Source organism: Variovorax sp. GW821-FHT06D12 (genome assembly GCF_059419205.1).
In genome coordinates this window covers 646,185-761,527 of record NZ_JBWKRI010000002.1, presented here as the reverse complement: position 1 = coordinate 761,527, position 115,343 = coordinate 646,185, and the positions used below count along the sequence as shown (strand labels likewise).

At 68.9% G+C, this 115,343-nt stretch carries 91 protein-coding genes and 1 tRNA gene (2 of these 92 cut by a window edge); 57 read left to right on the top strand and 35 right to left on the bottom strand.

Annotation, left to right across the window (positions count from 1 at the left end; translation table 11 throughout):
• Window positions 1-209, top strand: partial view of an SDR family oxidoreductase gene (locus AC07SQ_RS09920; RefSeq protein ID WP_095746851.1) — the 3' portion only. 685 nt of this gene lie to the left of the window's left edge; only the last 209 of its 894 coding nucleotides appear in the window; its start codon lies off the left edge, out of view; its stop codon occupies window positions 207-209.
• A 203-nt stretch (window positions 210-412) separates the two neighbouring features.
• On the top strand, window positions 413-4,246 hold the full coding sequence (locus AC07SQ_RS09915) for an autotransporter domain-containing protein (RefSeq protein ID WP_495271986.1): 3,834 nt from the start codon (window positions 413-415) through the stop codon (window positions 4,244-4,246).
• Between the two features lie 60 nt (window positions 4,247-4,306).
• Here the strand turns inward: AC07SQ_RS09915 and AC07SQ_RS09910 are convergent, their stop codons facing one another.
• On the bottom strand, window positions 4,307-7,045 hold the full coding sequence (locus AC07SQ_RS09910) for a winged helix-turn-helix domain-containing protein (protein WP_369630200.1): 2,739 nt from the start codon (window positions 7,043-7,045) through the stop codon (window positions 4,307-4,309).
• A gap of 138 nt (window positions 7,046-7,183) precedes the next feature.
• Between AC07SQ_RS09910 and AC07SQ_RS09905 the strand changes: the two genes are divergently transcribed.
• The 6 genes from AC07SQ_RS09905 (at window position 7,184) to AC07SQ_RS09880 (ending at window position 14,156) form a co-directional block, all read left to right on the top strand.
• Entirely contained in the window at window positions 7,184-8,392 is a 1,209-nt protein-coding gene (locus AC07SQ_RS09905) for an acetyl-CoA C-acetyltransferase (protein WP_495271987.1), read from the top strand.
• Between the two features lie 28 nt (window positions 8,393-8,420).
• The gene (locus AC07SQ_RS09900) at window positions 8,421-9,833 is read left to right on the top strand and encodes an enoyl-CoA hydratase-related protein (protein ID WP_495271988.1); all 1,413 of its coding nucleotides are present in this window, start codon (window positions 8,421-8,423) and stop codon (window positions 9,831-9,833) included.
• Window positions 9,830-10,657, top strand: coding sequence for an acyl-CoA thioesterase (locus tag AC07SQ_RS09895; protein ID WP_495271989.1), 828 nt, complete (start codon window positions 9,830-9,832; stop codon window positions 10,655-10,657). Before AC07SQ_RS09900 ends, AC07SQ_RS09895 begins: the two co-directional genes overlap by 4 nt.
• Entirely contained in the window at window positions 10,654-11,070 is a 417-nt protein-coding gene (locus AC07SQ_RS09890) for an EthD domain-containing protein (protein ID WP_495271990.1), read from the top strand. Before AC07SQ_RS09895 ends, AC07SQ_RS09890 begins: the two co-directional genes overlap by 4 nt.
• Before the next feature lie 89 nt (window positions 11,071-11,159).
• Complete coding sequence (fadB, locus tag AC07SQ_RS09885; protein WP_495271991.1) at window positions 11,160-13,310, top strand: fatty acid oxidation complex subunit alpha FadB; 2,151 nt, start codon at window positions 11,160-11,162, stop codon at window positions 13,308-13,310.
• Window positions 13,311-13,373: 63 nt separating this feature from the next.
• Window positions 13,374-14,156 carry an SDR family NAD(P)-dependent oxidoreductase gene (locus AC07SQ_RS09880; RefSeq protein ID WP_062478161.1) on the top strand — a complete coding sequence of 261 codons (783 nt, stop codon included), beginning with the start codon at window positions 13,374-13,376 and terminating at the stop codon, window positions 14,154-14,156.
• 21 nt (window positions 14,157-14,177) lie between these two features.
• On the opposite strand, the gene AC07SQ_RS09875 is transcribed toward AC07SQ_RS09880, so the two are convergent.
• Window positions 14,178-14,969, bottom strand: a complete 792-nt coding sequence (locus AC07SQ_RS09875; RefSeq protein ID WP_495271992.1) for an enoyl-CoA hydratase — start codon at window positions 14,967-14,969, stop codon at window positions 14,178-14,180.
• Between the two features lie 168 nt (window positions 14,970-15,137).
• Here AC07SQ_RS09875 and AC07SQ_RS09870 point away from each other — a divergent pair, with 168 nt between their 5' ends.
• A complete protein-coding gene (locus tag AC07SQ_RS09870) occupies window positions 15,138-16,295 on the top strand; it encodes an acyl-CoA dehydrogenase family protein (RefSeq protein ID WP_062478158.1) in 1,158 nt (385 codons plus the stop codon).
• Between the two features lie 21 nt (window positions 16,296-16,316).
• Here AC07SQ_RS09870 and AC07SQ_RS09865 read toward each other — a convergent pair whose 3' ends face one another.
• Window positions 16,317-16,826, bottom strand: coding sequence for a MarR family winged helix-turn-helix transcriptional regulator (locus tag AC07SQ_RS09865; protein WP_495271993.1), 510 nt, complete (start codon window positions 16,824-16,826; stop codon window positions 16,317-16,319).
• Window positions 16,827-16,961: 135 nt separating this feature from the next.
• Here AC07SQ_RS09865 and badH point away from each other — a divergent pair, with 135 nt between their 5' ends.
• From badH to AC07SQ_RS09775, 18 genes are all read left to right on the top strand, one after another.
• Window positions 16,962-17,729: a 2-hydroxycyclohexanecarboxyl-CoA dehydrogenase gene (badH, locus tag AC07SQ_RS09860; protein ID WP_056577609.1), complete on the top strand. Its 768-nt coding sequence runs from the start codon at window positions 16,962-16,964 to the stop codon at window positions 17,727-17,729.
• A 35-nt stretch (window positions 17,730-17,764) separates the two neighbouring features.
• Window positions 17,765-18,556: a 2-ketocyclohexanecarboxyl-CoA hydrolase gene (gene badI / locus AC07SQ_RS09855; protein WP_095947987.1), complete on the top strand. Its 792-nt coding sequence runs from the start codon at window positions 17,765-17,767 to the stop codon at window positions 18,554-18,556.
• A gap of 19 nt (window positions 18,557-18,575) precedes the next feature.
• Entirely contained in the window at window positions 18,576-19,727 is a 1,152-nt protein-coding gene (gene aliB / locus AC07SQ_RS09850) for a cyclohexanecarboxyl-CoA dehydrogenase (protein WP_095746838.1), read from the top strand.
• Between the two features lie 50 nt (window positions 19,728-19,777).
• A complete protein-coding gene (gene aliA / locus AC07SQ_RS09845) occupies window positions 19,778-21,448 on the top strand; it encodes a cyclohexanecarboxylate-CoA ligase (RefSeq protein WP_495271994.1) in 1,671 nt (556 codons plus the stop codon).
• A 42-nt stretch (window positions 21,449-21,490) separates the two neighbouring features.
• On the top strand, window positions 21,491-22,510 hold the full coding sequence (locus AC07SQ_RS09840) for a Bug family tripartite tricarboxylate transporter substrate binding protein (protein WP_095947990.1): 1,020 nt from the start codon (window positions 21,491-21,493) through the stop codon (window positions 22,508-22,510).
• Window positions 22,511-22,520: 10 nt separating this feature from the next.
• Window positions 22,521-23,297, top strand: coding sequence for an enoyl-CoA hydratase-related protein (locus tag AC07SQ_RS09835; RefSeq protein WP_495271995.1), 777 nt, complete (start codon window positions 22,521-22,523; stop codon window positions 23,295-23,297).
• A gap of 116 nt (window positions 23,298-23,413) precedes the next feature.
• Complete coding sequence (locus AC07SQ_RS09830; protein ID WP_095746834.1) at window positions 23,414-24,592, top strand: acetyl-CoA C-acetyltransferase; 1,179 nt, start codon at window positions 23,414-23,416, stop codon at window positions 24,590-24,592.
• Window positions 24,593-24,683: 91 nt separating this feature from the next.
• Entirely contained in the window at window positions 24,684-25,502 is an 819-nt protein-coding gene (locus AC07SQ_RS09825; protein ID WP_062478152.1) for an ABC transporter ATP-binding protein, read from the top strand.
• Window positions 25,499-26,218: an ABC transporter ATP-binding protein gene (locus tag AC07SQ_RS09820; protein ID WP_492679996.1), complete on the top strand. Its 720-nt coding sequence runs from the start codon at window positions 25,499-25,501 to the stop codon at window positions 26,216-26,218. Before AC07SQ_RS09825 ends, AC07SQ_RS09820 begins: the two co-directional genes overlap by 4 nt.
• A gap of 13 nt (window positions 26,219-26,231) precedes the next feature.
• Entirely contained in the window at window positions 26,232-27,104 is an 873-nt protein-coding gene (locus AC07SQ_RS09815; RefSeq protein WP_056577629.1) for a branched-chain amino acid ABC transporter permease, read from the top strand.
• A gap of 4 nt (window positions 27,105-27,108) precedes the next feature.
• On the top strand, window positions 27,109-28,140 hold the full coding sequence (locus AC07SQ_RS09810) for a branched-chain amino acid ABC transporter permease (protein WP_495271996.1): 1,032 nt from the start codon (window positions 27,109-27,111) through the stop codon (window positions 28,138-28,140).
• Window positions 28,130-29,146 carry a phosphotransferase family protein gene (locus AC07SQ_RS09805; protein ID WP_495271997.1) on the top strand — a complete coding sequence of 339 codons (1,017 nt, stop codon included), beginning with the start codon at window positions 28,130-28,132 and terminating at the stop codon, window positions 29,144-29,146. Before AC07SQ_RS09810 ends, AC07SQ_RS09805 begins: the two co-directional genes overlap by 11 nt.
• Window positions 29,146-29,520: a DUF6285 domain-containing protein gene (locus AC07SQ_RS09800; RefSeq protein ID WP_495271998.1), complete on the top strand. Its 375-nt coding sequence runs from the start codon at window positions 29,146-29,148 to the stop codon at window positions 29,518-29,520. Before AC07SQ_RS09805 ends, AC07SQ_RS09800 begins: the two co-directional genes overlap by 1 nt.
• A 3-nt stretch (window positions 29,521-29,523) precedes the next feature.
• Entirely contained in the window at window positions 29,524-30,411 is an 888-nt protein-coding gene (locus AC07SQ_RS09795) for an acyl-CoA dehydrogenase family protein (RefSeq protein ID WP_495271999.1), read from the top strand.
• A complete protein-coding gene (locus AC07SQ_RS09790) occupies window positions 30,339-30,812 on the top strand; it encodes an acyl-CoA dehydrogenase family protein (protein ID WP_495272000.1) in 474 nt (157 codons plus the stop codon). The genes AC07SQ_RS09795 and AC07SQ_RS09790 overlap by 73 nt, the downstream gene beginning before the upstream one ends.
• 70 nt (window positions 30,813-30,882) lie before the next feature.
• Window positions 30,883-32,100 carry an ABC transporter substrate-binding protein gene (locus tag AC07SQ_RS09785; protein WP_492737702.1) on the top strand — a complete coding sequence of 406 codons (1,218 nt, stop codon included), beginning with the start codon at window positions 30,883-30,885 and terminating at the stop codon, window positions 32,098-32,100.
• Window positions 32,101-32,137: 37 nt separating this feature from the next.
• On the top strand, window positions 32,138-32,947 hold the full coding sequence (locus AC07SQ_RS09780; RefSeq protein ID WP_495272001.1) for an enoyl-CoA hydratase-related protein: 810 nt from the start codon (window positions 32,138-32,140) through the stop codon (window positions 32,945-32,947).
• Window positions 32,944-33,975, top strand: coding sequence for a phosphotransferase (locus tag AC07SQ_RS09775; RefSeq protein WP_495272002.1), 1,032 nt, complete (start codon window positions 32,944-32,946; stop codon window positions 33,973-33,975). Before AC07SQ_RS09780 ends, AC07SQ_RS09775 begins: the two co-directional genes overlap by 4 nt.
• Before the next feature lie 34 nt (window positions 33,976-34,009).
• Here AC07SQ_RS09775 and AC07SQ_RS09770 read toward each other — a convergent pair whose 3' ends face one another.
• Complete coding sequence (locus AC07SQ_RS09770) at window positions 34,010-34,402, bottom strand: VOC family protein (protein WP_495272003.1); 393 nt, start codon at window positions 34,400-34,402, stop codon at window positions 34,010-34,012.
• A 21-nt stretch (window positions 34,403-34,423) separates the two neighbouring features.
• Window positions 34,424-34,873 carry a helix-turn-helix domain-containing protein gene (locus AC07SQ_RS09765; protein ID WP_070062806.1) on the bottom strand — a complete coding sequence of 150 codons (450 nt, stop codon included), beginning with the start codon at window positions 34,871-34,873 and terminating at the stop codon, window positions 34,424-34,426.
• A gap of 559 nt (window positions 34,874-35,432) precedes the next feature.
• Here AC07SQ_RS09765 and AC07SQ_RS09760 point away from each other — a divergent pair.
• The 4 genes from AC07SQ_RS09760 to AC07SQ_RS09745 all read left to right on the top strand — a co-directional run bounded on the left by AC07SQ_RS09760 (window position 35,433) and on the right by AC07SQ_RS09745 (window position 42,128).
• On the top strand, window positions 35,433-39,926 hold the full coding sequence (locus AC07SQ_RS09760) for an RHS repeat-associated core domain-containing protein (RefSeq protein ID WP_495272004.1): 4,494 nt from the start codon (window positions 35,433-35,435) through the stop codon (window positions 39,924-39,926).
• A 381-nt stretch (window positions 39,927-40,307) separates the two neighbouring features.
• Window positions 40,308-40,655: a hypothetical protein gene (locus tag AC07SQ_RS09755; protein WP_495272005.1), complete on the top strand. Its 348-nt coding sequence runs from the start codon at window positions 40,308-40,310 to the stop codon at window positions 40,653-40,655.
• Window positions 40,656-40,785: 130 nt separating this feature from the next.
• Window positions 40,786-41,265: a hypothetical protein gene (locus tag AC07SQ_RS09750; protein ID WP_495272006.1), complete on the top strand. Its 480-nt coding sequence runs from the start codon at window positions 40,786-40,788 to the stop codon at window positions 41,263-41,265.
• Window positions 41,266-41,429: 164 nt separating this feature from the next.
• Window positions 41,430-42,128 (top strand): immunity protein TriTu family protein, encoded by a 699-nt coding sequence (locus AC07SQ_RS09745; protein WP_495272007.1) that lies wholly within the window; start codon window positions 41,430-41,432, stop codon window positions 42,126-42,128.
• 60 nt (window positions 42,129-42,188) lie between these two features.
• On the opposite strand, the gene AC07SQ_RS09740 is transcribed toward AC07SQ_RS09745, so the two are convergent.
• The gene (locus AC07SQ_RS09740) at window positions 42,189-42,512 is read right to left on the bottom strand and encodes a hypothetical protein (protein WP_495272008.1); all 324 of its coding nucleotides are present in this window, start codon (window positions 42,510-42,512) and stop codon (window positions 42,189-42,191) included.
• A gap of 301 nt (window positions 42,513-42,813) precedes the next feature.
• Here AC07SQ_RS09740 and AC07SQ_RS09735 point away from each other — a divergent pair, with 301 nt between their 5' ends.
• Window positions 42,814-43,119, top strand: a complete 306-nt coding sequence (locus AC07SQ_RS09735) for a hypothetical protein (RefSeq protein ID WP_495272009.1) — start codon at window positions 42,814-42,816, stop codon at window positions 43,117-43,119.
• Between the two features lie 22 nt (window positions 43,120-43,141).
• On the opposite strand, the gene AC07SQ_RS09730 is transcribed toward AC07SQ_RS09735, so the two are convergent.
• The 5 genes from AC07SQ_RS09730 to AC07SQ_RS09710 form a co-directional block, all read right to left on the bottom strand.
• Window positions 43,142-44,050, bottom strand: a complete 909-nt coding sequence (locus tag AC07SQ_RS09730) for an alpha/beta hydrolase family protein (RefSeq protein ID WP_495272010.1) — start codon at window positions 44,048-44,050, stop codon at window positions 43,142-43,144.
• An 8-nt stretch (window positions 44,051-44,058) separates the two neighbouring features.
• A complete protein-coding gene (locus tag AC07SQ_RS09725) occupies window positions 44,059-45,039 on the bottom strand; it encodes a DMT family transporter (RefSeq protein ID WP_495272011.1) in 981 nt (326 codons plus the stop codon).
• A 35-nt stretch (window positions 45,040-45,074) separates the two neighbouring features.
• On the bottom strand, window positions 45,075-45,893 hold the full coding sequence (locus AC07SQ_RS09720) for a helix-turn-helix transcriptional regulator (protein ID WP_495272012.1): 819 nt from the start codon (window positions 45,891-45,893) through the stop codon (window positions 45,075-45,077).
• 28 nt (window positions 45,894-45,921) lie between these two features.
• Window positions 45,922-46,287 (bottom strand): hypothetical protein, encoded by a 366-nt coding sequence (locus AC07SQ_RS09715; RefSeq protein WP_354344656.1) that lies wholly within the window; start codon window positions 46,285-46,287, stop codon window positions 45,922-45,924.
• Window positions 46,288-46,374: 87 nt separating this feature from the next.
• Window positions 46,375-47,928, bottom strand: a complete 1,554-nt coding sequence (locus AC07SQ_RS09710; protein WP_495272013.1) for a long-chain-fatty-acid--CoA ligase — start codon at window positions 47,926-47,928, stop codon at window positions 46,375-46,377.
• Between the two features lie 201 nt (window positions 47,929-48,129).
• On the opposite strand from AC07SQ_RS09710, the gene AC07SQ_RS09705 reads away from it, so the two are divergent.
• Genes AC07SQ_RS09705 through AC07SQ_RS09695 form a run of 3 tightly spaced genes read left to right on the top strand, consistent with a single transcriptional unit; the run spans window position 48,130 to window position 52,296 of the window.
• On the top strand, window positions 48,130-49,122 hold the full coding sequence (locus AC07SQ_RS09705; protein ID WP_159279359.1) for a tripartite tricarboxylate transporter substrate binding protein: 993 nt from the start codon (window positions 48,130-48,132) through the stop codon (window positions 49,120-49,122).
• Window positions 49,123-49,145: 23 nt separating this feature from the next.
• Window positions 49,146-51,269, top strand: a complete 2,124-nt coding sequence (locus AC07SQ_RS09700; RefSeq protein ID WP_495272014.1) for an acetate--CoA ligase family protein — start codon at window positions 49,146-49,148, stop codon at window positions 51,267-51,269.
• A 40-nt stretch (window positions 51,270-51,309) separates the two neighbouring features.
• Complete coding sequence (locus AC07SQ_RS09695; RefSeq protein ID WP_139704328.1) at window positions 51,310-52,296, top strand: Bug family tripartite tricarboxylate transporter substrate binding protein; 987 nt, start codon at window positions 51,310-51,312, stop codon at window positions 52,294-52,296.
• 3 nt (window positions 52,297-52,299) lie between these two features.
• Here the strand turns inward: AC07SQ_RS09695 and AC07SQ_RS09690 are convergent, their stop codons facing one another.
• The 9 genes from AC07SQ_RS09690 to AC07SQ_RS09650 form a co-directional block, all read right to left on the bottom strand.
• On the bottom strand, window positions 52,300-53,511 hold the full coding sequence (locus AC07SQ_RS09690; protein ID WP_495272015.1) for a CaiB/BaiF CoA transferase family protein: 1,212 nt from the start codon (window positions 53,509-53,511) through the stop codon (window positions 52,300-52,302).
• Between the two features lie 3 nt (window positions 53,512-53,514).
• A complete protein-coding gene (locus tag AC07SQ_RS09685; protein ID WP_489061742.1) occupies window positions 53,515-54,495 on the bottom strand; it encodes a Bug family tripartite tricarboxylate transporter substrate binding protein in 981 nt (326 codons plus the stop codon).
• A gap of 11 nt (window positions 54,496-54,506) precedes the next feature.
• On the bottom strand, window positions 54,507-55,493 hold the full coding sequence (locus AC07SQ_RS09680; RefSeq protein ID WP_495272016.1) for a Bug family tripartite tricarboxylate transporter substrate binding protein: 987 nt from the start codon (window positions 55,491-55,493) through the stop codon (window positions 54,507-54,509).
• A gap of 41 nt (window positions 55,494-55,534) precedes the next feature.
• Window positions 55,535-55,984, bottom strand: coding sequence for a hotdog family protein (locus AC07SQ_RS09675; RefSeq protein ID WP_489061738.1), 450 nt, complete (start codon window positions 55,982-55,984; stop codon window positions 55,535-55,537).
• Window positions 55,985-56,177: 193 nt separating this feature from the next.
• The gene (locus tag AC07SQ_RS09670) at window positions 56,178-56,708 is read right to left on the bottom strand and encodes a hotdog family protein (protein ID WP_159272863.1); all 531 of its coding nucleotides are present in this window, start codon (window positions 56,706-56,708) and stop codon (window positions 56,178-56,180) included.
• Window positions 56,709-56,723: 15 nt separating this feature from the next.
• Window positions 56,724-57,395 carry a nitroreductase gene (locus AC07SQ_RS09665; RefSeq protein ID WP_495272232.1) on the bottom strand — a complete coding sequence of 224 codons (672 nt, stop codon included), beginning with the start codon at window positions 57,393-57,395 and terminating at the stop codon, window positions 56,724-56,726.
• A 2-nt stretch (window positions 57,396-57,397) separates the two neighbouring features.
• Window positions 57,398-58,597, bottom strand: coding sequence for a CaiB/BaiF CoA transferase family protein (locus AC07SQ_RS09660; RefSeq protein WP_487849674.1), 1,200 nt, complete (start codon window positions 58,595-58,597; stop codon window positions 57,398-57,400).
• A gap of 11 nt (window positions 58,598-58,608) precedes the next feature.
• The gene (locus tag AC07SQ_RS09655) at window positions 58,609-59,703 is read right to left on the bottom strand and encodes an acyl-CoA dehydrogenase family protein (RefSeq protein WP_095746815.1); all 1,095 of its coding nucleotides are present in this window, start codon (window positions 59,701-59,703) and stop codon (window positions 58,609-58,611) included.
• A gap of 22 nt (window positions 59,704-59,725) precedes the next feature.
• Window positions 59,726-60,979 (bottom strand): acyl-CoA dehydrogenase family protein, encoded by a 1,254-nt coding sequence (locus AC07SQ_RS09650; RefSeq protein ID WP_495272017.1) that lies wholly within the window; start codon window positions 60,977-60,979, stop codon window positions 59,726-59,728.
• A gap of 174 nt (window positions 60,980-61,153) precedes the next feature.
• Between AC07SQ_RS09650 and AC07SQ_RS09645 the strand changes: the two genes are divergently transcribed.
• The 11 genes from AC07SQ_RS09645 (at window position 61,154) to AC07SQ_RS09595 (ending at window position 90,495) form a co-directional block, all read left to right on the top strand.
• Window positions 61,154-62,392, top strand: coding sequence for an ABC transporter substrate-binding protein (locus tag AC07SQ_RS09645; RefSeq protein WP_495272018.1), 1,239 nt, complete (start codon window positions 61,154-61,156; stop codon window positions 62,390-62,392).
• A 69-nt stretch (window positions 62,393-62,461) separates the two neighbouring features.
• Window positions 62,462-63,676 (top strand): ABC transporter substrate-binding protein, encoded by a 1,215-nt coding sequence (locus tag AC07SQ_RS09640; RefSeq protein ID WP_062475166.1) that lies wholly within the window; start codon window positions 62,462-62,464, stop codon window positions 63,674-63,676.
• Between the two features lie 44 nt (window positions 63,677-63,720).
• Entirely contained in the window at window positions 63,721-65,361 is a 1,641-nt protein-coding gene (locus AC07SQ_RS09635) for a 3-(methylthio)propionyl-CoA ligase (protein WP_495267055.1), read from the top strand.
• 391 nt (window positions 65,362-65,752) lie between these two features.
• A complete protein-coding gene (locus AC07SQ_RS09630) occupies window positions 65,753-79,657 on the top strand; it encodes an Ig-like domain-containing protein (RefSeq protein WP_495272019.1) in 13,905 nt (4,634 codons plus the stop codon).
• Window positions 79,658-79,939: 282 nt separating this feature from the next.
• Window positions 79,940-82,402: an Ig-like domain-containing protein gene (locus AC07SQ_RS09625; protein ID WP_495272020.1), complete on the top strand. Its 2,463-nt coding sequence runs from the start codon at window positions 79,940-79,942 to the stop codon at window positions 82,400-82,402.
• Entirely contained in the window at window positions 82,399-82,854 is a 456-nt protein-coding gene (locus AC07SQ_RS09620; protein ID WP_495272021.1) for a hypothetical protein, read from the top strand. Before AC07SQ_RS09625 ends, AC07SQ_RS09620 begins: the two co-directional genes overlap by 4 nt.
• A 144-nt stretch (window positions 82,855-82,998) precedes the next feature.
• The gene (locus tag AC07SQ_RS09615) at window positions 82,999-83,970 is read left to right on the top strand and encodes an OmpA family protein (protein WP_495272022.1); all 972 of its coding nucleotides are present in this window, start codon (window positions 82,999-83,001) and stop codon (window positions 83,968-83,970) included.
• Between the two features lie 406 nt (window positions 83,971-84,376).
• Entirely contained in the window at window positions 84,377-86,626 is a 2,250-nt protein-coding gene (locus AC07SQ_RS09610) for a type I secretion system permease/ATPase (protein WP_495272023.1), read from the top strand.
• 29 nt (window positions 86,627-86,655) lie between these two features.
• Window positions 86,656-87,972, top strand: coding sequence for an HlyD family type I secretion periplasmic adaptor subunit (locus tag AC07SQ_RS09605; RefSeq protein WP_495272024.1), 1,317 nt, complete (start codon window positions 86,656-86,658; stop codon window positions 87,970-87,972).
• Window positions 87,973-87,990: 18 nt separating this feature from the next.
• On the top strand, window positions 87,991-89,481 hold the full coding sequence (locus AC07SQ_RS09600) for a TolC family protein (RefSeq protein ID WP_495272025.1): 1,491 nt from the start codon (window positions 87,991-87,993) through the stop codon (window positions 89,479-89,481).
• Window positions 89,482-89,763: 282 nt separating this feature from the next.
• Window positions 89,764-90,495, top strand: coding sequence for a hypothetical protein (locus tag AC07SQ_RS09595; RefSeq protein WP_495272026.1), 732 nt, complete (start codon window positions 89,764-89,766; stop codon window positions 90,493-90,495).
• Window positions 90,496-90,566: 71 nt separating this feature from the next.
• Here AC07SQ_RS09595 and AC07SQ_RS09590 read toward each other — a convergent pair.
• Window positions 90,567-90,643 (bottom strand) — tRNA-Met (locus tag AC07SQ_RS09590).
• 167 nt (window positions 90,644-90,810) lie between these two features.
• On the opposite strand from AC07SQ_RS09590, the gene AC07SQ_RS09585 reads away from it, so the two are divergent.
• Window positions 90,811-91,485 carry a sigma-70 family RNA polymerase sigma factor gene (locus AC07SQ_RS09585; RefSeq protein ID WP_495272027.1) on the top strand — a complete coding sequence of 225 codons (675 nt, stop codon included), beginning with the start codon at window positions 90,811-90,813 and terminating at the stop codon, window positions 91,483-91,485.
• On the top strand, window positions 91,482-92,747 hold the full coding sequence (locus AC07SQ_RS09580) for a hypothetical protein (protein ID WP_495272028.1): 1,266 nt from the start codon (window positions 91,482-91,484) through the stop codon (window positions 92,745-92,747). The genes AC07SQ_RS09585 and AC07SQ_RS09580 overlap by 4 nt, the downstream gene beginning before the upstream one ends.
• A gap of 45 nt (window positions 92,748-92,792) precedes the next feature.
• Here the strand turns inward: AC07SQ_RS09580 and AC07SQ_RS09575 are convergent, their stop codons facing one another.
• Window positions 92,793-93,572, bottom strand: coding sequence for an enoyl-CoA hydratase (locus AC07SQ_RS09575; RefSeq protein WP_159272885.1), 780 nt, complete (start codon window positions 93,570-93,572; stop codon window positions 92,793-92,795).
• Between the two features lie 133 nt (window positions 93,573-93,705).
• On the opposite strand from AC07SQ_RS09575, the gene AC07SQ_RS09570 reads away from it, so the two are divergent.
• A complete protein-coding gene (locus tag AC07SQ_RS09570; protein ID WP_495272029.1) occupies window positions 93,706-94,314 on the top strand; it encodes a DUF2325 domain-containing protein in 609 nt (202 codons plus the stop codon).
• 10 nt (window positions 94,315-94,324) lie between these two features.
• Here AC07SQ_RS09570 and AC07SQ_RS09565 read toward each other — a convergent pair whose 3' ends face one another.
• Genes AC07SQ_RS09565 through AC07SQ_RS09555 form a run of 3 tightly spaced genes read right to left on the bottom strand, consistent with a single transcriptional unit; the run spans window position 94,325 to window position 98,079 of the window.
• Complete coding sequence (locus tag AC07SQ_RS09565) at window positions 94,325-96,181, bottom strand: M61 family metallopeptidase (RefSeq protein WP_495272030.1); 1,857 nt, start codon at window positions 96,179-96,181, stop codon at window positions 94,325-94,327.
• Window positions 96,182-96,185: 4 nt separating this feature from the next.
• Window positions 96,186-96,905 (bottom strand): DsbC family protein, encoded by a 720-nt coding sequence (locus tag AC07SQ_RS09560; protein WP_070062774.1) that lies wholly within the window; start codon window positions 96,903-96,905, stop codon window positions 96,186-96,188.
• A gap of 46 nt (window positions 96,906-96,951) precedes the next feature.
• Window positions 96,952-98,079 carry an FAD-dependent monooxygenase gene (locus tag AC07SQ_RS09555; RefSeq protein ID WP_495272031.1) on the bottom strand — a complete coding sequence of 376 codons (1,128 nt, stop codon included), beginning with the start codon at window positions 98,077-98,079 and terminating at the stop codon, window positions 96,952-96,954.
• Between the two features lie 88 nt (window positions 98,080-98,167).
• On the opposite strand from AC07SQ_RS09555, the gene AC07SQ_RS09550 reads away from it, so the two are divergent.
• Entirely contained in the window at window positions 98,168-99,052 is an 885-nt protein-coding gene (locus AC07SQ_RS09550) for an MOSC domain-containing protein (protein WP_495272032.1), read from the top strand.
• A 338-nt stretch (window positions 99,053-99,390) separates the two neighbouring features.
• On the opposite strand, the gene rbsD is transcribed toward AC07SQ_RS09550, so the two are convergent.
• The 6 genes from rbsD to AC07SQ_RS09520 all read right to left on the bottom strand — a co-directional run bounded on the left by rbsD (window position 99,391) and on the right by AC07SQ_RS09520 (window position 105,472).
• Window positions 99,391-99,786 (bottom strand): D-ribose pyranase, encoded by a 396-nt coding sequence (gene rbsD, locus AC07SQ_RS09545; protein ID WP_495272033.1) that lies wholly within the window; start codon window positions 99,784-99,786, stop codon window positions 99,391-99,393.
• On the bottom strand, window positions 99,783-100,742 hold the full coding sequence (gene rbsK, locus AC07SQ_RS09540; protein ID WP_495272034.1) for a ribokinase: 960 nt from the start codon (window positions 100,740-100,742) through the stop codon (window positions 99,783-99,785). The genes rbsD and rbsK overlap by 4 nt, the downstream gene beginning before the upstream one ends.
• A complete protein-coding gene (locus tag AC07SQ_RS09535; RefSeq protein ID WP_495272035.1) occupies window positions 100,739-101,818 on the bottom strand; it encodes a LacI family DNA-binding transcriptional regulator in 1,080 nt (359 codons plus the stop codon). The genes rbsK and AC07SQ_RS09535 overlap by 4 nt, the downstream gene beginning before the upstream one ends.
• Window positions 101,819-101,842: 24 nt before the next feature.
• Window positions 101,843-102,847 carry an ABC transporter permease gene (locus tag AC07SQ_RS09530; RefSeq protein ID WP_062482008.1) on the bottom strand — a complete coding sequence of 335 codons (1,005 nt, stop codon included), beginning with the start codon at window positions 102,845-102,847 and terminating at the stop codon, window positions 101,843-101,845.
• A 5-nt stretch (window positions 102,848-102,852) separates the two neighbouring features.
• Window positions 102,853-104,457, bottom strand: a complete 1,605-nt coding sequence (locus AC07SQ_RS09525; RefSeq protein ID WP_495272036.1) for a sugar ABC transporter ATP-binding protein — start codon at window positions 104,455-104,457, stop codon at window positions 102,853-102,855.
• Between the two features lie 61 nt (window positions 104,458-104,518).
• On the bottom strand, window positions 104,519-105,472 hold the full coding sequence (locus AC07SQ_RS09520; RefSeq protein WP_062479141.1) for a sugar ABC transporter substrate-binding protein: 954 nt from the start codon (window positions 105,470-105,472) through the stop codon (window positions 104,519-104,521).
• 264 nt (window positions 105,473-105,736) lie between these two features.
• On the opposite strand from AC07SQ_RS09520, the gene ychF reads away from it, so the two are divergent.
• Complete coding sequence (ychF, locus tag AC07SQ_RS09515; protein ID WP_062479140.1) at window positions 105,737-106,828, top strand: redox-regulated ATPase YchF; 1,092 nt, start codon at window positions 105,737-105,739, stop codon at window positions 106,826-106,828.
• 132 nt (window positions 106,829-106,960) lie between these two features.
• Here the strand turns inward: ychF and AC07SQ_RS09510 are convergent, their stop codons facing one another.
• Window positions 106,961-107,950, bottom strand: a complete 990-nt coding sequence (locus AC07SQ_RS09510) for a trypsin-like peptidase domain-containing protein (protein ID WP_495272037.1) — start codon at window positions 107,948-107,950, stop codon at window positions 106,961-106,963.
• Between the two features lie 134 nt (window positions 107,951-108,084).
• On the opposite strand from AC07SQ_RS09510, the gene AC07SQ_RS09505 reads away from it, so the two are divergent.
• Window positions 108,085-108,759: a glutathione S-transferase gene (locus AC07SQ_RS09505; RefSeq protein ID WP_159279323.1), complete on the top strand. Its 675-nt coding sequence runs from the start codon at window positions 108,085-108,087 to the stop codon at window positions 108,757-108,759.
• Between the two features lie 19 nt (window positions 108,760-108,778).
• On the opposite strand, the gene AC07SQ_RS09500 is transcribed toward AC07SQ_RS09505, so the two are convergent.
• Window positions 108,779-109,249 (bottom strand): YqaA family protein, encoded by a 471-nt coding sequence (locus AC07SQ_RS09500; protein ID WP_062479132.1) that lies wholly within the window; start codon window positions 109,247-109,249, stop codon window positions 108,779-108,781.
• Between the two features lie 183 nt (window positions 109,250-109,432).
• On the opposite strand from AC07SQ_RS09500, the gene dusB reads away from it, so the two are divergent.
• The 3 genes from dusB to purH are packed head-to-tail and all read left to right on the top strand — an operon-like array spanning window position 109,433 to window position 112,376.
• Window positions 109,433-110,491 carry a tRNA dihydrouridine synthase DusB gene (gene dusB / locus AC07SQ_RS09495; RefSeq protein ID WP_070062764.1) on the top strand — a complete coding sequence of 353 codons (1,059 nt, stop codon included), beginning with the start codon at window positions 109,433-109,435 and terminating at the stop codon, window positions 110,489-110,491.
• A gap of 24 nt (window positions 110,492-110,515) precedes the next feature.
• Window positions 110,516-110,752: a Fis family transcriptional regulator gene (locus tag AC07SQ_RS09490; RefSeq protein WP_056577757.1), complete on the top strand. Its 237-nt coding sequence runs from the start codon at window positions 110,516-110,518 to the stop codon at window positions 110,750-110,752.
• A 16-nt stretch (window positions 110,753-110,768) separates the two neighbouring features.
• Window positions 110,769-112,376 (top strand): bifunctional phosphoribosylaminoimidazolecarboxamide formyltransferase/IMP cyclohydrolase, encoded by a 1,608-nt coding sequence (gene purH / locus AC07SQ_RS09485; protein WP_495272038.1) that lies wholly within the window; start codon window positions 110,769-110,771, stop codon window positions 112,374-112,376.
• Between the two features lie 72 nt (window positions 112,377-112,448).
• On the opposite strand, the gene AC07SQ_RS09480 is transcribed toward purH, so the two are convergent.
• Together AC07SQ_RS09480 and AC07SQ_RS09475 are read right to left on the bottom strand one after the other, a co-directional pair.
• Window positions 112,449-112,925, bottom strand: a complete 477-nt coding sequence (locus AC07SQ_RS09480) for a hypothetical protein (RefSeq protein ID WP_062479124.1) — start codon at window positions 112,923-112,925, stop codon at window positions 112,449-112,451.
• A gap of 143 nt (window positions 112,926-113,068) precedes the next feature.
• The gene (locus tag AC07SQ_RS09475) at window positions 113,069-113,965 is read right to left on the bottom strand and encodes a LysR substrate-binding domain-containing protein (protein WP_062479122.1); all 897 of its coding nucleotides are present in this window, start codon (window positions 113,963-113,965) and stop codon (window positions 113,069-113,071) included.
• A gap of 159 nt (window positions 113,966-114,124) precedes the next feature.
• On the opposite strand from AC07SQ_RS09475, the gene AC07SQ_RS09470 reads away from it, so the two are divergent.
• A complete protein-coding gene (locus AC07SQ_RS09470) occupies window positions 114,125-115,102 on the top strand; it encodes a Bug family tripartite tricarboxylate transporter substrate binding protein (RefSeq protein ID WP_255221165.1) in 978 nt (325 codons plus the stop codon).
• A 49-nt stretch (window positions 115,103-115,151) separates the two neighbouring features.
• On the top strand, window positions 115,152-115,343 hold the 5' end (the start) of the coding sequence (locus AC07SQ_RS09465) for an amidase family protein (protein WP_495272039.1). It continues 1,209 nt past the right edge of the window; the window shows 192 of its 1,401 coding nt (coding positions 1-192); its start codon is at window positions 115,152-115,154; the stop codon falls past the right edge of the window.

The following is a 115,343-nucleotide window of genomic DNA, read 5'->3' as shown; positions in this document are numbered from 1 at the left end:
CCGAGCTGGCCAACCTCGCGGCCTACCTGCTCGGCCCGGGCTCGGAGTACGTCAACGGCCAGACCATCGCCATCGACGGCGCGCAGTTCCAGGCCACGGGCGGGAATTTCTCGCGCATGTCGCAGTGGCAGGACGAAGACTGGAAGCGCGCGCGCGAGCACATCGCGGGGCGCGACGCGCAGGACAAGCGGCAGCGGCTGGCGGCCTGAAAGCGCCGCAACCTAGGGAAAAACTCCAGCGTCAGGATTCCAAAGTATCGGAACAAGCCCCGACGAGATCACAAAGAACGCCCCCTCTTTCCAGAATTTAACGACCGTTAACCGGCCCGTGCGCGATGTCTCCCCGACATGGCTTCACCGGCAGGGCAACGGTCTTTTCATTCCATTCCAAGACAGAGAGGGTTCGTTCCGTCATGACGAGATCACCGAAGTTCAAGCGCAGGGCCGTGGCCCGCGCCGCCGTGTGCGTGCTGGGTTCGATGCTGGCCTCCGCGGCCGGTGCACAGGCCTATCCGGGCGACCCCGGCATGATCGGCAACCCGGCCAGCTGGCGCACGAAGGAGTTCCTGGCCGACTGGGGGCTCGGGGCGATGAAGACCGAGTACGCCTACGCGGCGGGGTTCACCGGCAAGGGCGTGAAGCTGGGCGTCATCGACTCGGGCTTCGACGTGCGCCACACGCGCGAGCTGCCGCTCACGCGCTTCACGGCGCTGGTGACGGCGACGTCCAACGGGGCGTACAGCGAGTTCGCGGCGGATGGGTCCGTGCTCAACGGCAAAGACGTGGGCTACGGTTTCCACGGCACCCACGTGTCCGGCACCGTGGGCGCCAGCCGGGACGGGCAGGACGTCAAGAACAACATGCACGGCGTAGCGTTCAATGCCCACGTGTTCGTGGGCAACACCAATGCGCCCGACGCGCTGAGTTCGAGTGCCGGGTTGAGTCCGGACAGCTACCCCCTCGCCACCACCGAGAACTTCCGCAACCTCTACCAGGGCATGCGCGACGCGGGCGTGCGGGTCATCAACAACAGCTGGGGCAATCCGAGCAATCGGAATTTCAGCACACAGAATGCGGTCACCGCCGACTACCTGCAGTACCTGCGCGGGCCGTCCTGGGTCGATGCCGCGATCGACGCCACGAAGCCCCAGGCCGATGGCAAGGAAGGGGTCATCCAGGTGTTCGCCGCCGACAACCAGGGGCAGGCCAATCCGGCGGCGCGCGGGGCGCTTCCTTATTTCAGGCCCGACGTGGAGGGGCATTGGTTGACGGTGACGGGGGCCAGTCAGACAAAAACGGGCTACCAGCAGCACAGCTCCCTCAACAAGTGCGGCATCGCCAAGTACTGGTGCGTGGCCACCCCCGGGGCCGGTATCACGAGCACCGTGTTCGACGGGGCCTACGGGACCTACACCGGCACCTCGATGGCGGCGCCGCATGCCACGGGGGCCCTGGGCGTCATCATGGAGCGCTTTCCGTACATGACCAACGAGCAGGCGCTGCAGGTGCTTCTCACCACGGCCACGAAGCTCGACGGCACGCGCCAGACGGCGCCCGATGCGGTGATCGGCTGGGGCCTCGTCAACCTCGAGAACGCCATGAAGGGGCCGGGCCAGCTGCTCAAGCGCACGGTCATCGACATGCCTGGTGGGATGGCCGATACGTGGCGCCACGACATCTCGGAAACGGGGCTGGTCCAGCGCAAGCAGGAAGAAGCCGCCGAGATCGTGCGCCTGGGTGCGCTCGTGAAGGGGCCGATTGCCCCGGACGCCTTCAAGCCCCTGGGTGATGAGGCCGTCGCGCTGCTTCAGGCGCTGCGCACGGCCATGTTGTCGGGTGGTGACTTCGCCGACGCCCTGGCCGCAGCGAAGGCCAACCCGCTCGCGAAGGGCACCGCCGAGATATTCGAGAGCCTGCGCCGACTGGCCGGGCCCGGAGACCCCCTGTGGACCGAACTCCCTCCGTACATGGTGATTCCGGCGGAAGAAATCATGACGACTGTCGAGGACAGGGCAAGAGCGATCAACGTCGACTGGGACCGCCTGACCCACCTGCGCAGCAAGACCGACGAAGACTACCGCGGCAGCCTCGTGAAGGCCGGCGCCGGGCGGCTGGTGCTCACGGGCACCAACACCTACTCGGGCGACACGCATGTCCAGGCCGGCGAACTCGCCCTGGGCGAGGGCGGCACCACCGGTTCCATCACCAGCCACGTGGCCATCGACGCGGGCGCCAGCTTCGCCATCGACCGAAGCGATGCCTACGACTTCACCTACAACATCACCGGCGCGGGCGACCTGCGCACCACGGGCGGCACGACCGGCGAAGGCGTCACCACCTTGAGCGGCGCCAACAGCTACAGCGGTGCGACCTGGGTCCAGGGCGGCACGCTGCGCGCGGGCTCGGCCACGGGCCTGTCGAACGCCAGCGCGTTCACGGTGGCCGGCAAGGCCAGGCTCGACCTCAACGGCTTCGACGCCACCATCGGCTCGCTGGCCGGCGCGGGCGACGTCGCCGTGGGCACCGGCACGCTGACCACCGGCGGCAACGACCGGTCGACGCAGTTCGCGGGCCGCTTCAGCGGCAGCGGCGGCCTCGTCAAGGCGGGCACGGGCAGCTTCGAGCTCACCGGCGACTCCGGCGCCTTCACCGGCAGGACCTCGGTGGCGCAGGGCATGCTGTCGGTCAACGGCACGTTGGGCGGCACGATGGCCGTGCTGTCGGGTGGGCGCCTGCAGGGCAACGGCACGGTCGGCAGCACCACCGTCGCGGCGGGCGGTGTGGTGGCGCCGGGCAACTCCATCGGCACGCTGCACGTGGCCGGCAACGCACGCTTCGCACCGGGCTCGACCTTCGAGGCCGAACTGAGCGGCACCGACGCGCAGGCCGACCGGCTCGACGTCAGCGGCCACGCCACGCTCGAAGGCGGCACGGTGCGCGTGCTCGGCGGCTACGTTCTGGGCGCGCGCTACACGCTGCTGAACGCCGAGGGCGGCGTGAGCGGCACCTTCACCGATTTCAGCGTGGCCAAGGACTACCTCTTCCTCTCGCCGAAGCTGGGCTACACCGCGACGCAGGTCTACACGGAAGCCATGCGCAACAGCGTGTCGTTCGCGTCGGTCGCGCAGTCGGGCAACCAGCGTGCGATCGGTGGCAATCTCGATGGCGCGGCTGCATGGAGCCCGGCGCTGGCGGCCGCGCTGCAGCTGGAGAGCGTGCCGGCCGCGCGCACGGCCTTCGACAGTCTGTCGGGCGAAGTGCATGCCTCCGCGAAGACCGCGCTCATCGAGGACAGCCGCTTCGTGCGTGAGGCCGCGCTGGAGCGCCTGCGTGCCTCGGCCGGCACGGCGGGCGCGTCCACGGCGCAGGTCAAGATCAACGACGGCGCCGGCCAGTCGCACATGGCCGCACCGACCACGGGCGAGACGGTCTTCTGGAGCCAGGCCCTGCATTCGACCGGCCGTGCGCGCGGCGACGGCAACGCCGCGCGGCTCGATCGCTCGGTCGACGGCCTGCTGATGGGCGGCGACACCCGCGTGGGCGACAACGTGCGCCTGGGCGTGGCCGGCGGCTACAGCCGCAGCAAGTTCGACGTGGGCGCGCGTTCGTCCTCGGGCGATGCCACCACCTACCACCTGGGCCTGTACGGCGGCACCACGCGCGGTTCGTGGGCCCTGCGCGCCGGCGCAGCCTACGCGCGGCACGACGTGGACACCACGCGCCAGGCGCGCGTGACGGGCCTGGCGGATTCGCTCAAGAGTAACCACGACGCATCGACCACGCAGGTCTTCGGCGAAGTGGGCTACAGCCTGGCCGCCGGCGACGTGGCACTGGAGCCCTTCGCCAACCTCGCGCACGTCACGCTGCACACCGACGCGTTCTCCGAGCGCGGCACGTGGGCGGCGCTGCAGGCGCGCAGCGGCAGCGCGAACGTCGGCCTGTCGACGCTGGGCCTGCGCGCATCGACTGCGGTGCGCCTGGGCAGTGTCGACGCCACGCTCAAGGGCATGGTCGGCTGGCGCCGCGCCTACGGCGACCTGACGCCCTTCACCAGCGTTGCGCTGCCGGGCGCCACCGGCTTCTCGGACATCGCGGGCGTCGCAGTGGCGAAGAACGCGGCGGTGCTGCAACTCGGCATGGACTTCGCGTTCTCGCCGCGCGCGACCTTCGGCGTGTCGTATGGCGGGCAGTTCGGAGGCAAGGCGCGCGACCAGTCGGTGAAGGCGAATCTGAACGTGTCGTTCTGACGAAAGGCGAGGGTTTGGGCCCGTCTGCCATGTGTCGGCGGGCGGGCCCTTTTTTTTGGGCTAGCGGATCACGCCGAGCTTGCGCGCAATCGCCACCGCCTCCGTGCGCCGCTTCGCACCCAGCTTCATGTGGATGTTGCGCAGGTGCGTGCGCACCGTGCTCTCCGACACGAACAGCTTCTCGCCCATCGCGTTGTTCGAGTAGCCCTCGGCCAGGAGCTGCAGCACGCGGATCTCCTTGCGCGTGAGCGGCTCCTTGGTGGCGTCGCCCGAGGGCGCCTCGGCGTCGATCGGCGAGGGCGGCGGGCCCAGCACCTGCAGCAGCCGCTGCAGGTAGTCGGCCAGGATCGGGTCGCTGCGCAGCACGGGCGCCACGGCACCCGCTTCTTGCTGCATGGCGGCGGCATAGCGGTGCACCAGCGTGCCCACGGCCGGGCCTTCGTCGAGGATCAGCCGCACGAAGCCTTCCTGGCTCGCGGCCTGCAGCACGGCGCCGATCTCTTCGATGGCGGTGGCGAGGTCGCCCGCGCGCTGCAGCGCCAGCGCGCGCAACACGCGCAGCTTGAGCGCGCGTCGGTTGCGGTTGGCGGCCACGGCGGCGTGCAGCTCGGCGTCGAGCACGGTGAGGGCCGCGCGCGCGTCGCCGAAGGCAATGTCCCAGCGCGCCCGCGCGAGCGCGAGGTAGTCGAGGTCGTGCGCGGGCAGGCGCTGGCGGCGCTCGCGCTCCCACAGCTCGGGGTCGTCGGCGCGTTGCAGCTCGTCGCGCGAGGCGGGGCCGTTGCCCTGCAACAGCAGCATGTGGGCGCGCTCCAGCTTGGCGCCCGCGACCACGCGCGGCAGCTGGCGGTGGTGGCCGAGGTATTCGAGTTCGGTGAGCGCCTGGAACGCGGCGTCGATGTCGCCCGCGTGGAAGGCGATGCGCGAGCGCATGACGTGGCTCAGGATCATGTGGTCGGGCAGGCCCACGTCGCGCGCCAGCGGCAGGTACACGTTCAGCAGGTGCTCGGCCTGCACCAGCTGGTTGGTCTCGTACACGGCGCCCGCGTACAGCACGCCGGCCCAGGCGTTGCCGTGGCTGTGGTTGTACGACACGGCATGCGTGGAGTCGACCGCCATGCGCAGCCGCGCGGTGGCCTGGCGCAGCCGGCCTTCGGTGAGGTCGAACAGGCCCGCCAGCGACTCGGTGTACATGCGGTTGAAGGTGCTGTTGCCCTGCTCGCGCCGCGCGGCCTCGAGCAGGCGCTGCGCCTCGCGCTGGTCGCCGCGCACGGCGAGGATGTGGGCCATGGCATTGAGCAGCACGCCTTCGGCAAAGGCCAGCCCGGTGGGCAGGCGCGCGAGGCTCTCGCGGCCGGCTTCATACGCGGCGTCGTGCTGGTCTTCCATGGCCAGCAGCAGCGGAATGAGCGTGTGGGCGTTGGCGCGCACCTCGGGAATGGGGCTGTCGAGGCAGCCCGACTGTTCGAGCAGCCGCATGGCGTCCCACGGGCCGTGCGTGAAGCAGGTGGCCCACAGCGCGATGAGCTGCAGGAACGGATGCTCGCGCAGCTGATGTTCGGGAATGGCCGAGAACCAGCGCGCCAGCATGCGCATGCGGCCCTGTTCGAGGAACTGCTCGGCGTAGCTGTCGAGCAGCGTGAGCGCGTGCGGATGGTCGCCGCCCTCGATGGCATGGTCGATGGCGGGCACGGGCCGGCCGTGCGACTCGTACCAGCCCGAGGCCGCCAGGTGCAGCCGCGCGAGTTCGCCCGGCCGCTCGCGCGCCAGCTGCGCACGCAGGAAGTCGGCAAAGAGGCTGTGGTAGCGCCACGCGCGCACCTCGCCGCCGGCATCGCCGCTCACGGGCGTGAGGAACAGGTTGGCGGCGGCCAGCTGCTCGAGGATGACGGCGCTGTCGCCGCGCGGGTTGAGTGCCTGGCACACCGAGGCGTCGAGCTGGCGCAGGATGCTGGTGCGCAGCAGGAAGTCGTGGATCTCGGGCGGCTGGTGCGCGAGCACGTCTTCGGCCAGGTAGTCGGCCACGGCGCGGTCGGAGCCCGAGAAGCGTTCGATGAAGCCGGTCTCGATGCCGTGTCGCTCCAGCGCCATCGACGCCAGCCAGATGGCCGCCACCCAGCCTTCGGTCTTGCGGTGCAGCTGCGAGAGCAGGTCGGCCGGCAGCGCCTGCGGCGGCTGCGCGGCGGCGTGCGGCGTGTGCGCCTGGCGCAGGCCGATGAAGGCGCTGGTTTCTTCCAGCGTGAAGCGCAGGCGGTCGGTGTCGATCTCGATGAGCTGGCCGCGCGCGCGCAGCCGGCCCAGCCCGAGGTCGGGCAGGCTGCGCGAGCCGATCACGATCTGCCCGCGCCGCGGCAGGTGTTCGACCAGCTCGCGCACGAGGCCGAGCACGGCGGGCTCCTGCACCACCTCGAAGTCGTCCAGGAACAGCGTGAAGGGCGAATCGTGCGCGGCCAGCGCGGCCACGGCGTCGAAGGGCGCGTGGCTTGCGGGCTCGTCCACGCCGATACGCTGCACGGCCTCGGCCAGGCAGTTGAGAAAGCGCGACACGTCGTTGTCGGCGCGGTCGAGCGTGAGCCAGGCGGTGGCGATGCCCTGCGCGTCCATGCGTTCGCGGATCTGTGCCATGGCGGTGGTCTTGCCGAAGCCGGCGGGCGCGCGCACCAGCACGAGCTTGACGGTGGCGGCCGCGATCTCTTCGCTGATGGCGGTGCGCGGCACCTGCGTGGCCACGAAGGCCGGCGGGTTCAGCTTGGTCTCGAGAATCCGGAGCGAAGAAGGGGGAACGGGGGCTGGAGCAGGCATCGCGAAGGGGGAGTGAGTGCCTGGAAATTCCGTCGCTTCCGACGATTCCGGCAACCGATTCTGCTTCCTAAACTGGCCGCAGACAAACTGAATTCCCCTGCATCCGGTGGCCTTGCGCACCCGGGCAGCGCCCTGCCCATGACCGACGACGTTTTCATCTACGACCACGTGCGCACGCCGCGCGGCAAGGGGCGCGCCGACGGTGCGCTGCACCCCATCACGCCGGTGCAGCTGGCCACGCAGGTGTTGCAGGCGCTGCGCGAACGCCATGCGCTCGACCCCACGCAGATCGAGGACGTGGGCCTGGGCGTGGTGATGCCGGTGGGCGAGCAGGGCGCCGACATCGCGCGCGTCGCGCTGCTGTCGGCGGGCTATGGCGACAGCGTGGTGGGCTTCCAGCTCAACCGCTTCTGCACCTCGGCGCTCGACACGCTGAAGATGGGCTTCGGTCTCGTGGCCTCGGGCCAGGCCGACGCGGTGATCGGCGGCGGCGTGGAGTCGATGTCGCGCGTGACCATCGGCAGCGACGGCGGCGCGGTCTACACCGACCCCGCCGTGGGCCAGCGCTACCCCTACATCCCCAACGGCGTGGCGGCCGACCTCATGGCCATGCTCGATGGCGTGGACCGCGAGGCGGTCGATGCCTACGCCATGGAAAGCCAGCGCCGCGCCGCCGTGGCGCAGGCCGAGGGCCGCTTCGACCGCTCGCTCGTGCCCGTGCGCGACCGGCTCGGCCGCACCGTGCTCGCGAAGGACGAGGCCAACCGCCCCGGCACCACGATGGCCGACCTGGCCAAGCTCAAGCCCGCCTTCGCCGGCGTGGCCGCGCAGGGCTACGAAGCCATCCTGCTGCAGCGCTACCCGCAGCTCTCGCACATCGCGCCCATCCACACGGGCGGCAATTCGAGCGGCATCGTCGACGGCGCCTGCGCGGTGCTGCTGGGCAACCGCGACTACGGCACGCGCAACGGATTGACGCCGCGCGCGCGCATCGTCGGCAGCGCCTCGTGCGCCGACGAGCCGCTGCTGAGCCTGGGCGGCCCGATGCCCGCCACCGAGCGCCTGCTGGCGCGCTGCGGCCTGGCCATCGGCGACATCGACCTGTTCGAGGTGAACGAGGCCTTCTCGGTGGTGCCGATGCGTTATGCGCGCCACTTCGACATCGACCCCGCGCGCATCAACGTGAACGGCGGCGCCATCGCGCTGGGCCACCCGCTGGGCGCGACCGGCGCGATCCTCACGGGCACGCTGCTCGACGAGCTGGAGCGGCGTGACGCGCGCCTGGGCCTGGTCACGCTGTGCGCCGCGGCGGGGCAGTCGACCGCGCTGGTGATCGAACGCGTCTGAGCAGCACGTCTTCTCTTTCATTTCTCTTATGCCTTCCCACATCCGATTCGAGGTCGATGCCGACGGCGTCGCGCTCCTCACCCTCGACGTGCCCGAGCGGCCGATGAACGTGTTCACGCCCGGCTTCACGGCCGACCTGCGCGAGGCCGTGGCGCAGATCGCGCAGCGCGCCGACGTGCGCGGCGCGGTCATCACCTCGGGCAAGGCCAGCGGCTTCATGGCCGGGGCCGACCTGAAGGACCTCGTGGGCTTTCACGCCACGGGCGGCGGCGCGGCCGAGGCCATCGAGGCGATCGCGCCCGGCGGGCGCGCGCTGCGCGAGCTGGAGCGCTGCGGCAAGCCCGTGGCGGCGGCCATCAACGGCGTGGCGCTGGGCGGCGGTTTCGAACTGGCGCTGGCCTGCCATCACCGCGTGCTGCTCGACGAGCCGCGCGCAGTGGTCGGGCTGCCCGAAGTCACGGTCGGCCTGCTGCCCGTGGGCGGCGGCACGCAGCGGCTGCCGCGCCTCATCGGCATTGCGCGCGCGCTGCCGCTGCTGCTGTCGGGCCGGCATGTGGCGCCGGCCGAGGCGCTGGCGCTGGGCATGGTCGATGCGCTCGCGCCGGCCGACCAGCTCGTGGCCGTGGCCCGTCGCTGGGTGCTCGACCACCCCGACGCCGGCCAGCAGCCGTGGGACGTGAAGGGTTTCCAGGTGCCGGGCGGCGCGGGCGCACTCGCACCGCATGCGGGCGCGAGCTTCGGCGCGACGCTGGCGCAGGTGCGGCGCGACACGCACGACCAGCTGCCGGCGCCGCTGGCCATCCTGTCGGCCGTGTACGAAGGCACGCAGCTGCCGATGGACGCGGGCCTGGCGGTCGAGGCGCAGTACTTCGGCCCCTTGTTGGCCGGCCCGGTGGCGCGCAACCTGATGCGCACGCTGTTCGTGAACCGGGGCGCGGCGCTGCGGCGCAAGGGCGACTTGGGTGCAGTCAATGCTGCGTATGTCGAACGGCTGCGGCAGCTGTATCGCAATGAAGGTGCGGCGCTGTTGAGCGAGGGCGTGTCGCCTGCGCTGATTGCGAATGCCGCGCGGCAGGCTGGGTTTGGCGAAAGCCCATTGGTTGCCGAAGCCACCGCGACACAAGCCTCTGCATCGCAGCCCGACGCACGCGCCGTCGGCGAACGCCTGCTGTCGCTGCTCGCGCTCGAAGCGGCGCGCTGCCTCGAAGAAGGCGTGCTGAAGCAGCCGGTCGAGGCCGACCTCGGCGCCGTGCTCGCGCTGGGCTACCCCGACTGGACCGGCGGCACGCTCTCGTACATCGAGACCGTCGGCCTCTCGGCTTTCGTCACGCGCTGCGACGCGCTGGCCGAGCGCCACGGCGAGCGCTTCAAGCCCACGGCCGCACTGCGCCAGCGCGCGCAATCGAACACGCTGTTCTATCCCGTGGAGCAGGTCGCGTGAGCCCAGGCCGCGCGCAAGCGCTGCAGTCGCTGGTCGCGCAGCTGCAGCTCGAACAGCTGGAGAAGAACCTGTTTCGCGGCACCAGCACCGACATCGGCGCGCCCGCCGTCTTCGGCGGCCAGGTGCTCGGTCAGGCGCTGATGGCCGCGGCCCGCACGGTCGACGGGCATGCGGCGCATTCGCTGCACGGCTACTTCCTGCGCGCGGGTGACAAGGCCGCGCCCATCGTCTACGACGTGGACCGCATCCGCGACGGCGCGAGCTTCACCACGCGGCGCGTGGTTGCCATCCAGCATGGCGAGCCGATCTTCCACATGTCGGCCTCGTTCCACCGGCGCGAAGAGGGCGTGTCGCACCAGTGCGCCATGCCCGAGGCGCCGCCGCCCGAAGACCTCACGCCGCGCGCCGGTCCGCGCGTGCGCGTCGAGGGGCCGATCGAGTTCCGCTACGTCGATCCGCGCGACCCGGTCACGGCCGGCCCGCGCCCGCCACACAGCCAGCTCTGGCTGCGCACCGCCGACGCGCTGCCCGACGACCCGCTGCTGCACCAGGCCCTGCTGGCCTATGCCTCCGACTACAGCTTCATGGGCGTGGCGATGCAGCCGCACGGCCTGGCGTTTCAGCAACCCGGCGTGCAGGGCGTGAGCCTGGACCACGCGATGTGGTTCCACCGCGACTTCCGCTGCGACGACTGGCTGCTGTACGACGCCGACTCGCCCTCGGCCGAGCATGCGCGGGGCTTTTGCCGCGGCGCGCTGTTCGATCGCGCCGGCCGGCTCGTGGCCTCGGTCGCGCAGGAAGGGCTGATCCGGGTGCGCCGATGATCAAGCTCGTCTTCTGCCTGCGGCGCTTGCCGCACCTGGACCGCGCGCAGTTCCAGCACCACTGGCGAAACGTGCATGCGCCGCTCGTCGCCGAGCGTGCCGAGGTGCTGGGCCTGCGGCGCTACGTGCAGTCGCACGCGCTCGACGATGCGCTGGTGCAGCCGCTGGCCGTGCCGCGCGGCAGCCCCGCGCCTTTCGACGGCGTGGCCGAGCTGTGGTGGGACAGCCTCGAAGCGCGCACCGGTGCAAGGCGCGAGGAAGCCCGCCGCGCGAGCGCCGAGCTGCTCGCGGACGAGCGCCGCTTCATCGACCTGGCGGCCTCGCCGATCTTCTTCACCGACGAGTTCGCCGTGGTCGGCGACCCCGCCGCCGAGGCGGTGCGCGACTACCTGCAGGCGCGCGGCCGTCTGTAATCGTCGCTTCGGACGATGCCTGCGCGCAGGGCGCGTCCCTAAACTTTTTCCCACAGGCTGGCGCGTCGCCGGCCGCGAGGAGACCCCCTTTGTTCCAAGGCGAAAGTATCGAAGTCCTGCCGTTGCAGGACGGTCTGGTGGAGCTGCGCTTCGACCGGCGCGGCGAGGCCATCAACAAGCTCGACGCACGCACCGTCGACGAGTTCCGCCAGGCCACCGAACGCATCGCGGCCTCGTCCGATGTGCGCGGCGTGCTCGTGACGAGCGCGAAAGACGTGTTCATCGTCGGTGCCGACATCACCGAGTTCGGTGCCACCTTCCAGCAGGCCGAGGCCGACATCGCGCGCGGCGTGCGCGCCAGCAACGAGCTGTTCAATGCCTTCGAGGACCTGAAGGTGCCCAGCGTGGTCGCCATCAACGGCTTCGCGCTCGGCGGCGGGCTGGAGCTGGCGATGCTCGCGCCGCTGCGCGTGATGGCCGACACGGCGCAGGTCGGCGTGCCCGAGGTGAAGCTCGGACTGTTCCCCGGCTTCGGCGGCACGGTGCGGCTGTCGCGCCTGGCGGGCCTGGCCACGGCCATCGACTGGGTGGCGAGCGGCAAGCCGGCCAAGGCGCCGGCCGCGCTGGCTGCGGGCGTGACCGACGAGGTCGCCGCGCCCGAGGCCCTGCGCGACCGTGCGCTCGCGCTGCTGCAGCGCGCGGTGCGCGGCGAGATCGACTGGCAGGCGGCGCAGCAACGCAAGCGCGCGCCGCTGGCGCTGTCGGCGCAAGAGGCCGGTGCGTTGGTCGAGACCGCGCGCACGCAGGTGGCGGCGCACAGCGGAAAGCACCAGCCCGCGGCGATCATCGCGCTCGAAATGATGGCCGAGGCCGCCGGCCGCGACCGCGCCGGCGCGCTCGACCTCGAGTCGGCCGCCTTCGGCCGCGTCGCGAAGACGCAGGCTGCGGCCTCGCTGGTGCAGGCCTTTCTCAACGACCAGGCGCTCAAGAAGCTCTACAAGCGCCACGCGCGCGAAGGCCGTCCGGTGAAGCAGGCGGCCGTGCTCGGCGCCGGCATCATGGGCGGCGGCATCGCCTACACCAGCGCGCTGCGCGGCACGTCGGTGCGCATGAAGGACATCGCGCAGCCGCAGCTCGACCTGGGCATGGCCGAGGCCGGCAAGCAGCTGGCCAAGCAGGTGAAGAACGGCCGGCTCGGGCAGGCCAAGGCCGACGCCATTCAAGCGTCGATCGTGCCGCAGCTCGACGAGGCCGGCTTCGACAGCGTGGACTGCGTGGTCGAGGCCGTGGTCGAGAACCTCGAGGTCAAGCGCAAGGTGCTGGCCGCGCTGGAAGGCAGCGTGAAGCCCGGCACGGTGATCGCCTCGAACACCTCGAGCCTGCGCATAGACGACATCGCCCAGCCGCTTGCGCGGCCTGAAGACTTTGTCGGCATGCACTTCTTCAACCCTGTGCCGGTGATGCAGCTGGTGGAAGTGATCCAGGGCGCGAAGACCAGCAATGCCGCCGTGTCCACCGCCGTGGGCTATGCCGTGGCCATGGGCAAGACGCCCATCGTGGTGAAGGACTGCCCGGGCTTCCTGGTCAACCGCATCCTCACGCCGTACATCAACGCCTTCGTGCAGCTGGTGGCCGATGGCGCCGACTTCGAGGCGGTCGACCGCGCGATGGAAGCCTTCGGCTGGCCCATGGGCCCGGCCTACCTGCAGGACGTGGTGGGCATGGACGTGGGCGCGCACGTGGGCGACGTGATCGCCGCGGGCTACCCGCAGCGCATGCCGGCCCTCGAACGCAATGCCGTGAAGCTCATGGTGGCGAACAAGCGCTACGGCCAGAAGAACGGCGCGGGTTTCTACCGCTACGAGAACGACCCCACGGGCCGCCCGCGCAAGTCGGCCGCGCCCGAGGCGCATGCGCTGGTCGCCACGCTGCAGCCGCAAGGGCGGCGCGACTTCGCGGACGCGGAGATCGTTGAACGCATGATGCTGCCGATGATCGTCGAGGCCGCGCACGCGCTCGAAGACGGCGTGGTCGCCACGCCGGCCGAGCTCGACATGGCGCTGCTGCTCGGCGTGGGCTTTCCGGCCTATGCGGGCGGGGCGCTCAAGTACGCCGACTGGCTGGGGCTGGACCGCGTGGTCGCGCTGTGCGACAAACATGCGGCGCTCGGCGCGCCGTATGTGCCCACGGCGCGCATGCGCGAGATGGCGGCGCGCAAGTTGCGCTACTACCCGGTCTGAACGGCAGGCGTTTTCGGTTTTCTTTCTTTCTTCCTTTCTCTCTCTATCCAAGGACAACAAGAGATGCAACTCGATTCCAGCATTGCCGCCGTCGTCACGGGCGGCGCCTCGGGCCTCGGCGCCGCCACCGCGCGCCGCCTGGCCAGCCACGGCGTGAAGGTCGCGCTGTTCGACCTCAACGTGGAGCAGGGCGAGGCCCTGGCCAAGGAACTGGGCGGCGTGTTCTGCAAGGTCGATGTCACGTCGGAAGAGCAGGTCGACGCGGCCTTCGCCAAGGCGCGTGCCGCGCACGGCCAGGAGCGCGTGCTGGTCAACTGCGCCGGCACCGGCAACGCGGTGAAGACCGCGAGCCGTGACAAGGCTTCGGGCGAGATCAAGCACTTTCCGCTCGCCAACTTCGACCGCATCATCCAGATCAACCTCGTGGGCACCTTCCGCTGCATCGCCAAGTCGGCGGCCGGCATGCTCACGCTCGATGCGCTGGAAGACGGCGAGCGCGGCGCCATCGTCAACACCGCCTCGGTCGCGGCGCAAGACGGCCAGATGGGCCAGGCCGCCTACACCGCCTCGAAGGCCGGCGTGGTCGGCATGACGCTGCCCATCGCGCGCGACCTCATGGGCGAGGGCATCCGCGTGAACACCATCCTGCCGGGCATCTTCAACACGCCGCTGCTGCAGGGCGCCCCCGACAACGTGAAGGCCGCGCTGGCCGCCTCGGTGCCGTTCCCCAAGCGCCTGGGCAACCCGGCCGAGTACGCGACGCTGGCCGAACTGATGATCACCAACGGCTACTTCAACGGCGAGAGCGTGCGGCTGGACGGCGCGATCCGGATGGCGCCGCGCTGAGGCCGGGGCGAAGGGCCGTCGTCAGCCCTTCTGCGCCCGCCCGCGCGCCTGCACCGCCTCGCGCCGCGCGCGCAGCACCTCGGGCGTGAGCGACGCGGCCCACTCGCGCGTGGCGGCCTGCTCCAGCGCCATGCCTTCGGCGAAGCTGCGCGCATGGCCGTCGTCGATCAGGCGCTTGTAGACCGGCAGCATCTCGGGCAGCGCGCTCGCGATGTCGGCGGCCAAGGCCAGCGCCTGGGGCATCAACTGCTCGGGCGTGGTCACGCGGTTGACCAGCCCCCAGCGCTCGGCCTGCTCGGCGCCGACGAAGTTGCCGCTGAAGGCCATCTCCTTCGCACGCGCGATGCCGATGAGCCGCGACAGCCGCTGCGACAGCCCCCAGCCCGGGATCACGCCGATGCGCGCGTGGGTGTCGGCAAAGCGCGCCTCGCTCGAGGCGACCAGCAGGTCGCAAGCCAGCGCCACCTCGAGGCCGCCGGTGATGGCCGCGCCGTTCACGGCGCCGATCACCGGGCGCGGAAAGTTCGCGAGCGCGGTGGCCACGTCGGTGCCGGTGTCGCCGGTGATGGCGCCCGGGTCGATCTCGCGCAGGTCCAGGCCGGCGCAGAAGGCGCGGCCCGCGCCGGTGAGGATCAGCACGCGCACGCTGTCGTCCTGCGCGAGCGTGTCGAGCGTGCGCACCAGCGCGCGCCGCAGCGCGAGCGACAGGGCGTTCATGGCCTGCGGGCGGTTCAGCGTGAGGCAGGCGCAGCCGTCCTGCGGACGGGTGAGCAGGAGGATGTCGGCGTCGTTGTCGGTTGCAGGTGTGTTCATGGCGTGTCAGTGTTGGGCGCAGGCCGGGCCGCGGCATCGTCGGAACGGACGAATCCGGCGGGCTTGTCCCGCTCACGACTCGAAACCCGCGCCCGCGTCGGCACCATGCGCCGCATTGTCTTCAATCCGTCCATCCTTGAATTTCACAGAGAAAGAAGGAGCGTCCCCATGGACTTCAGCCTCACCCCAGCCCAGCTCGACCTGCAGGAACGAACGCGCCGCTTCATCGCCGAGGAGGTGATTCCGCTCGAATCCGACCCCCGGCAGGATTCGCACGGCCCCGCCGAGGCGCTGCGCGACGAGCTGGTGGCACGCGCGCGCCGCGCCGGCCTGCTCACGCCGCATGCGTCCAAGGAACACGGCGGGCTGGGCCTGTCGCACGTCGACAAGGCCATCGTGTTCGAGGAGGCGGGCTACTCGCCGCTCGGCCCGGTGGCCCTCAACATCCACGCGCCCGACGAAGGCAACGTGCACCTGATGGAGGTGGTGGCCACGCCGGCGCAGAAGGCGCGCTGGCTGCAGCCGCTCATCGACGGCCACGTGCGCTCGTGCTTCTGCATGACCGAGCCGCCGCCCGGCGCCGGCTCCGACCCGTCGATGATGCAGACCGTGGCCGTGCGCGACGGCGACCATTACGTGATCACCGGGCGCAAGTGGTTCATCACCGGCGCCACCGGCGCGGGCTTCGCGATCATCATGGCGCGCATGGAAGACGGCTCGTCGACCATGTTCCTGGCCGACATGGACCAGCCCGAGATCGTCATCGAGCGGCAGATCGACGCGCTCGACAGCTGCTTCACCGGCGGCCACGGCGTGGTGCGCTTCGACGGCCTGCGCGTGCCGGCCACCGACGTGCTGGGCGCCATCGGCGAAGGCTTTCGCTACGCGCAGGTGCGGCTGGCGCCCGCGCGCCTCACGCACTGCATGCGCTGGCTCGGCGCCGCGCGCCGCGTGCACGAGCTCGCCGCCGACTACGCCCGCCGCCGCCAGGCCTTCGGCCATGCGCTGGTGGAGCACGAGGGCGTGGGCTTCATGCTGGCCGACAACGAGATGGACCTGCACGTCTCGCGCCTGACCATCTGGCATTGCGCGTGGGTGCTCGACCAGGGCGGCAAGGGCCGCCACGAGTCGAGCGTGGCCAAGGTGCTGTGCTCGGAGGCCGAGTGGCGCGTGGTCGACCGCTCGGTGCAGATCCTGGGCGCGAGCGGCGTGTCGGACGAGACCGTGGCCGCGCGCATCTTCCGCGACATGCGGGCCTTCCGGATCTATGACGGCCCTTCCGAGGTGCACCGCTGGAGCATGGCCAAGCGGTTGGCCAAGGCCTGATTCAGGCCGCGGGGGCCGGCGTCATTCCGCCGGCTCTTCCGCTCCCCCCTGCGCATCGTCCACCCGCTGCATGTTGTCGAGCAGCTTCAGCAGGTAGTGCAGGGTGTGCGTGACGTCGTTCACCGAGAACCCGTCGAGCACCTGCTCGTAGTAGGCGTAGATCTTCGGCTGCGCTTCCGCCTTCCACACGTGTTGCCCCGACCCGGTCATCGTGACCAGCCGTGACCGCCGGTCGCGGCTGTCGGGCGCGGTCGTCACGTGCCCGTCGCGCTCCATGCGGCTGACCAGGCCCGACAGGTTCTGGCGGCTGACCTTCAGGTAGCGCGCCAGGTCCCCCACGCTCATTCCTCCCTCGGCCTCGTCGCGCGACAGGGCGCCGAGCACGGCCCATTGCTGCGTCGTCAGGCCCTCGGCCTCGACCGCGCGGCTGCCGGTTTTATGCAACATGTTTGCGCATTGATAGAGGCGAAAGAACACCCGGTTGGCCAGCGCCATGCGTGCTGCGTCGGTGTTTTCACTAGTGTTTGGCATGTTTTTTCTTTCGGAAAGGCTTGCGCGACGCCGCGGCAGCATCTCATAATACGTCAACGTATTTACGTAAATGCCTCAAAAGTGGCGCCCAACGGCCCAACGATATAGCAAGCCCTCGCACCCCAGGAGAACCAGATGCAGCGATTTCAGGACAAGACAGTGATCGTCACCGGCGGCGGTGGCGGCATCGGCGGCGCCACCAGCCGCCGTTTCGCCCAGGACGGCGCCCGCGTGGCGGTGTTCGACATGAACCTCGAGGCCGCCGAAGCGGTGGCCGCGCAGATCCGCGCCGACGGCGGCCAGGCCCAGGCCTTCCGCTGCGACATCACCGACCGCCCCGGCGTCGACGCGGCCGTGGCCGCCGTGGTGGAGCGCTTCGGCCCGGTCGACGTGCTGGTCAACAACGCCGGCTGGGACGTGTTCAAGCCCTTCACCAAGACCGAGCCCGCGCAGTGGGACAAGCTCATCGCCATCAACCTCACCGGCGCGCTGCACATGCACCACGCCGTGCTGCCCGGCATGGCCGCGCGCAAGGCGGGGCGCATCGTCAACATCGCTTCCGACGCGGCGCGCGTGGGCTCCTCGGGCGAGGCGGTGTACGCGGCCTGCAAGGGTGGGCTGGTGGCGTTCTCCAAGACCATCGCCCGCGAGCACGCGCGCCACGGCATCACCGTGAACGTCGTGTGCCCCGGCCCCACCGACACCGCGCTGTTCGCCGAATACAAGGAAGGCGCGGGCAACCCCGAGAAGCTCATGGAGGCCTTCACGCGCTCCATTCCGCTGGGCCGCATCGGCCAGCCGAACGACCTGCCGGGCGCCATTCTTTTCTTCGCCAGCGACGACGCGGCCTTCGTGACCGGGCAGGTGCTCAGCGTCTCGGGCGGCCTGACGATGAACGGCTGACCCCCCACACACCCGACACCTTTCAGGAGACCCCCATGGCATCCCCCGACTTCGAAGACATCCTTTACGACGTGCGCAACGGCGTGGCGTGGATCACCATCAACCGCCCCGAGAAGATGAACGCCTTCCGTGGCCAGACCTGCGACGAGATCATCCGCGCGCTCAACCGCGCGGGCTATGACCGCGGCGTGGGCGCCATCGTGCTGGCCGGCGCCGGCGAGAAGGCCTTCTGCACCGGCGGCGACCAGTCGGCCCACAACGGCAACTACGACGGGCGCGGCACCATCGGCCTGCCGATGGAAGAGCTGCACGACGCCATCCGCAACGTGCCCAAGCCCGTCATCGCGCGCGTGCAGGGCTTTGCCATCGGCGGCGGCAACGTGCTGTGCACCATCTGCGACCTGACCATCGCGTCCGAGAAGGCCGTGTTCGGCCAGGTCGGTCCGAAGATGGGCTCGGTCGATCCGGGCTACGGCACCGCCTTCCTGGCCCGCGTGGTCGGCGAGAAGAAGGCGCGTGAGATCTGGTACCTCAACCGCCGCTACAGCGGCGCCGAGGCCGTGGCCATGGGCCTGGCCAACGCCGTCGTGCCGCACGAGCAGCTCGACGCCGAGGTGCAGAAATGGGCCGAGGAAATCTGCGAGCGCAGCCCCACCGCGCTGGCCATCGCCAAGCGCAGCTTCAACGCCGACACGGCGCACCAGGCCGGCATCGCGGGCCTGGGCATGTACGCGCTCAAGCTGTACTACGACACCGAAGAGTCGCGCGAGGGCGTCGCGGCCCTGCAGGAACGGCGCAAGCCCGAGTTCCGCAAGTACGCCAAGTAGCCGCAGCAGGACCACCGCGATGAACCCGTACATCGACGACGACCTGGCGACGCTGGCCGAGCATGCGCGCCGCTTCGCCACCGGGCGCGTGGCGCCCGGCTTCCTGGAGCGCGATGCCACGCGCGTGCTCGACCGCGCGCTGATGCGCGAGATGGGCGAGATGGGCTTCATCGCGCCCGAGCTGCCCGAGGCCCACGGCGGCCAGGGCCTGGGCTGCCTGGCGGCCGGCGTGATCCACGAAGAGATCGCCCGCGCCGACCTGAGCCTGAGCTACATCAACCTGCTGGCCTCGCTCAACGGGCAGATCCTGTGCGAGCACGGCCGGCCCGAGGTGGTGGCGCCGTGGCTGGCCAAGCTCACGCAGGGCGAGGCGCTGTTCGCCATTGCGCTGACCGAGCCGCGCGGCGGCTCCGACGCCGCCAACCTGCGCCTGCGCGTGGAGCGCGTGGGCGATCACTACGTGCTCAACGGCGAGAAGACCTCCATCTCGGCCGCCGACCAGGCCGACGCCGCCGTGGTGTTCGGCCGCACCGGCAGCATCGAGTCGGCGGCCCACGGCGTGACCGCGCTGCTGGTGCCGATGGACCTGCCCGGCGTCACGCGCAACCGCTTCGACTGCCACGGCCAGCGCGCCATCGGGCGCGGCTCGCTGTTCTTCGAGAACGTGCGCGTGCCCGTCGACCACCGGCTGGGCGAGGAGAACAAGGGCTTCGTGCAGGTCATGCAGGGCTTCGACTTCTCGCGCGCGCTCATCGGGCTGCAGGTGCTGGCCGTGGCGCGCGTGGCGCTGGAAGAAACCTGGGAGTACGTGGCGCAGCGCGAGGCCTTCGGCAAGCCGCTGTCGGCGTTCCAGGGCGTGTCGCATCCGCTGGCCGACTTCGACACCCAGATCGAGGCCGCGCGCCTGCTGTGCCTGCAGACCTTGTGGCTCAAGGACAAGGGCGCGCCGCACACCGCCGAGGCCGCCATGTGCAAGTGGTGGGGCCCCAAGCTGGCCTACGACGCCATCCATCAGTGCCTGCTGATGTTCGGCCACGGCGGCTACGACCGTGGGCCGATGGAGCAGCGCCTGCGCGACGTGCTGGGCTTCCAGATCGGCGACGGCACGGCCCAGATCATGAAGACCATCGTCGCCCGCACGCGCGCCGGGCGCTCGGCGGTGCCGGCGTAGTCGGCGGTTCCTGGTTTTCCGGTTCGCACAACAAGAGGAGACACGACATCATGGAATTCGACGCCGTACTGCTGCCCCCGCGCCGCGCGCGCATGGTGGCCCAGGGCCTGTGGCACGACCGCACCATCAACGATGCGCTCGACGCCTGCATTGCCGCCTGTCCCGACAAGGTGGCGCTCACCGCGGTGCGCGTGAAGGACGGGGAGGGCGAGGCCGCCACCGTGCGCTTCACCTACCGCGAGCTGGGCCGCATGGCCGACCGCATCGCCGTCGGCCTGGCGCGGCTGGGCGTGGGCCGCAACGACGTGGTGGCCTGCCAGCTGCCCAACTGGTGGGAGTTCACGCTGACCTACCTGGCCTGCTCGCGCATCGGCGCGGTGATGAACCCGCTGATGCACATCTTCCGCGAGCGCGAGCTGTCGTTCATGCTGCGGCACGGTGCGGCCAAGGTGCTGGTCGTGCCGGCGCGCTTCCGGGGCTTCGACTTCGAACAGATGGCCATGGGCCTGCAGGCCGGCCTGCCCGACCTGGCGCAGGTGGTGGTGGTCGGCGGCAGCGGCGCCAACAGCTTCGAGGCACTGCTGGCCGGCCCCGCATGGGAGCAGGAGCCCGATGCCGCGCAGATCCTGCAGCAGCACCGGCCCGGCCCCGACGACGTGACCCAGCTCATCTACACCTCGGGCACCACCGGCGAGCCCAAGGGCGTGATGCACTCGGCGAACACCACCATGGCCAACATCGTGCCCTACGCGCAGCGCCTGGGCCTGGGCGCCGGCGACGTGGTGCTCATGGCCTCGCCCATGGCGCACCAGACCGGCTTCATGTACGGGCTCATGATGCCCATCGTGCTGCAGGCCTCGGTGGTGCTGCAGGACATCTGGGAGCCGAAGCAGGCCATCGCGTCGATCAACGCCGAGGGCGTGAGCTTCACCATGGCGTCCACGCCCTTCCTGTCCGACCTGTCGAAGACCGTGGCCGAGTCGGGCACGGCGGTGCCCACGCTGCGCGCCTTTCTCTGCGCCGGCGCGCCCATTCCGGGCGCGCTGGTCGAGCAGGCGCGCCAGGCGCTGGGCGCCAAGATCGTGTCGGCCTGGGGCATGACCGAGAACGGCGCCGTCACGCTCACGCGGCTGGACGACGACGACGAGCGTTCCATCCACACCGACGGCTGCCCGCTGCCCGGCGTGGAGCTCAAGGTGGTCGACGTCGACGGCCTCGCGCTGCCGGCGGGCGAGGTCGGCAAGCTGCTGCTGCGCGCCTGCTCCAACTTCGGCGGCTACCTGCAGCGCCCGCAGCTCAACGGCACCGACGCGGCGGACTGGTTCGACACCGGCGACCTCGCGCGCATCGACGAGCGCGGCTACGTGCGCATCGCCGGGCGCACCAAGGACGTGATCATTCGCGGCGGCGAGAACATCCCCGTGGTCGAGATCGAGTCGCTGCTGTACCGCCACCCCGACGTGGCCATGGCTGCGGTGGTCGCCTACCCCGACGAGCGCCTGGGCGAGCGCGCCTGCGCGGTGGTGGTGCCCAGGCCGGGGCGGCAGGTCGACCTGCCGTCGATCGTCGCCTTCCTCAAGGCCGAGAAGGTGGCGCTGCAGTACATCCCGGAGCGCCTCGTGGTGCGCGAGACCATGCCGTCCACGCCCTCCGGAAAGATCCAGAAATTCAAGCTGCGCGACCTGCTGCGCGCGGACGAATCGGGCGCCCCGGCCGCCTGAGCGCACCTGCCGATCCTTTCGACACCACAACGGAGACAACACATGCACAAGAAGCAATTCGCCGCCGGCGTGGGCCGGCGGCTGGGCCGCGCCGTGGCCGCACTGGGTGGCCTCGCGCTCGCCGGCCATGCGGCCTGGGCCCAGGCGCCTGCAACCACACCCGCTGGCGCGTGGCCGTCCAAGCCCATCCGCGTGGTCGTCGGCTTTGCGCCCGGCGGCAGCACCGACGTCATGGCGCGCATCCTCGCGCAGTCGCTGTCGGAGTCGCTCGGCCAGACCGTGCTGATCGACAACAAGCCCGGCGCCAGCGGCAACATCTCGGCCGCCGAGGTGGTGCGCGCCGCGCCCGACGGCCACACCTTCCTCATCGCACCGACCTCGGTCGAGACCGCCAACCCTTCGCTCTTCAAGGCGAGCCTGCTGCCCTCGCGCGACCTCACGCCGGTGGCCACGGTCGGGCGCACGCAGATGTACCTCGTCGCCAAGCCGCAGCTGCCCGCGAAAGACGTGCGCGAACTGGTCACGCTGGCGCGAACCAAGCCCGGCGCGCTCTCGTACGCCTCGGCCGGCGCGGGCACGCCGCCGCACCTGGCCTGCGAGCTGTTCAAGCAGGCCACCGGCACGCAGGTCACGCACGTGCCCTACCGCGGCGCAGCGCCTGCATTGCAGGATGTGCTCTCGGGCCAGGCCGATTTCGTCTGCGACCCCGGCATCGCCTTCCAGCACATCCGCGCCGGCAAGGCCAAGCTGCTGGGCATCGTGAGCGCCAAGCGCTCGCCCTTCTTCCCCGAGGTGCCCACGGTGGGCGAGCAGGGCTTTCCGGGCGCCAACCTCGACATCTGGTTCGGCATGTGGGCGCCCAACGGCACGCCGCCCGAGGTGCTGGGCCGCATGAGCGCCGAACTCGGCAAGGCGCTGGCGCTGCCCGCCGTCAAGTCGCGCTACGGCGACCTGGGCGCCGAGCCCGTGGCCATGAGCACGCCCGAGTTTCGCAAACTGCTGGCCGACGAAGGCGCCATGCTGTCCGCGCTCATCGCGCGCCAGAAGATCGTGGTCGACTGAGCCGATGACGATGCCCGACGCCCCCGTGCTCACCCATGTCGACGGCCGCGTCGGCGTGATCACGCTGAACCGCCCGCGCCAGCTCAACGCGCTGGACGACGCGCTCATGGGCGCCCTCGGCGCCGCCTTGCTGGCCTTCGATGCCGATGCGGGCATCGGCGCCATCGTCGTCACCGGCGGCGACACCGCCTTCGCCGCCGGTGCCGACATCGCGGCCATGGCCGACTGGGGCTACGCCGACGTGGTGCGCGACGACTTCATCACCCGCAACTGGGAAACCATCCGCCGCGTGCGCAAGCCCGTGATCGCCGCGGTGGCCGGCGTGGCCTACGGCGGCGGCTGCGAACTGGCGCTGGCCTGCGACATCGTGCTGGCCGCCGAATCGGCGCGCTTCGCGCTGCCCGAGGTCAAGCTCGCCATGCTGCCGGGCGCCGGCGGCACCCAGCGCCTGCCGCGCGCCATCGGCAAGGCCAAGGCGATGGAGATGTGCCTGGCGGCGCGCGTGCTCGACGCGGTCGAGGCCGACCGCTGCGGCCTGGTGTCGCGCGTGGTCGCGCCCGAGGCGCTCATGCCCGAGGCCCTGGCGCTGGCCGCGCGCATCGCGGCGTATTCGCTGCCGGCGCTGGTGGCGATCAAGGAGTCGGTCAACCGCGCGTGGGAGTCGTCGCTGTCCGAGGGCATCCTGTTCGAGCGGCGCCAGCTGCACGCGCGCTTCGCCACCGAAGACGCGCACGAGGGCCTGCGCGCCTTCCTGGCGCGGCGCCCGCCCGTGTTCGGCCACCGGTGAGGGGTGGGGCGCCCGGCGGGTGGGGCGCCCAAAATCGTCGGTTCCGACGACGCTGTGCGGCGGCGTGGCGCCAACAATGCGCAGGACGCGAACCGATCACTCACCGGAGATTTCACATGCCCGAAGCCTATATCGTCGCCGCCGCGCGCACCGCCGGCGGCCGCCGCAACGGCCGCCTCGCCGGATGGCACCCGGCCGACCTGGCCGCCCAGGTGCTCAACGCCCTCGTGGAGCGCACCGACGCCGACCCCGCCCTGATCGAGGACGTCATCATGGGCTGCGTCGGCCAGGCCGGCGAGCAGGCCTCCAACGTGGCGCGCAACGCGGTGCTGGCCTCGCGCCTGCCCGAGTCGGTGCCCGCCACCTCGGTCGACCGCCAGTGCGGCTCGTCGCAGCAGGCGCTGCACTTCGCGGCGCAGGCCGTGATGTCGGGCACGATGGACATCGTCATCGCCGCCGGCGTCGAGAGCATGAGCCGCGTGCCGATGGGCCTGCCCACCACGCTGCCGCTGAAGAACAACCTGGGCTTCTACGTGAGCCCCGGCATGGAAAAGCGCTACCCCGGCATCCAGTTCAGCCAGTTCACGGGCGCCGAGATGATCGCGCGCAACTACGGCATCGAGAAAGACGCGCTCGACCGCTACGCGCTCGAAAGCCACCACCGTGCCATTGCCGCCACCAAGGCCGGCCACTTCGAGCGCGAGATCGTGCCCGTGGCCGTGCGCATGGCCGACGGCACCGAGACCGGCGAGCTGCACACCACCGACGAAGGCATCCGCTACGACGCCACGCTGGAGAGCATCGCCGGCGTCAAGCTCATCGCCGAAGGCGGGCGCTGCACGGCGGCCACCGCCAGCCAGATCTGCGACGGCGCCAGCGGCCTCATGGTCGTGAACGAGCGCGGCCTGAAGACGCTGGGCGTGAAGCCGCTGGCGCGCATCCACCACATGAGCGTGCTGGGCCACGACCCGGTCATCATGCTCGAAGCCCCGCTGCCCGCCACGCAGCGCGCGCTGCAAAAGGCCGGCATGAAGATCGAGGACATCGACCTGTACGAAGTCAACGAAGCCTTCGCGCCCGTGCCCATCGCCTGGCTGAAGGCGCTGGGCGCCGACCCGGCCCGCATCAACGTGAACGGCGGCGCCATTGCGCTGGGCCACCCGCTGGGCGCCTCGGGCACCAAGCTGATGACCACGCTGGTCAACGCCCTGGGCCAGCGCGGCAAGCGCTACGGCCTGCAGACCATGTGCGAAGGCGGCGGCATGGCCAACGTGACCATCATCGAGCGGCTCTGACGAAGCCGGGCGGCCCTTGCGCCGCCCACATGGCAGCGCCCGCGGGGGCGGCGCTGACCTTTTCCGTTCCCTCAAAAAAAGAGATCGACGCATGATTCATGACACCGATCGCGGAGACAAAGAGAACACCCCCCTGTTGCGCATCGACGCGGTGTCGGTGCGCTTCGGCGGCATCGTGGCGCTCGACGGCGTCTCGTTCGACGTGCGGCGGGGCCAGATCTGCGGCCTCATCGGGCCGAACGGGGCGGGCAAGAGCACGCTGTTCAACTGTCTCTCGCGCCTGTACGAGTGCAGCGCCGGCCGCATCGAGTTCGACGGCCATCCGCTCACGCGCCTGCCGCGCCACCGCATGGCGGGCCTGGGCATCGGGCGCACCTTCCAGAACCTGGCGCTGTTTCGCACGATGACCGTGCGCGACAACGTGCTGGTGGGCTGCCACAGCAAGCACCACGCGGGCTTCCTGCGCAACGCCTTCCGGCTGCCCGGCGTGGCGGCCATCGAGTCGCAGGCGCGGGCGCGGGCCGACCAGCTGATCCACTTTCTCGACCTCGAGGCCGTGGCCGAGCGCGAAGTGGCCGACCTGCCCTTCGGCACGCAAAAGCGTGTCGAGCTGGCCCGCGCGCTGGCGGCCGAGCCGCAACTGCTGCTGCTCGACGAGCCGGCCTGCGGCCTGAACCACGAAGAACTCGAAAGCCTGGGCACGCTGATCCGCGACATCCGCGATCGCCTGAACGTGACGGTGCTGCTGGTCGAACACCACATGAGCCTCGTGATGGGCGTGTCGGACAAGGTGGTGGCGCTCAACTTCGGCAAGAAGATCGCCGAGGGCACGCCGGCCGAGGTGCGCGCGCACCCCGAGGTGATCCGCGCCTACCTGGGCGAAGAGGCAGAAGCGGAGGCGATGGCATGACGACCAACATCCTCGAAGTGCGCGGCTTGCACGCCGCGTACGGCCCGACGCGCGTGCTGCAAGGCATCGACCTCGACATTCCCACCGGCCAGGTCGTGGCGCTGCTGGGCGCCAACGGCGCTGGCAAGACCACCACGCTGCGCGCGCTGTGCCAGATGATGGTGAGCACCGAGGGCCGCATCATGCTGGCCGGCCAGCGCATCGACGGCCGCTCCACCGAGCAGATCGCCAAGGCCGGCGTGGGCCACGTGCCCGACGGGCGCGGCACCTTCCTGGGCCTCACGACCGAGGAGAACCTGCGGTTGGGTGCGTACGCACGTGCCAGCAGGGACGGCATCGACGCCGACATGGAGCGCGTGTTCGGCTACTTCCCGCGCCTGCGCGAGCGCCGCGCGCAGCAGGCCGGCACGCTGTCGGGCGGCGAGCAGCAGATGCTGGCCATCGGCCGTGCGCTCATGGGCAAGCCGCGCCTGCTGCTGCTCGACGAGCCCTCCTTCGGGCTCGCGCCGCTCATCGTGAAGGACATCTTCTCGATCATGCGGCGCATCAACAAGGAAGAGCGCGTGTCGATCCTGCTGGTGGAGCAGAACGCCAAGCTCGCACTCGACCTGGCCGACTCGGCCTACCTCCTGGAAACCGGCCGCATCGTGCTTTCGGGCACCGCCGCCGACATCCGCCGCAACGACGCCGTCCGCAAGGCGTACCTCGGCGAATAAGGGCCTCACACCGATGAACGCATTCCTGCACCAACTGCTGGCGGGCCTGGCCACCGGCGGCATCTACGCCAGCGTTGCGCTGGCGCTGGTGATGATCTATCAGGCCACGCACCACATCAACTTCGCGCAGGGCGAGATGGCGATGTTCTCGACCTTCATCGCCTGGAGCCTCATGCAGGCCGGCCTGCCGTACTGGGCCGCCTTCGTGGCGACCGTGGCGCTGTCCTTCGTGCTCGCGGCCGTGGTGGAGTTCACCGTCATCCGGCCCATGCACGACAAGCCCGCGCTGTCGGTGGTGGTGGTGTTCATCGGCCTCTTGGTGATCTTCCACAGCCTGGCGGGCTGGCTCTTCGGCTACACCATCAAGCAGTTCCCGAGCCCGTTCCCGTCGGACGCGTGGTTCGGCAGCGCCATGATGTCGGCGCACGAGATGGGCGCCATCGGCGTCACGCTGCTGGTGGTGCTGCTGCTGTTCGCGTTCTTCCGCTTCACGCCGCTGGGCCTGGCGATGCGCGCTGCGGCGCAGAACGCGGCCTCGTCGCGGCTGGTGGGCATCAACGTCGGGCGCATGCTCATGCTGGGCTGGGGCCTGGCCGGCGCCATCGGCGCGGTGGCCGGGATGATGGTCGCGCCCGTGGTCTTCCTCGACCCGCACATGATGACCGGCGTGCTGCTGTACGCCTTTGCCGGCGCGCTCATCGGCGGCATCGACAGCCCCGTGGGCGCCGTGCTCGGCGGCTTCATCGTCGGCGTGCTCGAGAACCTCATCGGCACCTACGTGGTGGGCACCGAACTCAAGCTGTCGGTGGCGCTGGTGCTGATCGTCGGCGTGCTCATCGTCAAGCCCTCCGGCCTCATGGGCCGCAAGTTGGTCACCCGGGTCTGATCGCATGAACTCTCCCCAAGCCTCCTCCCTGCCGACCGCCATGGCACCGCTCGCCGGGTCGGCCGATGCACGCACCGCTGGCAAGCCTTCGCGCTCCCCGCTCCTGTGGGTCGGCCTGCTGATCGTGCTGGCCATCGGCATCACCTTCGTGGCGCGCGGCTACCAGCTGTTCCAGGCGACCATGGTGATCTCGTATGCCATTGCGCTGCTGGGCCTGAACATCCTCACGGGCTACAACGGCCAGATTTCGCTGGGCCACGGCGCCTTCTATGCCATTGGGGCCTACACCACCGGCATCCTCATGGAGCACGCGGGCGTGCCGTACTGGCTCACGGTGCCGGCGGCGGCCGTGGTGTGTTTGATCGTCGGCTACCTGTTCGGGCGGCCCGCGCTCAAGCTCGAAGGGCTGTACCTGGCGTTGGCCACCTTCGCGCTCGGCGTGGCGATGCCGCAGCTGCTCAAGTACAAGCACCTCGAGGCGTGGACCGGCGGCGTGCAGGGCATCGTGCTCATGAAGCCCGCCGCGCCCTTCGGCCTGCCGCTCAACGAAGACCAGTGGCTCTACCTGTTCTCGCTGTTCGTCGCGGTCGTGATGTTCTTCATTGCCCACAACCTGCTGCAAAGCGGCAGCGGCCGGGCCATGCGCGCCATCCGCGACCACGCCATGGCGTCGGAGGCGATGGGCGTGGACAACAGCCACTACAAGGCCATGACCTTCGGCGTGTCGGCCGCGTACACCGGCGTGGGCGGCGCGCTGTCGGCCATTGCGGTGCAGTTCGTGGCGCCCGATTCGTTCACGCTGTTTTTGTCGATCTCTCTGCTGGTGGGCATCGTGGTGGGCGGCGTGGGCACGCTGTACGGCGCGATCTTCGGCGCCATCTTCATCATGTTCGTGCCCTCGCTGGCCGAGAAGGTCTCCAAGGCCGCGCCCTGGGCGGTGTACGGCGTGGTGCTGATCGCCTTCATGTTCGCGATGCCCGGCGGCGTGGTCGGGCTGCTGCGCAAGCTCCAGGCACGCTTCGCCCGTGCACGATGACGCGACGCTGATCGCGAACGCACTGCAGCGGCTGGCCGGACGGCTCGTGCCCGGCGGCCATGCGGTGAAGGCCGTGCGCCGGCTCTCGGGCGGCGCCAGCCAGCAGACCTGGGCTTTCGATGTGGCGACGACCGGCGCGGGCCCGGCCCGGCCGCTGGTGCTGCGCCGCGCGGCCGATGCCAGCGGCGCGCGCGCCCTGGGCACCGCGGGCCTGGCGGCGGAAGCGCAGCTCATCGAGGCCGCACGCGCAGGCGGCGTGCCCGTGCCGGGCGTGCGCCATGTGCTGCAGCCGGCCGACGGGCTCGGCGAAGGCTTCGTCATGGACCGCATCGAGGGCGAAACCCTGGGCCGCCGCATCGTGCGCGACGAGCGCCTGGCCGGCGCGCGCCGCGTGCTGGCGCGCCAGTGCGGCGCCGCCATGGCGCGCATCCACCGCCTGCCCGCGCACCAGCTGCCGCCGCTGCGCACGGCCGCCGCGCGGGCGGAGCTCGACTTCCAGCTCGGCCTGCACCGCAGCCACGGCACCGCGCGCCCCGTGTTCGAACTTGCGTTCCGCTGGCTGCGCGAAAACGCGCCGGCCGACGTGCCCGCGCCGGTGCTCGTGCACGGCGACTTCCGCAATGGCAACCTGATGGTCGGCGAAGAAGGCCTGCGCGCCGTGCTCGACTGGGAGCTCGCGCACTTCGGCGATCCGATGGAAGACCTCGGCTGGATGTGCGTGCGCTCCTGGCGCTTCGGCCACGGCGTGCTGCCCGTGGGCGGCTTCGGCACGCGCGAGCAACTCTTCGAGGGCTACACCGCCGAAGGCGGGCAGGTCGATGCCGCGCGCGTGCGCTGGTGGGAGGTGCTGGGCACGCTCAAGTGGGGCATCGTCTGCGAAGCCATGGTGCATGCGTGGCTCAGCGGCCGCGAGCGCGATGTGGAGAAGGCCGCCATCGGCCGCCGCGCGTCGGAGGCCGAGTCGGACCTGCTGGCCTTGCTTGCGCCCGAGGAAGAGGCCGCCTGATGCAGGACCGCCCCGACATCGCCGAGCTGCTCGAGGCCGTTGCCGCCTTCCTGCGCGAGCAGGTGGTGCCGGCCACCGAAGGGCAGGTCGCGTTCCATGCGCGCGTGGCGGCGAACACGCTCGACATCGTGCGGCGCGAAGTGCAGCTTGGCCCCGTCGCGCAGGCCAATGAACTGACGCGGCTGCACGCACTGCTGGGCCCCGGCGCACCTGCCGACCTGGCCGAAGCCAACCGCCTGCTCTGCACCCGCATCGCCACAGGCGAACTCGACGCCGCCACCCCCGGCCTGATCGACCACCTGCGCCAGACCACGCGCGACAAGCTCGCCATCGACCAGCCCGGCTACGCCGCCGGCACAAAAAAGAAAGACTGAGCCATGGACTTCGACCTGCCCCGCGACCTCGTCGACTACCTTGCCGAGCTCGACGCCTTCATCGACCGCGAGATCGCGCCGCTGCAGGCGCAGGACGACAACGAGCGCTTCTTCGACCACCGCCGCGAATGGGCCCGCACCGACTTCGAGAACGGCGGCCTGCCGCGCCCCGAGTGGGAAGCGCTGCTGGCCGAGGCGCGCCGCCGCGCCGACCGCGCGGGCCACCTGCGCTTTGCATTGCCCGCCGAATTCGGCGGGCGTGACGGCAGCAACCTCTGGATGGCCGTGATCCGCGAGCACTTTGCGGCGCGTGGCCTGGGCCTGCACAACGACCTGCAGAACGAACATTCGATCGTCGCCAACAACCCCTTCGTGATCGCCATCCGCGACTTCGGCACGCCCGCGCAGTGCGACGAACTCATCCAGGGCATGCTCGACGAGCGCGTGCGCCTGACCTTCGGCCTCACCGAACCGCAGCACGGCTCCGACGCCACCCACATGGAAACCCGCGCCGTGCCCGAATCGCGCAACGGCCGCGCCGGCTTTCGCATCGACGGCGAAAAGATGTGGACCACCGGCATGCACACGGCGACCCACTGCGTGCTGTTCGCGCGCACCAGCGGGCGCGACGGCGACGCGCGCGGCATCAGCGCCTTGCTCGTGCCCGCCCAGGCCGAGGGCGTGAAGATCGAGGAGTACCTCTGGACCTTCAACATGCCCACCGACCACCCGCGCGTGAGCTTCACGAACGTGTGGGTGCCCGAAGACGCCGTGCTCGGCCCGCTCGACGGCGGCCTGGCCATTGCCCCCAGCACTTCGTGCACGAGAACCGCATCCGCCAGGCCGCGTCGAGCCTGGGCGCCGCCGACTACTGCGTGCGCGAGAGCGTGAAGTACGCACGCGAGCGCAAGCCCTTCGGCGAGGAACTGGCGCGCAACCAGGGCATCCAGTTTCCGCTGGTCGAGCTGGCCACGCAGGTCGAGATGCTGCGCCTGTTGATCCGCAAGACCGCGTGGCAGATGGACCAGATGCCCAAGCCGCAGGTCGAGAAGCAGCTGTCCGACAAGGTCTCGATGTGCAACTACTGGGCCAACCGCCTCGTGTGCGAGGCCGCCGACCGCGCGATGCAGGTGCACGGCGGCATCGGCTATTCGCGCCACAAGCCCTTCGAACACATCTACCGCCACCACCGCCGCTACCGCATCACCGAGGGCTCCGAAGAGATCCAGATGCGCAAGGTGGCGGGCCACCTCTTCGGCTACATGGGGCCGAACCGGGCCACCACCGCCTGAACCGCTTTCCGACGACGACTGACGACGCAGGCCATCCGGCCACTCAGCAACACAGAAGGAGACACGCGACATGGTTCATCCGCTTTCCCGCCGCACGGCCCTGGTGGCCGGCCTTGCCACGCTCTGCATCAGCCTGCCGGCCCTGGCCCAGAAGAAGCCCGAAGCCGGCGTGAGCGACGCCGAGATCGTGCTGGGCATGCCCATGCCGCTGTCGGGGCCCGTGTCGGGCTACTCGGTGGTCGGCAAGGTGGCGGAGGCCTACTTCAAGAAGCTCAACGAGCAGGGCGGCATCCACGGGCGCAAGGTGCGCCTGTTGATCTACGACGACCAGTACTCGCCGCCCAAGACCGTCGAGGTGGCGCGCCGCCTCGTCGAGGAAGACCAGGTGCTCGCCATCTTCGGCAACCTGGGCACCGCGCCCAACATGGCCATCCAGCGCTACATGAACGCCAAGAAAGTGCCGCAGCTCTTCGTGCAGTCGGGCGCCTCGCAGTTCGACGACGCCGCCAAGTACCCGTGGACCGTGCCCTTTCTCGGCAGCTACCAGGGCGAGGGCCGCGTGTTCGCGCGCCACATCATCGACAACCGCCCCGACGCCAAGATCGCCGTGCTCATGCAGAACGACGACCTCGGCCGCGAAGTGCTCAAGGGCCTGCAGGAAGGCCTGTCGAAGCAGGGCAAGGCCAGGATCGTGGCGCAGGCCACCTTCGAGGTGACCGACCCCACCGTCGATTCGCAGGTGGTGCAGCTCAAGTCGTCGGGCGCCGACGTGCTCGTGATGGCCGCCACCGCGCGCACCGCCGCGCAGGCCATCCGCAAGGTTGCCGACGTGGGCTGGACGCCCGACCGTTATCTCAACTTTGCCGCCGCCTCCGTGAAGATGGCCTTCGAGCCCGCGGGCGCCGACAAGGCCAAGGGCGTGGTCGCGCTCGCCGTCTACAAGGAGCCCATGAGCCCGCGCTGGAGCCGCGACCCCGAGGTGCTCGAGTACCTCGAGCTGCTCAAGACCCACGCCAGCGGCGTCGACCCGAGCAACGGCAGCGGCGTGTCGGGCTACATCGTGGCGCAGCTCATGGCCCACGTGCTGCGCGAGGCCGGCGCCAACCCCACGCGCGAGAGCGTGCGCGTGGCCGCCAGCACCCTCAAGAGCCCGCGCATCTCGATGCTGCTGCCCGGCGTGGCCATGGCCAATTCGGCCGCCGACCTGCACGCCTATGCATCGATGCAGCCCGTGCGCTTCAACGGCGTGGACCTCGACCCGGTCGGGCCCGCGCTGAACATGAAGTGAACCCCCTGTTTCTACTCACACCCTTCGGAGCCCACCCATGAGCCAGCCTGACGACCAGGACCCCCTTCTGTACGAGCGAGACGGCGACGTCGCCATCCTCAGCTTCAACATTCCCAAGCGACTCAACCCGCTCACCCAGCCGCTGCAGGAGGCCTTACGCCAGCGGCTCGCGCTGCTGCGCGACGAAGGCGAGGTGCGCGCCGTGGTGCTCACCGGCGTCGGCAAGTCGTTCTGCGTGGGCGCCGACCTGGGCAGCATGGACGCAACCGCGCCCGGCAGCCTGGGCCAGCGCACGGCCGATGCGATGGAGGCCATGTCGAACCGCCTCATCGAAGACCTGCGCAGCATGCCCTTCCCCGTGGTGAGCGCCATCAACGGCCCCGCCGCAGGCGCCGGCGTGGGCGTGGCGCTGGCCGCCGACGTCGTGCTGGTGGCGCGCTCCGCGTACTTCTACCTGCCCTTCATGCCGCGCCTGGGCATCGTGCCCGACCTGGGCACCACCTGGTTCCTCGAGCGGCTCGTGGGCCGCGCGCGTGCCGTCGGCATGTCGCTGCTCGGCGAGCGCCTGTCGGGCGAGCAGGCCGCGCAATGGGGCCTCGTGTGGGCCTGTGTGGACGACGCCGAACTGCGCGCCCAGGCGGTGGCTGTCGCGCAGCGGCTCGCGCGCCTGCCCGCGCATGCGGCGCACGAGATCCGCGCCGTGTACGAATCGGCCGCGAGCCAGTCGCTCGTCGGCCAGATGCGCCACGAGGCCGAGCGCCAGCGCGAGCTGATCGACCGGCCCGACTTCGCCGAAGGCGTGAAAGCCTTCCTGGAGAAACGCGAGCCCGTGTTCCGCCGGCCATGAGCGCAGCTGCAGACGCCACCCCAGCAGGCATCGAGTTCGACGCCGACCGCCTGCAGCGCCACCTGCGGCAGGCGCTGCCCGAGCTCGAAGGCCCGATGCGCCTGGCCCGCATCGGCGGCGGGCAGTCGAACCCCACCTTCTTCGTCGACTTCGACAACCGCGCGCTGGTGCTGCGCAAGCAGCCGCCCGGCGAGCTGCTGCCTTCGGCCCACGCGGTCGACCGCGAGTACCGCGTGCTGCGCGCACTGGCCGCCACCGACGTGCCCGTGCCGCGCACCGTGCTGTACTGCGACGACCGCGCTGTGGTGGGCACCCCCTTCTACGTCATGGAAAAGCTCGAAGGCCGCGTGCTGTCGAACTACGCGCTGCCCGGCATCGCGCCCGCCGAGCGCCGCGCCTACTACTTTGCGATGGCCGAAACCCTGGCGCGCCTGCACGCCGTCGACCTTGCCGCCGTTGGCCTCACCGACTACGGCCGCCCCGGCAACTTCTTCCAACGCCAGATCGCGCGCTGGACCCGGCAGTGGGAAGCCTCGCGCACCCGCGAAGACGCGAACATCGACCGCCTCATCGCCTGGCTGCCGGCCAACTTGCCACCGGGCGACCAGACCACCATTGCCCACGGCGACTTCCGTTTCGGCAACCTCATGTTCCACCCCACCGAGCCGCGCGTGATCGCCGTGCTCGACTGGGAGCTGTCCACCCTGGGCCACCCGCTGGCCGACGTGGCTTACAACTGCATGGCCTGGCACACCGGCGCCGACGAGTTCGAAGGCATGCAGGGCATCGACCTCGCGGCCGAAGGCATTCCCACGCAGGCCGAGTACGTCGCCCGCTATCAGCAGGCCGGCGGTTGCGCCGAGCCGGTGACGAACTTCCACCTGGCGTTCTCGCTGTTCCGCTTCGCCGTGATCCTCGAAGGCATCGCGGCGCGCGCCAAGAGCGGCAGCGCGGCGGCGGCAGATGCGGTGCAGGTGGGCGCGCAGGCCGCGGGGTTTGCGCGGCGGGCGGTGGCGTTGATCGACTAGCCGCCAGCGAACTGGCGAGCGGGCAGGGCGCCCGTCAGCCGCCGATGGGCGAGCACAGCTCGACCAGCGTGCCGTCGGGGCAACGCACGTACGAGACCACCTGCCCCCAGGGCTTGGTCACCGGTGCCGACAGCTGTGTGGCGCCGGCCGCGAGCGCGCGGCTGTGCGCGGCGGGCACATCGGGCGTCACGAGGCCCAGCTCCATGCCCAGCGGTTGCACGGATTCCGAGGCGGCGACATGCCCACCCGGAAAGTTGGAATCGCCGAGCGCGTGCGCGGCGAACGCCAGCGTCGTCTCGCCAGTTTCGAGTTCGCCATAAGTGCCTGACTCATGCAGGAAGCGCGTGGACAGGCCGAAGGCTTGCTCGAAGAACTTCAGCGATTGGGCGACGTTGGGAACGTAGACGATGGTGTAGCCGAGTTTCATGGTGGGCGGCGGGTGACTTGCCTACTGCGCTTCCAGCCGCTCTGCGATCTCGCGCGCCCCGAGTTCCCGCACCGTGGCCAGCCGCTCCAGCTGCGCCGCACGCGGGCGTGCCTTGCCTTGTTCCCAGTGATAGATCGTCTGGCCCGACACGCCGACCAGCTGCCCATAGATCGCCGCCGAAAGCCCGAGCTTGGCGCGGTGCGCGGCCAACCGGTTGGCGCTGAAGCGGCGCTTGGGGCCGCCTGCATCGGCGTCGTCACCCGCAGCACCGGCTGCGGCGGGCGCCTGGCGCGCGGAGCCCTTGGCGACCTTGCGCAATTCCTTTTCGAGCGCGCTCACCTGACGGCGCAAGTCGGCAATCGATGCGCGGTGCGCGACGGAGGCCTTCTTGAGGGTTTCGATCTCCGCTCGCACTTCCTTGCGAGCGACACGGGAGATTTCGGCTTTGAGGATGGAGGCGATGTTTGGCATGGGGGGATTGTGCTCAATTTGGGGACACAAATGCGAAGCCGCGTAGTTTGTGATTTCAGTCGCTTGCGGACAACAGGTGCTGAAGGCTTCGGCGTACTTTTAGTTTCAGGAGCTCGACGCTGAGGCGAGTGGCGTCAGTCCGTCGTTGTTTGCGTGCGGCCTTTCGGCTATCTTGAAACAACTTGTACGGATCGCACCGCGTACCGGTGCGCCTCACCTGAGGGGGTGATTGGCCGTGCAAAAAAATGATCACTGCGACCCGTGAAGAGCGGGCCGCAGATGGTCAGTCACGCAAACGAAAAAGCATGAGGGGGATGTGATGAGAAAAATTCGGGAAGGAGCAGGGAGATCGCCGGTCCTGCGCAGAGAGAGGAATTGCGTAGGACAGAATTTCCTCCTACGCCTCTTCGTGCTGGTGTTTGCTCGGGGTTGTGATGCAAATGCGGCAGTTTCGACCTGTTCAAGCGGCTCGAGTTGGGCTCCTCGTAAAGGCCAAGCACATGGGCCTGCTCGTCAGCGTCACGATCTGGGGGCTCATCTTCTCCGACTGATTACCGCAGTGCTGCTGCTGCTGTTGGTTGGTTCGGCGCATGCATTGGTGCCGTTAGTTACCCAGTACAGAGGTCAATTCGGTACGTCGAATGGCGGAGAGCATGTTTTTTCAGCGACGCCTGCCGGTGTGTGCGAACAGTTGCAGGCAACGAATACATCCGGGATCACGTTCACTCTCAGCCCAAGCCAAGGCTACTGTAGTCTTATCAGTGCAAAGGGCGAGTACTACGGCTCTGTGCTGGTTGGGCGAATCGTGAACTGTCCCGCGAACACCATTGCCGTGCCGGGCGGTTGTCAGTGCGGGCCACTTTTTCAGGAAGACCCTAGTCAAACCGCCTGCGTGAAGGCAGTTGCAGAGGCTCCTTCGTCGTCTTCTTCTGCTCCCATGTGCAAGAGGGGCGCCGTTGCTGGAGTGCAGACCGCCAATCCTATTCTTCCGGCCTCCGCTGAGAAATTTCGTTCGGAAGCCGACTTTGCGGACGATGGCCCTTCACCTCTCTCGTTCGTTCGGACGTATCGAAGTAACTGGGGGACCGACGCGGATCGCGCAGTGGGAACGCTTGGCAAGGCATGGACGCACAACCATGCCGTGACCCTGAAAGCCGTTCCTTCGAACAATCCAGTCGGAGTTTTCATCACTAGCGCGGAGGGCTACTTACAGACTTTCTCCAAGGTGGCAGACTCTTCCGATTGGGTCGCCACGAACAGTGCGGACATCCTTGCACAAGTCGGTAATGGAGAGTGGGTCTATCGCCGTGCAGACGACGATGCCGTGCTGACCTTCACAGCCGACGGCAGGAAGAAAACCGAAACACGGCGAAATGGCTGGACGACGATCTATACCTACAACAGCGAAGGTCAACTCGCGACCATCAGCAATCCTTTTGGCCGCACCCTGGCTTTGACTTACAACGGTGCGAACCAGTTGGTCGCCGTCACTACCCCCGACCTTCGCACGATTGGCTACATCTACGACGCTGCTGGTCGACTTTCAGTTGTCGCTTATCCGGACGGAAAGGCCCGTGTCTTTCTCTATGAGAACGCGGCGTTTCCGCATGCCCTGAGCGGACTCCTCGATGAAACTGGCGGGCGTTTTGCAACTTTCACATATGACGCTAGTGGTCGTGCTACTAGTAGTGAATTGGCGGGATCTGTTGATCGCTACCAAGTCATTTATTCAAGTTCCCACGCTGCCCTCATCACTGACCCTTTGGGAACGGGCCGCAGCTACAGCTATAGCACCACCAAGGGAAAGTTGGCCGTGGTGGTCGGAAACAGGCCTTCAGGCACAGGTGAATCTGATGCGCGGTCCCGGGTCCAGGACGTCAATGGCCTGATCACATCGGAAACCGACTTCAAAGGCGTAGCTACGACGACAACGTGGGATACCGTTCGGCGTCTGCCTCTCACTGTGGTGCAGGCGTCTGGAACACCTGAAGCCAAGACTGTCGCAACGCAATGGCATCCGCTGCTCTCGTTGCCCTCTCTCATCACCGAGGCGGGCCGCACCACCGCCTATACCTACGACACCCTTGGCAACACGCTTTCAAAAACCGTCACCGACACGACGACCAACAGCGCCCATCTCTGGCAGTGGACCTACAACGCCCAGCAACTGGTGGGGACAGCCACCGAACCCAACGGCGCAGTCACCAGCTACACCTACGACACCCGCGGCAACACTCTCACATCGACCAATGCGCTGAGCCACGTCACCACCTACACCTACGACAACGCCAACCGCGTAGCGAGCACCACCGCGCCCAACGGCCTCGCCACCACCTATACCTATGACCTGCGTGACCGCCTGCTGACCCAGACCGTCGGCGCGGGCCTTGCCGGTGCGCAGACCACCACGCTGACCTACAAACCCTTTGGCACCGTTGAATCGGTGACTTTGCCCAGCGGTCTCGTGCTTACCTACTCCTACGACGCCGCCCACCGCCTCACCGGCTGGAGCAATAACCGCGGCGAGAGCGGTAGCTACACGCTTGACGGCATGGGCAACCGCACGGCCGAGCAGGTCAAGGACAGCGCCGGCAACGTGGCCTGGAGCGTGGCGCGCACTATCAATGACATCAACCGCCTCTCGGGCAAGACTGAGGGTGCCAACCAGACCAGCACCTTCAGCTACGACGCCAACGGCGAGTTGACCAGTTCGACCCGCGGCCTGAGCAAGAACCCGGGGTACGGTTTGGACAGCCTGCGCCGCGTCAAGACCATCACCGACGCAGCCAACGCCACAGCCACCCTCAAATACAACGCTCTCGACGCCATCACCGAAACCAAGGACTTCAAAGGCGTGGTTACCGGTTACACCCGCGACGCCCAGGGCAACGCCACGGCCGAGACCAGCGCCGACACGGGCGGCGCCAGCACCCAGTACGACAGCCTGGGCTTGCCCAGCCAGATCACCGACGCCATGGGGCAGGCCACGACGATCGCCCGCGACGCATTGGGTCGTCCGACCAGCCTCGTCTTTGCTGACGGCAAGACGACCACGCTGCGCTACGACCTCACGGCCAACAGCAAGGGCTACCTCTCGGAAGTCATCGACCGCAGCGGCACCACCGAGTACACCCGAGACGCCTTCGGGCGCGTCACGCTCAAGAAGCAGACCCTCGCAACCGGCGCGAGCACGGGCAGCGTGCAACAGGTGAGCTACGGCTACAACGCCAACGGCACGCTGGCCAGCATCGGCTACCCCAACGGCGCCACGCTCACTCACCTGTACGACCCGACTGGCCGCCTCGTCGGCCTGAATTGGAACGGGAGCCCGCTCGTCACCGGCATCGCATGGAGTCCGCTCGGCCAGCCCACCGCGTGGCAGTGGGCGTTTGTCGCCGCACCGCCCGCCTCCTTGGCCGCCAGCCGCGTGTACGACACTGCGGGGCGGCTCACGGCCACCGAGTTCAGCAGCTATGCGTATGACCCTGCGGGTCGCATTAGCAGCCTCACGCAGAACCTGTACCGCCCCGGCGACACCGATCCGACGCACACCACTCTCGCGAACGAAAATGTCACTTGGTACGTCGGCTACAGCCCGGTCGGTCGCATCATCAGATTCAATACCACTGGGTACAACACCGCCACCTTTGACTACGACGCCAATGGCAACCGAAGCAGCAGTACCCGAGCCGTCAGTGGTCAGAGCACCGCGCGCACCCACACCGTGGGCGCCGCAAGCAACCGCCTGACGGGCTTCACCCAGAGCATCAACGGCGCTAGCAACACCAGCGTCACCTACGGCTACAACGCCAACGGCGACCTCGTGACCGACGGCCTGCGCAGCTATGCCTACGACGCCGAGGGCCGGCTGGCCGCCGCCACCACCGGCGCCACCGACATCAGCCCGACCACGCGCTATGCGCACAACGCGCTAGGCCAGCGCGTGTTCAAGACCGAGCCGCTGTACCCGCCGAGCCAGGGCGACGAGGCCGACCCGGGCTTCATGCAAAGCCTGATCGCGTTCTTCACCCGGTTGTGGAGCCCCGCAACGAACCAGGCCGAGCAGCAGGGCTACACGTACGTCTACGACGAGCAGGGCACGCTGATCGCCGAAGTGGGCAGCGGCGGCACCAACAGCGGCGGGCAGGCGCAGTACATCTACCTGCCGACGGCCAACGGCCCGATGCCGATCGCGGCGGTGATCAACGGTGCGACCTACGCGGTGCACAGCGACCACCTGAACACGCCGCGCAAGCTCACCGATGTGAGCGGGCAAGCGGCCTGGCAGTGGGGCTACAGCGCGTTCGGGGAAGACAAGCCGACGACGGCGAGGAACCGGTTTGCCGACACGGACGTGACGCCGAATCCGGGCACCACGGGCGTGTCGGAGGTGAAGTTCAACCTGCGGTATCCGGGGCAGTATGCGGATGAGGAGTCGGGGTTGTTCTTCAACGGTTATCGCTCGTACTGTCCAAGTTGTGGACGCTACACACAGCCTGATCCGATCGGGCTAGACGGGGGCTGGAACCGATTCGGTTACGTGAAAAGCAATCCGCTCAAGTACATCGACCCCGATGGCCTGCAAGTTGCTGCACCTACCCCTTTAGGGCCGGTACCTTTACCGATTCCTTTGCCTGGTCGGAGCTCTTCGCCTAAGGGTGGTACTGACCTTGACGGGATCCCGATCAGTCCACCTGGTTTTTCGCTGCCGAGACCTCGACAAATATCGCCCCTCGACTTCACTGTGCCTGGGCTGATTCACGACCTGTGCAAGGGAATCAGCGATCGAATGTTCGCGAGATTGCCGAGCAAGGGCACGCGAGAACTCTCAGATCAACAGGCGACGGATGATCGAGGAAGGTTGAGGTGTCAGTATTGTGGACAGCAAATGAGGCCCGATCACGGGCATGACAACTCAAGGGAATATGATCATGAAGAGGCTTGGTCCAATGGCGGAGGCTCCGAGATCGACAACATTCTCAGTGCATGTCGCAAGTGCAATCGCCAAAAGGGTACGCGGCTATTTCCTGATGAGTGGACCCCCAATCACTGAATGAAACCAGCATGATCCCCGGAAACTTGAAATCGTACGTTTGCATTCACGTCTTCGAGAAGAAGGAGCCAGTACGCCTAGTAGCTCGCCCTGAGGGAGACTGGTGCTTTGTTTGCGGAGGAGAGCACGAAGAGAGCGCTTCTGCTTATCGAGTTGTAGGCATCGGACACGTGCTTGAAGATGACCCTAGCCTTCGTTCTGAAATGGATTTGGAGCCTGGTTGGGAATCTGAGCGAAAAGAACCAGGATCACCCTGGATCAGGACACGAAGCGTCACAACGGGCTCATGACGAATGCCTGGAGGCGATGGATGGATGGTGATGGTCAATTTTCCATGCCGAGCCTTGTTCATCACTGGCTGAGAATTCCAAGAACTGCCCCATGACGCGCTCTTCGATCTCGAAAGCCGATGCTGAATCGTTCAACTTCAATGTCGCTCATGTCGCGACTTTTCCATCGAATCTTTCGACTCTTGGCAAGAGGTTCAACTTCAACGTTGAGAATGAAATCGATGACCTTCAAGAGTACGACGTTGCATATTTGAAATTGGATGACGGGTTTCGCTTCTACCTTTGCAATTACAAGAGCCTTCCCGAGAACACCGTAGATCTGTTCTTTTGCTCGCAGCTAAATGACTGGGAGCATCGGCTGGAGCAGGTGTCGACTGCCCTTGGCATCACTTCATCCGAACTTCTTTGGAAAAACGCTGGATACATGAAGTCCCCGTGACTTGTAGTCGTACCGACCCAACGCCCAGTGGACGGCGTCCAGCGCAGGTGTCGTAACTCTTCATTCGACCAACCAGTATTTCTCAAGGTCGTGGTGACGATCATTGGTGTCGTCAGGATGCTGGCGGCACTTGGTCCAACAAGCAGGGAAGCTGGCCCGCAAAGTCACTTGGCGATTCTCCGGTTCCACCATCAATCTATCCAACACAATGTGGACTTGTATGTTTGCCAAACTAGCAGTGATCTCGCTCGCGCTGATGTCTTTCAGCGCCGCAGCTCAGGATGCGCCCGTGCGTGTTGGTAGCCTCAAGGAGGCAGGCACTTGGATCGACAAGATCTATTCCTCGCATGTAGAGAGGCGCTACAGCGTCAAACTTCCAACTGGGCGGAATGCGGATATCTATGCTCTCTATGCCCCGAGGGGTTCGGGCATAGGTCAACTTGACGGCTGGTTCTACTCCTGTGCCAGTGGTGGCGCCGTGTGTGACTTGATCGCGATGGCGAATCTAGGGACATCGAGAGAAATCAAAGAAGACCCCGTGGTCACGTATGAGCATCCCTATCTGGTCGTCAAGTCTGGCAGCAACATCTTGCTCAGGGTGAAGCAGTAGAAGTATTGGAGTCAGGCTCCATTCCACTTCAGTTGAAGGTGACGGCTCCCTGAGCGCCGAAGCGGGCAGTGGCAAAGAACAGTGATGAACCGGCATCGGACAGAGGTCTTCTCCGAGGAGCGAGTCCGAGTGCTCCAATTGGAAGAATGATGCTGAGAAGATTCGTGGACTGGGCCCAAACGGTTCAGACAGACCGAGCCCGGGGGGCAAAGAACATCGACACGCGACTGACCGAAAGCGAGCCTTCAGCCAATCCCTCGGCACGCCTGGATGTTGATGTACCGACAGCGATAGGTCGGATCACCGTCTGGGAAAGTGGTGACTACGAGATTGAATCTATCGATCTCGAAACCGAACGGTCGCTCTACGCTGATCGTGGGACCCTGCAACGGGACGATGAGATGTCGAAGAAGTTCTCCTCGTTCTTCGCGTCGTTGGGAGTCATCGTGAGCCGCGAGAGGTTGCACGCCCGTGGAGCCCTCATTGAGGCCCTGTGGCTTCGTCTTCACACCACACTGTCCACGCTCGCGGAGAAGATTGCGATGAGCGATTCATCCGTGATTCGCGATGTGGGGCGTACCAGCAATGGAGCGTTCTTGCTCAGGGCGTACCTGGCCTTCCGGCGGAGTGTTGATGGCGAAGAGCTCGCGATCACGGTGGATATCCGGGGCGACGACAAGCAGATGGCGATTGAATCTGACGTGTGCAAAGAAGACGGTACGGTGTTGGTGATAGGGCCTCTTACGAAGATTCAGTGGACTGAGAGTGTTCAGCCAGCGCTAGACGACTGGATGCGTGAGTTCGAGCAGTTCCTGTCAAAGAGCGAGGCAGAAATCGCCGCCGCCGTTTCGCGATTGAGTTGATCTGCTGGCATACCGCAGCACTGACATTCGCGCGCGCGGTCGAGGTGGAACGCGAGGCGTTCATTGCACACCGCCTTCACCAAGAGCTGCACGCAGTGATTGAGTCGTGGCATCGGCCGCTTCGATCCGTCGCAACAGCTCCTCATTCACCAGCCGCACCAATGCCCCCAATTCAGTCCGCGTCGGAAAGACTTCCTCCGTCTCCCCCACACGCTGCGGAACGATGAGCTTCTCGATGCACGCGTAGGCGCGTCGCACCGCATGAAGGCTGTCGACGTCATCGCACGCCTGCAGCGCGAGCGATTCGGCACTGGCGGTTTCTTCAGAAGATGCAGGAAGCGAAGACGCGTGCGCGCACGCGCGGGGAGATGCAGATGCAGCCATGAATGGCCTCCAAGGGTTTCGGTTTGCTGAAACCGACGCACCCGAGTCCAAGCGGGGGCGGCGGCTCGACGGGTTGGACTACCGGGAAACCACTTGCGTGAAACCGGCCGGGCTCGCGCCCGCCCATCGAGCCGCCTAAACAGGAAGCGCGAACGACAAAGCCGCAGACCCTGCGGGGTGGCTGCGGCTTTACGTCGCAGTGATTTCAACGGGAGTCCAAGCCCGATCACGCCCGGTGTTGACGTGACCGGCGCAGTATAGCCATGGTCGTCGCTGTTAGGGCGAAGGTGGATTCGCGGACTTGCCGACCTATCATCCGGCCCTGCTGGGCCTCAACCCGCAGCGCACGGCATCGTCATCTTTCATCCGCAGAGCAGACATGAAAAACGAGAAATGGGAAACGACCATCCTGAGCGACACGGCGCACGAGCACCTCGTCGCGGAGCTGAGTTTCGATGGCCAGTTCCTGTTGCTGCTCGACCGCGAGGAAGGCCGGGAGCACCTCTGCGTTGCGTTCCCCGGGAAGGACGGAAGCCTGGGTTCACGCATTCCTCTTCCTGACTTCATCGCGCAGTTGAACGCCGCGGCAGCCGATCTGCGCCGTTAGCGCACCGAGGCGCCGCACCACCTCACGGTGCCGCCAGATACGCCTCCACCGTCTTCCCCCACAGCCCCTGCTGCCCGAGCAACCCGTGCCCGCTCGCGCCGCCCTCCAGCGTGAAGCTCTCGAAGCGCCCCTTGCCGCCCGCCTCGCGAAAGGCTTCGAAGTTCTTGCGGCTGTGCGACATCGCGTAGAACGGGTCGTTCTCGCCGTAGAGCCACAGCGTGGGCTTGGCAAAGGCCGCGCCGCGGCGGAAGGTGGCGGGGTTGATGGCGTCGGCGGCGTTGCCGGGGCACTTGTCGCCCATCCAGCCGCCGACGAAGTTGATGACGCCCTGGAACATGTCGGGGTGCAGGCCCGCATACGCAACAGCGAGGATGCCGCCGCGCGAGTGGCCTGCGATTTCCATGCGGCGGGTGTCGACGTCGGGGTCGCGCCGCAGCCACGCGACGGCGGCGTCGAGGTCGGCCACGGCGCGGTCGAAGCCGGCCAGGGCGATGGCGGGTTCGCAGCTGTAGTGCTCGCGCTTGGCGGTGAAGCCTTCGTCGTACAGGCCGTTCGATTGGCCGCGTCCGCGCCGCTGCGGATAGGCGATGAGCCAGCCGCGCTGCGTGAACCAGCGGGCGGTTCGCTCGGGGGCCCAGGTCTGCTTGAACAAGGCCGGGTCGTTGCCGATGCCGGTGGAGCCGTGGTTGAACACGACGGTGGGGAACGGGCCGGCGCCGTCGGGCTTGTAGATGACCATCTCAAGCGTGACGGGCGCGCCGTTCTCGACGAAGGGTGTGGGCACGCGCACGACGCTGCGTTGCAGCGGCGGTTGCTGCTGTACTTGCGGCTGCTGCTGCGGCTCCGGCCGCTGCGCCCAGCCCGCGTCACAGAAGGCGAAGAGCGACGCGAACGAGGCGGCCACGAGCGCGGCGGTGCGAAGGCGATTCATCTTTTGCTTCATGGGCGAGTGCTTTCGGAAGTGGGCAAGGACGCCGCCGCATTCTGCCCCGGGGCCTGTCGTTGGCTGTCGCGTGGCGCTGGCACCGACCACCGCAGCGCGCCGCTCGCGAGCACGACGCCGGGCACCACGAACGACAGCGCCAGCAGCGCGGGGCGCGTGACGGGCTCGTTCATCCACCATGCCGCGCCGAGCGTGGTGAGCACAGGCACCAGCGCGGACGACAGCGCGGCGCGTGCGGCGCCCAGCCGCGTGATCGCGACGCCGTAGACCACCAGCCCCAGCAGGCCGGCGACCACGCCCTGGCCTGCGGCCTGCATCGCGATGTCGGTCCATGGCGCGGCGAACAGTCGCGGCGGGCCGGCGAGCCAGAGCAGCGGCAACAGCAGCAGGGTCGACGCGCCGTTGACGAAGGCCGCACCCTGCCACGCGCTCAGGCCGCAGCGGCCGAAGGCCAGGGAGTAGACGGTCCACAGCAAGGCCGCCAGCAGAAAGAGCAGGTCGCCGCGCCAGTGCTGCTGGCGCAGGCCCTCGCCGAAGCTGCCCGCCGCGAACACGGCCATGCCGACGGCGATGCCGGCCAGCCCGAGCAGGCGCAGGCCGTGCACGCGCTCGCCCCGGTAGACCCACGCGCCCAGCGCGGTGAAGAGCGGCAGGCTGCCGGCCATGAAGATGCCCATGTGGCTGGCGGGCGCCCACTGCGCGCCGGCCAGCACCAGCAGGCCGAAGGGCAGGCCGCTGCCGACGACGAGCAGCACGAGCGCGCCGCGCGACGCACCCGGCGGCACGAGCCTGCCGCGCAGCCACAGCGGGCTGAGCAGCAGCGCGGGAATGCCGTAGCGCAGCAGCGCGAGGTCCATCGGCCCGAGCGCGGTGGCGGTCACGCCGTGGCGCGACAGCAGCTGCCAGGCGCTGCCGATGAGGGCGGCGGCCAGCGCGGCGAGCGCGCCGGTCCAGAGGGTGCGAGGCGATGTCGTCATCGGGCCAGTCTGTGGCCCGGCCGGCGCGAAAGCTATCAGATTCGTGCGCCTGCGCTGGCCGGCCCGAGCACGCGGCGGGCCTCGCCGAGCGTGACGCCGACGCCGCGCCGGAACACGGCGCCCAGGTGGCTCTGGCTGCAGTAGCCCAGGTCGTGCGCGAGGCCGGCCAGGTCGCGCTCGCCGTCGGCCAGCCGCTCCATCGCCGAGGCCAGCCGCAGGTGCTGGCGGTACTGGTGCGGGCTCAGGCCGGTCTGCTGGCGAAAGCGCCGCGCCAGGTGAAAGGGCGAGCGCGACACGGCCTCGGCCAGTTCGTCCAGCGAGAGAGCAGGCCGCGCACCCGGGCCGCTGCCCTCGGACAGCAGCAACTGCCGCGCACGCGCGACGGCGCCGTGCCAGGGCGCCTGGTGCGGCGCGCTGCCCAGCTCGGCGACGAGCGCGGCCACCAGGGTCGCGGCCCGTGCGCTGTCGGTGTCCGGCAGCTGGCGCCGCGCCGCGTGCATGCGGTACAGCGCCTGCGGGGTCAGCAGGCAGACGCTCACGCCCGCCGCGCTTTCACCGTGGGCCGGGCTCACCGACGCCTGGCCGCTGACCACGAGGCTGTGCCGCACGGTCGCGGTCTCGGGCCGCAGCCGGTAGGCGGTGGCGTCGCCGAAGCGGATGGCGGTGAGCGCGTCGGTCAGCCAGGTGTGCTCGCCCGAGCGCACGTCGAGTCGCGTGCGCCCGATGGGGAAGACCACGCGCGGCGAGGCCACGGTGTACAGATCGCTCCATGCCGGCCCCTGCGGCGCGTGCAGGCGCACATGCGCCACCTCGAACCCGCGTCCGGCATAGAGAAGGGTGCGGTCTTGCGGCATGCGAGGCGTGAACGCACGACAGGGTGGGTCAGCCCAGCGCGGTCCAGTTGCAGCGCAGCTCATACTGCGTGCCGCGGTAGCTGAGCGTGCCGGTCGCGCCGGCCACGCGCAGCGCCACGGCCACCTGCGGACGGTCCAGGCCGGTGCCGCGCGCGCGCATGAACTGGCGGCGATGGTCGACAAAGCGCTGCTGCAGGCTGAAGCGCTCGGTCTCGTCGGCACCGGAGGCGGTGTTCGCCACGATCAGCTCGGTCAGCTGGCCGGTCGAGAGACTGAACTGGATCTCGACCGCATACGGCCGGCCGTCGCACTGCAGGCTGCCGTTCGCAAAGGCGGGCGACAGGCCAAGGAGCAGAAAGCAGGGCAGGGCGAGAGCGAGGAGGCGGCGGTGCATGTCGCAGTGGGTGCAGGTGGCGGCCCGCCACCATACCCCAAGCAGGTGAAACACACCCGTACACACCCAGACACACCCGCCGGCGCGTCAACCCACCTTGCGCGCGCGCCCTTCCCAGTGCGGCTCGCGCAGCTTGTACTTGAGCATCTTCCCCGCCGGCGACAGCGGAATCTCTTCGCGGAACTCCACGCTGCGCGGGCACTTGTAGCCGGCGATCAGCGTCTTGCAGTGCGCCACCAGCGCCTCGGCGCTCAGGGCCTCGCCGGCGCGCAGCACGACCACGGCATGCACGCGCTCGCCCCACTGCTCGTCGGGCACGCCGACCACGGCGCACATCGACACCTGCGGCAGCTGGGTGATGGCGTTCTCGACCTCGGCCGAGTAGATGTTCTCGCCGCCACTCACGATCATGTCCTTGAGCCGGTCGACCACGTAGACGAAACCGTCGGCGTCCATCACGCCGCCGTCGCCGGTGTGCATCCAGCCATCGCGGAGCACCTCGGCGGTCTGCTCGGGCTTGTTCCAGTAGCCGGCCATCACCATCGGCCCGCGCGCGGCGATCTCGCCGACGGTGCCGTTCGGCACGGGCTGGCCGTCGGCATCGACGATGCGCACTTCGGCGATGGGCACGGGCCGCCCGGCCGAGCGGCGGCGCGCGGCCGGCTGGTCGGGGTGGTGGCACCAGGTGGGCAGCACGGTGACCACGGGCGACAGCTCGGTCATGCCGTAGAGCTGGCAGAAGCCCGCGCGCGGCAGCTTGTCGATGGCCTGCAGCAGCAGCGCGTCGTCGATGGGCGCGGCGCCGTACAGCACCAGCTGCAGCGGCGTGGTGTCGAACTCGCCGAAGCGCGGGTGCTCGATGAGCCGCTTGAGCATGGTGGGCACCATGAAGGTCTCGCTGGCGCGCTCGTTCTGGATCGCCTCGAGCACCTTCACTTCGTCGAAGGCCGGAATGATGACCTGCGTGCACAGCCGCATCATCAGCTGCAGCGTGAGGCCGGTGCCGCCCACGTGGAACATGGGCGCCATGTTCAGGCCCACGGCCTCGGCGGGGCGTGTGGCGGCCATGTTGGCCGAGAGCTGGCCGGTGTAGAGGTTGCCGTGCGTGAGCATCACGCCCTTGGGCAGGCCGGTGGTGCCGCCGGTGTACATCACGGCGGCCAGGTCGGCGCCGCCGCGCCGCGCGTCGGGCACGGGTTGCGCCCGCGCCATGAGGGCTTCGGCGTCGGCCATGCCGTCGGGCGCGGGGCCGTCGCCGAAGTGCACCAGCGTCTTCAGCGAGCGCGAGAGTTCGCGCTGCTGCTGCGCCACGGCGCCGAAGTGCGCGTCGGACAGCAGGATGCGCGTGTCGCAGTCGTCCAGCGAGTACGCGACCTCGCGCGCGCTCCAGCGGATGTTGACGGGGTTGATCACGCCGCCCGCCCACCAGGTGGCGTAGAGGTACTCCACGTAGCGGTCGGAGTTCAGCGCCAGCAGGCCCACGCGGTCGCCGGGTTGCAGGCCCAGCGACTGCAGCACGGCCGCCAGCCGCGCCACGCGGTCGACGAACTGGGCGAAGGTGCTGCGGCGCTCGCCGCACACGAGGGCGGTGGCGCCGGGGCGTTCCTGCAGGGCCTTGTGCAGGGGCTGGGTGAGGTCCATGGACTGCGGTCTCCGTCGGTCGATGCGTTGTTGTGCACCGAGTATGGAAGGGACGCGCTACGCCGGCATCGTCGGAAGCGACGGGATCGAAAGCGCCGTGGCGGCCAAAGTCGTCCGAAGCGACGGTGACCGGCCAAGGGCTGCGCGCGACCATCGCCGAAGAACGAACGATTCGACTGTTCGACCGACCGGAGACAAGCCATGCATTCCTTCCCGACCGACCCGGCGCGCCGCCGCCTGATCCACGGCGCCGCGCTCGCCGCCGCGGGCACCGCGCTGCCCTTCCTGGCGCGCGCCCAGGGCCTGTTCGGCAAGCAGCCGATCACGCTGCTGGTGCCGTACCCCGCGGGTGGCGCCACCGATGTGCAGGCGCGCGCGCTGGCGCTGGCGGCCTCGCGCGAGCTGAAGCAGCAGATCGTGATCCTCAACCAGCCCGGCGTGGCCGCCACGCTGGCGCCGACCACCATGGCGCGCAAGGCCGCGCCCGACGGCTACACGCTGTCGCTCATGCTGAGTTCGCTGTACCGGCTGCCGCACCTGCAGAAGGTGAGCTACGACCCGGCCACCGACTTCACCTACGTGGCCAACGTGACGGCCGCCACGCTGGGCATCACGGTGCGCCAGGAGGCCCCGTGGAAAGACCTGAACGCGCTGCTGGCCGCGGCCAAGGCCAAGCCGGGCGAGGTGTCGTACGGCACCACCGGGCGCGGCGGCACTTCGCACGTGTCGATGGAGCGGCTGGCCGCGCTGGCCGGCGTGAAGTTCAACTTCATTCCCTTCAAGGGCGCGGCCGAGCTGTACAACGCGCTCATGGGCGGCCATGTGGACGCGGTCTCCGAGGCCGGCTTCGGCGCCGCCGTGGCGGGCGGTCGCGTGCGCCTGCTGGCCACCTTCAACGAAGCGCGCTCGCCTACGCGGCTGAACGTGCCGACCGTGAAGGAACTCGGCTACGACGTGGTGGCCAACGGCTCGTGGGGCATCGCCGGCCCGCGCGGCATGGACCCGAAGGTGGTGCAGGCGCTGCAGGAGGCCTTCCGCAAGGCGGTGGACGACCCCGAGTTCCTGCGCACGCTCGACCTCAACGACTACGTCAGGTTCTACATGGACAGCCCCGCCTACACGGCCTGGGCGCACAAGACCTATGCCGACGAGAAGCGCTTCGTGAGCGACCTGCGCATCAAGCTCGACGACTGAACCCGACCTTTCTTCCTGCCGCCATGACTTCTTCTTCCTCCTCTTCTCTTCACTGCTTCCTCCACCCCAAGGCCATCGCCTTCGTCGGCGCCACCGAGCGCTCGGTGTGGTCCAACGCGGCGCTCGCCAGCCTGCGCACGCTGGGCTACGCGGGCCAGCTCTACCCAGTCAACCGGCGCGGCGGAAGCTTCCATGGCATGGCGGCGGCCACCTCGGCCGAGGCCATCGGCGAGCCGGTCGACACGGCGCTGCTCATGGTGCCGGCCGACGCGCTCGACGACGCGCTGGCCGACCTGCAGCGCGCGGGCATCGGCAACGCGGTGTTGCTGAGCTCGGGTTTTGCCGAAGCCGGCGAGGAAGGCCGCGAGCGCCAGCGCCAGCTCACGGCCAAGGCGCGATCGCGCGGCCTGCGCATCCTCGGGCCCAACTGCCTGGGCTTCGTCAACTTCGTCGACCGCTCGGCCGTGTGGACCGCCTCGCTGCGCGAGCCGCTGCCGGCGGGCACGCTGGGCATCGTGTCGCAAAGCGGCGCGCTGGCGGGGCAGCTGTCGTTCATGGCGCAGGTGCACGGCATCGGCCTGAGCCGCATGGTGTCGACCGGCAACGAGTCGGACATCGACATCGCCGAGGTCATCGACTACCTGGTGGACGACGAGCACACGCGTTCCATCGCCGTGTTCGCCGAGACCGTGCGCGACCCGCAGCGCTTTGCCGCCGCGGCCGAGCGCGCGCTGGCCGTGGCCAAGCCCATCGTGGTGCTGAAGATGGGCAGCAGCGAGATCACGGCGCAGGCCGCGCAGGCCCACACCGGCTCGCTGGTGGGCGACGACCGCGTGTTCGACGCCATGTGCCAGCGCCTGGGCCTGATGCGCGTGCGTTCCATCGAAGACCTGGTGTTCACCGCCGCCTTCGCCAGCATGACCGGGCCCTTCGCGGCCGGCGGGCTGGCGGCGGTGTCGATGTCGGGCGGCATGTGCGAGATCTTTGCCGAGCGCGCCGAAGAAGAAGGCCTGGCGCTCACGCCGCTCGCGCCCGCCACCGAGGCCGCGCTGCGCGAGGTGCTGCCGGGCTACGGCACGCCGCAGAACCCGCTGGACGTGACCGGCGCCGCCATGCTGCAGCCCGAGCTGTTCGGCAACGCGCTCGAAGCGCTGGTGCGCGACCCCGCGCTGGGCGCCGCCATCGTGGTGGCCGACGTGCCCAACGCACCGGCCAACGACACGCCGCTCAACCGCGCCGTGCTCGCGCAGGTGGCGCGCGGACTGTCGGCCAGCCCGGTGCCCGCCGTCGTCTGCAGCCACTACGTGATGCAGGTGAGCGAGCGGTCGCGTGAGCTCATCGCCGAAACCGGCATCCGCCACATCGCCTGCGGCATCCACCACGCGATGAGCGCGGCGGGCGCGGTGCGTCGCTGGTCCGAAACGCTGCGCCGGCGTCAGGGCGCACAAGGCATGGCCGCTGCGGTATCGGCCGCTCCACCCGCGCCGCCTCTGCGTTCGGAGCGCGAGACGCTCGACTGGCTCTCGCAGCGCGGCGTGCCGGTGGTGCCCGTGCGGCTGTCGCGCAGCGCCGACGAGGCCGCGCGCTTCGCGCAGGAGGTTGGCGGCCCGGTCGTGCTGAAGATCGCCTCGGCGCAGATCGCGCACAAGACCGAGGTCGGCGGCGTGGCGCTGAACCTGCAGGGCGCCGACGCGGTGCGCGCCGCCTGGCAGGCGATGGATGCGCGCGTGCGCGCCGCGCGGCCCGAGGCCGAGATCGACGGCATCCTCGTCGCGCCGATGCGGCAAGGCGGGCTCGAGCTCTTCGTCGGCACCGTGCGCGATCCGCAGTGGGGCCCGGCGCTGGCCGTGGGGCTCGGCGGCATCTGGGTCGAGGCCCTGCGCGACACCAGCCTGCGCCTGCTGCCCGTGACGCCCGCCGAGGTGAAGGACATGCTGGCCGAACTGCGCGGTGCGCGCCTGCTCGACGGCTGGCGCGGCGCGCCCGCGGCCGACCGCGACGCCATCGCCGAAGCCGTGGCCGCCATCGGCAACGCGGCGCTCGCGCTCGGCCCCGACCTGGTCTCGCTCGAAGTCAACCCGCTGCGGGTGGACGGCCCCACGGTCGAGGCGCTCGATGCGCTGGCCGTGTGGGGCGCGGCGGGCTGAACCACTTTCATCGTCAAGAAAACCAACAGGAGACCTCTTCATGCTGCAACGACGTCGATTCGCGCAATGGGGCGCGAGCGGACTGCTGGCCCCCGCGCTCGGTGCGCTGCCGAAGGCGCAGGCGGCCGATGCCTATCCGACCCAGCCGATCAAGGTGATCGTGTCGTCGGCCGCCGGCGGGCTGGTCGACGGCATCGCGCGCACCATCGGCGAACGCATCGCCAAGCCGCTGGGCCAGCCGGTGCTGATCGACCCCAAGCCGGGTGCCAACGGCGCCATTGCCGCGTCCTTCGTGGCCAAGGCGCCGGCCGACGGCCACACGCTGCTGTTCGCCGTCAACTCCTTCGTGCTCGCGCCGCTGCTGATGGCCAAGCCCGGCTACGACGTGTTCAAGGACTTCGCGCCCGTGTCGCTGTCGAACTACGGCCTGCTCGTGTTCGCGGTGGGCGAGGGCGTGCCGGCCAAGAGCATGCGCGAGTTCGTCGCCATGGCCAAGGCGCAGCCGGGCAAGCTGAGCTTCGGCTCGGCGGGGCAGGGCTCGTCGGGCCACCTCTACGGCGAGAAGCTCATGCGCGACGAGGGCCTGCAGATGACGCACGTGCCCTACAAGGGCGGCGCGCCGCTGATGATCGACATCCTCGGCGGCCAGGTGCAGGGCGGCTTCGTCACCATGGGCGAGGCGCTGCCGCACGCGAAGTCGGGCCGCGCGAAATTGCTGGGCGTGTTCGGCACGCGCCGCATGCCGCTCGCGCCGCAGATTCCCACCTTCACCGAGCAGGGTTTCAAGGGCTACGAGCACGGCGGCTTCTGGGGCTTCTTCGCGCCCACCGGCACGCCGCAGCCGGCCATCGACAAGCTCGCCGGCGCCGTGCGCCAGGCCGTGGCGCAGCCTGATCTGCAGGAACGGATGATCGGTTTGGGGCTGGAGCCTTCGGGTGAAGGGCCGGGTGAGTTGATGGCGGCGGTGCGGCGCGAGAACCTGCTGTGGTCGCGGCTGATCAAGGACATGAATCTGAAGCTCGAATAGACCTCAGGCCCGTGCCACCACGCCGGCGGTCACCAGCGCATCGACCGCCGCGCGTTCGAACCCGAACTCCCCCAGCACTTCGTCCGTGTGCTCGCCCAGCGACGGCGCGAGCCGTTGCACACCGCCCGGCGTGGCCGACAGTGTGAACGGCACGCCGGGAAAACGCAGCGTGCCTTCGGTCGGGTGCTCGGCGTCGTGCCACAGGCCGCTGGCTTTCAGCTGCGGATCGTCGGGCAACTGCTGCAGCGTCTGGATCGGCATCGCCGGAATGTCGGCAAGGCGGAACGCTGCCACCCATTCGGCCGTGGTGCGCGCGCCGGTGGCGCGTTCGAGTTCGCCGAACACCACGGTGTGGTTGCGCACGCGTGCGGCCAGCGTGGCAAAGCGTTCGTCCTCGCGCAGCTCGGGCCGGCCCACCACTTCGAAGAAGCGCAGCCACTGCGCGTCGGTGTAGGGCACCAGCGCGATGTAGCCGTCGGCCGTGCGAAAGGGCTTGCGCACGCCGGATCGGATGGAGCCGTACACCATGTCGTCGATGGGTGGCTGGAAGGTGTGGCCCCACAGGTGCTCCACCATGTTGAAGGCGGTCATGGTCTCGAACATCGGCACGTCGACCGCCTGCCCCTGGCCGCTGCGTTCGCGGTGGAACAGCGCGGTGACGATGGCGTAGGCGGCATACAGCGCGGTGGTCTTGTCGGCGACGAGCGCGGGCATGTAGCGCGGCTCGCCGGTGTAGATCGATTGCAGCTGCGCCAGGCCCGAGGCGGCCTGGATGATGTCGTCGAAGGCCGGCAGGCCCGCGTACGGCCCTTCGTCCGAGAAGCCCTTGACGTGCGCGCTCACCAGCCGCGGGTTGAGCGCATGCAGCCGCGCCGCGTCGATGCCGATGCGTGCCGCTGCGTCGGTGCGCACCGAATGCACGAGCACGTCGCTGCCGCGCACCAGCGTGTCGAGCACCTCGCGCGCGGCGGGTTGCTTCAGGTCGAGCACGAGGCTGCGCTTGTTCCGGTTGCACGACAGGTACAGCGACGACATGCCCTTGTGGCGCGCGGGCCCGACCGAGCGGGCCAGGTCGCCCTGCGGCGCCTCGACCTTGATGACGTCGGCGCCCATGTCGGCCAGCATCTGGCTGGCCAGCGGGCCGAGCACCACGGACGACAGGTCGAGCACCTTGACGCCTTCGAGGGCGCCACGAAAAAGTGGAGGGGGCGTCATCGGTCAGTCCTCCAGGCGGATGCCGGTCTTGTCGATCACGCGCTTCCAGGTGTCGGCGTCCTGGCGCAGCACCACGGCGAACTCGGCGGCCGTGCTGCCCACGGGCTCGATGTTCATGTCGCGCATCTTCTTTTGCACCTCGGGCTTGGCGATGATGGCGGCCACGGCCTTCGACATCTTGTCCACGCGCGGCTGCGGCGTGCCGGCCGGCAGGAACAGCGCGATCCACGCATAGGGCTCGAAGCCCGCGTAACCCGCCTGCTGGAAGGTCGGCACCTGCGGCAGCGTGGCCGAGCGCTGCGTGCCCAGCGCCGCCAGCGCGCGCAGCTTGCCGCTTTGCAGGTAGGGCAGGGCGGTGCCGGTGTCGAGCACGGCCACGCGGATGTGGCCGCCCAGCAGGTCGGTCACCATGGGTGCGGCACCCTTGTAGGGCACGTGGGGCATGTCGACGCCGGCCTCTTTCTTGAACAGCTCGCCATAGATGTGCGAGGTGGTTGCGACGCCGGTCGAGCCGTAGGAGTACTTGCCGGGCTCGGCCTTGAGCAGCGTGACGAGTTCGGCCAGCGTCTTGGCGGGCACGTCGGGCGTCACGACCAGGGCCGAGGTCGAGATGCCGATCTGCGACACGGCCGCGAAGTCTTTCACCGCGTCGTACGAGAGCTTGCGCTGCAGCGCGGGCATCTGCACGTGGGTGGTGATGGTGAAGAGGGCGGTGTGGCCGTCCTTCGGGGCGCGTGCGACGGCGGCGGCGCCGATGGTGCCGCTGGCACCCACGCGGTTGTCGACGACGACGGGCTTGCCCCAGGCGGTGCCGAGTTCTTGCGCGACCAGCCGCGCGATGTTGTCGGTGATGCCGCCGGCGGGGAAGGGCACGACGAGCGTGACGGGTTGCGAGGGGTAGTCGGCCGGGGGCTGTTGCGCGGCGGCGGGCAGCGTGAGCAAGGCGGCCAGTGCGAAGCCGAGCGTGGAGGAAAGACGTGTCATGGCGTGTGGTCTCAATCGAGCTTGATGTTCTTGGCCTGGATCACCTGCTTCCACCGCGCATGGTCCGCGCGCATGGTGGCGGTGAGCTGCGCGGGCGTGCTGCCGACCGGGATCACGCCCAGGCCTTCGATGCGCGCGGCCTGTTCGGGGCTTTGCACTACCTGGGCCACTTCGGTCGACAGGCGCTGCGCGATGGGCTGCGGCGTGCCGGCGGGCAGGTAGATGCCGAACCAGCCGACCGACTCCATGCCGGCGAAGCCCTGTTCCTCGAAGGTGGGCACGCCGGCCGCGAGCGGGGCGCGTGCGGTGCCGACCACGGCGATCGACTTCGCCTTGCCGGCCGCGACGTGCGGGCCCACGCCCTTGGCCGAGACGAACACGGCATCGACGGTGCCGCCGAGCAGGTCGGTGATGGCCGGCGCCTCGCCCTTGTAGGGCACGTGCAGCAACTGGATGCCCGCGGCGTCCTGCAGCACCTCGGCGTACAGGTGCGCGCTCGATCCGTTGCCGTAGGAGCCGTACGAGTACTTGCCGGGCGCGGCGCGCGCGAGCTTGACGAAGCCGTCGAGGGTGTCGACGCCGAGCTTGTTGCTGACGGTGAAGACGATGGGCAGGCGGCCCGCTTCCGACACGGGCACGAAGTCCTTGAACGGGTCGAAGCCGGCGTTGGGGTACAGCAGCGGGTTCTGGATGATGGAGGTGAGCGAGAACAGCACGGTGTAGCCGTCGGCCGGTGCGCGCTGCACTGCGGTGATGCCGATCTGCCCGTTGCCGCCGGGGCGGTTGTCGACGATGACGCTCTGGCCGAGCCGCTTGCCCAGGCCCTCGGCGACGATGCGCGCGAACACGTCGGTGCCGCCGCCGGCGGCGTAGGGCACGATCATGCGGATGGGTTTGTCGGGCCAGGTGGTCGTTGGCTGTTGCGCGAAGGCGCTGCCTGTGGCCAGGGCGGCGGCCAGCGCGAGGGCGTGGCGGCGGGTGAATCTGTTGCTGTGCATGTCTGTCTTGTCTCCGTTGGTTTTTCTGTGTGGGTGCGATGTCAGGGCGGCAGGCTCACGACGGCCAGGCCGGGGCCGACCGACACGCCGTGGCGGTTCTCGCTCCACAGGCGCAGGTCGAGGCGGTGGCGGTGCGCGGCATCGGCGCTGTCGTCGATCCACTTGCGTTCGACCTGGCCGCGCACGGTGACGGTGTCGCCCGCGGTGTTGAACGACTTCATGCGAAAGCCGCGGATGGCATGCAGCACGCCGGCCGTGCCGATGTACTCGCGAATCGCGCGCTCCCACATGCCCTGCAGCAGCATCACGTTGGCGTACATCTCGGGGGCACCGGTCGATTGGGCGTGCTCGGTGTTGTGGTGGATGGCGTTGAAGTCGCGGTTGGCGCCGGCGGCCATCACGAGGCGGTAGACGGTGAGGGGGAAGGGTACGGGGTTCAAGGTGTCGCCCTCGTTGACTTCTTCCCAGCGGCGTTGTGTTTGCCAGTTCATCTTGTTGCTCTGCTTGTGAGGCGTTGTGAGTCGGTTCAGGGCGCGTGCACAGGACATCGGGTACTCCCCTCCGCGAATGTCCCCCGGGGCTTCGCCCCTCCTCCTTGATTTCGCTGCGGGGAGCACCCAATGCCCTGCGCACGGGACGCAGCGCGCCGGTGCGGGAGGCCGCACGGCATCAGGTGTCTGTTCGCTAGTGCGGCAGGTAGTGGTACATGCCGAAGCGGCAGCGGGCCACGATCTCTTCGCGCTGGTTCACGATGTCGTACTCCCACGTCGTGAAGGCGCCCTTTCCCACCTTGGTTGCCTTGGGTTCGCAGCGCACGAGCCGGTTGCCGCGCCGGCCCAGGCGGTCGCCCAGGCGCGCGGGTTGCAGGTAGTCGACCTCGTAGTCGGTCGCCATGTAGGCGGTGGTGGGGGGCATGCCCTCGGGGCGCGTGCCCTTGAGCGGGCTGCGCTCGGGTTCGGCGTTGCGCGCGTCGCTGGTGAACACGGGCGGCTGGCCCGGGGCCCACATCGGCGGCAGCGTGAGGCTCGCGAGGCTGGTCGATGGCGCCACTGCATCTGGGCCTTGATGCAGCGGGCAGTCGAACTCCAGCACCTCCACATAGCGGCGCACCGCGCCGGCCTCGATCACGTCGGCGCCCCAGCGGATCACGCCGTTCGCAAAGTCTTCGCCCACGCGCGCCACCATCGGCGCCCAGGCGCTTTCCCAATCGTCCATGTGCAACTGCTTTCTTCAGATGCCGATGAACTCGGCCACGTCGGCGAGCGGCGCGCGCTCGGTCTCCAGGGCGTCGATGGGCTTGTCGCGGTTGGCGTAGCCGATGGCCATGCCGGTGAAGAGCATGCGTTCGGGCGGCAGGTCGATGAAGCGGCCGATGGTCTGCGGGTAGATGGCCCAGCACTCCTGCGGGCAGCTGTCCAGGCCCTCGGCGCGCAGCAGCAGCATCACGTTCTGCAACATCATCCCCAGGTCGGACCACTGCGGCGGGCCCATGCGGCGGTCGACGGTGCAGAAGAGCGCGAGCGGTGCGCCGAAGAACTGGAAGTTGCGCGCAAACCATTTCAAACGCGCGGCCTTGTCCTCGCGCGGAATGCCCAGGCGCGCGTACATCGCCTCGCCCACGGCAAAGCGGCGGTCGCGGTAGGGGGCGACCAGCTCGCGCGGGTAGATGTCGTACTCGCTGCCTTCGCCGCCGGGCGTTTCCTGCACGCGGGTGCGCATGAGGGCCTTGAGTTCGTCCAGGCGCTCGCCGCCCACCACGTGCAGGTGCCACGGTTGCAGGTTGCCGCCCGAGGGTGCGCGCAGCGCGGCCTGCAGCACGCGGCGGATCGTGTCGGCGGGCACGGGGCGGTCGAGAAATTCGCGCACCGAGCGGCGGCTTGCGACGGCGTCGTAGACAGTCATGGTCATGCGGCGTTCTTTCGTTCGTTCATGAGGGTCACGCCCAGCTCGCGTGCGACTTCGGCGCTGTGCTGGCCGGGTGTCGCGGCGTGCGACAGGTCGGCGTAGGCATAGCCCGAGAAGCGCACCGGCGGGCGCACTTCAAGATACGCGCCTTCGGTCGGGTGCGTGCGCTGTCGGAAAAGGCCGGCGGCCTGCAGCTGCGGGTCGTCGGGCAGGTCGGCGATGTCGTTCACGCGCATCGCGGGCACGTTGGCCTTCTTCAGGATGTCGAGCCATTCGGCCGTGGTGCGCTCGGGCAGGATCGCGGCAGCGGCCTCGTACATGCGGCTCATGTGCTTGCGGCGCAGCGCCTTGTCGGCCAGCTCGGGCGCCTCGAGCACCTCGGGGTGGCCGGCGGCCTCGAAGAAGCGCAGCCAGCGGTCGTCCAGGTAGGGCGCAATGGCGATGTAGCCGTCGCGCGTGCGCATGGGCTGGCGCATGGGGTCGATCTGGCGCGGGTACAGCGCGGGGCCGGTGGGCGGCACGAAGGTCTTGTCGCACAGGTGCTCCACGAGGTTGAAGCTGGCGAGCGACTCGAACATCGGCACCTCCACCTGCTGGCCTTCGCCGGTGCGCAGACGGTGCACCACGGCGGCGAGCACGGCGTACGCCGCGTGCAGGCCCGAGACCTTGTCGGCCATGGTCATCGGCACGTAGCGTGGCTGCGGGTTGCCGTCGACCTTGGGCGGCAGCGAGGCGATGCCCGAGGCGGCCTGGATGATGTCGTCGTAGGCCTGCAGCGCGGCATACGGCCCGCGCTGGTCGAAGCCGGTGCAGTGCACGTAGACGATGTCGGGGCGGATGGCCCGCACGTCGTCGTACGACAGGCCCGCGCGCGCGATGGCGTCGCTGCGCACGTTGTGGATGAAGATGTCGCTGGTCTCGATGAGGCGGCGCATTGCGGCGCGGCCGTCCTCGCTCTTCAGGTCCCAGACGACGGAGCGCTTGCCGCGGTTCAGCCGCAGGTGCACGGGGCTCATCAGCGGCGTGACGGGCGGCGTGCCGATGATGCGGATGCTGTCGCCCTCGGGCGGCTCGACCTTGACCACCTCGGCGCCGAGGTCCGCAAGGATCTGCGTGCAGTAGGGGCCGAAGATCACCGTGGTGAGGTCGACGATGCGCAGGCCTTCGAGCATGCGGGGGGCGGTGGATGGTGTGGTCATGGGTGGGGAGGTCATGCGGCGACGAGGCCCTGCATCTCGGCGGCCAGGTGGCGCACGCGCTCGGGGCCGCCGAGCAGCTGGCGGTTGAAGCCGATGCGCTTGAACCAGTAATGCAGGCCCAGCAGGTCGGTGATACCCATGCCGCCGTGCACCTCGGTGGCGGTGCGGGCGACGAAGGTGCCGGTCTCGCTCAGGTGCGACTTGGCGTGCGCGGCGAGCAGCGCGGCTTCTTCGGGCAATGCGTCGAAGGCATGGGCCGCGTACCAGACGAGGGCGCGGCCGGGCTCCAGCGCGGCGGCCATTTCGGCACACAGGTGCTTCACGGCCTGGAAGGAACCGATCACGCGGCCGAACTGGCGGCGCTCCTTGGCGTAGGCCACGGCCTGGCCGATCATGGCTTCGCCCGCGCCGAGCGTGTCGGCGGCGAGCAGGGCCCAGCCCGCGCTGCGCAGGCGCGCGAGCGTGGCGGGGCTGGCGTTGGGCAGTCGCTCGGCCTTCACCTGTGCGAAGTGCAATTCGCCGAGCGGGCGCGTGGCGTCGATGCTGCGCAGCGCGCCGCGCGTGAGGCCCTGCGCATCGGCGCGCACGAGGTGCAGGCCACCCGCGCGGTCGGCCACGATGAACACATCGGCCGCGCCCGCGTCGAGCACGAAGAGCGCGCTGCCGTCGAGCGTGCCGTTGGCATTGGCCGTCACGCCGGCGCCATCGCGCGCGCCGGCCACGGCCTCGGCGATGGCCACGCCGGCGATGCATTCGCCGGCCGCCAGGCGCGGCAGCCATTCATCCTGTTGCGCCGCGCTGCCGGCCTCGCGCAGCGCGAGCGGTGCGAGCACGGCGGTGCCGAGAAAGGGCGTGGGCGCGACATGGCGGCCCAGCTCCTCGGCGGCCAGCGCGGCGTCGAGCAGGGACAGGCCGAGCCCGCCGAAGGCCTCGGGCACGAGCAGGGCCGGCACGCCGACTTCGCACAGCGTGCGCCAGACCTCGCGGTCCAGCGGCAGGTCGTCGGCCGCGACACGGCGCACGCGATCGAGCGGGCAGGCGCGTTCGAGCGCGCGGCGCAGGCTGTCCTGCAGCAGCTTCTGGTCGGCGGAGAGGGCGAATTCCATGAGGTGCTTCTTTCCGTTTGTCTCAAGCCAGCCGGGGTTCACGCGGCATGTCGAGCCCGCGTTCCGCGATGATGTTTTTCTGGATCTGCGCGGTGCCGCCGCCGATGATCAGACCCAGGTCGAACATGTAGCGCTCCTGCCAGAGCGCCTGCGCGCGCAGATGCGCGCTGCCCGGCATCAGCAGGCCCAGTTCGCCCAGCGCGTCGATGGCGAGCGCGGCCAGCTGGTGGCGCAGCTCGCAGCCCTGCAGCTTCACGACCAGCGCGGCCAGGCCCGGGTCTTCGCCCCTGGCCGCGGCCGTGAGCAGCCGCAGGCCGTGGCACTTCTGCGCCAGCACCTGGCCCTGCAGCCGCATCAGGCGGTCGCGCAGCACGGGCTGGTCGATGAGGCGCGTGCCGTCGACGGTCTCGGCCTGCATCAGCGTGGCGAGTTCCTGGTAGCGCTGGGTCGTGAGGTTGGGGTTGCCGAGCGAGCCGCGCTCGTGCTTGAGCGTGGCGTTGGCCACCTTCCAGCCGTCGCCGCGCTGGCCCACGATCTGGTGCTGCGGCACGCGCACGTCGGTGAAGAAGACCTCGTTGAACTCGGCATGGCCGGTCATGGTCTTGAGCGGGCGCACCTCGATGCCGGGCGTCTTCATGGAGAACAGCAGGTAGCTGATGCCCGCGTGTTTCGCGGCGCCGGGCTCGGTGCGCACGAGGCAGAAGATCATGTCGGCCACGTGCGCGGTCGAGGTCCAGATCTTCTGGCCGTTGATGACGAAGTCGCCACCGTCTTCGGTGGCGCGCGTCTGCAGCGACGCCAGGTCGGAGCCCGCGCCGGGCTCGGAGTAGCCCTGGCACCAGACCACCTCGCCGCGCAAGGTGGGGCCGATCCATTCGCGCCGCTGCGCCTCGCTGCCCAGCTCGAGCAGGGTGGGCACCAGCATCGAGATGCCCTGGTTGCCCAACGGTGGCGCCACGCCGGCGCGCGCGAATTCCTCGGTGATGAGGTGCGACTCCATGACGTCGGGCGCCGCGCCGTGGCCCCCGTACTCACGCGGCACCGTGCGGCCTGCGTAGCCGTGGTCCAGCAGCAGGCGCTGCCAGGCGAGGGCGTCGGCGTCGGGGCGCTCGGCGGTGCGCGCGAAGGCCGAGCGGTGGCCGTGCGTGGCCAGGAACGCGCGCAGCTCGTCGCGAAAGGCTTCGTAGCGGGGATTGAGCGTGAGGTCCATGCGGTGCTTGCCTTCGGTGCCCGCCGCGTTGCGCGGCGGTGGGTGTGTCTCCGTGTCGAGGCTCATGCTAGGGGCAACCCTCAGCCGCTCTCAATCGTCCGTTCCGACGATGTGACGCGCAGGGGGCGCTGCCTACCATCCAGCCCGAACGCCGCACGAGGTCCGCAAGAGACCGATGCGAGGCCGGCAAGAGGCCCGCGGCCGCAGCTTCTTTTTCACGAGAACGACGGAGACAACACCATGACACGTTCCCTCATTTCCGCCCGCCCCGGCACGCGCCGCCGCCTGCTCGGCGCCGGCCTGGCGGCCACGCTCGGCCTCGCCACGGCCTTCACGGCGCAGGCCCAGAAGCGCTACGACCCGGGCGCGAGCGACACCGAGATCAAGATCGGCCACATCGTCCCGTACTCGGGCCCGGTGTCGGCCTACGGCACCATCGGCAAGGCGGCGGCGGGCTACTTCGCCAAGCTCAATGCCGAGGGCGGCATCAACGGCCGCAAGGTCACGTTCATCTCGCTGGACGACGCCTACAACCCCTCCAAGACCGTGGAGCAGGCACGCAAGCTGGTCGAACAAGATGAAGTGCTGGTGCTCTTCGGCCCGCTGGGCACGGCGCACAACCTGGCGATCCAGCGCTACATGAACGCCAAGAAGGTGCCGCAGCTGTTCGTAGCCACGGGCGCCACGCGCTTCGGCGATCCGAAGGCCTTCCCCTGGACCATGGGCTGGCAGCCCACGTACCAGACCGAAGGCAAGATCTACGCGCAGCACATCCTCTCCACCAAGCCCAACGCGAAGATCGCCGTGCTCATGCAGAACGACGACTTCGGCAAGGACTTCCTGAAGGGCTTTCTCGAAGCGCTGGGCGACAAGGCCAAGACGATGATCGTGGCGCAGTCGACCTACGAGGTGACCGACCCGACCATCGACAGCCAGATGGTCAACCTGAAGGCCTCGGGCGCCGACACCTTCTTCAGCATCACCACGCCCAAGTTCGCGGCGCAGGCGATCCGCAAGGCGGCTGACATCGGCTGGAAGCCCACGCAGTATTTGTCGAGCGTGTCGGTGTCGGTGTCGGCGGTGATCAAGCCGGCGGGCCCCGAGAACGCGGTGGGCGTGATCTCGGCCACCTACCTGCGTGACCCGGCCGACGACATGTGGAAGGGCGCCAAGGAGTACGAGGACTACAAGACCTGGTTCAGCAAGTACTACCCCTCGGGCGACCTGAGCGATTCGCTCAACGTGCTGGGCTACTCGTCGGCGCAGACGCTGGAGCAGGTGCTGCGCAAGGCGGGCGACGACCTCACGCGCGTCAACATCATGAAGGTGGCGGCCAACCTGCAGTACAGCCCGCCCATGCTCTACCCGGGCATCGAGGTGAAGACCTCGCCGACGGACTTCTACCCGATCGAGCGCATGCAGCTGGTGCGCTTCAACGGCACGCGCTACGAGCCGTTCGGCAAGGTGCTCGGCGATTGATTGACGTCATGCGGGCCGCGCTGTCGGCCCGCCATTCATTTCCCCTTTTCGTTTTTCATTGAAGCTTCCATGACCTCCATCGTTCGACTGGCCGCCGCCCTGGGCGGCGCGGCCCTCCTGTTCACCGCCGGCGCGGCCCTCGCGCAGAAGAAGTACGACACCGGCGCCTCCGACACCGAGATCAAGCTCGGCATGGCCATGCCCTACAGCGGCCCCGTGTCGTCGTACGGCATCGTCGGCAAGGTCAACGAGGCGTACTTCAAGATGGTGAACGACAAGGGCGGCATCAACGGCCGCAAGGTGACGCTCATCAGCTACGACGACCAGTACACGCCGCCGCGCACCACCGAGGTGGTGCGCAAGCTGGTCGAGCAGGACGAAGTGCTCGCCGTGTACGGCAACCTGGGCTCGGCCTCCAACGCCGCGATCCAGCGCTACATGAACGCCAAGAAGGTGCCGCACCTGTTCCTGGGCGTGGGCGCCGACCGCTTCAACGACCCCAAGGCCTACCCCTGGACCACGCCCTACATGCCCAGCTACGAGGGCGAGGGCAGCCTCTACGCGAAGAACATCCTGAAGACGATGCCCAACGCGAAGATCGCCGTGCTCTACCAGAACGACGACTTCGGCAAGGACCTGCTCAAGGGCCTGAAGAAGGGCCTGGGCGACAAGGCCTCGATGGTGGTGGCCGAGGCCTCGTTCGAGGTGGCCGACCCCACGGTCGATTCGCAGATCATCAAGCTGCAGTCGTCGGGCGCCGACGTGTTCGTCAACTTCGCCACCGCGCGCTTTGCCGCGCAGGCCATCCGCAAAGCGTGGGACATCGGCTGGAAACCGAAGCAGCAGTACCTCACCTACGTGTCGGCCTACGTGAAGATGACGCTGGAACCCGCGGGCCTGGAGAAGTCGAAGGGCATCATGGCCATGGCCTTCTTCAAGGACGCCGCGCAGCCGCGCTGGGCCAACGACCCGGCCACGCAGGAGTTCCTGGCCTTCATGAAGAAGTACGCCCCCAACGAAGACGTGAACAACGCCGCCGGCGTGTACGGCTATGGCGTGGCGCAGGCCATGGAGACCGTGCTCAAGGCCTCGGGCGACAACCTCACGCGCGAGAACGTGCTCAAGCAGGCCACCACGCTCAAGAACATGCGCACCGGCATGCTGCTGCCTGGCATTGCGCTGAACACCTCGGCCACCGACTACTTTCCGTTCAACACGCTGCAGCTGGTGCAGTTCAACGGCAAGGAGTTCGAGCCCATGGGCGATTCGATTGCCGTGAAGTAGCCTTCGCAGAAGCACGCTCAAAAGAACCACAGGAGACACACACCATGCTCGGACTGATGCAGGACCGCCCGCTGCTGATCTCGTCGCTGATCGACCACGCGGCCACCTTCCACCCTCACGTCGAGATCGTCGGGCGCACCGTTGAAGGCCCGGTGCACCGCACCAACTACCGCGAGGTGCAGCGGCGCTCCAAGCAGGTGGCCAATGCGATGAAGGCGCTGGGCGTGGCGCCCGGCGACCGCGTGGGCACGCTGGCGTGGAACACGTACCGGCACCTGGCGCTGTACTACGGCGTGTCCGGCTCGGGCGCGGTGCTGCACACGGTGAACCCGCGGCTCTTTCCAGAGCAGATCGACTACATCGTCAACCACGCCGAAGACAAGGTGCTGTTCTTCGACACCAGCTTCGCACCGCTGGTCGAGAAGCTCGCGCCCAAGCTCAAGAGCGTGCGCGCCTTCGTCGCCATGACCGACCGCGCCCACATGCCGGCCATCGACGTGCCGAACCTGCTGTGCTACGACGAGCTCATCGGCGCGCAGAGCGAGGACTACACCTGGCCCGAGTTCGACGAGCGCACCGCCTCGTCGCTGTGCTACACCTCGGGCACCACGGGCAACCCCAAGGGCGTGCTGTATTCGCACCGCTCCACCGTGCTGCATTCGCTGATGGAATGCGCGCCCGACACCTTCGGCGTGTGCTCGCAGATGACGCTGCTGCTGGCCGTGCCCATGTTCCACGCCAACGCCTGGGGCATGCCGTACTCGGCGCCGATGGTGGGCGCCAAGCTCGTCATGCCCGGCCCGCACCTCGATGGCCAGAGCCTGTACGAACTCATGCGCGACGAGAAGGTGAGCTTCTCGCAGGCGGTGCCCACCGTGTGGCTGATGCTGTTCCAGTACTTCGACGCCCACCCCGAGATCGACACCCGCGCCATCGGCCTCAAGCGCATCGGCGTGGGCGGCGCCGCCACGCCGCGCGCCATGATCGAGCGCTTCGAGCGCGACTTTGGCGCCGACTTCGTGCAAGGCTGGGGCATGACCGAGACCAGCCCCATCGGCGTGATCGGCAACCTGCTGCCCAAGCACCTCGCGCTCCCGAAAGAGGAGCAGACCACGGTCAAGATGCGCCAGGGCCGCGGCGTGTGGGGCGTGGAGCTCAAGATCGTCGACGAGAACGGGCAGCGCCTGCCGCACGACGGCGTGGCCTTCGGTCACCTGCATGTGCGCGGTCCGTGGATTGCGAGCGGTTACTTCCGCAGCGAAGGCGGCGACGTGCTCGATGCCGAGGGCTTCTTTCCGACCGGCGACGTGGCCAACATCGACGCCGACGGTTATGTGCAGCTGGTCGACCGCGCCAAGGACGTCATCAAGTCGGGCGGCGAGTGGATCTCGTCGATCGACCTGGAGAACGCGGCCAGCGCACACCCGGCCGTGGCCGAGGCCGCGGTGATCGGCATCGCGCATCCGAAGTGGCAGGAGCGGCCCCTGCTGATCGTCGTGAAGCGTGCAGGCGCAGAGGTCACGGGCGAGGAACTGCTCACTTTTCTTTCGCAGCGCGTGGCCAAGTGGTGGCTGCCCGACGACGTGGCTTTCGTCGACAGCCTGCCGCATACAGCCACCGGCAAGCTGCTGAAGACCAAATTGCGCGAGCAGTTCAAGGGCTACGTCGCGGCCAAGTCAACTTGATGACAGTTGTTCGTTCTTTCTGTGCATAACTCTGTGGGTTGCCTGAGGAGGCGAGCCAGCAGAGCGAGCATTGGCGCGGCTTCGCACCACGTTGCTCACTGATTGAGCAGGCCGGATTTTCCCCGGCGCTTTTTACCCACCGCGTTCTTTCCCCCCAAGGCCCTTGCGAGTCGTCGACTTGCAAGGGCCTTTCTGCTTTGTAGGTACTTCCGGGGGCTTTGTTCACAGTTTCGCCCTGCGCCTATCCCGGGGGCTAGTGCTTTCGGACTCGTCCGATGGATCGAACGGGACCGCCTTCCTAAAGTCATCGATCAAGAAACCGCTTGATCGAGTCGCGTGCATTTCGCGTGCTCGTCCGGTCCCGATTTATCTCTCCAGCACTAGGAATCACATGGCAACGAAGAAGACGAAGGTCGTCGTCAACAGCAACGGCAGGAACATCGATCACACGGTGGAAGCAGCAACCAGCGGCAAGGCGCCGGTCCGGATCAAGGTCCAGAAGGGCGCGAAGTACCTGCTCAAGGGCGACGACGGTTTTGCGCCCGAGAACGTGACGCTCACGCGCGTGGGCAACGACCTGCAGATCACGCTCGAAGGCGAGACGAGCCCGGGCCTGGTGCTCGAGGGCTACTACGCGCAGTCCGAACCCGTGGGCCTGTACGGCGTGGCCGAGGACGGCCAGCTGTATGCGTACGCGCGCACCGATGGCGCGGGCGACATCTACGCGCTGGCCGAAGGCCAGTCGGCACCCGTGGCGCTGGGCGGCGATTCGTACGGCCCGGGTGCGCCGTACCTGGCCGGCACCGAAGCGGCCGGTGGCAACGATTTCTTCGGCGGCATGCTGCCCCTGCTGATGACCGGCGGCCTGGCCGCGCTCGGCCTCGGCGCCATTGCCGCGGCCAGCGGCAGCGACGGTGATACCGCGCCGAGCCTTCCGCCCGTGATGCCTCCGCCCGACGTGCGTCCTCCCGGCAAGCCCGGCTTCGACGGCATCGGCGGTGCCTACGACGACGTCGGCCCCCTCAAGGGCCAGATCCAACCCGGCGGCCAGACCGACGACACGCGACCTGATTTTTTCGGAACCGGCACACCCGGCAACACCATCACCATGTACGACAACGGCAAAGAAATCGGCAAGACCCTTGTGGACGGCAACGGCGCGTGGCACTTCACGCCACCGAAGGACCTGAGCGAGGGCAACCATTCCATCACCATCACCGAGAGCGATCCGGCCGGCCGTGAAGGCGAGCCTTCGGACCCGTTCGAGTTCGCCGTCGACACGACGCCGCCGCCCAAGCCCGAGTGGAACGGCGGCAGCAGCGAAGGCCCCGGCGCCGTCATCGACGACGTGGGCCCCATCAAGGGCCGCGTGCCCCCGGGCGGCGCGACGGACGACCAGCGCCCCGAGTTCGACGGCCAGGGCACGCCGGGCGACACCATCATCGTGCTGGACCACGGCAAGGAAATCGGCCGCGTCGAAGTGAACGGGGACGGCGTGTGGACCTTCACGCCGCCGACCGACCTGAGCGAGGGCGAGCACTCCATCACCATCGTCGAGCGCGACCCCGCGGGCAACGAGAGCAAGCCCTCCGACCCGTTCGAATTCGTCGTCGACATCACCCCGCCCGACCAGCCCCAGGTGGGCGGCGCCAACGACAACATGGGCGAGTACCAGGGCCCCATCACCCCGGGCGGCGTCACCGACGACCGCCAGCCCGAGTTCCATGGCGAAGGCACGCCGGGCGACACCATCGTCATCAAGGACGGTGACACCGTGATCGGCACCACCGAAGTGGACGAGAACGGCGCCTGGACCTTCACGCCCTCGACCGACCTGAAGGAGGGCGACCACTCCATCACCGTCATCGCGCGCGATCCGGCCGGCAACGAGAGCAAGCCCTCCGACCCCTTCGATTTCGAGATCGACGTGACCCCGCCCGATGCCAGCAAGCTGGCCATCACGGGCGTGACCGACGACGTGGGCGAAGTCACGGGCAACGTGGCCTCGGGCGGCAAGACCGACGACAGCCGTCCGCTGCTCAGCGGCACCGGCACGGCCGGCGACACCATCATCGTGACGGTCAAGGACAGCACGGGCAGCCGCGAGCTCGGCCGCGCGATCGTGGAGGCCGACGGCAAGTGGACGCTGCAGGTGAGCACGCCGCTCCTGCAAGGCAAGAACGAGTTCACCGCCATCGAGATGGACCCCACGGGCAACCACACCGCGCCCACCGCGCCCTACACCGTGATCCTGGACAGCGTGCCGCCGAGCGTGCCCGTGATCCAGAACGTGCAGGACGACGTGGGCCCGCACCAGGGCATGCTGCAGAAGGGCCAGGTCACCGACGACGCCAAGCCGACCATCATCGGCACCGCACAAGCGGGCAACACCATCAAGGTCTACGACGGCACGAAGCTGCTGGGCCAGACCGTGGCCGACGCCAACGGCAAGTGGAGCTTCACGCCTGAGGCCAACCTGGTCGACGGCACGCACAACATCACCGCCACGGCCACCAACCCCGTGGGCCAGACCAGCGACGCCACCGGCGTCTGGAACTTCGTGGTCGACGCCACGCCGCCGGGCCAGGTCACCGACCTCGTCGTGACCGACGACGTGGGTGGCAAGGTGGGCGCGCTGAAGGACGGCGAGACCACCGACGACGACCTCCCGACCTTCAGCGGCAAGGCCGAGCCGGGCGCCACCGTGAACGTGTACGACAACGGCAACAAGATCGGCGAAGCGCTGGTGGACGAGAACGGCGACTGGAGCTTCACGCCCACCACGCCGCTGACCAGCGGCGAGCACGCCTTCACCACCGAGGTGGTCGACCAAGCCGGCAACAGCAGCGGCCAAAGCGATGCGCTGAACGTGGTGGTGGACGCCATTCCTGGCGTCGTGACGCTGGGCAAGCTGATCGACGACCAGGGCACCATCCAGGGCGCCATCGCCCCCAACGGAAACACCGACGACGCGCGCCCCGAAATCCAGGGCACGGGCAAGGCCGGCAGCACCATCAAGGTGTACGACGGCGCGACCCTGCTGGGCGAGACGACGGTCAAGCCCGACGGCTCGTGGAGCTTCACGCCCGGCACGGCATTGGCCGACGGCGCGCACAGCATCACCGTGACCGCGACCGACAAGTCCGGCAACACGAGCGAACCGACCCAGGCGTTCAACTTCACCGTGGACACCGTGCCACCGACCACGCCGAGCATCGAGTCGGCGCTGGACGACGTGGGCGCCAAGCAAGGTGCATTGGTCAACGGCGGCGTGACGGACGACCCGTCGCCCACGCTGTCGGGCAAGGCCGAAGCGGGCAGCACCGTGACCATCAACGACAACGGCGCCTTCCTGGGCAAGGTCGTGGCCGACGCCGAAGGCAACTGGAGCTACACGCCCACCACGCCGCTCAACGAAGGCGAGCACACCTTCACCGTCAGCGCCACCGACAAGGCGGGCAACACGAGCGTGCCTTCGGCCGAGTTCGTGCTCACCACCGACTACACGCCGCCGGACCCCAGCAAGCTGGCGATCACCGGCGTGGCCGACGACGTGGGCCTGGTGCAAGGCAACGTGGCCCCGGGCGAGAAGACCGACGACAGCCGTCCCGTGATCAGCGGCACCGGCACGGCGGGCGACACCATCATCGTGATGGTCAAGGACAGCACGGGCAGCCGTGAGCTGGGCCGCGCGACCGTGGGCGCCGACGGCAAGTGGACGCTGCAGGCCAGCACGCCGCTGCTGCAGGGCAACAACGAATTCACCGCGATCGAAGTGGACCCGGCGGGCAATGCGACCGCGCCGAGCGCACCGTACACCGTGATCCTGGACAGCGTGCCGCCGAGCGTGCCGGTGATCCAGAACGTGCAGGACGACGTGGGCGTGCTCCAAGGCATGCTGCAGAAGGGCCAGGTCACCGACGACGCCCGACCGACCATCATCGGCACGGCGCAAGCGGGCAACACCATCAAGGTCTACGACGGCACGAAGCTGCTGGGCGAAACCGTGGCCGACGCTTCGGGCCAGTGGAGCTTCACGCCGACGGCCAACCTGGCTGACGGTACGCACAACATCACCGCGACGGCCACCAACCCGGTGGGCCAGACCAGCGATGCGACGGGCATCTGGAACTTCGTGATCGACACCAAGGCCCCGGGCCAGGTGACGGGCCTGGAAGTGATCGACGACGTGGGCGCCAAGCAAGGCACCCTGACCAGCGGCGACACGACCGACGACAACAAGCCCGAATTCAAGGGCAAGGCCGAGCCGGGTGCGACCGTGAACCTGTACGACGGCGACACCAAGATCGGCGAAGCCGTGGCCGACGAGAACGGCAACTGGAGCATCACGCCCACGACACCGCTGGGCGACGGTGCGCACTCGCTGAGCACGGAAGTGATTGACCCCGCTGGCAACAGCAGCGGCAAGGGCCCGGCGCTGGACATCACCGTGGACACCTCGAAGGTGGAAGTCTCGATCAGCAAGCTGGTGGACGATCAGGGCACCGTGAAGGGCCCGATCGCCGCCAACGGCAGCACCGACGACACGAAGCCCGAGATCCAGGGCACGGGCAAGGCCGGAAGCACCATCAAGGTGTACGACGGCGCCACGCTGCTGGGCGAGACCGTGGTCAAGGCCGACGGTTCGTGGAGCTTCACGCCTGCGGCCGACCTGGGCCAGGGCGCGCACGCCATCACCGCCACCGCCACCGACAAGGCTGGCAACGTGAGCGAGCCGACCAAGGCCTTCAACTTCACTGTGGACACCGTGGCACCCACCGCGCCGAGCATCGATTCGGCCATGGACGACGTGGGTGCCAAGCAAGGCGCATTGGTCAACGGCGGCGTGACGGACGACCCGTCGCCCACGCTGTCGGGCAAGGCCGAAGCCGGCAGCACCGTGACGATCAAGGACAACGGCGCCGTGCTGGGCACGGTCGTGGCCGACGCGAGCGGCAACTGGGTCTACACGCCCACCACGCCGCTGGCAGAAGGCGAACACAAGTTCACCGTGACGGCGACCGACAAGGCCGGCAACACGAGCGCGCCTTCGGCCGAGTTCGTGGTGACGACCGACTACACGCCGCCGGACGCCAGCAAGCTGGCCATCACCGGCGTGGCCGACGACGTGGGCCTGGTGCAAGGCAACGTGGCCTCGGGCTCGACGACCGACGACAGCCGTCCCGCGATCAGCGGCACGGGCACGGCCGGCGACACCATCATCGTGATGGTCAAGGACAGCACGGGCAACCACAAGCTGGGCGAGGCGACCGTGGGCGCCGACGGCAAGTGGACGCTGCAGGTGACCACGCCGCTGCTGGAAGGCAGCAACGAGTTCACCGCGATCGAAGTGGACCCGGCCGGCAATGCGACCGCGCCGAGCGCTTCGTACACCGTGATCCTGGACAGCACGCCGCCGAGCGTGCCCGTGATCCAGAACGTGCAGGACGACGTGGGCATCCACACGGGCATGCTGCAAAAGGGCGACGTCACGGACGACGCCAAGCCGACCATCATCGGCACCGCGCAGGCGGGCAACACCGTCAAGATCTACGACAACGGCACCAAGATCGGTGAAGTCGTGGCCGACGCTTCGGGCAAGTGGAGCTTCACGCCCGAGACGCCGCTGGCCGGCGGCATGCACAACATCGTCGCCACCGCCACCAACCCGGTGGGCCAGACCAGCGACGCCACCGGCGTCTGGAACTTCGTGATCGACACCACGCCTCCGAGCCTGGCCACGGGCCAGGAAGCCCTGGACGACGTGGGCGCCAAGCAAGGCACCCTGACCAGCGGCGATACGACCGACGACAACAAGCCCGAATTCAAGGGCAAGGCCGAGCCGGGCGCGACCGTCAACCTGTACGACGGCGACACGAAGATCGGCACAGCCGTGGCCGACCCGGACGGCAACTGGAGCATCACGCCCACCACGCCGCTGGGCGACGGTGCGCACTCGCTCACGACCGAAGTGGTGGACCCCGCTGGCAACTCCAGCGGCAAGGGCCCGGCCCTGGACATCACCGTGGACACCACGGGTGTGACGGTGTCCATCAGCAAGCTGGTGGACGACCAGGGCAGCGTGAAGGGCCCGATCGCCGCCAACGGCACGACCGATGACACCAAGCCCGAGATCCAGGGCACGGGCAAGGCCGGCAGCACCATCAAGGTGTACGACGGTTCGACCCTGCTGGGCGAGACCGTGGTCAAGGCCGACGGCTCCTGGAGCTTCACGCCTGCGGTCGAGCTGGGCCAGGGCGCGCACGCCATCACCGCCACGGCCACCGACAAGGCCGGCAACGTGAGCGAGCCGACGGCTGCGTTCAACTTCTCCATCGACACGGTCGCACCGACCGCACCGAGCATCGGCGCGGTGACCGACGACGTGGGTGCCGTGCAGGGCGCCCTGGTCAACGGCGGCGTGACGGACGACCCCTCGCCCACGCTGTCGGGCAAGGCCGAAGCAGGCAGCACCGTGACCATCAAGGACAACGGCCAGGAACTCGGCAAGGTCACGGCCGATGCCGAAGGCAACTGGAGCTTCACGCCCACCACGCCGCTGCCGGAAGGCGAGCACAAATTCACCGTCACCGCCACCGACAAGGCGGGCAACACGAGCGCGCCTTCGGCCGAGTTCGTGGTGACGACCGACTACTCGCCACCTGACGCCAGCAAGCTGGCGATCACGGGCGTGGAAGACGACGTGGGCGGCATCACGGGCAACGTGGCCTCGGGTGCCACCACCGACGACGCACTGCCTGCCATCGGCGGCACCGGCACGGCCGGCGACACCATCATCGTGACGGTCAAGGACAGCACGGGCAGCCGTGAACTCGGCCGCGCCACCGTGGACGCCAATGGCAAGTGGACGCTGCAAGTGACCGCGCCGCTGGCCGCGGGCGCCAACGAGTTCACCGCCATCGAGCAGGACCCGGCCGGCAACCAGACCGCACCGAGCGCGTCGTACAGCATCAACGTCGACACGGGTCGCCCGGAAGTGCCGGTGATCCAGAACGTGCAGGACGACGTGGGCGCGAAGACGGGCATGCTGCAAAAGGGCGAACTCACCGACGACGCCAAGCCGACCATCATTGGCACGGCGCAGGCCGGCAACACCATCAAGGTCTACGACGGCGCCACGCTGCTGGGCCAGGTCGTGGCCGATGCTTCGGGCAAGTGGAGCTTCACGCCGACGGCCAACCTGGCTGACGGCACGCACAACATCACCGCCACGGCCACCAACCCCGTGGGTCAGACCAGCGATGCGACGGGCATCTGGAACTTCGTGGTCGACACCAAGGCCCCGGGCCAGGTGACCGGCCTGGAAGTGATCGACGACGTGGGCGCCAAGCAAGGCGCCCTGACCAGCGGCGACACGACCGACGACAACAAGCCCGAATTCAAGGGCAAGGCCGAGCCGGGCGCGACCGTGAACCTGTACGACGGCGACACCAAGATCGGTGAAGCCGTGGCCGACGAGAACGGCAACTGGAGCATCACGCCGACGACGCCGCTGGGAGAAGGTGCGCACTCGCTGAGCACGGAAGTGGTCGACCCTGCTGGCAACAGCAGCGGCAAGGGCCCGGCCTTGGACATCATTGTGGACACCACGGGTGTGACGGTGTCCATCAGCAAGCTGGTGGACGATCAGGGCGCCGTAAAGGGCCCGATCGCCGCCAACGGCAGCACCGACGATACGAAGCCCGAGATCCAGGGCATGGGCAAGGCCGGCAGCACCATCAAGGTGTACGACGGCGCAACCCTGTTGGGAGAGACCGTGGTCAAGGCCGACGGCTCGTGGACCTTCACGCCTGCGGTCGAGTTGGGCCAGGGCGCGCACGCCATCACCGCCACCGCCACCGACAAGGCCGGCAACGTGAGCGAGCCGACGGCTGCGTTCAACTTCTCCATCGACACGGTCGCACCGACCGCACCGAGCATCGGTGCCGTGACCGACGACGTGGGCGGCGTGCAGGGTGCACTGACCAACGGCGGCGTGACGGACGACCCGTCGCCCACGCTGTCGGGCAAGGCCGAAGCCGGCAGCACCGTGACCATCAAGGACGGCACCGTGGAGCTGGGCAAGGTCGTGGCCGATGCCGAAGGCAACTGGAGCTTCACGCCCACCACGCCGCTGGCAGAGGGTGAGCACAAGTTCACCGTCACCGCCACCGACAAGGCGGGCAACACGAGCGCGCCTTCGGCCGAGTTCGTGGTGACGACCGACTACACGCCGGCTGACTACAGCAAGCTGGCCATCACCGGCGTGGCCGATGACGTGGGCGGCGTGCAGGGCAACGTCGCCTCGGGTTCGACGACGGACGACAGCCGTCCGGTCATCAGCGGCACCGGCACGGCCGGCGACACCATCGTCGTGATGGTCAAGGACAGCACCGGCACCCACAAGCTGGGCGAAGCGACCGTGGGCGCCGATGGCAAGTGGACGCTGCAAGTGAGCACGCCGCTGCTGGAAGGCAGCAACGAGTTCACCGCGATCGAAATCGATCCGGCGGGCAATCCGACCGCGCCGAGCGCACCGTACACCGTGACCCTGGACAGCACGCCGCCGAGCGTGCCCGTGATCCAGAACGTGCAGGACGATGCAGGCGCGAAGACGGGCATGCTGCAAAAGGGTGACGTGACCGACGACGCCAAGCCGACGATCCTCGGCACGGCGCAACCCGGTACCACCGTGAAGGTCTACGACGGCGCCACGCTGCTGGGCCAGACCGTGGCCGACGCTTCGGGCAAGTGGAGCTTCACGCCCGAGACGGCGCTGGCCGACGGCACGCACAACATCACCGCCACGGCCACCAACACCGTGGGCCAGACCAGCGACGCCACCGGCATCTGGAACTTCGTGGTCGATACCAAGGCGCCGGGCCTGGCCACGGGCCAGGAGGCGCTGGACGACGTGGGCGCCGTGCAAGGTCCGCTCAAGAGCGGTGACACGACCGACGACAACAAGCCTGAGTTCAAGGGCAAGGCAGAGCCTGGCGCGACCGTGAACCTGTACGACGGCGACACCAAGATCGGTGAAGCCGTGGCTGACCCGGACGGCAACTGGAGCATCACGCCGACGACGCCGCTGGGCGAAGGTGCGCACTCGCTGAGCACGGAAGTGGTCGACCCCGCTGGCAATAGCAGCGGCAAGGGCCCGGCCCTGGACATCACCGTGGACACCTCCAAGGTCGAAGTCTCGATCAGCAAGCTGGTGGACGACCAGGGCGCCGTGAAGGGCCCGATCGCCGCCAACGGCACGACCGATGACACGAAGCCCGAGATTCAAGGCACGGGCAAGGCCGGCAGCACCATCAAGGTGTACGACGGCGCAACCCTGCTGGGCGAGACCGTGGTCAAGGCCGACGGCTCGTGGACGTTCACGCCTGCGGCCGAGCTGGGCCAGGGCGCGCACAGCATCACCGTGACCGCGACCGACAAGGCGGGCAACGTGAGCGAGCCGACGGCTGCGTTCAACTTCACCGTGGACACCGTGGCACCGACCGCTCCGAGCATCGGTGCCGTGACCGACGACGTGGGTGCAGTGCAAGGCGCACTGGCCCACGGCGCAACGACCGACGACCCCTCCCCGACCCTGTCGGGCAAGGCCGAAGCCGGCAGCACCGTGACCATCAAGGACGGCACCGTGGAGCTGGGCAAGGTCACGGCCGATGCCGAAGGCAAGTGGAGCTTCACGCCCACCACGCCGCTGCCGGAAGGCGAACACAAGTTCACCGTCACCGCCACCGACAAGGCGGGCAACACGAGCGCGCCTTCGGCCGAGTTCGTGGTGACCACCGACTACACGCCGCCGGACGCCAGCAAGCTGGCCATCACGGGCGTGGAAGACGACGTGGGCGGCATCACGGGCAACGTGGCCTCGGGCGCGACGACGGACGACAGCCGTCCGGTCATCAGCGGCACCGGCACGGCCGGCGACACCATCATCGTGACGGTCAAGGACAGCACGGGCAGCCGTGAGCTGGGCCGCGCGACCGTGGGCGCCGACGGCAAGTGGACGCTGCAAGTGAGCACGCCGCTGCTGGAAGGCAGCAACGAGTTCACCGCGATCGAAATGGACCCGGCGGGCAACCAGACCGCGCCGAGCGCGCCGTACACCGTGACCCTGGACAGCGTGCCGCCAAGCGTGCCCGTGATCCAGAACGTGCAGGACGACGTGGGCGTGGTGCACATGCTGCAAAAGGGCGAAGTCACCGACGACGCCAAGCCGACCATCATCGGCACGGCGCAGGCCGGCAACACCATCAAGGTCTACGACGGCGCCACGCTGCTGGGCCAGGTCGTGGCCGACGCGTCGGGCAAGTGGAGCTTCACGCCCGAGACCGCGCTGGCCGACGGCCCGCACGACATCACCGCGACGGCCACCAACTCCGTGGGCCAGACCAGCGACGCCACCGGCATCTGGAACTTCGTGGTCGACACCGCGCCTCCGGGCCCGGTGACGGGTCTCGAGGTGCTCGACGACGTGGGTGCCAAGACGGGGCCGCTCGCCAATGGCGACACCACCGACGACACCAAGCCCACCTTCAACGGCAAGGCCGAGCCGGGCGCGACCGTGAAGGTCTACGACAACGGCACGCTGCTGGGCAGCGCGCTGGTCGACGGCAACGGCGACTGGACGTTCACGCCGACCACGCCGCTGGCGAACGGTTCGCATGCGCTCACCACCGAGGTGGTGGACCCTGCGGGCAACTCGAGCGGTCAAAGCGCTCCGCTGAACCTGATCGTGGACATCATCCCTGGCACGTTGGAGATCAGCGCGCTGGTGGACGACCAGGGTGCCATCAAGGGCGGCATCGCCCTCAACGGCACGACCGACGACACGCGCCCTGAAATCCAGGGCACGGGCAAGGCCGGCAGCACCGTGAAGGTGTACGACGGCGCGACCCTGCTGGGCCAGACCGTGGTCAAGGCCGACGGTTCGTGGACCTTCACGCCCACGGCCGACCTGGGTGAAGGCGCGCACGCCATCACCGCCACCGCCACCGACCTGGCGGGCAACACGGGCACGCCGACCTCGGTCTTCGGCTTCACCGTGGACACCGTGCCCCCGACGGCGCCGAGCATCGATGCGGCGGCAGACGACGTGGGCGCCAAGCAGGGTGCATTGGTCAACGGCGGTGTGACGGACGACCCGTCGCCCACGCTGTCGGGCAAGGCCGAAGCCGGCAGCACCGTGACCATCAACGACAACGGCGCCAAGCTGGGCACGGTCGTGGCCGACGCCAACGGCAACTGGGTGTACACGCCCACCACGCCGCTGGCAGAGGGCGAACACAAGTTCACCGTCACCGCCACCGACAAGGCCGGCAACACGAGCGCGCCTTCGGCCGAGTTCGTGCTGACCACCGACTACACGCCGCCCGCGGCTTCGGCCGCGACGCTGAGCGACGACGCCGGCGAGATCAAGGGGCCGATCACCAGCGGCACCGTGACCGACGACGACACGCCGACCTACGCGGGCAAGACCGAGCCGAACGCCACCGTGGTCATCTATGACGACGGCAAGGAAATCGGCAAGGTGCAGGCCAACGCCACGGGCGACTGGAGCTTCACGCCCGCAACGCCGCTGGCGCCGGGCGCGCACAGCTTCAGCAATGCCGTGACCGACGTGGCCGGCAACGTGGGCCAGCCGGGCGCGGCCATCGACTTCACCGTCGATGTGCAACCCGCGACCATCAGCATCGCCGGCGCGACCGACAACACCGGCGACATCCTCGGCGAGATCGCCAAGGGCGGCGTCACCGACGACGCCACCCCGACCCTGCACGGCAAGGCCACCCCGGGCGGCACCGTGAAGGTCTACGACGGCACCACCGTGCTGGGCTCGGTCGTGGCCGACGCCAACGGCGACTGGAGTTTCACACCGTCCACCGCGCTGCGCGAAGGCGCGTACGAACTGAGCGCCACCGTGACCACGGCGGCGCACGGCGAGAGCGCGAAGACGGCGGTGTTCGACTTCACCGTGGACTTCACCGCGCCGGGCGCGCCGACCATCGTGGCGGTGCTCGACGACGTGGGCAGCCTCACCACCAACGTGGTGCAGGGCGGCGTCACCGACGACACCCGGCCGCAGTTCAAGGGCAAGGCAGAAGCCAACGCGACCGTGAAGGTCTACGACGGCGCCACCCTGCTGGGCGAGACCACGGCCAACGCCGCGGGCGACTGGAGCGTCACGCCGGCCACGCCGCTGGGCAACGGCCCGCACAACGTGACCGTGACCGCTACGGACGCCGCAGGCAACGTGAGCGCGCCCTCGGCTGCGTTCGACTTCACCGTGGACGCGACGCCGCCGGCCAAGCCGACCATCGTGTCGGTGGTCGACGACGTGGGAAGCATCCAGGGCGAGGTGACGCTGAACGGCGTCATCGACGACCCGCGCCCCGTCTTCACGGGCAAGGCCGAAGCCAACAGCACCGTGGTCATCTATGACAAGGGTGTGGAGGTCAAGCGCGTGCCTGTCGATGCGTCGGGCAACTGGACCTGGACGCCGACGACGGCGCTGAACAACGGCGTGCACACCATCACCGTGAAGGCCGTCGACCAGGCGGGCAACCTCAGCGCGCCGTCGGATGCCTTCGGCTTCACGGTGTCCACCACGCCGCCGCCCAAGCCGACGATCGTGTCGGTGTACGACGACGTGGGCGCGGTGCAGGACGACCTGTACAGCGGCGACGTGACTGACGACGCCCAGCCCCTGGTCACGGGCAAGGCCGAGGCCAACAGCACCGTCATCGTCTTCAACAACGGCGTGGAGGTGACGCGCGTGCAGTCCGATGCGTCGGGCAACTGGACCTACATGCCGGCGACCCCGCTGGCCGACGGCGGCCACAGCATCAGCGCGATCGTGATCAACAAGGCAGGCGTGTCCAGCGTGCCGTCGGCAGCGTTCGGGTTCACGGTGGATACGACGCCGCCCAAGGCCCCGACCAAGCTGGTGGCCACCGCGACGGGCGTGGACGTGTACTTCGACACCACCGATGCGAAGGAGGGCGACAAGGTGCGCGTGACCTTCGGTGACGGGCCTGTCGACCATGTGCTCACGGCGGCCGACATTGCCGCAGGCAAGGCGTACGTGGCCAATCCGGTGCCGCCGTTCACCGTCGGCTTCGAGGGGATGCCGATCGCACCGGAGGGCACCTACGTGCCTTCATTGGAGAGCGGTCGCCTGACGATCACCGGCAGCCAGATGTACGTTTCCCCGAAGACCTCCGTATCGGAGATCTTCTGGGGCATGTCGGGGAATCACCTGGCATTCGGCATGCCCGCCGGAGCGGGACCCACCCTTCAGTTCGCGGTGGCGGAGGGAACGGACTTCATCGGTTTCCGCTGGCGCGGCACCGATCAATCATCCCCTACGACCATGACGATCTATGACATGAAGGGCGGTGTGATCGACGTTGTCGCGATCCCGGGCGGGGCGACTCCCAATGACTACAGCTTTGCGGCACCCGTGGGCCGGGAGATCGGCCGTGTGACATTCGAGACCAAGGATGGACGGGATGTCGTCGCCGCCATGGACAACCTCCAGATCGGCGGCGGCCCCACCGCCAACCTCGATGCCTCGGCGGTCATCATCGACCCGGTGGGCAATGTGTCGGCGCAGACCATGCCGGATGTGTCCGGGACCTTCGCTTTGGATGGGGATGAAACGGGCGACCGTGCCGGTGCCGGTGCCGGTGCCGGTGCCGATGCGGCAGCCCACGGCACCGACGTGCTCGATCACCCGACGCAGGGCTACACCGAAGCTGACGACCAGATCATCGCCAGGCTCGGCTTCGCCGACCGCCTCGAAGGCGGTGCAGGCAACGACACCTTCCTGAAGGTGGGCACGGGTGACGTGGTACACGGCGGCGCGGGCAATGACAGGGTTCACGTCAACAGCGGCGACTTCGAACGCATCGACGGCGGCCTGGGTGTCGACACCCTGGTGATGGACGGCAAGGCGATGCACATCGACCTGTCGGCCCTCGGCCTGAAGGTGCAGGGCGTCGAGAAGTTCGACCTGGGCGGGGGCGGCAACACGCTGGCGCTGAGCACGCACGACGTGCTGGCCGGCGGTGCGCGCGACATGGTTGTGGCCGACGGCAAGGTGCAGATGCTGGTCAACGGCGCCAACGGCGAAGTCGACCTGCTCGGCGGCACGCATGGTGACGACGGCTGGACGCAGGGCGGCAATGCCACGGTGGGTGGTGTGACGTACGGCGTCTACACCAACCTGGCCGGCACCGCCGAGCTGCTGGTCGAGGACAAGGTCCACGTGACCATCCTGTAAGGCCGCTGGTCGGTCACGCGGCGCAACCACAGCGCCGCGCATGACGCGGCAGCTGCCGGTGCGGCTGCCGCGTTTTTCTTTTTGACCTGTGCCGTTGTCGACGACTTTGTGCGCGATTTCGGCACCGACCTACGCCTTCGTACCCGGCTTTCAGATTCGTCCGATGGCCCGGCCCGACGGCGATTTCTAGAGTAGGCCACCTCTCGAAACGCTGGATCGCGCTGCGCTTTTTCCGCAGGCCAATCCGGTCTTCTTTCCCCCATTTCAGAGCATAGGAATCTCATGACATTCGAACAGACGAACGTCACCACCCACGCGAACATCGCCCCCGCAATGAGCGCAGGCGCATCGACCTTCGCGCCCCTTCCTCCTTCGGTGGGCGGCGCCGCCGACGACGCCGGCGACATCCTGGGCAGCATCGCCCCCGGCGGCGTCACCGACGACCGCCAACCCGAATTCCGCGGCCAGGGCACGCCCGGTGACACCATCGTCATCCGTGACAACGGCACCGAGATCGGCACCGCCGAAGTCGCCGAAGACGGCACCTGGACCTTCACGCCCTCGACCGACCTGCTCGAAGGCCTGCACGCCATCACCATCGTCGCGCGCGACAGCACCGGCAACGAGAGCGCGCCTTCGCCCGCGTTCAATTTCGAGATCGACGTGACCCCGCCCGACGCCAGCCGACTGGCCATCACGGGCGTCGCCGACAACGTGGGCGGCGTCACCGGCAACGTGGCCTCCGGTGCCACCACCGACGATACGCATCCGCTGCTCAGCGGCTACAGCACCGGCGTGCCCGGCCACACGGTCACCGTGATGGTCAGGGATGCCGCCGGCACCCGCGAACTGGGCCAGGCCACCATCGGCGAAAACGGCCAATGGACCTTCCAGGTCGACACCCCGCTGGCCGCCGGCCCGAACACCTTCACGCTCGTGGAGCGCGATGCCGCCGGCAACGAGACCATGCCGACCGGGCGCTACACCGTCAACGTCGTCAACGTCGTCACCGAAAAGCCGAACGTCCCCGTGATCGAGAGCGTGTTCGACGACGTGGGCACGCCGCACATGCTGCAACCCGGCGAAGCCACCGACGACGCGAGGCCGACCCTGGCGGGCACGGCGCAGGCGAACCACACGGTCAAGTTCTATGACGGCAGCATCTTGCTGGGCCAGGTCGTGGCCGACGCCTCGGGCAAGTGGAGCTTCACGCCCTCGACCGGCCTGGCCGATGGCGCGCACGGCATCACCGCCACGTCCACCGGCCCGCTGGGCCAGACCAGCGAGGCCAGTGGCAGCTGGAACTTCGTGGTGGACACGACGCCGCCGGCCAAGCCGACCATCGCGAGGGTGGTCGACGACGTGGGCAGCATCCAGGGCGATCTCGTCCATGGTGGAACGACCGACGACTTCAAGCCCTGGTTCAAGGGCGCGGCCGAAGCCGACAGCACCGTGATCATTCGCGACGGTGCCACGGAAATCGGCCGCGTGCAGGCCAACGCCGCAGGCGAGTGGACCTTTGTTCCGCTCACGAACCTGAGCAACGGTCCGCACAGCATCACCGCGACCGCGATGGACAAGGCGGGCAACACCAGCGTGGTGTCGGATGCCTTCGGCTTCACCGTGGACACGCTGGCACCGGCCAAGCCGACCATCGCGTCGGTGGTCGACGACGTCGGCAGCATCGTGGGCAACGTGGCACTCAACGGCACCACCGACGACGCACGCCCCGACTTCAAGGGCAAGGCCGAGGCCAACAGCACCGTGGTCGTGTTCGACAAGGGCGTGATGCTCGCGCAGGTGCAGGCCGATGCGTCGGGCAACTGGAGCTGGACGCCGGCAACGGCCTTGGGCAATGGCGTGCACACCATCACCGTGACGGCGGTGGACAAGGCGGGCAACGCCAGCGTGGCGTCGGATGCCTTCGGCTTCACGGTGGCCACCACGCCGCCGGGCAAGCCGACCATCGTGTCGGTGATCGACGACGTGGAGGCCATCACAGGCGCCATTGCTAACGGCACCACCACCAACGACGCCAAGCCGACCTTCAGCGGCAAGGCCGATGCGAACGGCACCGTGATCATCTACGACAAGGGCGTGGAGGTCGACCGCGTGCAGGCCAACGCCTCGGGCAACTGGACCTACACGCCGGCCAAGGCGCTGGGCGAAGGTGCGCACAGCATCACGGTGGCGGGGGCGGACCAGGCGGGCAACACGAGTGCGCAGTCGGATGCGTTCGGGTTCACCGTGGACACGTTGGCACCGTCATTTGGCGAATTTGGTGGAGCCCGCGTCGGATATGCATGGGGCTGGGCCCTTGCGATGATCCATGTGGACATCTCAAAGAACCCAGTCAAGGCGGGAGATTTCATTGTCACGAAGGCCCTGGACAAGCCCGACGACCTCTTCTATCGGGAGATCACTCAAGCCGATATCGATAAAGGCGGGGAAGTTTTCCTTGACTGGTATACCGCGTTGGGGGGCCCTTCGTCATGGCATATGCCGATGCAGCTGGGAACATGTCGGCCTTCACGGAGAACATCTACTCTTCGACCTACGGTTATTACGAGGTATACAAGGCCAAGCCGGCTTCCACCTTCGGGCTTGACGAGGCTGTCGCGATCCAGGACCACGCCGTCGCCAATGACGCGGCCCACAGCCATGTCCAGACCGACGACACCCTCATCGCCAAACTCGGCTTCGCCGACCGCCTCGCAGGCGGCGCGGGCAACGACACCTTCATGAAGGTGGGCACGGGCGACACGGTGCATGGCGGTGCGGGCGACGATGTCATCCGCGTCCACAGCGGCGACTTCGCCCACATCGACGGCGGCCTGGGCATCGACACCCTGGTGATGCACGGCAAGGCGATGCACATCGACCTGTCGGCCCTCGGCCCGAAGGTGCAGGGCGTCGAGAAGTTCGACCTCGGGTCGGGCGGCAACACGCTGGCGCTGAGCACGCAGGACGTGCTGGCCGGTGGCGCACGCGACATGGTCGTGGCCGACGGCAAGGTGCAGATGCTGGTCAACGGCGTCAACGGCGACGTCGACCTGCTCGGCGGTACCCACGGCGACGACGGCTGGACGCAGGGCAGCAATGCCACGGTGGGCGGCGTGACGTACCACGTCTACACCAACCTGGCCGGCACGGCCGAGCTGCTGGTCGAGGACAAGGTCCACGTGACCATCCTTTAAGCCGACGGGGCCCGTCGCCCGGCCGGTGAATGCGCGTGGCAGCCGATGGCTGCCAGGCGCTGCTGGCTGGCCGCGGCGTCGAGGCCCCACTTTTTTCTCATTCATTTTTCATGCGTGCCCCGTGCGGGGCACCCGGAGCCATTCATGTCCTCGTTGCTTCCTTCGACTTTTCTTTTCTCCTACCGCGGCGTCCGCGCCGCCGCACTCCTGGCACTGGGCGTGCTGGCGGCGACCGCGGCGCAGGCCCAGCAACCGCAGAAGCCGGGCGCTGCTGCGGTCCGGCAGGGGCCGGCCTACCGCGGCTTGCCCGCTGCAGCGGCCGACCAGGCCCAGGTGATCTTCTTTCGCCCCGTCAGCACCTCGGCCGCCGGCCAGCGCCCCGGTGCGGCGCACGTGTACGTGAACGGCGAGTTCCACGCCGCGCTGCTGCCCAACAGCTTCACGCGCCTGTGCGTGGCCCCGGGCAACCACTCGGTCGAGGCCTACCTCGGCGATGCGCCCACCTACGAAGGCAAGTCGCAGCCCCGCACGCGCGCCGAGCTCGAAGGCGGCAAGACGGTGTTCGTGGCCGTGTCGGAACAGGACGGCTCGGGCTCGCCCGTGCCCTACCGCCGCGCCGACGCCGAACGCATGCTGTCGGGCGCGCACGAGCAGCGCCACGTGATCAGCCGCGCGAGCGCCGTGCAGCCCTGCAGGGAGCTGGCCGCGCCGGCGCCGCTGGTCGAGAAGGCGCGCTACTCGCTGAGCACCGACGCGCTGTTCGCGTTCGGCCGCGGCGACGCCGCCGCGATCTCGCCCAAAGGCCGTGAAGAGCTGGCCAAGGCCGCCGCGCAGATCCGCGCGCATTCCACCGAGGGCGTGAGCCGCATCGCGGTGCGCGGCCATGCCGACCCGATCGGTTCGGTGGCCGACAACCAGCGCCTGTCGGAGCAGCGTGCGCGCACGGTCGGCCAACTGCTGGCCAGCGAAGGCCTGCCCACGGAGCGCGTGGTGTCCGAAGGCGTCGGCAGCGCGGAGCAGGCGGTGTTCTGCCCGCCGGGCCGCTCGCGCGATGCGCTGATCGCCTGCAACGCACCCAACCGCCGCGTCGAGGTGGTGGTGCAAGGGGAGAAGTAAGCCGCACGCACGGCCCGCGCGAGCACGGGCCGTTTGCGTTCCCAGGGTGTGGTCCGGTGCCGTTGCGGCACGGGCCACGCCCTTTTCGGCGTGCCCGGCGCAAGCCTCGTTTTCAGACGAGTCCGATGGATCGTTTGGGCCTTCATTTGTAAAGTTCCTGGCATGGAAAGGCGCCGGGATTTCTTCTCTCACTGACAGAAAAAAGAGGAAGAAAAAGCCCCCGGCGATGCGCCCTGCGCGGCATGGCGGGGACGACCGTGGCGCTGCGTTTTTCCACTCCGGGATTCACGGCGGCTTCGATGCGCGCCGCCCGGCAAGGGGCCGTGCCGGCCCGATTTTTTCAACCACAGGCCGCCCGCCGCACACGTCGGAGCGCGGCAAGGCGATGCAGGACGGACCCCCCGCCTTGCGCATCACCACGAGCAAGAAGGACAACGACATGGCTGCAGTGATGGCGCAGGACGCGCCGGGCAAGGTGCCCCCCGCGATGGAGATGGTGGCGGAAGAGCGCGACACGCTGCTGCGCGCCGTGCACTGGCTGTGCGCGCACCACGGCCGCACGCTGAGCGAGGCCGCGCTGCAGGCGGGCCTGCCGCGCGAGATGCGCCTGTCGCCCACGCTGGCGGTGCGCATCCTGGAGCAGGCGGGCATCGGCGCGGGCTGGGTCAAGCGCGAGGTGGGCGACCTGCTCTCGTACCTGTTCCCGGTGGTGGCGCTGCGCAAGGAAGGCGGCGCGTGTGTGATCACCGGCCGCAACGGCCAGGGCGACAAGGCCACCTACGACGTGATCCTGCCGGAAGCCGGCACGGGCACGGTGACGCTCACCGTGCAGGAGATGGCCGCGCTGTACGGCGGCCACGCGCTGCTGGCCAAGCCGCACGCGCAGCTGGACGACCGCGCCGGCCCCGAGGCCGAGGAGTCGGAAGGGCACTGGCTCTTTTCCACGCTGTGGCGCTACCGGCGCTACTACGCGAGCGCGGCGCTGGCGGCGCTGCTCATCAACATCCTCACGCTGGCGAGCACCTTCTTCACGATGAACGTGTACGACCGCGTGGTGCCCAACCAGGCCTACGTCACGCTGTGGTCGCTGGCCATCGGCGTGGTGTTTGCGATGGTGTTCGAGTTCAGCGCGCGCCACGTGCGCTCGCACCTGGTGGACATGGCGGGCAAGAAGGCCGACCTGATCCTGGGCTCGATGCTGTTTCGCAAGCTGCTGTCCACGCGCATGGAGCACAAGCCGCAGTCGTCGGGCTCGTCGGCCAACCAGCTGCGCGAGTTCGAGTCGGTGCGCGACTTCGTGACCTCGGCCACCATCTCGACGCTGTCGGACCTGCCGTTCTGCCTGCTGTTCGTGGGCATCATCTTCATGATCGGCGGGCCGCTGGCGCTGGTGCCGCTGCTGTCGATTCCGCTCATCATCCTCATCAGCGTGGCCATCCAGTGGCCGCTGGCCAAGGTGATGCAGGAGAACCTGCGCGAGGGTTCGCTCAAGCAGGGTCTGCTCATCGAATCGATCGAAGGCATCGAGTCGCTCAAGGCCGCACGCGGCGAGGGCGTGATGCAGCAGAAGTGGGAGAACTTCAGCGCGCTCGCGGCCACCAGTTCGATGAAGTCGCGCAAGCTCTCGAGCATGGCGGTGAATCTCGTCACGCTGATCCAGCAGGTGCAGACCGTGGTGCTGGTGGTGTGGGGCGTGTACCTCATCCATGCGGGCGAGTTCACGATGGGCGCGCTGTTCGGCACGGTCATTTTGGCGGGGCGCTCGACCTCGCCGCTGGCGGCGGTGGTGGGCCTGGCGGTGCGCTACCAGCAGGCCAAGACGGCGCTGACCTCGCTCAACCAGGTGATGGCCAAGCCGGCCGACCGCGTGGCGGAGCGCCGCTACCTGGCCAAGCCGGTGTTCAACGGCCACGTCACGCTCAAGAAGATCAACTTTGCCTACCCCGCGCCGCCCATGCAGCCGGCACCGCCGGTGCTGCAGGACGTGAGCCTGGCGATCAAGGCGGGCGAACGCATCGCCATCCTGGGCAACATCGGTTGCGGCAAGTCGACGCTGCTGCGCGTGATGGCCGCGATGTACCAGCCCGGTGCCGGACAGGTGCTGCTCGACGGCGTCGACGTGGGCCAGATCGACCCGGCCGACGTGCGCGCCGCCGTGGGCCTGCTGAGCCAGGACGCACGCCTGTTCCACGGCACGCTGCGCGACAACGTGACCATCGGCCACCCGTCGGCCACCACGGAAGAGTTCTTGCACGTGGCGCGCATCACCGGCATCGACGCGATTGCGGCGCGCCATCCGCGCGGCTACGACATGCCCATCGGCGAGGGCGGCCACGGCCTCTCGGGCGGGCAGCGCCAGCTGGTGGCGCTCGCGCGCTGCCTGCTGCTGCGCCCGCGCATCCTGCTGATGGACGAGCCCACCAGCTCGATGGACCTGCAGACCGAACATGAATTTTTGCGCCGCATGGCGCACGTCACGCAGGGCCAGACCCTGGTGGTGGCCACGCACCGGCTGTCGGTGCTCGACCTGGTCGATCGCATCGTCGTGATGGACGGCGACGGCAAGGTGTTTCTCGACGGACCGAAAGACGCCGTGCTGGCGCGCCTGCGCGGCGCGGCCGGCAATGAACCGAACGAACAACCGGTGCCCGCGTGAGCGCGCACCCGATGCAAGGAAACGATGCCATGAACACGAACGAATCCACCGCGGGGCCCATGCCCGGCGCGGCTCTGCCGGCGAAGGTGCCGGCTCCCGTGGCGAAGCTGCCCGCGAAGCGCCCAGGCCCGAGCGGCCAGGCGCGCCACGAAGACTCTCCTTTCGTGAAAGACCTGCGCGAAGCGATGCTGGTGCAGAAGACGCCGGGCAGCCTGGCGGTGCTGTACCTCATCGCGACGATCCTCGTGGTCGGCGGCGTGTGGGCGCACTTTGCCAAGGTGGAAGAGATCACGCAGGGCGAAGGCCGCGTGATTCCGGCCAGCCGCGAGCAGATCATCCAGAGCCTGGAAGGCGGCATCCTGGAAGAGATGAATGTGCACGAAGGCGACGTGGTCGAGCGCGGGCAGATCCTGCTCGAGATCGACCCGACGCGCGCGGGTGCGTCGTACCGCGAAGGGCTCTCGAAGGTGCAGGCGCTGAAGGGCTCCATCGCCCGCCTGCGCGCCGAGGCTTATGCGCAGCCGCTGGCGTTTCCGCCGGACGTGCAGGGCGTGGACTCGATCGTGCGCGACGAGACCCAGGCCTACAACGCGCGCCGCCAGACGCTCAACGAGAGCGTGGGCGCGCTGCAGCGCAGCCTGCAGCTGGCCGAGCGCGAGATCTCGCTGTCGGAGCCGCTGTCGGCGCGCGGCCTGATGTCGGAAGTGGAGGTCTTGCGCATGAAGCGCCAGGCCAACGAGTTCCGCCTGCAGATCGCCGAGCGCCAGAACAAGTACCGGGCCGAGGCCAACGCCGAACTCACGCGCTTCGAGGGCGAGCTGGCGCAGGCCAAGGAGAACATGGGCGCGCGCGAGGACGTGATGAAGCGAACCACCATCAAGGCGCCCGTGAAGGGCACCGTGAAGAACATCCGCGTGAACACCATCGGCGGCGTGATCCAGCAGGGCGCGGACATCATGGAGATCGTGCCGCTGGAAGACCAGCTGCTGGTGGAAGCCAAGATCAAGCCCTCGGACGTGGCCTTCATCCGCCCGACGCTGCCGGCCACGGTGAAGATCTCGGCCTATGACTACGGCATCTACGGTGGCCTCACCGGCACGGTGGAGCACCTGAGCCCCGACACGCTGAAGGACGACGAGAAGGCACGCCAGGGCGCGCGTGGCGACACGTCGTACTACCGCCTGCTGGTGCGCACGGACAAGGCCTCCTTGAGCGCGGGCGACAAGGAGTTCCCCATCATTCCCGGCATGACCGCCACGGTCGAGATCCGCACGGGCGAGAAATCAGTTTTGAGCTACCTGCTGAAGCCGGTGCTCAAGGCACGCGAAGCCTTTCGCGAACGCTGAGCAGGAGTCGAGATCCTCATGAAAACGAAGAAGAACAAATCCATGCAGCCGGGCGTGTGCGCGCTGCTGTCGGTGTCGATGCTGTTCGGCGCCGGTGCGTCGGTGGCGCAGGCGTCGCAGGACGAGGCGCCCGCGCTGAAGGTGGCGCGGCGGTTGGCTGCAGCACCGGCCGTGGCTGTTGCCGTGGCGCCGGTGGCCATGCCGATGCCGGCGCCGTTCGTGGCGGCATCGCCGCCGCCGTTCCAGATGCGCAAGGTGGTGGCATCCGCCTCGGCGATGGGTCTCAGCGCCGACGCGGGCGAGCGCCTGCGCGCCTACCTCGACGAGAATGTGCGCAAGGCGCTCGAGCTCAGCGCCGAGGCGCGCGAGGCGCAGGCCAACTGGAAGGCGGCCGAGTACGACATCGACCAGGCCAAGGGCCAGCGGTGGCCTCAGGTGCAGGTGGGCGTGTCGTCGCCGTCCGCGACCTTCGGCGGCGGTGCCAACAGCGGCACGCGCAGCGCGTCGGGCAACCTCGCGATCACCACGCCGGTGTACGACTGGGGGCGCCTGAGCGCCACCATCGACAGCCGCACCGAGACCTCGAAGGCGGCCTACCAGGCGGCGCAGCAGGTGCGCCAGAAGATCGCGTACGACACCGTGTCGGCGCTGCTCGAACAGCGGCGCCACCAGGCGGCGCTCGAGACCAGCCAGGGCTATGTGAAGCGCATGGAAGAGCTGGTCGACATGCTGAGCCAGATCGTGCAGAGCGACCGCGGCCGCGCCAGCGAACTCACGCAGGCGCGCGCACGCCGCCTGCAGGCCGTGACCGGCCGCGACGCCATCGTGGCCAAGCTGCGCGAGGTGCAGGTCAACCTCGTGAAGCTGGTCGGCGAAGAGGTGCAGTGGCCGGCCGACCTGGCATGGGAGATCCGCCCGGTCGCGCTGCAGGACGCCTTGATTGCCGGCGCCGAGCATCCGGCGATGCAGCAGGCGCGGGCCGAGGCGAAGGCCGCGGGCCTGTACGCGGAGTCGGTGAAGGCGGGCCGCCTGCCGCAGCTGAACTGGGTGGTCGGCAAGAGCACGCAGGAAGATTCGGCGGGCAACAAGCAGCCGTGGTCCACGGGCCTGTCGCTGCAGTGGAACGCTTTCCAGGGGGGCTCGGGGCGCGCGTCGGAACGCGCGGCCTTCGAGCGTGCGGCGGCCGGCGAGGAAAAGGCCGAGGCCTCGGCGCGCGACCTGGCCTACCGGCTGCGCACCTCGGCCGAGCAGCGCGACGCGGCGGCCAGCCGTGCCGGCGAGTACACCGAGCTGATCCAGGAAACCGACCGCGTGCGCAAGATCTTCTACGAGCAGTGGTACCACCTGGGCAAGCGCACGCTGCTGGACGTGCTCACCGCCGAGAGCGACCACTACAACAACCAGTCGGCCCAGGTGACGACGCGCTTCGACGCCGAGGCGGCCGACCTGCGCATGCGCGCCGACTCGGCCATGCTGCTGGACTGGCTGCGCGGCGCAAAGGTGCTCTGAGGGGCGCGAAAGGCGCGGCTTTTCGGAACAGTCCTATGTACGGGCCGTGCGGGCCTTCCTAGGATGGGTGAGCGCCGGGTTGCCTCAGTGGGCCCGCTGCCTTGTGCCGCATCGCATGCGGCATGAAGCGCGGGCGCAGCGGACGCGGCTTCATTCATTCTTTTGAGAATTTCGAGCACCCATGCCGGTCCTGATCACCGGGGTCGCGAACCGCGGCCCGAGCCCCCGAAAGCATTGCCCCGCAGCCGTTGGCGCCACGGCGAACCGCGAGGCCGCTCGCGCATGAGCCGCTTCTTCGCCGCACCCTCGGAGCCCCTGGCGCGCCCCGCCCGCCGCATCGGCGTGCTCGGCCATGCGCTGCGCGAGCGCGAGTACGCGCGGCGCGTGCTGCGCGCGCTGGGCGTGGCGCCGCTGGTCTTCACCAGCATCGACGAACTGGCGACGCTGGGCGACCGCCTGAACCTGCTGTTCCTGGCCGACGTGCCCGAGGCAGCGAGCGAGGAGGCGCCGGACGTGCTGTCGTTGATGGGGACGAAGATCGTTCCACTGGCGCAGGAGGCGCCCGCGCCCACGCGGCACCTGCGGGGGCGCCCGCCCGTAGCGGCACCGGCGTTCGACGACTTCTACCGCACCATCCTGCTGTCGCTCCGAACGCGCGGCCTGGCGTGCGCGATGCCAACGCCGCTCGTGTGGGGCGCCTACAGCTTCCAGCCGATGGACCGCAGCGTGAGCTTCCCGGGCCGCACGCAGCGCGTCGACCCGGTCACCTTCGACCTGGCGCTGGAGTTCTTCTTCAACGCCGAACGCGTGCTGTCGATTCCGCGGCTGCGGCAGATGCTCAACCCCGTGCGCGGCGCGCGCAGGTTCTGGGGCAACGAACTCATCGGCACGCTGACGGACGTGGTGGACGAGTTGCAGCTGCACGGCGCCCACGGCTGGCGCCTGGTGCACTGCGAGCCCGAGGCGTTCCGGCTGGACCGGGTGCCGGTGGGCGAAACGGCGTCGGACGCCTGAACGAAAAAAGCCCTAAGTCGTTGAAAACTTAGGGCTTTTTGAGCCATTCCGCCGGGGCGGGGAGGCTGTGTTGGTGGCTCTTCACGGACTCGAACCGCGGACCTGTGGATTATGATTCCATCGCTCTAACCGACTGAGCTAAAGAGCCGTCAGTGCAATTCAGCACCGAGCCCAAAATTATAGCCCAGGCTTTGGGCCCAGTTCAACTCCCGGCGTTTTCAGGTCGATTTTTCTGCAATCGAATGCGTCGGATCGCGTTTCGACCTAACCCCGATCGCCGCCGTGCGCCGTACAAGCTCGGGTGACAATCCTGCGATGTCTGCGCTGCCACGCGCCCCTTCTGCTGCTGCCCGCACCGCCACCGAGCGCGACGCCATGCCCGACGATCAGTTGATGCTGGCCTACGCCCACGGCGACGCCGCCGCCTTCGACGTGCTCTATGCGCGCCACGAAGGCGGCCTGTTCCGCTTCGTCAAGCGCCTACTCGGCGCGCGGCTGGCCGCGCAGGCCGACGAGGTGTTCCAGGACACCTGGGTGCGGATCATCACGGCGCGCGACAGCTTTTCGCCGCAGGGCGCCACGTGGCGCACCTGGGCCTTCACCATCGCGCACAACCTCGCGATGGACCGCCTGCGCGTGAGCGGACGCGAGGTGACGCTCGATGGCCACGCGACCGACGACGAAGGCGAAGCGGTGCCGGCGCTGGACCGCGGTGTGCACGGTGCCACCGACTTGTCGGCGCATCCGTCGACCGAAGAGCTGGCGTTCTGGCGCGCCGCCGGGCGTCGGCTGCTGGCCTGCCTGGACGAACTGCCGGCCGAGCAGCGCGCTGCTTTTCTTTTGCACCATGAAGACGGCCTGACCGTCGACGCGCTCGCGGCCCGGCTGGAGATCGGCTTCGAGACCGTGCGCAGCCGCCTGCGCTACGGGCTGCAGAAGCTGCGCGGCTGCATGGAACGCTACCTGTCGGTGCTGGAGCAGCGCGCATGAGCACCGGCATGGACGACCACGACCTGCACGACGCGCGGCTGCGTCGCGCGCTGGATCACGCGCCCGACCGCGACGCCGTGCCCGCGGCCCACACGCGCGAGGCGATCCTGAAGATGGCGCACAACCTCGCCGCGGCCTCCGCGCCGGCGGCCGGCCCTGCGGTGCAGGCCGCGCCGTGGTGGCGACGCCTGTTCGGCGGCGGCAGTCCGCGTTCGCGCATGCCGTGGAACGCGGCCTTCGCGACCGTGCTCGTGGCGACCTTCGTCACCGTGCTGTGGCATCGCGAGCCGGTGCCCGACGCGCGGCTCGATGGCGAGGCGCAAGTGGCCGGGGTGCCCGCGCCGGCGTCGGCACCGCCTGCGCAATCGGCTGAGGCGCCGGCAGTCGCCGCGGCACCTGCGCCTGCCGCTGAACCGGCCGCAACGGCGGACACGGCGCCGCCCGCAGCGCAGCGCAGCGAAGCGGCGCGCGATGCGAAAGAAACCCTGAAGCAGCGCGAGACGCAGGAAACGCGTGAAGCGTCGCGGCGGCGCGAAGCCCCTGCGGCGGCGTCGGTCCAGAAGGACGAAGCACGGACGATGGAAAAGGCGGCGCCCGCGGCCCCGGTGGTGCAAGCCCCGGCGCCCGTGCCTGCACCCGCCGCACCGGCCATCGCATCCGCGCCCATGCCGGCTGCACCGCCCATGGCCGATGTCGGCCAGAGTCCGATGCCTTACGCAGCCGCACCGCCGGCGCCGGCCGTAGCACCTGCAGCGCCTGCAGCGCCAGCGCCGATGCAGCGCGAGTCGGCAGAAACGGCGCCATCGCTTGCCGCGCAAGGCGGTGCCAGCGCGAATGTCGCCGGCTTGCAGCGCCGCGCCGCTCCCGTGCAAGCCGCGCCGGCTCCGTCGGCGGCCGCCAAGGCGGCGCCGCGCGCAGCCACCGAAGCCGTGGTGAGCGGCGGCTTCACGGCACTGGACCGCTGGACCGCCCTCGACATCACGCGCGCCGGCGCCACCACGCGCCAGATGCGCGGCGACACCGAAGGCCTCGCGGCGCTGGTGAACACCGTGGCGCGCGCGGCCACCGTGTCGGGCGGGGAATGGGGTGCGCCGGTCGAGGCGCGGATCGAACTGCGGCGCGACGGCGTATTGCTGGCCGTGCTCGAGATCGCGGGCGACCAGGTGCGGTGGACGCCGCAGCCGGGCGGCCCCGCCTCCATCGGCACGCCGCCGGCGCAGGCGCTCGAGGCCCTGCGCACGGCGCTGTCGCGGACCCGCTGACGGCAACCGCTGCTGCGGCCGCCGGGCCCGCGACGATCAGCCTGATTAGGCGTTCTTGAAGTCCGGCTGGCGCTTGGCCAGGAAGGCGTCCATGCCTTCCTTCTGGTCTTGCGTGGCGAACAGCGCGTGGAACAGGCGGCGTTCGAACATCACGCCATCGCTCAGGCCGCTCTCGAAGGCGCGGTTGACCGATTCCTTGGCCGCCATCACGGCGATCTGCGAGAAGCCCGCGATGATCAGCGCGGCGCCCAGCGCTTCGTCGGCCAGCTTCTCGTAGGGCACCACGCGGCTCACGAGGCCCGCGCGCTCGGCTTCGGCGGCGTCCATCATGCGGGCGGTGAGCGCCATGTCCATGGCCTTGCTCTTGCCCACCGCGCGCGGCAGGCGCTGCGTGCCGCCGGCGCCGGGGATCACGCCGATCTTGATCTCGGGCTGGCCGAACTTGGCGTTGTCGGCCGCGATGATGAAGTCGCACATCATCGCCAGCTCGCAGCCGCCGCCCAGTGCGAAACCGCTCACGGCCGCGATGACGGGCTTGCGGATCGAGCGGATGGTTTCCCAGTTGCGCGTGATGTAGTCGCCCTTGTAGGTGTCGATGAAGCTGTACTTGGCCATCGCCGCGATGTCGGCGCCGGCCGCGAAGGCGCGCTCGCTGCCCGTGAGGATGATGCAGCCGATGGCGTCGTCGGCGTCGAAGGCCTTGAGCGCCTGGCCCAGCTCTGTCATCAGCGCGTCGTTCAGCGCATTGAGGGCCTTGGGACGGTTGAGGGTGATGATGCCGACCTTGCCTGCTTCGGTCCGCACGTCGATGTTTTCGTAGCTCATGGTGTCGCTGTCTCCGGGGGAGGTGGGGAAAAAAACGCGTCCCACTATACCCAGCCAGGCTTCGGGCCCGCTGACGCGCGGGTGTTTCATTTGAGAATTGTTCTCATCTAGAATGGCCGCCATGGACTTCCCGATGCAAGAACATGCCGTGTTGCTGCGGGCCTATGCCCGGGTGCAGGAGCGTTGCTCGCGCCTGCTGATGGAGCAGGCCGCCCGGGTCGAGCGGCTCGAGGCGCAGATCGTGCGGCTGCGCGGCGCACTGGTGGCGCGCGACTCGGCGATTGCCATCGTGCGCGAGGAACTGGCGGCGCGCGCCGCCAAAGGCAGTGCCTTGCCCCAGCGCCTGAATGCGCTGCTGGCGCCGGGCGGCCGACGTCACCATGCCTTGCCGCCGGGGCCGCAGGTGCCGGCCGACCTGCGGGCCAAGTCGGTGCTGTGCGTGGGCCGTTCGGAAGCGGCGCCCGAGGCGCCTTCGCTGGCGCGCCAGCTCGTGGAGATTGCCGGCGGCCACTACCTGCACCACGACGGCGGCGACGAGGCCGACGACCCCGCGGCGCTCGAGGCGGGCCTGCGCGCCGCCGACCTCGTGATCTGCCAGACCGGTTGCGTGAGCCACGGTGCCTACTGGCGCGTGCAGGACCACTGCCGCCGCACTGGCAAGCCCTGCGTGCTGGTGGGCGAGCCGCAGCCGATGCTGTTCGTGCGGCCGCCGCTGGCGGCGGCCGTCGATCACCCGGCCTGAACGGAAGAAATCAAGGCTTGGCTGCGAGCCAGGCCGTGATCTTGGCCGCGTCGTGCGAGAACAGCCGCCACGTGGTCGAGTCCGTCGGCAGCGTGAGCGGCAGGCGCAGCAGCCGGCGGTCGCGCGCGACGAGGGCGGTGCACTTGGTGGCATCACCGAGGTACAGCGCCAGGTCGTCGAGCTTGGTGAGGCGCCAGGCCTGTGCGGGTTGCGCCGCGCCCTTGCGACCACCGACGGCCGGCAGCTCGATGCCGAGCCATTCGTCGTTGGCCGAGAAGCCCGCCTTTTCGGCGGCGCCGCCGCGCAGCACCACCTTGATCTGCACGCTGCCGCCGGTTTCGGCCACGCGCAGGCCGAGCGCCTGCGCGGGTTGCGAGGGGTCGTCGAGCGTGGCCACACCGTGCGCGCGCAGCAGGTCGGCCAGCGGGAGTTCGTCGGTCGAATGCACCCAGCGCGCGAGCTCGGGGGCGTACGAGCGCCCGCCCACCGCTTCGAGCGCGGCGGCGATGTCGGCTTCGCTGATCGGGCCGCCGTTGCCTTGCGTCCAGAGGTGGCGCATCACGTCGTCGAGCGTGCCCTTGCCTTCCTGGCGCAGCGTGAGGTCGAAGCACAGCGCCACCAGCGCACCCTTGGTGTAGTAGCTGACGGTGCTGTTGGGCGTCTGCTCGTCCTGGCGGTAGTACTTGACCCAGGCGTCGAAGCTCGCGTCGGCCACCGGCTGCACCAGCCGGCCGGGCGTCTGCAGCACCTGGTTGATGGTCTTGTTGAGCAGGCGCAGGTACGCGGCGTCGTCGATGCGGCCGGCGCGGCGCAGCAGCAGGTCGTCGTAGTAGCTCGTGAAGCCTTCGAAGAACCACAGCAGCTGCGTGTAGTTCTCGCGGCTGTAGTCGTAGCTCGCGAACTCCGCCGGGCGCATGCGCTTGACGTTCCAGGTGTGGAAGTACTCGTGGCTGATGAGGCCCAGCAGCGTGGTGTAGCCCTCGGGCTGCTTCTTCTTTTCGCCGCGCAGCGGCAGGTCGCGGCGGTTGCAGATGAGCGCGGTGGAATGGCGGTGTTCGAGCCCGCCGTAGCCGTCATCCACCGCGTTGAGCATGAACACGTAGCGGTCGATCGGCAGCTTCGGCCCGCCGCGCTTGCCGGCCTTGTCGCCGTGCCAGAAGCGGATCTCGGCTTCGCAGATGGCCTTGGTGTCGGCAATGAGGCGATCGCCGTCGAACGAGGCCGCGGCGCCCGCGATCACGAAGCGGTGCGGCACGCCGCAGGCGTCGAACTCGGCGCTCCAGAAGGCGCCCATCTCGACCGGGCTGTCGGCCAGTTCGTCGTAGCCGGCGGCGCGGTAGCTGCCGAAGCCGTGCTTGTCGGCCTTCGTCGGCACGAGCGCGGTGGCGCACGACCAGCGCGCGGCGTCGGCCGGCAGCGCGGGCGGCACGATTTCCAATGCGTGCGGCGCCTCGGTCTGGCCCTCGACGCGCAGGCACACGCTGGTGCCGTTGAAGAAGCCGCGCGTGGCGTCGAGCCAGGCGGTGCGCACCGAGTTGTCGTAGGCGCACACCTGGTAGTGCAGCACCAGCGGCTGGCCCGGCACGCAGTCGATCTGCCAGCTGCACTTGTCCAGCTGCGTCAGCACCGGCTTGCGGCGACCCTGCGTGGCGCGCAGGCCCTGCAGGTTCTTGGCGAACTCGCGCACGAGGTAGCTGCCCGGAATCCACACCGGCAGCGCCACGCGCTGCTGCGCGGCGGGCGCGGCGATGGTCAGCGTGACGGCGAACAGGCGCGCATGCAGGTCGGCGCACTCGACGCGGCAATGCACGGCGGGCGTGGCGGTTGCAGCCGCGGCTGCGCGCCGGGAAGCGGAGGTCGTCGCCATCGGATCAGTTGGCGGCGGCGAGCTGCTTCTCGACCTGCTCGGCGGGGATCGCGCCCGGGACGCGGCTGCCGTCGGTGAAGATCAGCGTGGGCGTGCCGGTGATGTTGTACTTGCGGCCGAACTCCACGTTGCGCTCCAGCGCCGTCACGTTGCAGCTGGTGGCGGCGGCGGCGGGCTTGACGTTGCCTTCCATCCAGTCGGCCCAGGCCTTGCCCGGGTCCTTGCTGCACCAGATGTCGCGCGACTTGGCGGTCGAATCCGGGCCGAGCACGGGGTACAGGAACATGTAGACGGTCACGTTGTCGACCTTCTTCATGTCCTTCTCGAAGCGCTTGCAATAACCGCAGTTCGGGTCTTCGAAGACCGCGACCTTGCGCTTGCCGTTGCCGCGCACGATCTTGATCGCGTCTTTCAGCGGCAGCTTGTCGAAGGCGACGGCGGTGAGCTTCTCGACGCGCTCTTCGGTGAGATTGCGGCGGGTCTTGGCGTCGATCAGGCTGCCCTGCAGCAGGTAGCCGCCTTGCTCGTCGGTGTACAGGATCTGGCTGCCGTTGACGCGCACTTCGTACAGGCCCGGCACGGGCGTCTTGGTGACTTCCTCGATGGGCGGCAGCTGCGGGATGTGCGTCGGCAGGTTCTTGCGGATCTCGGCCTCGCCCGCGCCGGCGGTGGAGAGCGTGAGCAGCGCGCAGGCGGCGACGAGAAGGTGGCGGACGAAGGTCATCGGGAAGGTTTCGGGAAAAAGGTGGAGGGCTGGTGGGCGCGGGGCGTCAGGCCTTCAGGCCCATGGCTTGTGCGGTGATCCAGTGCTTCACGAAGCGCGTGCGGTCGAAACCGCGCATGCCCCAGTTGCGCAACGCAGGCAGTGGACCCAGGTTGTGTGAGAAAAGTTGCTGCAATCCGTCGGTGGCCAGGCTCATCTGCAGCACGTCGGCGCGGCGGGCGCGTTCGTAGCGGCGCAGCAGCCGGGCGTCGCCCACGCTGCGCCAGTAGTCGCGGGTGCGGATCACGTCGGCCAGCGCGGCCGCATCGGCCAGGCCGAGGTTCAGGCCCTGGCCCGCGAGTGGATGCACCGTGTGCGCGGCGTCGCCCGCGAGCACCCACGACTGGGTGGGCTGGCCGGGCATCGCGCCGGACCAGCGGTCGGCGATGGCGCGCGACAGCGGCCACACGGCGCGTTCGCTCGTGAGCCGCAGCGAGCCCAGCTCACCGTGGCTGGCTTCGCTCACCGCGGCACTGAATTCTTCGGCGCTTTGCGCGACCAGCTCGGGCACGCGCAGCTGGTCGACCGACCACACCAGCGCCAGCGTCTTGCCGTGCACGCCGCCCAGCGGCAGCAGGGCGAACACCTCGCCGCGGTCGTTGAACCACTGGCGCGCGATGCCGTCGTGCGTGTGCGCGGCCTCGAGCCGCGCGGCAATGGCGTGCTGCGGATAGCGCGTGACCTCGTAGCTCACGCCCAGTGCCGCGCGCGAGGCGCTGGTCTTGCCTTCGCACACCACCGTGAGCGGCGCGGCCACGGGCTCGGTCACCACGTCGATCAGGGGCTGGAAGCGCACCGCGTCGGCCAGCTGCTGCTCGAGCGCAGGCACGTCGACGATCCAGGCCAGCGCCTCGACCTTCTGGCGCGCGGCGCTGAACTGCACCCGGCCGCCGTCGTCGCCGTGCACCTGCATCTCGTGCACCGGCGTGGCATGGGCCGTGTCGGGCCAGGCGCGCAGCGATTCGAGCATGGTGCGGGACGCCGCGTTGAGCGCGTACGCCCGGATGTCTTCCTTGCCCGGCGGGGCCGGCGGCACCACCAGCGCGACACGCACGCGTTCGCGCGCCAGCAGCAGCGCCAGCGTGCGGCCGACGATGCCGGCGCCGCGGATACAAACTTCGGGAGAAAGAGCCATCGGATGATTGTAGGAGTTGCCTCGCGCGCGGGCGCCGATACCCGTTCATGCAGGAGAATGGCCGGCGATCTCAAAGGAACCCCCCACCGTGTCGCAGCCGCCCGCTTTCGATCTCCAGGCCACCATCGCCCGCCTGTTCGTGTACCCCGTCAAGTCGTGTGCCGGCGTCGAGCTCGACGAGATGCTGCTCACCGAAACCGGCCTGGAGTTCGACCGCGCCTGGATGGTGGTCGACGCGCAGGGCGAGTTCGTCACCCAGCGGCAGCTGCCGCGCATGGCACTCATCCAGCCGCAGATGAAGCACACCGAGGTCGTGCTGCGCGCGCCCGGCATGCTGGCGCTGCACCTGGCCTTCGACCGCGTCGAGCAGCCGGTGCGCGTGCGCGTGTGGAAGGACGAGGTGGCGGCCTACGACATGGGCGACATCGCGGCGCAGTGGTTCAGCGATTTCCTCTCGGAGCCCGGCAAGCCGCAGACGCTGCGCCTGGTGCGCTTCGACCCCGAGCACCAGCGCCTGTCGAGCCTGAAGTGGACCGACGGCGTCGAGGCGCTGAACCAGTTCGCCGACGGCTTCCCGCTGCTGGTGGCCAGCGAAGGCTCGATCGCCGAACTCAACGAGCGCCTGGCGGCGGCGGGCCACGACCCGGTCGGCATCGAGCGCTTCCGCCCGAACATCGTGCTGGCCGGTATCGAGTCGCACGACGAAGACCGGGTCGAGGCGCTGCACGTCACCACCGGCGAAGGCGAAGCCGAACTGCGCCCGGTCAAGCCCTGCACGCGCTGCCCCATTCCCGACATCGACCCCGCCACCGCCCTCAGCAGCCCCGAGGTCGGCGACATGCTGCGCACCTACCGCGCCGACGCGCGCGTGGACGGCGGCATCACCTTCGGCATGAACTGCATCGTGGTGCAGGGCGTGGAGCACCTGCTCAAGGTGGGGCAGTCCGTCGGCGCGAACTACCGCTTCGAGTGAAGGGCATGGCGCGCGCCTGAGCGGCGTGCGGTCAACTCGGGGTGCGTGCACAGGACACCGGGTACTCCCTCCGCGAATGTCCCCCGCCTTCGGCTCCTCCTTGATTTCGCTGCGGGGAGCACCCGATGCCCTGCGCACGAGGGCACGCTCTGCGTTTGCGGGCGATCAACGACTGCTGCGAACAACGCTCACGCTGATGGGGTGCCTTGCGCAGCGAAATCAAGGGGGAGGCCGCAGGCCGGAGGACATTCGCGGAGCAAGGTGCCCCGTCGGCGTGAGCGCGCCCTGAGCAATGCCCGATCTGACCCCAGACAGACCGTGGGCAGTCGCTCAGAGCCTCAGAACTTCACGCCGGCGATCAGGATGATGTTCGCGTAGGGCGTGCATTCGCCCGTGCGCACGATGGCGCGAGCCTTCGCGCTGCGGCGCTTGAATTCCTCGTGCGGCACCGTCTGCGGTGCGATGCCGAGCGACTGCGGGTACCAGCCTGGCAGCGCCTTCGCATCGCCTTGCAGCGCTTCGTCGGCCACGACGATGGCCTCGACCTGCATCTCGGACAGCACCGCCTTCAGCACATCGCTGATCCCCGGCACACCCCGCGCCACGGCCAGGTCGATGCGGCGCGGGCCGTCGGGAATGGGCAGGCCGGCGTCGCCGATCACCAGCATGTCGCCGTGGCCCATCGAGGCGATGACGTGGGAGAGTTCGGCGTGCAGCAGGGGAGAGCGTTTCACAGCGTGATCCAGTCGGGAGGCAAGGGGCTGCGCAGCACGGCGTCGCGCAGCGGAATGGAGGGTTGGGCGCCGGGCTGCTGGATGCACAGCGCGGCGGCGCGGATGCCCAGGCGCACGGCCTCGTCGAAGGACTGGCCTTCGCCCAGCGCCACGGCGAGCGCGCCCAGGAAGGTGTCGCCGGCGGCGGTGGTGTCGACCGCCTGCACCTTCGGCGCGGGATGGTGGCGCGCGCCGTCGGTGTCGACCGCCACGGCGCCGCGCGAACCCAGCGTCACGACCACGCGGGCGATGCCGCGCGCGCGCAGCGCCTGACCGGCCTGCGCGGCTTCTTCGGGGCTGTCGGCGTTCTGGCCCGACAGGGTCTGCGCCTCGATCTCGTTGACCACCAGCGTGTCGATGCGGGGCCAGAGCGCCTCGGCGATGGCTTGCACCGGCGAGGGGTTGAGCATCACCGCGCAGCCCGCGTCGTGCGCGGCGTTGATGGCGCGTGTCACCTGGTCCATCGGGGTCTCGAACTGCGCGACGAGGAAGGCCGCGCCCTGCACCTGCTGCGTCAGCGAGGCTTCGTCGATGGCGACGCGCGCGTTGGCGCCGGGGATCATCACGATGCGGTTCTGGCCGCTGTCTTCCACGAGGATGAGCGCCGTGCCGGTCGGCTCGCCCGCCACGGTGCGCAGCGCGGCGGTGTCGATGCCGTCGCGCGCGAGCGCCTCGCGCAGGGCCGCGCCGTGCGCGTCGTCGCCCACGCAGCCGATCATCTGCACCTGCGCGCCTTGGCGTGCGCAGCTCACGGCCTGGTTGGCGCCCTTGCCGCCGGGGATGGCGTCGATCGAGCGGCCCAGCAGGGTTTCGCCCGCGGCCGGCGCGTGCGGCACGCGCAGCACGATGTCCATGTTCAGGCTGCCGAGCACCACGATGCGCGGCGGCGTGGAGGAAGAAAGAGGCTGAAGGCTCACGAGGTGCGGGACTTGGAAGGTGTGGCGGTAATGGAAGGGGCGGGCGTCACGCCGGTTTCGCGAAAGCCCGCGTGGCGCGCGGTCGAGGCGCGCACGCGCAGCTCGGGTTGCAGCACGACCTTGCGCGCGTCGCGGCGCTTGCCGCCCATGCGCTCCAGCAGCATGTCGACCGCCAGCGCGCCGATGCGCTCCTTGGGCTGGGCCACGGTGGTGAGCGGCGGGCTGGTGTAGGCCGACAGTTCGATGTCGTCGAAGCCCACGATGGACAGTTCGTCGGGCACGCGCACGCCGCTTTCATGCGCGGCGCGCAGCGCGCCGATGGCCATCAGGTCGTTGCACACGAACACGGCCGAGGGCTTCTGCTCGGTGCGCAGGATGGCGTGCATCGCCTCGTAGCCGCCCTGGCTGGTGAAGCCGCCGCGCCACAGCAGCGCGTCGGCGTTCGGCGCGGAGCCGGTTTCCGCCAGCGCCATGCGCCAGCCTTCGATGCGCTGCTCGCTCGACGTCACGCCCAGCGGCCCGCCGATGCAGGCGATGCGCTTGTGGCCCAGCGACAGCAGGTGCCGCACGGCGAGCAGACCGCCCTGCATGTGGGCGGTTTCCACCAGGTCGCAGGCCGGGTCGGCGATCTCGCGGTCGACCAGCACGGTGGGAATGCGCAGGCCGCGCAGCTGGGTGGCGAGCGAGTCGTCTTCGTCGGCGCCGGTCGACACCACGATGAGCCCGTCGATGCGGCGCTCGGCCAGCACCTGCAGGTACACGCTCTGGCGCCGGGGCTCGTCGTCGGTGTTGCACAGCACCAGCGTGTAGCCGGCGCCGAAGCAGCGGTCTTCCACGATGCGCACGATCTCGGCGAAGTAGGGGTTCGAGCTGTTGGGAATGAGCATGCCCAGCGTCGAGGTGGTGTTGCTCTTGAGGCTGCGCGCCATCGCGTTGGGCACGTAGCCCAGTTCGCGGATCGCCAGCTCGACGCGCTCGCGCACCTTGGCGCTCACGTGGCGCGTGTCGTTGACGACGTGCGACACGGTGGTGACGGAAACGCCCGCCTGGAGGGCGACGTCCTTGATGGTGGCCATGGTTGTCCTTGTTCCTGTGGAAGCTCAGGCCAGTCGACGATCGGCCCGGCGCTGGCGCAGGGTGTCGATGATGACGGCCACCACGATCACCGCGCCCGTGATGATGCGCTTGCTCGGCTCGCTCGCGCCCACCTGCGCCAGGCCGGCCTCGAGCACCGCGATGATCAGCACGCCGAAGAAGGTGTTGACCACCGAGCCGCGCCCGCCCATGAGGCTGGTGCCGCCGATGACCACGGCCGCGATCACCTGCAGTTCGATGCCCACGCCCGCGTTCGGGTCGGCCGCTTCGAGGCGGGCCGACTGCATGAGGCCCGCGAGCCCGGCCAAGAGGCCGGTCACGGCGAAGACGATGATGCGGATCGGCCGCGGGTCGATGCCCGCCAGGCGCATGGCTTCTTCATTGGTGCCGATTCCCACCACGTGGCGACCGAACACGGAGCGCGTGAGCACCAGCTGCCCCACGGCCACCAGCACCACCGCGAGCACGAAGGCGGCCGAGATGCCGCCGATCCATGGCGCGGCCAGGCCCGAGATGGCGTCGCCCACGTATTGCGTGCGCGAGTCGGTGACCAGGTAGGCGCCGCCGCGCACGGCTTCGAGCATGCCCAGCGAGACGATGAAGCTCGGCAGCCGCCAGGCGACCGATACCGCGCCCGTCACCGTGCCGCAGATGAGGCCGGTGGCCAGGCCCAGCAGGGCGGCCAGCGGCACCGAGAGCTTCCATTCGAGGATGGCGGCGGCCGTGACGGCCGCGCTCAGCGCGAGCACCGAGCCCACCGACAGGTCGATGCCCGCGATGATCAGCACGAAGGTCATGCCCACCGCCATCACGGCCAGCGCCGGGATCTCGTTGGCGATGGAGATGAAGGTCTCGCGCGTGAGGAAGTATTCGCTCATCGAGCCGAAGAGCGCAATCATGCCCAGCAGCACGACCGTGAGGCCCAGGTAGGTGCCGAGCTGGCCCTTGAGCGCGGACGGCGGCTTGCCGGCGGCGGCGGAAGCAGGAGAAGAGGGAGAGGCTGCGTTCATGGTCGTCAGGCGTCGGCGGAAGTCGGGGCGGAGGCTGCGGAAGAAGGGGCGGAATCCGCCGGGGAGCCGGGCACACGGCCCGTGGCATCGCTGAAGGCGGCGGCGAGCAGCGACTGTTCGCTCCACTCGCCGCGCTCGAACACCGCGACCAGCCGGCCGGCGCTCATCACGCCGATGCGGTCGCACATGGCCATCAGCTCGCGCAGGTCGCTGGACACCATCAGGAGCGCCTTGCCGGCGTCGGTCATGCGGTCGAGCTCGGCGTACAGGTCGGCGCGCGCGCCCACGTCCACGCCGCGCGTGGGTTCGTCCAGCAGCAGCACCTTGCATTCGCGGTGCAGCCAGCGCGCGAACACCACCTTCTGCTGGTTGCCGCCGCTGAGCGTGGACACGGGTTGTTCGATGCTGCGCGAGCGGATGCGCAGCAGCTCCACCAGCCGGCGCGCAATCTGCCGTTCCTTGGCGCGGCGCAGCCAGCCGGCATGCGAGATCGCGCCGAGGTCGCTCAGCGTGGCGTTGACGCGGATCGGCTGCGACAGCAGCAAGCCCTGGGACTTGCGGTCTTCGGTGACGAGGCCGATGCCCGCGCGGATGGCCTGCATCGGCGAGCGCCAGCCCTTGCGCGCATGCCGCACGGGCTGCGCGGCCGGCGTGCCGTCGTGCAGCACGACCTCGCCGCGGTCGGCGCGGTCGGCGCCGAACAGCAGCCGCACGAGCTCGGTGCGGCCCGAGCCGACCAGGCCGGCCAGCCCCATGACTTCGCCCGCGCGCAGTTCGAGATCGACGTCGCGCACCACCTGCGCCCGGCCGATGCCGCGGGCGCTCAGCAGCACCGGGCCCGCCACGCGGCGCGCGCGGCCTTCGTGCTCGTGCACCGCGCGCCCGACCATGCGCTGCACCAGTTCGGATTCGCGAACGCCGGCCATGGCGCGCACGTCGACCAGCTTGCCGTCGCGCAGCACCGCCACGCGGTCGGCGATGCGCTGCAGCTCTTCGAGGCGGTGCGACACGTAGACGATCGCCACGCCGCGCAGCTTCAGCAGTTCGATCTGCTCGAACAGGTGGGCGGTTTCGCGCGGCGTGAGCATGGCGGTGGGCTCGTCGAGCACCAGCACGCGCGTGTCGTCCTGCAGGTTGCGCGCGATCTCCACCATCTGCTGCTGGCCGATGCCCAGCCGCGCCACCGGCGTGGCCGGGTCGATGCCGTCCAGGCCGATCTTGGCGAGCTGGCGCTCGGCCAGCTCGTGCAGCGTGGCGCGGCGGATCCAGCCGCTCTTGTGCGGCAGGCGGTCGAGCAGCAGGTTCTCGGCCACCGACAGCGTCGTGACGAGGCCGAGTTCCTGCATGACCATGCGCACGCCCAGGCGCTCGGCATCGCGGCGCGAGGCCGGCGCGAAGGGCTGGCCATCGAGCAGCATGCCGCCGCGCGTAGGCTGCACCAGCCCGCAGACGATCTTCGACAGCGTGCTCTTGCCCGCGCCGTTCTCGCCCGTGAGGGCGAGCACTTCGCCGGCGCGCAGTTCGAGCGAAACGCCGTCGAGCACCGGCGCCGCGTAGTCCTTGCCCACGGTGCTCAAGGAGAGCACGGCGGTGGGTAAGTGCGGATTCATGGCGGCGTCGGGTGCGGCAGTCAAAACGAGGTCTTCTTCTTTTTAGGGGGAGCGGAGCGGCTTACTTGGAGGACTTGGTAACGAGCACCACGTCGGTCTTCACTTCAGCCGGCATTTCCGATTGCTTCTTCTTGTCGGCGATGGCTTTCAGCGCGGTCTCGATGCCGAACACGGCCTGCTTGGCGGCGAACTGGTCGGCCGTGGCGAGCACGCGGCCGTCCTTCAGCATCGGCTTGATGGCGCCGATGTTGTCGTAGCCCACCACCAGCACCTTGCCGGTCTTGCCCGCGGCCTTGACGGCGGCCACCGCGCCCAGCGCCATGCTGTCGTTGCCGGCCAGCAGGGCCTTCAGGTCGGGGTGCTCGCGCATCATGCCGGCGGCCACGGTGTTGCCCTTGTCGATTTCCCACTGGCCCGACTGCACGCCGACCACGGTCATGCCGCCGGCCTTCATGGCGTCCTGGTAGCCCAGCGTGCGCTGCTGCGCATTGAAGGTGGTCGACACGCCTTCGATGATGCCGACCTTGTCGCCCGACTTCAGCTCCTTGGCCAGCGCATCGCCCACCAGCTTGGCGCCGGCGCGGTTGTCGGGGCCGACGAAGGGCACCTGGATACCCTTTTCCTTCAGGGCGTCGGCGTCCAGCCGGTTGTCGATGTTCACGACCAGGATGCCCTTGTCGATGGCTGCCTTGATCACCGGCACCAGCGCCTTCGAATCGGCGGGGGCGATGACCAGCGCGTTGATCTTCTGCGCCACCATCTGCTCGACCATCTTGATCTGGGCGGCGGTGTCGGTCTCGTCCTTGATGCCGTTGGCCACCAGCGTGTATTGCGCGGCGTTGGCCTTCTGGTGCGCCTTGGCGCCGTCTTCCATGGTGCGGAAGAACTCGTTGGCCAGCGACTTCATGACCAGCGCGACCTTCGGCTTGTCCTGCGCGAAGGCAGGCGTTCCGGCGATGGCGCCCAGCAAGGTCAATGCGGCAGCGCTTTGCAGGGTACGGCGGGTGAACTTCATGGTGGATGTCTCCTGAAATGAGGGGTCAGAGCGGAACGCCGGTCTGTGCCGGGGGCTCCGATGTTAATCGAGGGAAACGTTTGCGCAAACGTTTGCCAGTCGGGTCAAACCCTGAGCCTTTCAGCCCTCGAAGCCGCTGCCAGAGGGCTTTCGGGCGGAGTCGAGCGCCTTGGAAAAAGGGCGCGCCGGCGTGGCGGGAAGGGCGCCTGGCCCGGGGGAGAACCCGGTCAGCCTAAAATCGGGGGTTACCCAAGAGGACCTCCCATGAGTTTGCAATGCGGCATCGTCGGCCTGCCCAACGTCGGTAAATCCACCCTTTTCAATGCGTTGACCAAGGCCGGCATCGCAGCGGAAAACTATCCGTTCTGCACCATCGAGCCCAACGTGGGCGTGGTGGAAGTGCCCGATCCGCGGCTCGACCAGCTGAGCGAGATCGTCAAGCCCGAGCGCGTGGTGCCCGCCATCGTCGAGTTCGTCGACATCGCCGGCCTGGTGGCCGGTGCCAGCACCGGCGAAGGCCTGGGCAACAAGTTCCTGGCGCACATCCGCGAGACCGACGCCACCGTCAACGTGGTGCGCTGCTTCGACGACGAGAACGTGATCCACGTGGCCGGCAAGGTTGACCCGATCTCCGACATCGAAGTGATCCAGACCGAACTCTGCCTGGCCGACCTGGCCACGGTCGAGAAGGCGCTGCACCGCCACACCAAGGTCGCCCGCTCGGGCGACAAGGACGCGCAGAAGCTCGTCGGCCTGCTCGAACGCTGCCAGGCCGCGCTGAACGAGAACACGCCGGTGCGCGCGCTCGAGTTCACGAAGGAAGAGCTGCCGCTGGTGAAGAGCTTCACGCTCATCACCGCCAAGCCCGCCATGTTCGTGGGCAACGTGTCGGAAGACGGCTTCGAGAACAACCCCTACCTGGACCGCCTGCGCGAGTACGCCGCCAAGCAGGGCGCGCCCGTGGTCGCCATCTGCGCCAAGATCGAAGCCGACCTGGCCGAGATGGACGACGAAGACAAGAAGATGTTCCTCGCCGAAATCGGCCAGGAAGAGCCGGGCCTGAACCGCCTGATCCGCGCCGCCTTCAAGCTGCTGGGCCTGCAGACCTACTTCACCGCCGGCGTGAAGGAAGTGCGCGCCTGGACCATCCACATCGGCGACACCGGCCCGCAGGCCGCCGGCGTGATCCACGGCGACTTCGAGAAGGGCTACATCCGCGCCCAGACCATCGCGTTCGACGACTACATCGCCTTCAAGGGCGAGCAGGGCGCGAAGGACGCGGGGAAGATGCGTTCGGAAGGCAAGGAATACGTTGTCAAGGATGGCGACGTGATGAACTTCCTGTTCAGCTCGTAATTGAGCTCGCCCCCAGGCTGCGCGCACTTCGTGTCGCTACGCCAACCCCCTACCGGGGGCAACACCTGAGGCCCGGCGAAGCCGGTTCCTCGGTGTTTCACGAAGGGGCTTCGCTGTCGCTTGCCTCGTCGATCAGTTGGTCTTCTGCTTGCCCCACACCACCGTGTCGTCCACCGCATAGGCCGCACACGTCACCTTGCGTTCAGTGCAGCCTTTCAGATGCTCGGTCAGCGCGGCCGAGCTGGTCGCGGTGCCGAACTTCTGGTCGCCGGTGATCAGGAAGATCCGGGGCCGGGCCTGCAGCAGGAACTGGCGGTAGGCGTTGCGCACCGGGGTCGGGTCGGCGCCGATGGACGGCAGGGCCTGCAGGTCCGACAGCTCGGCGTGACCGGAAGGCGCGGGTTCCCCGTTGGGGCCGAACACCACGCCGGTGCTTTTCAGCAGGTCGCGCCATGTCGCCAGCTCCGTGGTCACGCGCTGCGGCAGTTCCATCACCCATTGAGCCGGATAGGCAAAGCCAAGGTTCGCGCCGCCGGGCGCCACGCTGTCGGTCACGCCGACCAGCCGGCCCTCGGTGTCGAACAACCCGCCGCCGCTGGAGCCTGAAGACACGGGCGCCGACGTTTGCACGATCGGCAGTTGCCCGGGCGCGCGCGGACGCAGCGCCGAGATCAGGCCCTCGCTCAGCGTGCGTTCGAGGCCATGGGGGCTGCCGACGGCGAACACGCGCTGGCCGACGCGCAACTCGGCGGCGGGCACGATCTGCACGGCGGGCAACTGCAGCGGCGTTTCGCTCGTGAGCACGCACAGGTCGCGTGACGGGTCGGGGTCGCGCACGATGCGGGCGATGCGCAGCGTGGTCGGGCCCTGCTCCGCGGTGACAGCGACGGCACCGTCGACCACATGGCAGGCCGTGGCCAGCGCGCCCGGGGTCACGGCCACCGCGCTGCCGATGGCGGTCTGGTTGTTGCCGCGTTCCCCCTTCACGGTCCAGACAGCGGGCGCGACCTTGCGGAACACCTCCTCGGGCGTGAGTGCCCAGGCCTGGCAGGCCGCAAGGCCGAGCCAGAGTCCGGTGATGAACAGCGAGGTGCGGCGGCGCCGCGTGAAGTGAGGGGCCATCCGGGTCAGTGTAGGAAGCGGCCCTACGGTTTGCCGTAGGCGATGACGCTGTCGCAGCGGGCGCCTGAAGCCCGCGCGTGTTGTGGTTAGACTGCGCGCCCGCTGCATCCTCTGCCGGAAGGCCTTCATTCGCCATGCTCACTGTCCATCACCTGAACAACTCGCGCTCGCAACGTGTGCTCTGGCTGCTCGAAGAACTCGAGCTGCCCTACGAGATCGTCCATTACCAGCGCGACCCCAAGACCATGTTGGCGCCCGCTTCGCTGAAGGCCGTGCATCCGCTGGGCAAGTCGCCGGTGGTGACGACCGATGACGGCGCGACGCTGGCGGAATCGGGCGCGATCATCGAGTCGCTCATCGAGCGCTACGGCCAGGGCCGGCTCGCGCCCGCGCCGGGTTCGCCCGAGGCCTTGCGCTATCGCTACTGGCTGCACTTCGCCGAAGGCACGGCGATGTCGCCGCTGCTGCTCAAGCTGGTGTTCGACCGGATCGAGACGAGCAAGATGCCCTTCTTTGCCAAGCCGATCGCCAAGGCCATCGCGGCGAAGGCGAAGTCGGCCTTTATTCATCCGAACATCACGGGCCATCTGAATTTCATGGAGGCCGAACTCGGCCGCAGCGAGTGGTTCGCGGGCAATGAATTCACGGGCGCCGACATCCAGATGAGCTTCGTGGTCGAAGCCTCGCAGGCGCGCGGCGGGCTCGATGCGCGGCGGCCCAAGCTCATGGCCTACCTGGAGCGCATCCATGCGCGGCCGGCCTACCAGCGCGCGCTGGAACGCGGTGGCCCCTACGAACTGCTGAGCTGAGTTTTTTCGATCGCGCGCTTCATGACGGGAAGACGTATAGAAGCGCGTAGGTCATGGTGACGTAACGCAGGAACTTGCCGATCGCCATGTAGCCCACGCAGGGCCAGAACGGCAGCTTGAGCCAGCCGGCGACCGCGCACAGCGGGTCGCCCACGATCGGCAGCCAGCTCAGCAGGCAGGCCTTCGGGCCCAGCCGCTCGAGCCAGCCGAGCACGCGCAGGTGGTGTTTCGAGTGCGAGTACTTGTCGGCCACCTTGTGCGCGCCGTAGCCCATCCACCAGTCGACCGCGCCGCCCAGCGTGTTGCCCACGGTGGCCACGGCGATGGCCTGCCAGAACATCTCGGGGTTGAGTTTCAGCAGGCCGAACAGGATCGGTTCGGAGCCCACCGGCAGCAGCGTGGCCGACACGAAGGCCGCGATGAACAGCGTCGAAAGTCCGTACTGGGGGAGCGCGAGGAGCGCCAGGAGTGCGTCGAGCCAGGCTTGCATAAGGTCGGCGAAGTATAGGCAGCGCTCACGTCGCAAGCGCGTGGGAGAAGGCCCCGCGAAATACTGGTGTTTACGCCTGTGTCGCAAGCGCAAAAAGGCGTAAATCGTTTCAGTCGCTGAAATGCCACGTGGCTACAATCGTGCCTCATTTTTCAGCAGCCGACCCGCACAGCACTCCTTCCCATGACCTTGCAGATCGGCACCCACACGCTGGAAAACCGGCTGTTCGTCGCGCCCATGGCCGGCGTGACGGACCGGCCCTTCCGCATGCTGTGCCGCGAACTCGGCGCGGGCTATGCGGTCAGCGAGATGGTCACCTCGCGCAAGGAACTCTGGAACACGCTGAAGACCTCGCGGCGCGCCAACCACGACGGCGAGCCGGGCCCCATTGCGGTGCAGATTGCCGGCACCGACGCGGCCATGATGGCCGAGGCCGCGGTCTACAACATCGAGCGCGGCGCGCAGATCATCGACATCAACATGGGCTGTCCGGCCAAGAAGGTCTGCAACAAGTGGGCCGGCTCGGCGCTGATGCGCGACGAGCCGCTGGCCCTCGAAATCGTGCAGGCCGTGGTCGACGCGGCGCAACCATTCAACGTGCCGGTCACGCTCAAGATGCGCACCGGCTGGAGCGAAGACCACCGCAACGCGGTGAAGCTCGCACGCGATTTCGAATCGGCCGGCGTGCAGATGCTCACCGTGCACGGGCGCACGCGCGAGCAGGGCTACAAGGGCCACGCAGAGTACGACACCATCGCCGCCGTGAAGGCCGCGGTGCGCGTGCCGGTGGTGGCCAACGGCGACATCCGCTCGCCCGAGAAGGCGCGCGACGTGCTCGCGGCCACGGGCGCCGACGCCGTGATGATCGGCCGCGCCGCGCAGGGCCGGCCGTGGATCTTCCGGGAGATCGCGCACTTCCTGGACACCGGCACCCACCTGGCGCCGCCGCTGGTGGCGGAGGTGCGCCGGCTGCTGCTCGACCACCTGGTGGAGCACTACGCGCTGTACGGCGAGTTCAGCGGCGTGCGCACGGCGCGCAAGCACATCGGCTGGTATGTGCGCGCGCTGCCCGACGGCGAGGCGTTCCGCGCACGGATGAACGCCATCGAAGACTGCGCCGGCCAGCTGCGCGCGGTCGACGACTATTTCCAGGGGCTTGCGGACCGCATGGACCGCATGCCCGCCCCGACGGCAGACGAGGAGCCGGCGGGAGAAGAGGAGACGGCCTGCGCCGTCGATTGAGCGAAGACAAAAAGAGAAGAAGCAATGAGCAAGAAACACATCGAGGACTGCGTTCGCAGCAGTCTGGACAGCTACTTTCGCGATCTGCGGGGCACCGAACCCGACGGCATGTACGAGATGCTCGTGCGCGTGGTCGAGAAACCCCTGCTCGACGTCGTCATGACGCGCGCCGAAGGCAACCAGTCCCGGGCCGCCCAATGGCTGGGCCTGAACCGCAACACGCTCCGCAAGAAATTGGTCGAGCACAAACTTTTGAAATAACTCCACGGCATATCCCATGGCTCAGACCGCACTCCTTTCCGTTTCCGACAAGACCGGCATCCTTGAATTCGCGCAGGCCCTGCATGGCCTGGGCGTCAAGCTGCTGTCCACCGGCGGCACCGCCAAGCTGCTGGCCGACGCCGGCCTGCCGGTGACCGAGGTCGCCGACCACACCGGCTTTCCCGAAATGCTCGACGGCCGCGTGAAGACGCTGCACCCGAAGATCCACGGCGGCCTGCTGGCGCGCCGCGACCTGCCCGCGCACGTCGCTGCGATCAAGGAGCACGGCATCGACACCATCGACCTGCTGGTGGTCAACCTGTATCCGTTCGAAGCCACAGTGGCCAAGCCCGGCTGCACGCTGGAAGACGCCATCGAGAACATCGACATCGGCGGCCCGGCCATGGTGCGCAGCGCGGCCAAGAACTGGAAGGACGTGGGCGTGCTCACCGACGCCTCGCAGTACGCCGTGGCGCTGGCCGAACTCAAGGCCGACGGCAAGCTCAGCGACAAGACCAAGTTCGCGTTCTCGGTGGCCGCGTTCAACCGCATCGCCGACTACGACGGCGCGATCAGCGACTACCTCTCGGCCATCGACTTCGACGCCAGCATCGGCCAGCCCGCGCCCACGCGCTCGCTGTTCCCGGCGCAGAGCAACGGCCGCTTCGTGAAGGTGCAGGACCTGCGCTACGGCGAGAACCCGCACCAGCAGGCCGCGTTCTACCGCGACCTGTACCCGGCGCCCGGTTCGCTCGTGTCGGCCAAGCAGCTGCAGGGCAAGGAGCTCAGCTACAACAACATCGCCGACGCCGATGCGGCGTGGGAATGCGTGAAGAGCTTCGCCGAGCCGGCCTGCGTGATCGTCAAGCACGCCAACCCCTGCGGCGTGGCCGTGGGCGCCGACGCGCTCGAGGCCTACAGCAAGGCCTTCAAGACCGACCCGACCTCGGCCTTCGGCGGCATCATCGCCTTCAACCGCCCGGTCGACCTCGCCACCGCGCAGGCCGTCAACAAGCAGTTCGTCGAAGTGCTGATGGCACCGGGCTACACGCCCGAGGCGCTCGAAGTGTTCCAGGCCACCAAGGCCAAGCTCAACGTGCGCGTGCTCGAGATCGCGCTGCCCCAGGGTGGCGCCACCGACTGGGACAACGGCCGCAACGCGATGGACGTCAAGCGCGTCGGCTCGGGCCTCCTGATCCAGACCGCCGACAACCACGAGCTGGCACTGGCCGACCTCAAGGTGGTCAGCAAGAAGCAGCCCACGCCGCAGCAGCTGCAAGACCTGCTGTTCGCCTGGAAGGTCGCGAAGTACGTCAAGAGCAACGCGATCGTGTTCTGCGCCGACGGCATGACCATGGGCGTGGGCGCCGGCCAGATGAGTCGCCTCGATTCGGCGCGCATCGCCAGCATCAAGGCCGAGCACGCGGGCCTGTCGCTGAAGGACACGGCGGTGGCGAGCGACGCCTTCTTCCCGTTCCGCGACGGTCTCGACGTGGTGGTGGATGCGGGCGCGGGCTGCGTCATTCAGCCGGGCGGCTCGATGCGCGATCAGGAAGTGATCGACGCGGCCGACGAGCGCGGCGTGGTGATGGTGTTCTCGGGCGTGCGCCACTTCCGGCACTGAGCCTGCGGCCCTGCGGGGCCTGCCCGAACAAGGCCAGGGTCGCTCGCGCGGCCCTGGCCTTTTTTGTGGCCGCTACTCGTGCGTGCCGAAGCGGTACTTGAGCTGGAAGCTGATCGCGCCGTAGAGGCGGTTCCTGATCGTCGGCACGTAGGCGATGTTCAGGCCCCAGTTCTTGCCCTCGATGGCGGCCGTGGGAATGATGGCCGGGAACCAGTTGCCGTTGCGGTAGTCGGGGTAGCCGTCGAAGCCGCCCACCACCGCGCCGAACTTCACGCCGTAGAACTCGAAGGGCAGGATGTACAGGCCGACGTAGTGCGATTGCCGTCGGTTGCTGTTGTGGAAGGTGCCGGCCGTGACGCGGTAGGTGTCGTTCAGCGGGTACTCGAAGCCCAGGCCCGGGTTGGCGTTTTCCAGGCCCTTGCCGCTGTCGAAGTGGGCCGAGTAGAAGCCGGGGTTGACCCAGATGTTCTTCGGCTCGAAGGACTGCGCCAGCGCGAGGCCCGGCAAAAGAAGGGCACTCAGCAGCGGCAGCATGCGCAAGGGGGTCATGGGCGGGGCATCCTGAAATTGGTCTGTCTCGCGGCTTCGATGGTGGCTGCGATGACGGCTTCCCTTGGGTCTGCGTGCGTGGGAGCGGCCCCGCGAACGCCGGCGCAATATACACGCGGCGATCGCGAAAACGATGACATCGCTCAGGCGGGCCGCGCCAGGTACTTGCGGAACAGCTCGGCCAGCCGCAGCGCCGCCAGCGACAGCGGCTTGCCGCGCGGCGAGACGATGCCCAGCTCCAGCGGCGGCACCGGCATCGCGAGCGGCACGCGCTCCACCAGATCGGCATACGGCGGCATCGTGAGCATGCCGGCCGGCCCGACCATCAGCGCGTCGCTGCGGGTCAGCAGGCCCCAGCTCACGCCGAACGACGCCACCTCGATGCGATGCTCCGGCAGCGGCAGGCCCTGCGCGGCGTACTGCTCGAGCAGGAAGGTGTGCTGGCTGCCCGGCGCCAGGTGCATCAGCCATTCGGCGCCCGCCACTTCTTCCCATCGGGTGGCGCGGTTCAGCGGATGGCCGCGCCGGCAGAGCACCGCCATCTCGATCATGTCGAGCCGTTCGAACGCGAAGTCGGCGTCGAGCGCCGCGGCGACCGGGCCCGCCACCGCGAAGTCGATCGTGCCTTCGCGCAGCAGCGGCAGCACCTGGGGAATCAGGCCGTCGAAGAGCTTGAGCTGCGCATGCGGCATGGCCTTGCGGAAGGCGCGCACCACCTCGGGCAGCACGCCCAGGAACACCATCGGCGTCACCGCGACGGCCACGCGCCCGTGCTGGCTGCCCTGCAGGATGCGGATGTCCTGGCGCGCGAGTTCGAGCTGCTGGTGCGCCAGCCGCGCGCGCACGGTGAGCTGGCGGCCGCACTCGGTGAACTCGATGCCGCGCGAACTGCGCAGCACCAGCTGGGCGTCGACCTCGGCCTCGAGTTCGCGGATCGCCTTGGTCACTGCCGCCTGGCTCAGGTGCAGGCTGCGCGCGGCGGCGCGGATGCTGCCGGTGTCGGCCAGCCGCAGCCAGGCCTTGAGCTGGTGGTCCTTCATGCGGCGCATTCTGCCGCCCGGCGCCACCGGGTGATCCCCAGACAAACGCAGGTTGTCATCGCGACAAGCGATTGTCTTTTCCGGCGCGCGGCCGATTTCTAGACTTTGCGCACCGGTCGTCTCATGGTGAGCGGCGGGACTCTCACAGGAGATCGCTTCGTGCCTGCACTCTCATTCGCGTGGACCCGCCGCACCGTCCTGGCCGGGTTGGCCGCCGTTGCCCTGGGCGCCTCGGCCCAGTTTCCCGAGCGCCCGTTGAAATTCATCGTGCCCTACGCCGCCGGGTCGGGCGTGGACGTCGCGGTGCGGCCGGTGGCCGACGCCATGGGGCGCGAGCTGGGCCAGGCCCTGGCGGTGGACAACCGCCCCAGCGCCGGCGGCATCGTCGGCACGCAGGCGCTGGCCACCTCCGCGCCGGACGGCTACACGGTCGGCTACGGCAACCTCGTCACGCTGAGCATCAACCCGGCCTTCTTCTCGAAGCTGCCCTACGCGCCGGAGAAAGACCTGGTGCCGGTCGGCCTGATCTCGAGCAACGCCTACGTGCTGATCGTGCGCAAGGACCTGCCGGTGCGCAACCTGCAGGAGCTCATCGCCTACGGGCGCGAGCATCCCGGCAAGCTCTCGGCCGGCTCGCCCGGCATCGGCAGCGCGGGCCACCTGACCGGCGAGCTGCTGAAGGCCGAGACCGGGCTGACGATGGTGCAGGTGCCCTACAAGACCGGCACCCAGGCGGTCGGCGACATGGTCAACGGCCAGCTCGACGTGACCATCGAGAACATCTCGGCGGTGCTGCCGTTCATCCAGCAAGGGCGGGTCAAGGCGATCGCCGTGACCAGTGCGAAGCGCGCCGGCGTGCTGCCCGAGGTGGCGACGGTGGCCGAGAGCGGCGTGCCCGGTTTCGAGGTGGTGGCCTGGGGCGCGCTGATGGCGCCGGCGGGCACGCCGCGCAAGACGGTCGACCGGCTCAACACCGCATTGCGCACCGCGCTGGCCGACCCGGCCGTGGTGCGCGCCAACGCCGCGCTGTCGATCGAGGCATTGCCTTCGAGTCCCGAGGAACTCAGCGCGCTGATGAAGCGCGAGAAGCCGCGCTGGGCCGACGCCGTGCGGCGCGCGGGCGTCAAGGGCGACTGACGCACGTCCGATCGATCGATCGATTTCATTTTTCTCAAGGAGACAACGCATGCAACTCTGGCAACTGGAAGCCGCCGACCTGGCGCGGCGCATCAAGGCGCGCGAGGTCTCGTGCGTCGAGGCGGTGCGCAGCAGCCTGGCGCGGCTCGACGCGGTGAACCCGCAGCTGAACGCCGTGGTCGACCGCTGCGCCGACGAAGCGCTGGGCGCGGCGGCGCAGGCCGACGCGGCACTGGCGAGC

Bases quoted from the DNA above. Each gene is read 5' to 3' on its own strand.
- AC07SQ_RS09915 (WP_495271986.1), top strand. From the start codon at position 413: ATGACGAGATCACCGAAGTTCAAGCGCAGGGCCGTGGCCCGCGCCGCC.
- AC07SQ_RS09910 (WP_369630200.1), bottom strand. From the start codon at position 7,045: ATGCCTGCTCCAGCCCCCGTTCCCCCTTCTTCGCTCCGGATTCTCGAG.
- AC07SQ_RS09905 (WP_495271987.1), top strand. From the start codon at position 7,184: ATGACCGACGACGTTTTCATCTACGACCACGTGCGCACGCCGCGCGGC.
- AC07SQ_RS09900 (WP_495271988.1), top strand. From the start codon at position 8,421: ATGCCTTCCCACATCCGATTCGAGGTCGATGCCGACGGCGTCGCGCTC.
- AC07SQ_RS09890 (WP_495271990.1), top strand. From the start codon at position 10,654: ATGATCAAGCTCGTCTTCTGCCTGCGGCGCTTGCCGCACCTGGACCGC.
- AC07SQ_RS09880 (WP_062478161.1), top strand. From the start codon at position 13,374: ATGCAACTCGATTCCAGCATTGCCGCCGTCGTCACGGGCGGCGCCTCG.
- AC07SQ_RS09875 (WP_495271992.1), bottom strand. From the start codon at position 14,969: ATGAACACACCTGCAACCGACAACGACGCCGACATCCTCCTGCTCACC.
- AC07SQ_RS09870 (WP_062478158.1), top strand. From the start codon at position 15,138: ATGGACTTCAGCCTCACCCCAGCCCAGCTCGACCTGCAGGAACGAACG.
- AC07SQ_RS09865 (WP_495271993.1), bottom strand. From the start codon at position 16,826: ATGCCAAACACTAGTGAAAACACCGACGCAGCACGCATGGCGCTGGCC.
- badH (WP_056577609.1), top strand. From the start codon at position 16,962: ATGCAGCGATTTCAGGACAAGACAGTGATCGTCACCGGCGGCGGTGGC.
- badI (WP_095947987.1), top strand. From the start codon at position 17,765: ATGGCATCCCCCGACTTCGAAGACATCCTTTACGACGTGCGCAACGGC.
- aliB (WP_095746838.1), top strand. From the start codon at position 18,576: ATGAACCCGTACATCGACGACGACCTGGCGACGCTGGCCGAGCATGCG.
- aliA (WP_495271994.1), top strand. From the start codon at position 19,778: ATGGAATTCGACGCCGTACTGCTGCCCCCGCGCCGCGCGCGCATGGTG.
- AC07SQ_RS09840 (WP_095947990.1), top strand. From the start codon at position 21,491: ATGCACAAGAAGCAATTCGCCGCCGGCGTGGGCCGGCGGCTGGGCCGC.
- AC07SQ_RS09835 (WP_495271995.1), top strand. From the start codon at position 22,521: ATGCCCGACGCCCCCGTGCTCACCCATGTCGACGGCCGCGTCGGCGTG.
- AC07SQ_RS09830 (WP_095746834.1), top strand. From the start codon at position 23,414: ATGCCCGAAGCCTATATCGTCGCCGCCGCGCGCACCGCCGGCGGCCGC.
- AC07SQ_RS09825 (WP_062478152.1), top strand. From the start codon at position 24,684: ATGATTCATGACACCGATCGCGGAGACAAAGAGAACACCCCCCTGTTG.
- AC07SQ_RS09820 (WP_492679996.1), top strand. From the start codon at position 25,499: ATGACGACCAACATCCTCGAAGTGCGCGGCTTGCACGCCGCGTACGGC.
- AC07SQ_RS09815 (WP_056577629.1), top strand. From the start codon at position 26,232: ATGAACGCATTCCTGCACCAACTGCTGGCGGGCCTGGCCACCGGCGGC.
- AC07SQ_RS09810 (WP_495271996.1), top strand. From the start codon at position 27,109: ATGAACTCTCCCCAAGCCTCCTCCCTGCCGACCGCCATGGCACCGCTC.
- AC07SQ_RS09800 (WP_495271998.1), top strand. From the start codon at position 29,146: ATGCAGGACCGCCCCGACATCGCCGAGCTGCTCGAGGCCGTTGCCGCC.
- AC07SQ_RS09795 (WP_495271999.1), top strand. From the start codon at position 29,524: ATGGACTTCGACCTGCCCCGCGACCTCGTCGACTACCTTGCCGAGCTC.
- AC07SQ_RS09785 (WP_492737702.1), top strand. From the start codon at position 30,883: ATGGTTCATCCGCTTTCCCGCCGCACGGCCCTGGTGGCCGGCCTTGCC.
- AC07SQ_RS09780 (WP_495272001.1), top strand. From the start codon at position 32,138: ATGAGCCAGCCTGACGACCAGGACCCCCTTCTGTACGAGCGAGACGGC.
- AC07SQ_RS09775 (WP_495272002.1), top strand. From the start codon at position 32,944: ATGAGCGCAGCTGCAGACGCCACCCCAGCAGGCATCGAGTTCGACGCC.
- AC07SQ_RS09770 (WP_495272003.1), bottom strand. From the start codon at position 34,402: ATGAAACTCGGCTACACCATCGTCTACGTTCCCAACGTCGCCCAATCG.
- AC07SQ_RS09765 (WP_070062806.1), bottom strand. From the start codon at position 34,873: ATGCCAAACATCGCCTCCATCCTCAAAGCCGAAATCTCCCGTGTCGCT.
- AC07SQ_RS09755 (WP_495272005.1), top strand. From the start codon at position 40,308: ATGACGCGCTCTTCGATCTCGAAAGCCGATGCTGAATCGTTCAACTTC.
- AC07SQ_RS09740 (WP_495272008.1), bottom strand. From the start codon at position 42,512: ATGGCTGCATCTGCATCTCCCCGCGCGTGCGCGCACGCGTCTTCGCTT.
- AC07SQ_RS09730 (WP_495272010.1), bottom strand. From the start codon at position 44,050: ATGAATCGCCTTCGCACCGCCGCGCTCGTGGCCGCCTCGTTCGCGTCG.
- AC07SQ_RS09725 (WP_495272011.1), bottom strand. From the start codon at position 45,039: ATGACGACATCGCCTCGCACCCTCTGGACCGGCGCGCTCGCCGCGCTG.
- AC07SQ_RS09720 (WP_495272012.1), bottom strand. From the start codon at position 45,893: ATGCCGCAAGACCGCACCCTTCTCTATGCCGGACGCGGGTTCGAGGTG.
- AC07SQ_RS09715 (WP_354344656.1), bottom strand. From the start codon at position 46,287: ATGCACCGCCGCCTCCTCGCTCTCGCCCTGCCCTGCTTTCTGCTCCTT.
- AC07SQ_RS09710 (WP_495272013.1), bottom strand. From the start codon at position 47,928: ATGGACCTCACCCAGCCCCTGCACAAGGCCCTGCAGGAACGCCCCGGC.
- AC07SQ_RS09705 (WP_159279359.1), top strand. From the start codon at position 48,130: ATGCATTCCTTCCCGACCGACCCGGCGCGCCGCCGCCTGATCCACGGC.
- AC07SQ_RS09700 (WP_495272014.1), top strand. From the start codon at position 49,146: ATGACTTCTTCTTCCTCCTCTTCTCTTCACTGCTTCCTCCACCCCAAG.
- AC07SQ_RS09695 (WP_139704328.1), top strand. From the start codon at position 51,310: ATGCTGCAACGACGTCGATTCGCGCAATGGGGCGCGAGCGGACTGCTG.
- AC07SQ_RS09690 (WP_495272015.1), bottom strand. From the start codon at position 53,511: ATGACGCCCCCTCCACTTTTTCGTGGCGCCCTCGAAGGCGTCAAGGTG.
- AC07SQ_RS09685 (WP_489061742.1), bottom strand. From the start codon at position 54,495: ATGACACGTCTTTCCTCCACGCTCGGCTTCGCACTGGCCGCCTTGCTC.
- AC07SQ_RS09680 (WP_495272016.1), bottom strand. From the start codon at position 55,493: ATGCACAGCAACAGATTCACCCGCCGCCACGCCCTCGCGCTGGCCGCC.
- AC07SQ_RS09675 (WP_489061738.1), bottom strand. From the start codon at position 55,984: ATGAACTGGCAAACACAACGCCGCTGGGAAGAAGTCAACGAGGGCGAC.
- AC07SQ_RS09670 (WP_159272863.1), bottom strand. From the start codon at position 56,708: ATGGACGATTGGGAAAGCGCCTGGGCGCCGATGGTGGCGCGCGTGGGC.
- AC07SQ_RS09665 (WP_495272232.1), bottom strand. From the start codon at position 57,395: ATGACTGTCTACGACGCCGTCGCAAGCCGCCGCTCGGTGCGCGAATTT.
- AC07SQ_RS09660 (WP_487849674.1), bottom strand. From the start codon at position 58,597: ATGACCACACCATCCACCGCCCCCCGCATGCTCGAAGGCCTGCGCATC.
- AC07SQ_RS09655 (WP_095746815.1), bottom strand. From the start codon at position 59,703: ATGGAATTCGCCCTCTCCGCCGACCAGAAGCTGCTGCAGGACAGCCTG.
- AC07SQ_RS09650 (WP_495272017.1), bottom strand. From the start codon at position 60,979: ATGAGCCTCGACACGGAGACACACCCACCGCCGCGCAACGCGGCGGGC.
- AC07SQ_RS09645 (WP_495272018.1), top strand. From the start codon at position 61,154: ATGACACGTTCCCTCATTTCCGCCCGCCCCGGCACGCGCCGCCGCCTG.
- AC07SQ_RS09640 (WP_062475166.1), top strand. From the start codon at position 62,462: ATGACCTCCATCGTTCGACTGGCCGCCGCCCTGGGCGGCGCGGCCCTC.
- AC07SQ_RS09635 (WP_495267055.1), top strand. From the start codon at position 63,721: ATGCTCGGACTGATGCAGGACCGCCCGCTGCTGATCTCGTCGCTGATC.
- AC07SQ_RS09630 (WP_495272019.1), top strand. From the start codon at position 65,753: ATGGCAACGAAGAAGACGAAGGTCGTCGTCAACAGCAACGGCAGGAAC.
- AC07SQ_RS09625 (WP_495272020.1), top strand. From the start codon at position 79,940: ATGACATTCGAACAGACGAACGTCACCACCCACGCGAACATCGCCCCC.
- AC07SQ_RS09620 (WP_495272021.1), top strand. From the start codon at position 82,399: ATGAAGGTGGGCACGGGCGACACGGTGCATGGCGGTGCGGGCGACGAT.
- AC07SQ_RS09615 (WP_495272022.1), top strand. From the start codon at position 82,999: ATGTCCTCGTTGCTTCCTTCGACTTTTCTTTTCTCCTACCGCGGCGTC.
- AC07SQ_RS09605 (WP_495272024.1), top strand. From the start codon at position 86,656: ATGAACACGAACGAATCCACCGCGGGGCCCATGCCCGGCGCGGCTCTG.
- AC07SQ_RS09600 (WP_495272025.1), top strand. From the start codon at position 87,991: ATGAAAACGAAGAAGAACAAATCCATGCAGCCGGGCGTGTGCGCGCTG.
- AC07SQ_RS09595 (WP_495272026.1), top strand. From the start codon at position 89,764: ATGAGCCGCTTCTTCGCCGCACCCTCGGAGCCCCTGGCGCGCCCCGCC.
- AC07SQ_RS09585 (WP_495272027.1), top strand. From the start codon at position 90,811: ATGTCTGCGCTGCCACGCGCCCCTTCTGCTGCTGCCCGCACCGCCACC.
- AC07SQ_RS09580 (WP_495272028.1), top strand. From the start codon at position 91,482: ATGAGCACCGGCATGGACGACCACGACCTGCACGACGCGCGGCTGCGT.
- AC07SQ_RS09575 (WP_159272885.1), bottom strand. From the start codon at position 93,572: ATGAGCTACGAAAACATCGACGTGCGGACCGAAGCAGGCAAGGTCGGC.
- AC07SQ_RS09570 (WP_495272029.1), top strand. From the start codon at position 93,706: ATGCAAGAACATGCCGTGTTGCTGCGGGCCTATGCCCGGGTGCAGGAG.
- AC07SQ_RS09565 (WP_495272030.1), bottom strand. From the start codon at position 96,181: ATGGCGACGACCTCCGCTTCCCGGCGCGCAGCCGCGGCTGCAACCGCC.
- AC07SQ_RS09560 (WP_070062774.1), bottom strand. From the start codon at position 96,905: ATGACCTTCGTCCGCCACCTTCTCGTCGCCGCCTGCGCGCTGCTCACG.
- AC07SQ_RS09555 (WP_495272031.1), bottom strand. From the start codon at position 98,079: ATGGCTCTTTCTCCCGAAGTTTGTATCCGCGGCGCCGGCATCGTCGGC.
- AC07SQ_RS09535 (WP_495272035.1), bottom strand. From the start codon at position 101,818: ATGGCCACCATCAAGGACGTCGCCCTCCAGGCGGGCGTTTCCGTCACC.
- AC07SQ_RS09530 (WP_062482008.1), bottom strand. From the start codon at position 102,847: ATGAACGCAGCCTCTCCCTCTTCTCCTGCTTCCGCCGCCGCCGGCAAG.
- AC07SQ_RS09525 (WP_495272036.1), bottom strand. From the start codon at position 104,457: ATGAATCCGCACTTACCCACCGCCGTGCTCTCCTTGAGCACCGTGGGC.
- AC07SQ_RS09520 (WP_062479141.1), bottom strand. From the start codon at position 105,472: ATGAAGTTCACCCGCCGTACCCTGCAAAGCGCTGCCGCATTGACCTTG.
- ychF (WP_062479140.1), top strand. From the start codon at position 105,737: ATGAGTTTGCAATGCGGCATCGTCGGCCTGCCCAACGTCGGTAAATCC.
- AC07SQ_RS09510 (WP_495272037.1), bottom strand. From the start codon at position 107,950: ATGGCCCCTCACTTCACGCGGCGCCGCCGCACCTCGCTGTTCATCACC.
- AC07SQ_RS09505 (WP_159279323.1), top strand. From the start codon at position 108,085: ATGCTCACTGTCCATCACCTGAACAACTCGCGCTCGCAACGTGTGCTC.
- AC07SQ_RS09500 (WP_062479132.1), bottom strand. From the start codon at position 109,249: ATGCAAGCCTGGCTCGACGCACTCCTGGCGCTCCTCGCGCTCCCCCAG.
- dusB (WP_070062764.1), top strand. From the start codon at position 109,433: ATGACCTTGCAGATCGGCACCCACACGCTGGAAAACCGGCTGTTCGTC.
- AC07SQ_RS09490 (WP_056577757.1), top strand. From the start codon at position 110,516: ATGAGCAAGAAACACATCGAGGACTGCGTTCGCAGCAGTCTGGACAGC.
- purH (WP_495272038.1), top strand. From the start codon at position 110,769: ATGGCTCAGACCGCACTCCTTTCCGTTTCCGACAAGACCGGCATCCTT.
- AC07SQ_RS09480 (WP_062479124.1), bottom strand. From the start codon at position 112,925: ATGACCCCCTTGCGCATGCTGCCGCTGCTGAGTGCCCTTCTTTTGCCG.
- AC07SQ_RS09475 (WP_062479122.1), bottom strand. From the start codon at position 113,965: ATGAAGGACCACCAGCTCAAGGCCTGGCTGCGGCTGGCCGACACCGGC.